77 protein-coding genes and 3 pseudogenes are annotated in these 92,314 nt (G+C 41.1%); 33 read left to right on the top strand and 47 right to left on the bottom strand.

Annotated elements, in window-relative coordinates:
- Window positions 1–467 (top strand): annotated as a pseudogene (locus tag ACFE93_RS04610) (hypothetical protein); the annotation flags it as partial.
- A gap of 573 nt (window positions 468–1,040) precedes the next feature.
- Window positions 1,041–1,571: a hypothetical protein gene (locus ACFE93_RS04615; protein WP_375472223.1), complete on the top strand. Its 531-nt coding sequence runs from the start codon at window positions 1,041–1,043 to the stop codon at window positions 1,569–1,571.
- Between the two features lie 207 nt (window positions 1,572–1,778).
- On the opposite strand, the gene ACFE93_RS04620 is transcribed toward ACFE93_RS04615, so the two are convergent.
- Window positions 1,779–1,961, bottom strand: coding sequence for a hypothetical protein (locus ACFE93_RS04620; RefSeq protein ID WP_375472224.1), 183 nt, complete (start codon window positions 1,959–1,961; stop codon window positions 1,779–1,781).
- 175 nt (window positions 1,962–2,136) lie between these two features.
- Here ACFE93_RS04620 and ACFE93_RS04625 point away from each other — a divergent pair, with 175 nt between their 5' ends.
- The gene (locus tag ACFE93_RS04625; protein WP_375472225.1) at window positions 2,137–3,903 is read left to right on the top strand and encodes a tetratricopeptide repeat protein; all 1,767 of its coding nucleotides are present in this window, start codon (window positions 2,137–2,139) and stop codon (window positions 3,901–3,903) included.
- A gap of 86 nt (window positions 3,904–3,989) precedes the next feature.
- Here ACFE93_RS04625 and ACFE93_RS04630 read toward each other — a convergent pair whose 3' ends face one another.
- The gene (locus ACFE93_RS04630) at window positions 3,990–4,487 is read right to left on the bottom strand and encodes a pentapeptide repeat-containing protein (protein WP_375472226.1); all 498 of its coding nucleotides are present in this window, start codon (window positions 4,485–4,487) and stop codon (window positions 3,990–3,992) included.
- Window positions 4,488–4,679: 192 nt separating this feature from the next.
- On the opposite strand from ACFE93_RS04630, the gene gcvT reads away from it, so the two are divergent.
- From gcvT to gcvP, 3 genes are all read left to right on the top strand, one after another.
- Complete coding sequence (gene gcvT / locus ACFE93_RS04635; RefSeq protein WP_375472227.1) at window positions 4,680–5,816, top strand: glycine cleavage system aminomethyltransferase GcvT; 1,137 nt, start codon at window positions 4,680–4,682, stop codon at window positions 5,814–5,816.
- A gap of 125 nt (window positions 5,817–5,941) precedes the next feature.
- Window positions 5,942–6,331 (top strand): glycine cleavage system protein GcvH, encoded by a 390-nt coding sequence (gene gcvH, locus ACFE93_RS04640; RefSeq protein ID WP_069072677.1) that lies wholly within the window; start codon window positions 5,942–5,944, stop codon window positions 6,329–6,331.
- Window positions 6,332–6,519: 188 nt separating this feature from the next.
- Window positions 6,520–9,477 carry an aminomethyl-transferring glycine dehydrogenase gene (gene gcvP / locus ACFE93_RS04645; RefSeq protein WP_375472228.1) on the top strand — a complete coding sequence of 986 codons (2,958 nt, stop codon included), beginning with the start codon at window positions 6,520–6,522 and terminating at the stop codon, window positions 9,475–9,477.
- Between the two features lie 120 nt (window positions 9,478–9,597).
- Here the strand turns inward: gcvP and ACFE93_RS04650 are convergent, their stop codons facing one another.
- The 4 genes from ACFE93_RS04650 to ACFE93_RS04665 form a co-directional block, all read right to left on the bottom strand.
- Window positions 9,598–11,184: an alkaline phosphatase D family protein gene (locus ACFE93_RS04650; RefSeq protein WP_375472229.1), complete on the bottom strand. Its 1,587-nt coding sequence runs from the start codon at window positions 11,182–11,184 to the stop codon at window positions 9,598–9,600.
- Between the two features lie 227 nt (window positions 11,185–11,411).
- The gene (locus tag ACFE93_RS04655; protein WP_375472230.1) at window positions 11,412–11,963 is read right to left on the bottom strand and encodes a PEP-CTERM sorting domain-containing protein; all 552 of its coding nucleotides are present in this window, start codon (window positions 11,961–11,963) and stop codon (window positions 11,412–11,414) included.
- Window positions 11,964–12,755: 792 nt separating this feature from the next.
- Window positions 12,756–13,628, bottom strand: coding sequence for an SDR family oxidoreductase (locus ACFE93_RS04660; RefSeq protein ID WP_375472231.1), 873 nt, complete (start codon window positions 13,626–13,628; stop codon window positions 12,756–12,758).
- Between the two features lie 946 nt (window positions 13,629–14,574).
- Entirely contained in the window at window positions 14,575–15,318 is a 744-nt protein-coding gene (locus ACFE93_RS04665; protein WP_375472232.1) for a tetratricopeptide repeat protein, read from the bottom strand.
- A 641-nt stretch (window positions 15,319–15,959) separates the two neighbouring features.
- Between ACFE93_RS04665 and ACFE93_RS04670 the strand changes: the two genes are divergently transcribed.
- Window positions 15,960–17,696 carry a trypsin-like serine protease gene (locus ACFE93_RS04670; protein ID WP_375472233.1) on the top strand — a complete coding sequence of 579 codons (1,737 nt, stop codon included), beginning with the start codon at window positions 15,960–15,962 and terminating at the stop codon, window positions 17,694–17,696.
- Window positions 17,697–17,927: 231 nt separating this feature from the next.
- On the opposite strand, the gene crtO is transcribed toward ACFE93_RS04670, so the two are convergent.
- From crtO to ACFE93_RS04690, 4 genes and pseudogenes are all read right to left on the bottom strand, one after another.
- Entirely contained in the window at window positions 17,928–19,622 is a 1,695-nt protein-coding gene (gene crtO, locus ACFE93_RS04675) for a beta-carotene ketolase CrtO (protein WP_375472234.1), read from the bottom strand.
- Between the two features lie 104 nt (window positions 19,623–19,726).
- Entirely contained in the window at window positions 19,727–20,485 is a 759-nt protein-coding gene (locus tag ACFE93_RS04680; RefSeq protein WP_375472235.1) for a DUF2993 domain-containing protein, read from the bottom strand.
- A gap of 98 nt (window positions 20,486–20,583) precedes the next feature.
- The gene (locus ACFE93_RS04685; protein WP_375472236.1) at window positions 20,584–21,960 is read right to left on the bottom strand and encodes a cytochrome P450; all 1,377 of its coding nucleotides are present in this window, start codon (window positions 21,958–21,960) and stop codon (window positions 20,584–20,586) included.
- 510 nt (window positions 21,961–22,470) lie between these two features.
- Window positions 22,471–22,626: pseudogene (locus tag ACFE93_RS04690) on the bottom strand (IS4 family transposase); the annotation flags it as partial.
- Window positions 22,627–22,733: 107 nt separating this feature from the next.
- Between ACFE93_RS04690 and ACFE93_RS04695 the strand changes: the two are divergent.
- The 8 genes from ACFE93_RS04695 to ACFE93_RS04730 all read left to right on the top strand — a co-directional run bounded on the left by ACFE93_RS04695 (window position 22,734) and on the right by ACFE93_RS04730 (window position 31,871).
- Entirely contained in the window at window positions 22,734–23,618 is an 885-nt protein-coding gene (locus ACFE93_RS04695; protein ID WP_375472237.1) for a hypothetical protein, read from the top strand.
- A 91-nt stretch (window positions 23,619–23,709) separates the two neighbouring features.
- Complete coding sequence (locus tag ACFE93_RS04700; protein ID WP_375472238.1) at window positions 23,710–24,870, top strand: NAD(P)/FAD-dependent oxidoreductase; 1,161 nt, start codon at window positions 23,710–23,712, stop codon at window positions 24,868–24,870.
- Between the two features lie 88 nt (window positions 24,871–24,958).
- On the top strand, window positions 24,959–27,190 hold the full coding sequence (locus ACFE93_RS04705) for a TOMM precursor leader peptide-binding protein (RefSeq protein ID WP_375472239.1): 2,232 nt from the start codon (window positions 24,959–24,961) through the stop codon (window positions 27,188–27,190).
- An 84-nt stretch (window positions 27,191–27,274) separates the two neighbouring features.
- Complete coding sequence (locus tag ACFE93_RS04710) at window positions 27,275–28,015, top strand: hypothetical protein (protein WP_375472240.1); 741 nt, start codon at window positions 27,275–27,277, stop codon at window positions 28,013–28,015.
- Entirely contained in the window at window positions 27,981–28,694 is a 714-nt protein-coding gene (locus ACFE93_RS04715) for a SagB family peptide dehydrogenase (protein WP_375472241.1), read from the top strand. The genes ACFE93_RS04710 and ACFE93_RS04715 overlap by 35 nt, the downstream gene beginning before the upstream one ends.
- 27 nt (window positions 28,695–28,721) lie before the next feature.
- Window positions 28,722–29,102 carry an FAD-dependent oxidoreductase gene (locus ACFE93_RS04720; RefSeq protein ID WP_375472242.1) on the top strand — a complete coding sequence of 127 codons (381 nt, stop codon included), beginning with the start codon at window positions 28,722–28,724 and terminating at the stop codon, window positions 29,100–29,102.
- Between the two features lie 60 nt (window positions 29,103–29,162).
- Window positions 29,163–30,194: an NAD(P)/FAD-dependent oxidoreductase gene (locus ACFE93_RS04725; protein WP_375472243.1), complete on the top strand. Its 1,032-nt coding sequence runs from the start codon at window positions 29,163–29,165 to the stop codon at window positions 30,192–30,194.
- A gap of 36 nt (window positions 30,195–30,230) precedes the next feature.
- Window positions 30,231–31,871: a cyclic peptide export ABC transporter gene (locus ACFE93_RS04730; RefSeq protein ID WP_375472244.1), complete on the top strand. Its 1,641-nt coding sequence runs from the start codon at window positions 30,231–30,233 to the stop codon at window positions 31,869–31,871.
- Window positions 31,872–32,035: 164 nt separating this feature from the next.
- Here the strand turns inward: ACFE93_RS04730 and ACFE93_RS04735 are convergent, their stop codons facing one another.
- Entirely contained in the window at window positions 32,036–32,440 is a 405-nt protein-coding gene (locus tag ACFE93_RS04735) for a cytochrome P450 (RefSeq protein ID WP_375472245.1), read from the bottom strand.
- A gap of 187 nt (window positions 32,441–32,627) precedes the next feature.
- Between ACFE93_RS04735 and ACFE93_RS04740 the strand changes: the two genes are divergently transcribed.
- The 3 genes from ACFE93_RS04740 to ACFE93_RS04750 all read left to right on the top strand — a co-directional run bounded on the left by ACFE93_RS04740 (window position 32,628) and on the right by ACFE93_RS04750 (window position 37,081).
- On the top strand, window positions 32,628–34,841 hold the full coding sequence (locus tag ACFE93_RS04740; RefSeq protein ID WP_375472246.1) for a phosphoketolase: 2,214 nt from the start codon (window positions 32,628–32,630) through the stop codon (window positions 34,839–34,841).
- A 625-nt stretch (window positions 34,842–35,466) separates the two neighbouring features.
- Window positions 35,467–36,372: a hypothetical protein gene (locus tag ACFE93_RS04745; RefSeq protein ID WP_375472247.1), complete on the top strand. Its 906-nt coding sequence runs from the start codon at window positions 35,467–35,469 to the stop codon at window positions 36,370–36,372.
- Window position 36,373: 1 nt separating this feature from the next.
- Complete coding sequence (locus ACFE93_RS04750) at window positions 36,374–37,081, top strand: alpha-ketoglutarate-dependent dioxygenase AlkB (protein WP_375472248.1); 708 nt, start codon at window positions 36,374–36,376, stop codon at window positions 37,079–37,081.
- 272 nt (window positions 37,082–37,353) lie between these two features.
- Here the strand turns inward: ACFE93_RS04750 and ACFE93_RS04755 are convergent, their stop codons facing one another.
- The 6 genes from ACFE93_RS04755 to ACFE93_RS04780 form a co-directional block, all read right to left on the bottom strand.
- Entirely contained in the window at window positions 37,354–37,578 is a 225-nt protein-coding gene (locus ACFE93_RS04755) for a DUF4926 domain-containing protein (RefSeq protein ID WP_375472249.1), read from the bottom strand.
- A gap of 374 nt (window positions 37,579–37,952) precedes the next feature.
- Window positions 37,953–38,153, bottom strand: a complete 201-nt coding sequence (locus ACFE93_RS04760; RefSeq protein WP_375472250.1) for a hypothetical protein — start codon at window positions 38,151–38,153, stop codon at window positions 37,953–37,955.
- 58 nt (window positions 38,154–38,211) lie between these two features.
- Window positions 38,212–41,598, bottom strand: a complete 3,387-nt coding sequence (gene treS, locus ACFE93_RS04765; RefSeq protein ID WP_375472251.1) for a maltose alpha-D-glucosyltransferase — start codon at window positions 41,596–41,598, stop codon at window positions 38,212–38,214.
- A gap of 244 nt (window positions 41,599–41,842) precedes the next feature.
- A complete protein-coding gene (locus ACFE93_RS04770; protein WP_375472252.1) occupies window positions 41,843–42,013 on the bottom strand; it encodes a hypothetical protein in 171 nt (56 codons plus the stop codon).
- Window positions 42,014–42,268: 255 nt separating this feature from the next.
- Complete coding sequence (locus ACFE93_RS04775; RefSeq protein ID WP_375472253.1) at window positions 42,269–43,294, bottom strand: WD40 repeat domain-containing protein; 1,026 nt, start codon at window positions 43,292–43,294, stop codon at window positions 42,269–42,271.
- Window positions 43,295–43,371: 77 nt separating this feature from the next.
- The gene (locus ACFE93_RS04780) at window positions 43,372–43,938 is read right to left on the bottom strand and encodes a ferric reductase-like transmembrane domain-containing protein (protein ID WP_375472254.1); all 567 of its coding nucleotides are present in this window, start codon (window positions 43,936–43,938) and stop codon (window positions 43,372–43,374) included.
- A gap of 563 nt (window positions 43,939–44,501) precedes the next feature.
- Here ACFE93_RS04780 and ACFE93_RS04785 point away from each other — a divergent pair.
- Window positions 44,502–45,050 (top strand): annotated as a pseudogene (locus ACFE93_RS04785) (ISAzo13 family transposase); the annotation flags it as partial.
- Between the two features lie 123 nt (window positions 45,051–45,173).
- Here ACFE93_RS04785 and aroH read toward each other — a convergent pair.
- The 3 genes from aroH to ACFE93_RS04800 form a co-directional block, all read right to left on the bottom strand.
- On the bottom strand, window positions 45,174–45,584 hold the full coding sequence (aroH, locus tag ACFE93_RS04790) for a chorismate mutase (protein ID WP_375472255.1): 411 nt from the start codon (window positions 45,582–45,584) through the stop codon (window positions 45,174–45,176).
- Between the two features lie 128 nt (window positions 45,585–45,712).
- Window positions 45,713–46,534, bottom strand: coding sequence for a signal peptide peptidase SppA (gene sppA, locus ACFE93_RS04795; protein WP_375472256.1), 822 nt, complete (start codon window positions 46,532–46,534; stop codon window positions 45,713–45,715).
- Window positions 46,535–47,078: 544 nt separating this feature from the next.
- A complete protein-coding gene (locus ACFE93_RS04800; protein ID WP_375472257.1) occupies window positions 47,079–47,375 on the bottom strand; it encodes a hypothetical protein in 297 nt (98 codons plus the stop codon).
- A 443-nt stretch (window positions 47,376–47,818) separates the two neighbouring features.
- Between ACFE93_RS04800 and ACFE93_RS04805 the strand changes: the two genes are divergently transcribed.
- From ACFE93_RS04805 to plsY, 4 genes are all read left to right on the top strand, one after another.
- Window positions 47,819–48,613, top strand: a complete 795-nt coding sequence (locus ACFE93_RS04805; protein ID WP_375472258.1) for an MlaE family lipid ABC transporter permease subunit — start codon at window positions 47,819–47,821, stop codon at window positions 48,611–48,613.
- A gap of 92 nt (window positions 48,614–48,705) precedes the next feature.
- Entirely contained in the window at window positions 48,706–49,092 is a 387-nt protein-coding gene (locus ACFE93_RS04810; protein ID WP_335044692.1) for a DUF3119 family protein, read from the top strand.
- A 127-nt stretch (window positions 49,093–49,219) separates the two neighbouring features.
- Window positions 49,220–50,494: a DUF3086 domain-containing protein gene (locus ACFE93_RS04815; protein ID WP_375472259.1), complete on the top strand. Its 1,275-nt coding sequence runs from the start codon at window positions 49,220–49,222 to the stop codon at window positions 50,492–50,494.
- Window positions 50,495–50,571: 77 nt separating this feature from the next.
- The gene (plsY, locus tag ACFE93_RS04820; protein ID WP_375472260.1) at window positions 50,572–51,252 is read left to right on the top strand and encodes a glycerol-3-phosphate 1-O-acyltransferase PlsY; all 681 of its coding nucleotides are present in this window, start codon (window positions 50,572–50,574) and stop codon (window positions 51,250–51,252) included.
- A gap of 86 nt (window positions 51,253–51,338) precedes the next feature.
- Here plsY and ACFE93_RS04825 read toward each other — a convergent pair whose 3' ends face one another.
- The 12 genes from ACFE93_RS04825 to ACFE93_RS04880 all read right to left on the bottom strand — a co-directional run bounded on the left by ACFE93_RS04825 (window position 51,339) and on the right by ACFE93_RS04880 (window position 63,896).
- On the bottom strand, window positions 51,339–51,596 hold the full coding sequence (locus ACFE93_RS04825) for a hypothetical protein (RefSeq protein WP_292870231.1): 258 nt from the start codon (window positions 51,594–51,596) through the stop codon (window positions 51,339–51,341).
- Window positions 51,597–51,659: 63 nt separating this feature from the next.
- Window positions 51,660–51,899: a hypothetical protein gene (locus ACFE93_RS04830; protein WP_375472261.1), complete on the bottom strand. Its 240-nt coding sequence runs from the start codon at window positions 51,897–51,899 to the stop codon at window positions 51,660–51,662.
- A gap of 355 nt (window positions 51,900–52,254) precedes the next feature.
- A complete protein-coding gene (locus ACFE93_RS04835; protein WP_375472262.1) occupies window positions 52,255–52,827 on the bottom strand; it encodes a hypothetical protein in 573 nt (190 codons plus the stop codon).
- Window positions 52,828–52,864: 37 nt separating this feature from the next.
- A complete protein-coding gene (locus ACFE93_RS04840; RefSeq protein ID WP_375472263.1) occupies window positions 52,865–54,463 on the bottom strand; it encodes a TrbI/VirB10 family protein in 1,599 nt (532 codons plus the stop codon).
- 8 nt (window positions 54,464–54,471) lie between these two features.
- A complete protein-coding gene (locus ACFE93_RS04845; protein WP_375472264.1) occupies window positions 54,472–55,164 on the bottom strand; it encodes a hypothetical protein in 693 nt (230 codons plus the stop codon).
- A 53-nt stretch (window positions 55,165–55,217) separates the two neighbouring features.
- Complete coding sequence (locus ACFE93_RS04850; RefSeq protein ID WP_375472265.1) at window positions 55,218–56,039, bottom strand: hypothetical protein; 822 nt, start codon at window positions 56,037–56,039, stop codon at window positions 55,218–55,220.
- Window positions 56,040–56,140: 101 nt separating this feature from the next.
- Complete coding sequence (locus ACFE93_RS04855) at window positions 56,141–57,190, bottom strand: hypothetical protein (protein ID WP_375472266.1); 1,050 nt, start codon at window positions 57,188–57,190, stop codon at window positions 56,141–56,143.
- A gap of 151 nt (window positions 57,191–57,341) precedes the next feature.
- Window positions 57,342–58,163 carry a hypothetical protein gene (locus ACFE93_RS04860; protein WP_375472267.1) on the bottom strand — a complete coding sequence of 274 codons (822 nt, stop codon included), beginning with the start codon at window positions 58,161–58,163 and terminating at the stop codon, window positions 57,342–57,344.
- 271 nt (window positions 58,164–58,434) lie between these two features.
- Complete coding sequence (locus ACFE93_RS04865) at window positions 58,435–61,182, bottom strand: hypothetical protein (protein WP_375472268.1); 2,748 nt, start codon at window positions 61,180–61,182, stop codon at window positions 58,435–58,437.
- Complete coding sequence (locus tag ACFE93_RS04870; RefSeq protein ID WP_375472269.1) at window positions 61,136–61,507, bottom strand: hypothetical protein; 372 nt, start codon at window positions 61,505–61,507, stop codon at window positions 61,136–61,138. The genes ACFE93_RS04865 and ACFE93_RS04870 overlap by 47 nt, the downstream gene beginning before the upstream one ends.
- Before the next feature lie 15 nt (window positions 61,508–61,522).
- A complete protein-coding gene (locus ACFE93_RS04875; RefSeq protein ID WP_375472270.1) occupies window positions 61,523–62,143 on the bottom strand; it encodes a hypothetical protein in 621 nt (206 codons plus the stop codon).
- A gap of 562 nt (window positions 62,144–62,705) precedes the next feature.
- Window positions 62,706–63,896, bottom strand: a complete 1,191-nt coding sequence (locus tag ACFE93_RS04880; RefSeq protein ID WP_375472271.1) for a choice-of-anchor tandem repeat GloVer-containing protein — start codon at window positions 63,894–63,896, stop codon at window positions 62,706–62,708.
- A 1,058-nt stretch (window positions 63,897–64,954) separates the two neighbouring features.
- On the opposite strand from ACFE93_RS04880, the gene ACFE93_RS04885 reads away from it, so the two are divergent.
- The 3 genes from ACFE93_RS04885 (at window position 64,955) to ACFE93_RS04895 (ending at window position 66,202) form a co-directional block, all read left to right on the top strand.
- On the top strand, window positions 64,955–65,107 hold the full coding sequence (locus tag ACFE93_RS04885; protein WP_375472272.1) for a hypothetical protein: 153 nt from the start codon (window positions 64,955–64,957) through the stop codon (window positions 65,105–65,107).
- Window positions 65,108–65,333: 226 nt separating this feature from the next.
- A complete protein-coding gene (locus ACFE93_RS04890; RefSeq protein WP_375472273.1) occupies window positions 65,334–65,762 on the top strand; it encodes a hypothetical protein in 429 nt (142 codons plus the stop codon).
- A gap of 206 nt (window positions 65,763–65,968) precedes the next feature.
- Window positions 65,969–66,202 carry a DUF3134 domain-containing protein gene (locus ACFE93_RS04895; protein ID WP_094350689.1) on the top strand — a complete coding sequence of 78 codons (234 nt, stop codon included), beginning with the start codon at window positions 65,969–65,971 and terminating at the stop codon, window positions 66,200–66,202.
- Window positions 66,203–66,354: 152 nt separating this feature from the next.
- Here ACFE93_RS04895 and ACFE93_RS04900 read toward each other — a convergent pair whose 3' ends face one another.
- Window positions 66,355–67,647 carry a murein transglycosylase A gene (locus ACFE93_RS04900; protein WP_375472274.1) on the bottom strand — a complete coding sequence of 431 codons (1,293 nt, stop codon included), beginning with the start codon at window positions 67,645–67,647 and terminating at the stop codon, window positions 66,355–66,357.
- A 125-nt stretch (window positions 67,648–67,772) separates the two neighbouring features.
- On the bottom strand, window positions 67,773–69,128 hold the full coding sequence (locus ACFE93_RS04905) for a proton extrusion protein PcxA (RefSeq protein WP_375472275.1): 1,356 nt from the start codon (window positions 69,126–69,128) through the stop codon (window positions 67,773–67,775).
- Between the two features lie 78 nt (window positions 69,129–69,206).
- On the opposite strand from ACFE93_RS04905, the gene ACFE93_RS04910 reads away from it, so the two are divergent.
- Window positions 69,207–71,402, top strand: a complete 2,196-nt coding sequence (locus tag ACFE93_RS04910; protein ID WP_375472276.1) for a recombinase family protein — start codon at window positions 69,207–69,209, stop codon at window positions 71,400–71,402.
- 282 nt (window positions 71,403–71,684) lie between these two features.
- On the opposite strand, the gene ACFE93_RS04915 is transcribed toward ACFE93_RS04910, so the two are convergent.
- The 7 genes from ACFE93_RS04915 to ACFE93_RS04945 all read right to left on the bottom strand — a co-directional run bounded on the left by ACFE93_RS04915 (window position 71,685) and on the right by ACFE93_RS04945 (window position 80,602).
- Window positions 71,685–73,661 carry a response regulator gene (locus ACFE93_RS04915; RefSeq protein ID WP_375472277.1) on the bottom strand — a complete coding sequence of 659 codons (1,977 nt, stop codon included), beginning with the start codon at window positions 73,659–73,661 and terminating at the stop codon, window positions 71,685–71,687.
- The gene (locus ACFE93_RS04920) at window positions 73,654–75,804 is read right to left on the bottom strand and encodes an ATP-binding protein (protein WP_375472278.1); all 2,151 of its coding nucleotides are present in this window, start codon (window positions 75,802–75,804) and stop codon (window positions 73,654–73,656) included. The genes ACFE93_RS04915 and ACFE93_RS04920 overlap by 8 nt, the downstream gene beginning before the upstream one ends.
- A gap of 88 nt (window positions 75,805–75,892) precedes the next feature.
- Window positions 75,893–76,900, bottom strand: coding sequence for an ATP-binding SpoIIE family protein phosphatase (locus ACFE93_RS04925; RefSeq protein ID WP_375472279.1), 1,008 nt, complete (start codon window positions 76,898–76,900; stop codon window positions 75,893–75,895).
- 1 nt (window position 76,901) lies between these two features.
- Window positions 76,902–77,300: an anti-sigma regulatory factor gene (locus ACFE93_RS04930; RefSeq protein ID WP_375472280.1), complete on the bottom strand. Its 399-nt coding sequence runs from the start codon at window positions 77,298–77,300 to the stop codon at window positions 76,902–76,904.
- Window positions 77,287–77,700: an STAS domain-containing protein gene (locus tag ACFE93_RS04935; RefSeq protein WP_375472281.1), complete on the bottom strand. Its 414-nt coding sequence runs from the start codon at window positions 77,698–77,700 to the stop codon at window positions 77,287–77,289. Before ACFE93_RS04935 ends, ACFE93_RS04930 begins: the two co-directional genes overlap by 14 nt.
- 11 nt (window positions 77,701–77,711) lie before the next feature.
- Window positions 77,712–78,590: an STAS domain-containing protein gene (locus ACFE93_RS04940; RefSeq protein WP_375472282.1), complete on the bottom strand. Its 879-nt coding sequence runs from the start codon at window positions 78,588–78,590 to the stop codon at window positions 77,712–77,714.
- A gap of 440 nt (window positions 78,591–79,030) precedes the next feature.
- Window positions 79,031–80,602: an ATP-binding protein gene (locus ACFE93_RS04945; protein WP_375472283.1), complete on the bottom strand. Its 1,572-nt coding sequence runs from the start codon at window positions 80,600–80,602 to the stop codon at window positions 79,031–79,033.
- A gap of 429 nt (window positions 80,603–81,031) precedes the next feature.
- Here ACFE93_RS04945 and msrA point away from each other — a divergent pair, with 429 nt between their 5' ends.
- Window positions 81,032–81,700 carry a peptide-methionine (S)-S-oxide reductase MsrA gene (msrA, locus tag ACFE93_RS04950; protein ID WP_375472284.1) on the top strand — a complete coding sequence of 223 codons (669 nt, stop codon included), beginning with the start codon at window positions 81,032–81,034 and terminating at the stop codon, window positions 81,698–81,700.
- A 133-nt stretch (window positions 81,701–81,833) separates the two neighbouring features.
- Here msrA and ACFE93_RS04955 read toward each other — a convergent pair whose 3' ends face one another.
- Window positions 81,834–83,027, bottom strand: coding sequence for a serine/threonine protein kinase (locus ACFE93_RS04955; protein WP_375472285.1), 1,194 nt, complete (start codon window positions 83,025–83,027; stop codon window positions 81,834–81,836).
- 396 nt (window positions 83,028–83,423) lie between these two features.
- On the opposite strand from ACFE93_RS04955, the gene ACFE93_RS04960 reads away from it, so the two are divergent.
- The gene (locus ACFE93_RS04960; RefSeq protein WP_375472286.1) at window positions 83,424–83,561 is read left to right on the top strand and encodes a hypothetical protein; all 138 of its coding nucleotides are present in this window, start codon (window positions 83,424–83,426) and stop codon (window positions 83,559–83,561) included.
- Window positions 83,554–83,880, top strand: coding sequence for a hypothetical protein (locus ACFE93_RS04965; protein ID WP_375472287.1), 327 nt, complete (start codon window positions 83,554–83,556; stop codon window positions 83,878–83,880). The genes ACFE93_RS04960 and ACFE93_RS04965 overlap by 8 nt, the downstream gene beginning before the upstream one ends.
- Window positions 83,881–84,061: 181 nt before the next feature.
- Here the strand turns inward: ACFE93_RS04965 and rfbB are convergent, their stop codons facing one another.
- From rfbB to ACFE93_RS04985, 4 genes are all read right to left on the bottom strand, one after another.
- The gene (gene rfbB / locus ACFE93_RS04970) at window positions 84,062–85,123 is read right to left on the bottom strand and encodes a dTDP-glucose 4,6-dehydratase (protein WP_375472288.1); all 1,062 of its coding nucleotides are present in this window, start codon (window positions 85,121–85,123) and stop codon (window positions 84,062–84,064) included.
- 52 nt (window positions 85,124–85,175) lie between these two features.
- Window positions 85,176–86,171: a glycosyltransferase gene (locus ACFE93_RS04975; protein ID WP_375472289.1), complete on the bottom strand. Its 996-nt coding sequence runs from the start codon at window positions 86,169–86,171 to the stop codon at window positions 85,176–85,178.
- Between the two features lie 84 nt (window positions 86,172–86,255).
- Window positions 86,256–86,957, bottom strand: a complete 702-nt coding sequence (locus ACFE93_RS04980; RefSeq protein WP_375472290.1) for a DUF6391 domain-containing protein — start codon at window positions 86,955–86,957, stop codon at window positions 86,256–86,258.
- A gap of 423 nt (window positions 86,958–87,380) precedes the next feature.
- Entirely contained in the window at window positions 87,381–87,644 is a 264-nt protein-coding gene (locus ACFE93_RS04985; RefSeq protein ID WP_375472291.1) for a LuxR C-terminal-related transcriptional regulator, read from the bottom strand.
- Window positions 87,645–88,007: 363 nt separating this feature from the next.
- Between ACFE93_RS04985 and ACFE93_RS04990 the strand changes: the two genes are divergently transcribed.
- Together ACFE93_RS04990 and ACFE93_RS04995 are read left to right on the top strand one after the other, a co-directional pair.
- On the top strand, window positions 88,008–88,985 hold the full coding sequence (locus ACFE93_RS04990; protein ID WP_375472292.1) for a carbohydrate kinase: 978 nt from the start codon (window positions 88,008–88,010) through the stop codon (window positions 88,983–88,985).
- Window positions 88,986–89,688: 703 nt separating this feature from the next.
- Entirely contained in the window at window positions 89,689–90,819 is a 1,131-nt protein-coding gene (locus tag ACFE93_RS04995; protein WP_375472293.1) for a class I SAM-dependent methyltransferase, read from the top strand.
- Window positions 90,820–90,850: 31 nt separating this feature from the next.
- Here ACFE93_RS04995 and ACFE93_RS05000 read toward each other — a convergent pair whose 3' ends face one another.
- Entirely contained in the window at window positions 90,851–91,531 is a 681-nt protein-coding gene (locus ACFE93_RS05000) for a polysaccharide deacetylase family protein (protein WP_375472294.1), read from the bottom strand.
- Between the two features lie 381 nt (window positions 91,532–91,912).
- Between ACFE93_RS05000 and ACFE93_RS05005 the strand changes: the two genes are divergently transcribed.
- A partial coding sequence (locus tag ACFE93_RS05005; protein WP_375472295.1) for a calcium-binding protein occupies window positions 91,913–92,314 on the top strand: 402 nt, incomplete at its 3' end.

The following is a 92,314-nucleotide window of genomic DNA, read 5'->3' on the forward strand; positions in this document are numbered from 1 at the left end:
TGGTTTACCCACTGCTGTTACTATATTTCACCCAACTGAGAACCGCTATAGTTACTGCGGTTTATCTTCTTAATTATGCAAAAAACAAAGAGCATCTACTACAGATGCTTTGTAATATCCGCAGGAATCTAGCGTCAAACGGGCGTTTTGTTGCCATGACGATTAATCCGAGTTTCTCTTGGAAGAAATCAAATACGACAAAGTATGGACTTACCGTACTCAAACAAGAACCTCTATCAGAAGGCTTTTATTCGGAAGCTGAACTTCACACAAATCCACCATTTATTCTTAAATACTTTGGATTGAGTCAATCTATTTATGAATGGGCTGTAACAGAAGCTGGGTTTAAGAAGTTTTCATGGCATACTATAGAAATTCCAAAGCAAGCAATAGAACAGTACACAGAAGATTACTGGCAAGATTTTTTAGATAATTGCTTAATCATAGGTCTAAGTTGTGAGAATTAACCTGATTTTTCATGGGAAGTTCTCATCTTAGTACTTTGTCACATCAACTTTAAATGAAAATCAAGATTTAGGAGTAGTCACGCCCCTTCTCTACAGGACGCTGCACGTAGCTTGCTTCCCCGCAGGGGTACGGGGAAGTCAAAAGTCAAAAGTCAAAAGCAACCCCACCAGTCGCTGTATCCTTTTGACAAATGTGCAATTACTTTAACCTCTCACGAATGCAATAGAGAGTGAGTATCAGCCTTCATGCGTAGGCTAGCAAGAACCGCAGGCATCGCACTCGATTACGATCAACATTCCTATATACAATTATTTACATTCCCAGTACATTCAAAATCGTGTTCAATGTGTCGCTCAACGATGTGCTAGCGAGAATCGAGTTGGGTAGTACCTATGGTGTAAGCCTATAGTTTAGCTACCTTGCTAACTAAATAATCTAGAATCATATTAGGGTGCTTATGGCACTAGTAACAGCAGTATTTCCGATCGTCGCGCTCTGTTATCAAATAGCGCAATTTTAATTTCTTTCTAGAAAGAGAAATATATCTTTATCAATGGTTTAGATTAGCGATTATGAACCTTAAAAACATATCCCCAAATTTTCCCCGTCGTCAAATCCTCAAAACTGCTCTCACTTTTGTGACTGGTTTAACCACGACATCACTGTTATCTTTTTTGATGACCAAATCTATAAAGCCAGCACAAGCAATTGTTGTACAACGACCAAATGAATTTGAACTTGAGGGTAAAGGTACTTCTATCAAGTATTCAATGGTCAATGGAGTTCCACAACTTGATTACAAAACTAAAAATAATTCTGAGCATTTCAGTGGCGATCAAATTCAGACATTAGCTACTGATATCGGTACACTACTGACGATAATTATTAGCAGACCACCAAACCCTGATTTGGGAGGAAAGATAGTTAAACTGAGCTTACTCATACCAAGTATCAACCTACCTATTGGGACTCGAGAAACTCCTGTTCAAACCGAAGCCATTTTAACTACTGAAAGAACATCAGGAGTTATTCGTACTCCCTTGTTTGGACAATTACAGTCATATCAAATTATAGTACTCACCGGAACCGCTAGATACCGCTAGATACGGTCTAATTTCTGAAATTAATTCTTTAGGAAAACAAATTATCAATTATCCCTTGACTAAGATTTCCTATTTGTGAAAAATCCAAGAACAGATCCCAAGTCTGTTATCTATCTAAGTAATGCTTCTTTTTAACACTGCTCTGGTGCAACTCCAGAGCATATTTATCTTGTACGCACCAAATTGATGCCACACAACAGTTGTAGTTCAAATTTTAGCAGCGATCGCTTTCTCTCTTCTTCTTCCTTCGTGCCCTTTGCGTCCTTCTCCCTTGGCGCTAGCCTCTCCCTTTGGGAGAAGGGGAGACGCTAACGCGAATGCGGTTCGATACTTATGTCCCGTCATATCTAAAGTGAAAAATAGAGCGTAGGCGTAGCCCATCGTAGACATCGCATATCCATTTTGAGTACAAAACTCAAAACTTGAACTTCAAAGGCTCAAATAGCGATACCTAACGGCAGGCACTGTTTTTTAATATTTATATACAAATGGTATTTTTACCTCAAACAGAGAAGATTTTTCCATGAGACAAAGCTAGAATAAAAATAAACTTCACAAGCTGTTTATGCAATGGGCTAATTTTATAGCCAAAGAAGCTGCTACGAATGGCTTACCTCTAGAGCAAACGGCAGCTTTTGTAAAATATTTTCAGACAGAAAACTTAGGTAAAAGTAAAGCTAAACTTGCCAGGGAATTAAACGTTGATATTGCTGCTTTCACAAAGTGGGTGGGTGAGGTATATGACAAGTTTGCCCAGAATAATCCTGAGTTAGCGACTTTCAACAATCGAGACAAACTAGAAAAGTTACAAGCTTATCTGAGCGCAAAATATAATAGCGAATTGGATGTCCTCAAACCATTAGCGGCGATGAAATTATTAAAATCGCTAGTGGTTCGGGAACGACTGCAACAAGAAGCTAGGGTTGCCAGAAGAATTTGTAAATTTTTGGGATATTTACCTTTAGCGTTAGAGTTAGTGGGACGATATCTAAATAAAATACCAGATTTGTCTCTGGAAACACTGCTGAAGCGGCTAGAGAAGAAACGAGTGGAACATGAACCAGTAGTCAATGCTAACTCATTGATGCTTGATGAATACGGTGTAGCTGAAGTTTTTGAATTGAGTTGGGAAGAGTTGGATGAAAATGCCCAAAGCTTTGGCTGTTTGCTAAGTTTGTGTGCTTTAGCTGACATTCCCCTATCTATTGAGACAATAGAAGATGACAAAAAACAAGAACTCAACGAGAAAGCCATAGCCGATTTACTAAAGTTGCATTTGCTACAACAGAAAAGTAAAGAAATTTATCGTCTAAATCCACAGATTCGGCAACTTTTGCGAATGAAGTTGGATAAGTCAAGTGAAGCGGATGAAGCAAAAACTAAATTTGCAGCCATGATGTTAGAGGTAGCAAAGCTAATTCCGCAACAGCTTAACCCTGAAGACATTCTCAACATCACTCCACATATCCCGCATATTACAGAAGTTGCAACCCACCTATCTGAATATCTGGGCGATGAAAATCTAATCACTCTATTTACCAAATTAGCCTGGTTTTATCAAGCTCAAGGACTTTATCAGCAAGCAGAATCTTGGTTGCAACGGTGTGTAGAACTAACTCAAAATCGTCTTGGTTTAGAACATAGCGATGTTGCCACTAGTCTGAACAATTTAGCATTACTCTACGAATCTACAGGACGCTACAGCGAAGCCGAACCCTTGCTTGAGCAAACTTTAGCACTGAGAAAGCGCCTGCTAGGAGAAGAACATACCGATGTCGCCACTAGCCTGAGCTATTTAGGATTAATCTACGAATCTACAGGACGCTATAGCGAAGCCGAACCTTTGTATCAGCAAGCTTTAGAACTGTGGAAACGCCTAGTGGGAGAAGAACATCCCCATGTTGCCACGAGTCTGAATAATTTAGGAGCATTGTACTGTTATACAAAACGCTACAATGAAGCTGAACCCTTACTCAAGCAAGCATTAAAACTGAGAAAATGCCTGCTGGGAGATAACCATCCCGATGTTGCCACCAGCCTGAACAATTTAGCACAACTTTACGAATCTACAGGAAGTTACAAGCAAGCCGAACCTTTGTATCAACAAGCTTTAGAACTCAGTAAACGCCTGCTGGGAAATAACCATCCCGATGTCGCCATTAGCCTGAACAATCTAGCAGCACTTTACCGTTATACAAAACGCTACAGGAAAGCCAAACCCTTATTTGAGAAAGCTTTGAAAATTTGTGAACGGAGTTTAGGTATAAGTCATCCGACAACTATGACGGTTCGGGCAAATTATGCCAGCTTTTTAAGAGAAGCATATCATTAGCGATCGCTGTGCGTAATTCGTAATTCGTAATTCGTAATTCGTTAAAAAAATATCCCCTTCTCCACTAGCGAAGAAGGGGTTATGATTTACTTACATCCTAAAGATTTGCGAGTCTCCACACCAGTTTTAGAATTCACACCACTTGCCTTAACACAAAGCTTTTTCACTTGTATTCCATCTAAAATTGCATTTGTAAAATCAGTACCTGTGATATCCACGCCATCAAAAGTAGAACGCAACATCATTGCATCAGTCAACACAGCATCACTTAAATCAGCATCCTTAAACCTTGTTAGATAGGCTATGCCTTCACTAAAATCAGCACCATGCAGATTTACTCCCTCCAATACGCTACTGTTAAATACGCCACCACGTAAGTCAGCATTGCTAAAATTAGCATTTTCTAATTTGAGATTGGTAAACTCAGTACCAATTAAGCTTTGACCAGAGTAATCCTTGCTCTTAAGTTCATCATTACCCACAGAACGGCTAATACTGGAAGAACTTGCAGCTTGCGCCGATAGGGGAAACAAAAAAAGAACCATCGCTAAGACAAAGCTAGTTAAGAGTTGCCAATATTTCATAATCTCTTCTTAATAAATCTCAACACTTTCACCATTAACTATTAAACCTTACAGAAGGGGACAAGGGAGTGAAGAAGGGAATAGAGTGCAGGTTACAGAGTAGAGATTATTCCCTATCACCTGTCCTTTGTCACCTCTTCCCTAATCTCTCGTAGGATGATAGATGTTGAGGTGCGATCGCAATAATTACCTGTGGCTAATCAAGAAGACAACGCCCAATCTCTGGCGCGAACCCATTTATATCAACTGGGTGTAGAACTCAAAGCACGCCTTACCAGCTTTGGCGGCTGGGAAATGCCCGTGCAATTTAGTGGAATTAGCCGCGAACACGAGGCTGTAAGAAATACAGCCGGAATGTTCGATATTTCCCACATGGGCAAATTTACTTTCCAAGGTAAAAACCTGATTTCCCAACTCCAGCCACTAGTGCCTTCCGACTTGAGTCGTTTGCAACCTGGCCAAGCACAATACACCGTATTGTTAAATCCCCAAGCCGGAATTATTGACGACATCATTGTTTATTATCAAGGTGAAGACACCACTGGTATACAAAAGGCATTTATCATAGTCAATGCAGCAACTTCTGGTAAAGATAAAGCATGGCTATTGCAACACCTTGACCTAGATAAATTACAATTCCAAGACCTTTCACCAGATAAAGTCTTAATTGCCGTGCAAGGGCCAAAAGCGATTAAATATCTCCAGCCATTAGTGCAAGAAGACTTACAACCAATTAAAGCCTTCGGACATTTAGAAGCAACCCTACTAGGTAAACCTGCCTTTTTGGCCCGCACAGGTTACACCGGAGAAGATGGTTTTGAGGTGATGGTAGACCCAAATGTGGGAGTAGAATTGTGGCAAACTCTCCATAAAAATGGTGTTATCCCCTGTGGACTCGGTGCGAGAGACACTCTGCGGCTAGAAGCAGCAATGGCACTTTACGGACAAGATATCGATGACATCACCACACCCTTAGAAGCAGGTTTGGGGTGGCTAGTTCATTTAGATACTAAAGGCGATTTTATTGGTCGGGAAGTTTTAGCACAACAAAAAGCCACTGGAGTGCAGCGCCGATTGGTAGGTTTGCAAACCCAAGGACGCAACATAGCCCGTCACGGCTATCAAGTGTTATCCGCAGGTAAAGTTGTGGGAGAAGTTACTAGTGGTACTTTGTCACCTACACTTGGTTATCCCATTGCCTTAGCTTACATTTCCACCCAGCTAGCAACTGTCGGTCAGCAGCTAGAAGTCGAAATTCGTGGTAAAGCTTATCCAGCAGTTGTAGTTAAACGTCCCTTTTATCGGTCAAAAAATCGTGTTATCAACTGATAAGCGCCGAGGTTTTTGAGGAATAATGTGTTGTGAGTTATTCAATTTACACTAAGGTTCATTACCAGATATGACTTGGATGACTGTTAGGGAAATAATTTTTTTGATAAGGGAGAGGAAGTGATATGTCTTTTGAATATCCTCAAGATTTCAGATACCTGGATTCTCATGAATACGTGCGAATCGATGGTGAAATTGCCACCATTGGCATTACTGAGTTTGCCGTACATGAATTGGGTGATATCGTCTTTTTGGAACTGCCAGAAATTGGCGATGCTCTTACCAGAGGAGAAAACTTTGGCACAATTGAATCAGTGAAAGCCGTTGAAGAACTGAATTCACCAGTAACAGGCACTGTTATAGAACGCAACGAAGCTTTAATTAATTCTCCCGAAGAAGTGTCAGAAGACCCCTATGGGGAAGGGTGGTTTTTGAAAGTGCGCGTCAATGACCCTGGCGAAGTTGAGGATGCCTTGACAGCAGATGAGTATCGCGCCCAAGTAGAAGGGGAGTAGGAGTGCTGAGTGCTGAGTACTGAGTGCTGAGTGGGGGCGTGGAAGAGTAAGGAAGTAGGTGAGTGGAGGAGGTAATTAACAATTACTCTTATTCACCTATCCAATATCTTCCGAATCCCCAGTCCCCAGCCCCCAGTTTAAGAGTATTTATTGCAAAATATGAAATAGTACCATCTGGAGAGTAATTTGTGGTATTAAACGCCCCTATTCTCAAGTCTAATGAGCAGCAAGTGCTGGACGAAAAAAGTCAAAAGTTAAGTAGTTTTGTGCCAAGACACATTGGCCCTAACTCCGATGACATCCAGCAAATGCTTAAGGTATTGGGGTTTCCCAGTCTGGATGCTCTAATCGACCAAACAGTTCCACAGGCAATTCGGCTGAAGCAACCGCTAAAGTTACCAGAAGCAGAAAGTGAGTATGCAGCACTGGCATCGTTAAAAAAAGTTGCTGCCAAAAATCAGGTTTTCCGTTCATACATTGGTATGGGCTATTACGACAGTATTACCCCACCTGTGATTGGGCGTAATATTCTAGAAAACCCCGGTTGGTATACTGCCTACACTCCTTATCAGCCAGAAATTGCCCAAGGGCGATTAGAAGCGCTGCTAAATTTTCAAACTCTGATTATTGACCTCACAGGTTTAGAAATTGCCAATGCTTCGTTACTTGATGAAGCCACAGCCGCCGCTGAAGCGATGAGTCTAAGCTATGGTGTTTGTAAAAATCACGCAGATGCCTACTTTGTCTCTAGTGACTGCCATCCTCAAACTATCGACGTGTTGCAAACACGCGCTCAACCATTAGGGATTAAGATTATTGTTGGCGATCATCAAACATTTGATTTTGATCAACCAATTTTTGGGGCTGTTCTGCAATACCCTGCAAGTGATGGCACTATTTACGACTACCGCGCTTTTATAGAAAAAGCCCATGCTAAGGGTGCATTGGTGACGGTAGCAGCAGATCCTTTAAGTCTAACTTTACTGACCCCTCCTGGGGAATTTGGCGCTGATATTGCTGTAGGAAGCACTCAGCGATTCGGTATTCCTTTGGGGTTTGGGGGGCCTCATGCGGCATACTTTGCGACGAAGGAAGAGTATAAACGGCTGGTTCCGGGGCGAATTGTGGGTGTATCAAAAGATGCTCAAGGTAAGCCTGCATTGCGTCTCGCCTTGCAAACCCGCGAACAACACATCCGCCGCGAAAAAGCTACTAGTAATATCTGTACTGCACAGGTATTGCTGGCGGTGATGGCGAGTATGTACGCCGTATATCATGGCCCTGCTGGACTGAAGCAAATTGCCGAAAATATCCATTCTTTGACGGTGTTATTGGCTGAAGGACTGAAGCGTTTGGGTTACAGCATCAGTTCCAAAGATTTCTTTGATACGCTGCGAGTAGAACTGGGAAGACGCAATTTAAAAGATATTCTGACAGTTAGCGAACAACTTCAAATTAACCTACGGGTTTTTGATGCCACTACTGTTGGTATTTCGTTGGATGAAACAACTACACCAGAAGACTTAATCGACCTCTGGCAGATTTTCGCTGGTACAGATGATTTACCCTTCACTTTAGAAGAATTAACTTCTGACTCATGCTCTCATCTTCCTCTCTCGCGTACAAGTACATATCTCACCCACCCAGTTTTTAACCGCTATCACTCAGAAACTGAGTTGTTGCGCTATCTGCACAGGCTAGAAAGCAAGGACTTGTCGCTAACAACATCGATGATTCCTTTGGGTTCTTGCACAATGAAGTTGAATGCAACAGCTGAGATGATTCCGGTAAGTTGGGAGGAATTTGGCAAGATTCATCCATTTGCCCCTGCATCCCAAACTCAAGGTTATCAAATCCTGTTTAAGCAACTTGAGACATGGTTAGCTGAAATTACTGGGTTTGCGGGAATTTCTCTGCAACCAAATGCTGGTTCTCAGGGCGAATATGCTGGACTTTTAGTAATTCGTCAATATCACGAAAATCGTGGCGAAGGACACCGAAATGTTTGTTTGATTCCCACCTCTGCACACGGGACAAACCCTGCGAGTGCAGTAATGTGCGGCATGAAGGTGGTGGCAGTCGCCTGTGACTCACAAGGTAATATTGACGTTGATGACCTGAAGGCTAAGGCAGAAAAACACAGCAATGAACTCGCCGCCTTGATGGTGACATATCCTTCAACTCACGGTGTCTTTGAGGAACCGATTCAGGAAATCTGCGCTGTTGTCCATAGTCACGGCGGACAAGTTTACATGGATGGGGCAAATATGAACGCCCAAGTGGGAATTTGCCGTCCTGGAGATATTGGCGCGGATGTCTGCCATTTAAATTTGCACAAAACCTTCTGTATTCCGCATGGTGGTGGTGGCCCTGGTATGGGGCCTATTGGCGTTGCATCTCATCTCGTGCCTTTTCTGCCCGGACATCCTGTTGTGACTATTGACAACTCAACTCAGCACTCAGCACGGGCTAAACGCCCCGCTACCGCTAACAGCACTCAGCACTCTAATATTGGTGCTGTGGCAGCTGCACCTTGGGGTAGTGCTAGTATCTTGGTGATTTCTTGGATGTACATTGCCATGATGGGTACAGCAGGTTTAACCCAAGCAACTAAGGTGGCAATTCTCAACGCTAACTACATCGCCAAGAAACTGGAATCGTACTATCCGGTTCTGTATCAGGGGAAAAATGGTCTAGTTGCCCATGAATGTATTTTAGATTTGCGATCGCTCAAAAAATCAGCTGCGATCGAAATTGATGATGTAGCCAAGCGTCTCATAGATTATGGTTTCCATGCGCCGACTGTCTCCTGGCCTGTAGGGGGTACAATCATGGTGGAACCTACAGAAAGTGAATCTAAACAAGAGTTGGATCGTTTCTGTGATGCGTTGATTTCTATTCGCCAAGAGATTGCCGAAATAGAAGTTGGCAAGGTGGATGCCCAAGATAATGTTTTGAAGAACGCACCCCACACCGCCGAAAGTCTCATCGCTGGAGAATGGCAACATCCTTATTCTCGCGAACAAGCTGCCTATCCTGCACCTTGGACTCGTGAGTATAAATTCTGGCCTGCTGTTGGTCGCATTGACTCAGCTTTTGGCGATCGGAATTTTGTTTGTTCTTGTCTGCCAATGGATGCTTATTAAACTGAAGTGAAGAGTTAGGAGTTAGAAATTAAAACTTCTAACTCCCGCCTTCGATAAACACTGATGATTTAACTATTTCTATCTGTGATTGTCTGGTTGTGATACCTGGGAATTAAACGATTAGGCTTGTTGTATTTCTGGACGACCATCTTCAACTACAAATGAAGCCCGCTTACTAAGCGTGCCATTCGGGGTTGTGACGTTTGATAAAACTAGATAATCTGTCTTGCAGGTTGTGGGAGTCAGCGCACAACGAACATACCCCCGTTGACCGTTAAAGAATTTAATGTGTGGATTATCGGGTAAGTAAGCTTCAACATTTGGGCTGGTATCTGCCCCATCTCCACCGGAAGTTATTGAGGTACAGACGAATTCACTCCCGACCGCAGCAGATTTTGGGTTATTAAAGTCAGCCTTTAAATTCATTGCCCAGTTGGAATGGATATCGCCTGACAAGACTACTGGATTAGATGGCTTGCGCTGTTCTAAAAAACGCATCAGGCGATCGCGGGAAGCCACATAACCATCCCACTTATCCATGCTGTAAGTTTCGCCTTCCCCTGGTTTTGTATCTATCTGAGCAACTACAACTTGCTGGGCTAAAACGTTCCACTTAGCCTGTGAGCTATCTAAACCATCATATAGCCAATTTTCCTGACGCTTACCAGTAATCGTTGCATTCGGATCTTCTCCACAAGGACGTTCGTTAGTGCCATCACCACAGGGCTGATCGGTGCGATATTGGCGGGTATCTAGGACATGGAAGGTGGCTAAGTTACCAAAGGAGAGCCGACGGAAAAGTTGCATATCGGGGCCAACGGGACGCGAGAAGGGGCGCAGTGGCATGTGTTCGTAGTAAGCCTGATAGGCAGCAGCCCTTCGTTGAAGGAAGATTGCCCGATTTTGATCTGGTTCAGTATCAACTTCCGAAATGTCGTTGGCGTAGTTGTTTTCTACTTCGTGGTCATCCCACGTGACAATCCAGGGAAAGGCTGCATGAGCTGCTTGCAGATTGGTATCGGTTTTATAGAGGGCGTGACGGTTGCGGTAATCTTCCAAGGTGAGAATTTCGGCACTGTTGTGCTTTCTGGGGCGATTGTTTGATATTCCTCCTTCATAGATGTAGTCTCCAACATGCACTACTAAGCTGAGATCATCTTGGGCAATATATTTGTAGGCAGTATAGTATCCCTGCTCATAGTGCTGACAGGAGACAAGGGCAAAGTTTAATTTATTTAAGTAGCCACCTGCTAAAGGAGCTGTACGAGTGCGACCAATGGGGCTAGCGTCTTGGCCGACAAGAAACCGATACCAGTACCAAGTATCAGATTGCAGTCCTTCTACCACAACTCGAACAGAGTGAGCTAGTTGTGGAGTTGCAAGTACCGTACCTCTGGAGACAATACGCCTCATATCAGGATCGGTTGCTACTTCCCAGCGAATTGGCACATTAGCAGGTGGCATTCCACCTCCGTTTAAGGGTTCAGGAGCGAGACGAGTCCAAATCACTACGCTGGTAGGATAGGGATCGCCCGACGCTACACCCAAAGTGAAAGGATAATTGGAAAATCTGCTTGTGGCGATCGCTCTTTGAGGAGAAAATTGGTTAGCGATCGCCAAACCAGACAATGCTCCTGCCCCCATAATTAAGTTGCGTCGTTTGATTCGACTGTGCAGGAACTGCTCAAAATTCCGGTAATTTACCATTCTCTACTCCTGGCTAACAGGTAAGTTAAAGTACAGCAACAGCTAACACAAAGAAGGCAGGGTAATCTTAGGAAAACTTCGTAACTAATTCCCTTAGCAAAATCAGATTTTAATTTCCAATTTTTGATTCTGCTATCAATGTGTTAGATATTGTTTTCCTACAGAAAATCCTACTAATAAGAGATTAATCCTGGGCAAAGAAAGCGTTAATATCAACTTAACCAAGGTTAGATTTTAACCTTTTTCATTGATGCTACCTTTCTCTTCATCATCCAGCCAAGGCTACAAGTAAAAAGAGCGCCAACTAAAGGTGTAGGTTCAGGTACTTGTCTATAAGAAACTGTACCTGATATAAGTTCAGCATCTGGAGAAGTTTTAGAGTAAATTGTAAAATCCTCACCAATAATTTCATAACTTCTAGAACTGGAAGGATTAGCTTTATCATTGAACTGATAATCTAACGCAAAATATTGTTTTCCTGTTAAAGATGTGCTTGAAAATATCAGAGGAAAATCTGGGTAGTTGGCATCATCTTTTTGCGTGTAAACGGTAGAGTCACCATCAAATTTAAAAGAAAGTGACTTAATGGCAGCTTCGGGATTATAGTCATTGCTGAAAGTTGAGTCATCAAAGCTAAAAAAGCCATTTCCCTTAGTTACTGGGCTATCAACTGTGAAAGCGTAATTCAGAATTGCAGCAGATGCAGATTTTGCATCTACGGTAGCAAAACCTAAAGTAAGAGTAGCAGCAGCAATCAATAGTTTTGGAACCAATTTCATCTCTGTTTTCCTCACCATAAACTTCTCTAAGCAATGCACTACAAGCTATAAAAATAACTTGTTCCTAACTTCCTTATTTTCCAAATGGATATTCATAACTGGTTAGAACAGTGATGAAATCAATGATTTGTTTCTTTTTCTTGACAAAGAGACAAATCTCCAATTATTTTGAGACACTCGATTTTAGAATTACAAGTTTAAGCGGACTTTAATCAAAGGTAAAAATAAAATTTAATTTAAGTTTGCCAATGAAAAAGTTAGCCGATAAGCGCAGGACAAACGCATCTAAATATTGCTCGGCCTGAATAAGAGTGGAATTCAGCAAGACTGCAATCAGATATGACTTTCAGGAAATTAAATGTTCACTTTTATCGCAATGACAATCATTATGAGAGGGAGGAGAAGTTAGAGTAAACCATCGTTTGGCTGTCAAAGAAGGGAGCAACGTGATTTTGTAAGATCAGGGTTAAATTATCAATTACATCACTAAATTATCAATAAACAGGTTTTGTTGTTGCGATCGCTACGTGTACCGGAGGTAATCGCATCCCAAAATAGCCTATTTGCATTTTTAGTTTTCACCAAAACAGTGCTGAGTAAAAAGTAAAATTAATTGCACTCAGCATATAGGGTCTGAGAGCAACTAAATTTATTTATGAAAAAAATAAAAATATTTTTTTTGAGACACTCATGCTGAGAAAAAATACGTCCTTGTTTCAATCCCCTAGTTTTAACTATGGGGTTATACTCAGCACTCTAAGCCGAGGTACTCAGCACTACTAAAACTTAGCCTTAACTGAATTGTATTGCCTCTAATTCTTCTCTTAGAGATAAAGGCTGATACCCCAATGCAAAAGCTTTGGAACTATCCAAAGAAACATCTGCTGGTCTAGGTGCTGCCATTTTTACATCTTGTTGTCGGCAGGATTTGAGTCCGGTGGCGGGAAATTGAAATACTTCTACTAATATCTGTCCAAAATCATAACGAGAAATCCGCTCTTGGCCACCTAAGTGAATGATGCCATTAACTTTTTCTAATGCTAATAAAAGTCCTTTGGCAGCGGTTGTTCCACTTACTGGTGTGCGAAATTCATCTATAAATAAACTTAATTCTTTTTCGGCTTGTAAAGTTTGAATAAATGGCTGAATAAAGCTTTTAGCTGTGGGTGTTGCTGCACCAAACATCAACGGCATTCGACACACTGCGGTCATGGGATATCTTTCTAGCATATCTGTTTCTGCGATCGCTTTTTGCTCACCGTAAAGATTGACAGGACACACGGCATCTGTTTCTCGATATGGAGCATTTAAGCCATCAAAAACCAAGTCAGTTGAGGTAAAAGCAAAAGGAATTGAATTATCAGCACAAAGTCCGGCAATATTGCAGGATGCTATAACATTAATTGCGTGCGATTCTTCGGGGTGGTTTTGACAAAAATTTGGTTGCGAATGTGCAGCAGTATGAATAACTGCTTCTGGTTTGACATCATTAAAAATGCGTTTCAATTCCTGAAAGTTTGTTAGGTTCGCTTTTAATATTTTCATACCAGGAATCTCTAAAAGATGGGATAAATAAGTGCCATAAATCTCCCATTCTTGTTTTGCAAGCTGGCAAAGATGCCATCCTAAAAAACCGCTGGCTCCGGTGATTAACAATTTTTTCATATTTAATCGTAAAGCGCTCAAGAAAAAATGCTTGCTATAACAATACCTTAGCCAATTTACGAGGCTTGGGAATAGGGTTTAGCTGAGTGAATACAACCTAAAGAGGTGAGTGAGTTTGTGGAAAATCTTGGTCAATAAAATAGGCTCAGGTTTTTGAGGAAGGATTTTGATCATTATCTGTAAGGTATGCCGAGGACTCCGATTTGATTTCTGAAAACATACTGAGACTGAAAAGCCCGTTTTATCAGCAGGGCGAACGCACGGTATTTCTGAAACCCTTGCTGAACAAGGATATTGACGAAAAAATAGGCTAAATTTAAAAACGCCGAAACCCTTGCTATTAAAGGATTCTTATACTTTAGATGCGTTTGCCCTGGTTTTATCAGGGTTTTATCTGAAATCTTGTTCAGAAATCAGATATGAGTCCTATAGAACAATTTTGCTACTGACAAAAGGACTTTTCAAACACTTCCATTACTGCTTACAGGCGTAATACTTACGATATTTATGACTCACTTACTCTACCAAAACTTCAAAAGTTTTAATTGGCTTTACCGAATCTTCTTCAAAACTTCATTTATCTTTAACAGATATGTCAAACTAATAACAGTTTATTAAGGAATAGGGTCAAAGTAATTAGTCGAATTTTATCTTACAAAACTCTACTACATCGGGCCTATCTATTCACACTCTTTTTTTGGCGAAGGTATTGTATAACAGTCCTAAATCATTTATAAAAATCAATTAACCGCAGAGGAATAGACTTCCGTGGGCGGGTTTACTACGCCAGATCAGTCCGCACAACGGGGGAAAAATACGCAAGCGGCTAGGCTCGACTTGAGGAAAGTGTCCATCGTGCAGAGAGAGGAACCGGAGATTTTGACGAATCATTTAGGATTGCTATACAGCAAGTTTATATTCTACACTGAGTGGTAGTTAAAAAATGCTATTGAAGTAATTCTTGAAACTGCTTTTGACTACGCACTTTGCCAAAGTCTGGGTCAGTTTTTGCTAATTTCTTGTATTTATCAGGAACAAGCTTGATTGCTTTATCTAAGTTCTCAATTGCTAATTCTACATTGCTCTGTAAAGCATAAGAGCAAGCTTTGTTGTAATATGCTTGGTGTAAATCTTGCTTGATGGCGATCGCTCTATCATAAGATGCAATCGCATCTTTGTAGCGGTGCAGCTTTGTCAGAGCAATGCCTCGGTTAATTAAGGCTTCATATTTGTCGGGTTTGATCGCGATCGCTCTATTATAAGATGCAAGAGCGTCTTGGTAGCGTTGCAACGATGTTAGGGCGATGCCACGATTGTACCAAGCTTCATATTTGTCGGGTTTGATCGCGATCGCTCTATTATATGATGCAAGAGCGTCTTGGTAGCGTTGCAACGATGTTAAGGCGATGCCACGGTTAATCCAAGCTTCAGGATTCTCAACTTTGATGGCGATCGCTTTATCATAAGCTTTTATGGCATCTTCATAATTTTGTCTATCTAATAAATTATTACCTTGATGAAAGAAATCTTCTGCTTTTTGCATAGCCTTCGCTTCTACGAAAAGTTGGGTTACATTGCTTTCTTGGACAACCTGTGTAGTATTTTCTGCCGATGAGTTTGCCCCACCACTACAGCCAAATGCCAAGAAAGCTATCAAGCCAGATGCAACGAAGCAGTGCCGAAAAACCATGCTGTACCTACAAAAATTATTAGATGATGTTAAAATTTGTCAGTTTTTTGAGTATTATCAAAATACACTAATTTTTACCCATTAATTTACTTATATTTCTTTTCAGAAAGAGTCTTGTTGAAGATGCATAAAACTTTATTAAAATAAAGCGTGTATGATACTATCATATTAAACACACATAAAGCAATCGCTTAGAACCTACTTTACTTAAAAAATAATTATTTGTGTTGCTATATATATTGCGTAGCTGTTACCCATCGTAAACATCGCACTTGTGTAGTAATTTACCCTGATGAAAAGCTTCTTCAATCCGCCAATGCCGACGGTATAAATCAGCCAGGATCACAGGAGTGAGGACAGAAGTAATCTCAGAATCGCTAGTTTTTCTAACTTTTATCTCTATTAATTAGTTTTAGTTTTTCTTAAAATAAAACTGAAAGTCAACTATACATTATTGATAAATCGTAGAAACAATTTATATTAAATATATAGAAATCTATAGGTTTAATATTACTTAAAAACTTAATACTAAAAAATATTTTCCATAAATATTGCTAGTGGATTGCTAATGCCATGAGATAAGTTTTGGCATTAAATTTGTATCTTTTATATTTATTATTTTCTATTAAGGATCTAAAACTATGTCTGTTTTCTCCCCTGATGGTCGGACAAAAGTTAGCAACACGACAACTTTTCCGTTTAGTGCTATAGGAAAGATGAGAATACATTGGAAAGGCCCAGATGGGGTTATTGATACTGCTGATGATATTATCGTCAACGGTTCTGGTGCCATGATTGACCCCTACCATTTTTTAACAGCAGGACACTGTGTGTATGACACGAGATATGGGGGTTGGGCAGATAAAATTGAGGTGATGCTTGGTTCTAAAGGAAATATTATTGCTGGTACAAAGCAGGCTGACTATGAATACTATAGTGAAGCCAAATCTGCTTATACACGTTCTTTTGAAGGATGGACTCAAGGAGATCAAACTAAAAGCGAAACTTTTCAATACGATATAGGATTGGTTACTCTTGACCGCAATATTGGAAACTTCACTGACTGGTTTAACTATGGATATGACGATAATCTCAGCAGTGGAACTTTAATGAATGTTACTGGATACCCTGCTGATAAGTTTGATTCCAACAGCGATGGAAAATGGGACAACTATGATATGTGGACTCAGAGTGGAAAAATCACAAGTACAACTGACTCAATCTTGCGTAGTAATGAACTAGATATTCTACCTGGAAATAGTGGAGGCCCTCTCTGGCTTGATAATTCCAATACAAATAAACCGACTATTTATGGAGTAGCTTCAAATGAGACAACCACCAACAACACTCCGCTTTACAACGAGTTCGCCCGAATTACAAGCACTCGATATAACGAGATTCAAAACTGGATCGACGAAGACACTACCGCTCACAAACCTATTGACAAAGCTGATTTAGTAGATTCTGACGTGTGGTTTAACACAACTCTTGGAAGTTTTAGTAATAACAATATCAAATATGGAGAAAATTTCAGCATCACAGTCTATCCTCGCAACAATGGTACAGCCGCAACAGGCACTTTTTCGGTTTCTTTTTACGCTTCTACTGATGCCAATGTCACTAATAATATTGGTTCTCATTACTTAATTGGGAATACAACTATTTCTTCGATTAATCCATTCAATTCGGGAACAGCGGCTTGGAGTGGTGCGTTTCCTAATATCCCAATTGGAAATTACTACGTTATTTCATTTCTAGATCCAACTAATTCAATCCAAGAGTTTGATGAGAGTCTAAGTAGCAACCAAAAGGTATTTAGAACTTTACTCACTGTTACTAATAGTACGCCCACTTCGGCACCTGTAAACAATTCATCAACTGTTAGCTCTGCTTTATCAGCCAATGAAGAAAATCTCACTTTAACAGGTACAGATAATATTAATGAGATTGGTAATACTAGTAATAACAATCTAAATGGTGGAAATAGCAATGATATCCTTATAGGAGGAAGTGGTAACGATACTTTTGTTGGAGGTTTAGGTAACGATACCCTAACAGGAGGAACTGGATCTGATATTTTTACTATTAATACCCCTTCTGAGGGTATTGATAACATTACAGATTTTTCGTCCTTAGATGACACAATTTATGTTTCTAAAATAGGGTTTGGAGGTGGACTTAGTGAGGGTATACTTCAAACCAGGCAATTTTTTATCGGTTCAGTAGCACAAAATAGCAGCGATCGCTTTATCTACAACAATAATACAGGAGGTTTATTCTTTGATGCTGATGGTACAGGCTCATCTGGTCAAATTCAAGTTGCTCAACTAGCAATAAATCTAGCCATGACTAATACAGATATTTTCGTGATTGCCTAAATAATCCAAAACTTATACCAGTTTTCTATAAAGTTGCACATTATTTTGACCTCTGGCAACCTCCCCGAACTCACGGGAAAGTTGCCAGAAGTTCTTTCCATGTATCTTTATGCAAAATTGGTATTACGCATTGAAAACCTGAAAATAGATTCTCTCTAACCCTTACAAACATAGCTTTTAAGGGGTTGGGATGATACTTATGCGTAAGTCCTAAATCTATCTTTGCAACGCTTAACTAATCCCAAACACTGACTCGACAGTTGACTTAATCGAATCCCGCGCATCTTTCAAAGTTTGGCTAATGGGATGTTTCGCCTGCAAGAATGCCCGCGCACAATTGCGTCCTGGCATTCCTGAAATTGAACCACCTGGATGAGTCCCTGCACCAGTCAAAAATAGATTATCAATTGGTGTTTTGTAATTGGCTATTTCTGGTAAGGGACGGAAAAATATCATCTGATCTAGGGTCATATCAACATGGTAATAATTACCTTTGTACGCACCTAATCTTTCTCCTAGTTCGGCTGGACTTTCTACGCGACGGGCGATAGTTGCATCTTTGACATTAGGTGCATAATTTGCCAATTTATCAATCACCCTATCTGCAACTTTGTTTTTCAATTCATCCGTCCAACCAGTACCTTTTAAACCAGTACCTTCTGCACCAGCAATTTGATAAGGGGCAAAAAACTCAATCCATGCAGTGTGCTTACCTGGTGGTGCTAATGTGGGATCTAAATAACTAGGCATCACCAAATACATTGATGGGTCAGCATCAGGAATTTCTCCCAAGGTACATTTACTATGAGCCTGTTCTACATGAGTTACGGAATCTGCAATTAAGATAGAACCAACAAGATATTCGTCTTTGTGGGCGTGGTGTGGAAAATGCAGTGGTTCGTCTAAAGCCAAATCTATTTTGAGGATGGTTTCGTTGTTGTTAACGATGCGGCGTTCTAATCTTTCCCATAAATTTGGGTCGGCTCCATCAACATCGCTTTTATCAGTCATTTGCAAAAATAACCGCTTGGCATCAATATTAGAAATAACCCCATGTTTAGCGCGATATTCTTTACCACCAGCAACCCGCACACCCACAGCTTTGCCATCATCAATTAAAACTTTTTCAACGTGCTGATCTGTGAGAATAACGCCACCTTTACTTGTGACTAAATTCACCAAAGCTTGCACAAGTGCGCCAGTTCCGCCGCGAGGTCTGGCCATTCCAGGATTGTGACGCATTGCCATCATGATTGCACCAATGGCAAGGGTTTTTTGCGATGGTGGCGCACCAAGTTCTGCTGATAGTCTGGCTAGTGGTGCTTTTAGAAATTCTTCATCAAACCACTCGTTAAGTAAATCTTCAGCGCTGGTTAACATCGTGCGAATGAAATCCAGCGTTTTGTTAGGGGAACCAATAACTGAAACTAAATCTTTTATTTTAGTGATGTCGTAGTTACCAAGGATGTCTATAACTGATTTTGGCGGTGCATTAAACATGGGAATCATTGCACCTAGCGCTCGCTGCCAAAAGTTTACAAATTCTGCGTATTTTTTGGCATCACGTTCGTTGTAACGGGCGATTTCTGCACAAGTCTTTTCCACTGACTTATGTCCTAAGAAATACTTCCCATCAGGATGAGGACAGAAAACAACCGGATCGCACTCCAGATAATGCAAGCCGTATTTTTCTAGTTCTAATTCTTCAACAACTGGCCCTAAGTGAATAAATTCATGGTCAATAGCACACAAGTTAAATTTAAATCCTGGAGCTTCTTGGGGTAGACATTCTTCAGTTGTTGCTGCACCACCTGGTACAGAACGCTTTTCTAGTAACAGAACGCTATAACCAGCTTTTAACAAATACGCTGCACAAACTAGCCCATTATGTCCAGCACCGATTAGGACAACATCATACTCTTGCATAGTTGGAATTTAGAAATAAATAGCTTTCAAAAGCCTATAAAAATTTTCAAAAATTTACATCACTCTTGAGTTACAAAAATCATCTTTAACTACTGTCAATACTACTAAAGAGATAGTTCGGTTATTGATGAGGGTATTTGCTTTACATTAGCTTCTACCATAAGTGTCAAACTACCGATTCCTACTTTTATATCTTTAATAGAAAACTCTATATCCTCCCATTTAAAAGATTGTATATTCATCAATTCTTTGGCTTTGTGCATTAATGCTGTAATTAATTCTATTGAAATACCCTCTCCCTCAGTGCAGTTAAAACTCTCCACCATCGCAGGTTGTGAATGAGTCCGTGGGCGAATGAGGGCAGTGTAAGCGAAAGGACGAGTATTTCCCATTTCCTTTAACAACACTCTTCCTTTACATTCTATTTTGCCTTCACCAGGTAAAAATACCTGAATTTTTTGCGGCTCAAAACTTGCAATTTCACCATCTACATTTAACTCCAAGTTTTGCATCTGTGTGCGAATCAAGTCTGAGGTCAAGGCGCGGTTAATATCTACTTCAGTAACTACAATGTGACCTATAGCATTTACTGACTCATTGAGTTCTATTTTACCAAAAATAGCAGTTAACGGATTGATGTCAATGCTATCTGTTTGTAGTTTAATTTCTTGCACGCGGATGTCCTTTTGTATAACTAATCCTTCACCTGCAAAGGAAACTCCATCCGCCTGTCCCTGAACTATTTTTAATAAATCAGTTTGTACATTTATGTCTATTTTTTCTACTTCATCTAACCCTTGGGATACCATCATTTCAGCGCCCTGAGATAGAACTTTTTCTTCCAGATTATGTTCGTCTTGCATGGATTAGTATCTCGTAAATATCCTCTTACTATTTACTGTAAAGGCTAGATACTAAAGAGCGAATCTACATTCCGGTATATAGTCGGCGAATTGAGTAATCAAGTAAAGGATATTGTTTCTCTTTTAATTTTTGCCTTTTTGGTAACAACCATTTTTACACCGCCGCTAGGGACAATGGTAATACCACGACGGACTGGATGCACAGGACGTTTATCAGTAAGGGTTAGTTGAAAATGCGATAAGATTATGGCTGTTACTAATTTTAGTTCATACATAGAAAATGCGGCACCAATACAACCGCGATAACCTCCACCGAAGGGTAAATACTCGTAAGGTGAAAATTTTTGGTTGAGGAATCTTTCTGGACGAAACTTTTCTGGTTCTGGGTAAGTGTCCGTTCGGCGATGTGCTAAATAAATACAGGGAACTAAAACTGTTTCTGATGTAAATTTATGCCCCATAATTTCTACTCTATCTTTTACCATTCGCGGTGTGCAAATTAAAGCAATAGGATGAATTCGCAGTGTTTCTTGACAGACGGCGGTGAGGTAAGGTAATTGTGTAATTTTTTCGGGATTTGTGAGATTGTCCAAGGTATTTAGTTCTTGCATTAGCCTATATTTAACCTCTGGGTGAGAGTGAATTAAATAAAATATCCAGGCTAATACCCCAGATGTAGTTTCGTAACCCAATAGCAATAATGAAACTAGTTGATCGCGTAATTCATCATCTGTCATCTGTTGCCCATTTATGTCATGCGCTGACATCAGCAGACTGAGAATATCTGTATGCGCAGCATCTTTTTGGCAACGTCTTTCAGAAATTTCTGCATAGATAAGTTTGTCAATTTGCTCTCGTCTTTTTAAGAAAATTCCCCAAGGACTCCATGCGCCTAAATCTTTTTGCAGCAAAGGAAAGAAAAACAAGCTGGAATACCAAGGTTTAGTTACGTCTTCTAATAAAGAACTCAATTGTTCTTTTAATTGTTGGTAACGCACACCATGAGTAATCCCAAATACCACTTGTAAGATAACTTCTAAAGTGATATTTGACATTAATTTGTGTATACAAATATCTGTACCTGATGTCCAAGTTTGTGTAAGTTCTTCAGTAATTTGGCAAATTGTTTGTCCATAAGACTTTAAATTATCGCCATGAAATGCTGGGAGTAATAGCTGCCGTTGTTGTTGGTGCGATCGCGCTTCTTTAAATACAATAGAATTTTCTCCAAACAAGGGTTTAAATACATGGGTTGCTTTCTTAAAATCTAACTTGTGTGCAGAGATGGCAAAACAATCGCTAATTGCTTGGGGATGGCTAAAAAATACTATCGGGGGCGACTTTAAACCCATTACCCGCATTGTGAAAATGTCATCATACTTGGCAGCATAATTTTCTAAAGTTTTTGTGGGTTTAGCAATTAATTGCAGAGTTTGCAGCAACGCTGGTGTGCTTAGACTCTTAAGTGTTTTCACTGTTTATTCTATACCTTTATAATTTAATAAGCTGCAAACAATCCAATACGCTTGAGGTCAACCTTGATTCTCCTTAACTTCCTTTTTAAAGAGGTAATTATCGCAAGCCTTTTTAATAGTTTGGCGGGATATTTGGGATTTAATTTACCACTAAATTAACCATTCTGGCAAATCATTACTATTAAGTTTACAAGGATAATAATATTTTTTCTAATTTGTAGAGGTATTTATAGAAAAAACTTACTGAAGTATATTGGAATACACTCCCTAAAATTATGTCTTTTGGTGATATTAAAATTTATTGTATTGGTGTGTATAATCCAATACGGTTCAGTTAAGGCTATACAGTGCTAAGAATTAGGAAAATAGGAGGGTGAGTTCGTGTGCTAGTACCTCGGTGCTTTACTCTTTTGGAGCGAAACTTAGATACAGGTTTTTTTACAACTCTGGGGTTGGTTCGATGAACTCCTTCTGGAAGCAATGTGTCTAGAATTTCCAGATTCAACCAGCTTAAAAAAAAGTGAGTTCTTGAGGTTGCAAGCGTTGGAACTTTGGCAACGCACGACGAATAACTCGTAATGTACCAGTGAAACTCAGGCTTAATGGTGCAACACAATTACTATTTGCAGCTTGGAAAATTAATGATCTGATATCATGTCCGGCTAATTAGTTATGATTCTTGCATCTGTGCAAAAATCTGAAAACTCTTTCTCACCCTGCCCCTTACCTTCTTAATGATAAGTCTTTAACTGGACATGATATGACAGCCCAATGTGCGAGTAACCAGCCATAAGTTTCCTGCACAACTTACCGTGGTTTTTGAGAACGAACAGGAGTTTTTCTGGCTAACAGTTTTCCTTTATCAAGGAGTAGAGCGAATTCATCTAGAATTCGATTTGGATGAAGAGCGATCGCAGGTACCCCTTCCGTGCATTTTCTTGCAATTTAATCGGGAAACTTTCATTGATGTTCAAAACTTAATTAAAATGACAACAAGGCTCCTAAACTCCAGGGCTTCCCCACTTCTTGAGTCAAATCTCCGGCGTTGTGCTGATTCTCTACCTACTGGCGCAACCATCAGCCATCTGGGAGCCATACTATCTCGCCAAGCCAACGCTGTCAGGGTGAATGTCAAGGGAGTTTCTCCAGAGCAATTATCAGATTACCTGATGCAAATTGGATGGACAGATTCGACAAATACATTCTCTGCCCTTGTCTTGACTCTATCTAAGTTTGTAGATTTCATTCTTTTGAGTTTCGATGTGGGCGATACTGTCCTACCCAGAATTGGTTTGGAATGTTTTTTAGATAACCAGCCCGATGAGGAACCCCGGTGGCAGCTATTTCTAGACTATTTGGTTGAAGCAGGACTGTGTACCCCAGTTAAGAAAAATGCCTTTTTAGCTTGGCCTGGATTGTCTGCAAAATCATCAGTTCCAGATTTATGGCCCAGTAATATTAGCTTTGGCGATCGCTTGTTGGGTTCTAGAGCCTTTAGCATCTTTTGGAGAAGGGTTAACCATATAAAACTCATCTATCAACCAGGTATTCCTTTGGAAGCAAAAGGGTATTTAGCATTTGGTCATGGTTGGTACGATCGCAACGAGCTAATTACAACCGAACAGCAAAAAACTGAGAACAGCAATCCAATTCGCTAACAATAGCAAGAAGACTGAAACAGCAATTGCTTAATTTATACCAATTTATTGGCAATCCCAACAAAGAATAGCAAATTTTTATAAAGAAACTATGAACTACAATTACGATTTGATTATTGTCGGTGGCGGACCTGCTGGCTCAACAATGGCTCTGTCTGCTCACAAACATGGATTAAAGGTTTTACTCTTAGACAAAGAACAATTCCCTCGCGACAAAATATGTGGGGATGCAATACTGGTTGACTGCATGACTATTTTGCAGGAATTTCAGCTAATAGATAAATTATTGCAAGAACCTCATGCTAGGACAGGTACATACCAGATATTTACCGAGCATGAGCATTTACAAGTATGTTCCCAGTCTCATGAACTATTAATATCAAAACGCAAAATTTTTGATAATATCTTGTTTCAGTCTGCAAAATCTTGCGTTGACACACGAGAGGGGGCGAAAGTAGAAAATCTGCTCATAAAAGACGGACAAGTATTCGGTGTACAGGGAACTTACCAAACCGGAAAATCTTTTGAATACACTGCAAAAATTGTTGCTGGGGCAGACGGTTGCGGTTCCGTCGTCGCCAAAAAATTAGGCTTGTATAAGTTTGAACCTCAAAATGGGGCAGTGGCAACCAGGGCTTACTATCGCAACTTGCCTGTTTCTGACAATGAATTAGAATTTTACTACTTTCAAGAATGTCTACCCGGTTACTTATGGATTTTTCCCGTTGACAGTGAAACAGTAAATGTTGGGGTTGGGATATGGGGTGGTACTTACAAAAACAAAAATACTTCTTTGCCAGCATTACATCGTCAACTAACGCAATCTCCTCTGCTAAAGAAGCGGTTTGAAAAAGCCGAACTGATTGGAGATATTCAAGCTTGGTATCTGCCACTTGCGAGTGTGCGGCGAACCATGCACGGAGACGGCTTTATTCTAGCTGGTGATGCAGCTGGATTAATTGACCCGTTTTGGGGAGATGGAATTGATACAGCAATGATTTCTGGGAAAATTGCTGGTGAGATATTAGCAGAGGTATGCCGTGGTAGCAATTATAGTGCTGAAGTTTTGCAGAAATACGCTGATGCCGTTTGGAGTCGCTTAGGTTCCCGGTTTAAGTTCAACTATTTGTTCCGCCAGCGTTTTGAGTCACCCCCCATTGTCTTTCCTTTTTTGACGCGCCTGGAGATGTTTAATAAATTCTATTTTCAAGGAGCTGGAAAATCCAAACGTCTGGCACAAAGCTTGAACTGAAACAATATTGAGTCCTATTAAAAATCGATGCCTCCTCAATAGTTCAAAAGATGGAATGGAATTTGACTATAAGTAAATTGCACCAATCATGTTCAACAAACCGCAGTTTAAGCCTCATTTCCACGTTGAAGCCGTAGAACCTAGTACCGTTTATCTGATGAGCGAACAGGGGCATATTGCTCTAAGCGGTCGCATCTACGTCTTGTTAGCTCCTTTGCTAAATGGTCAACACACCCTTGATGAAATTGTCAAGCAACTAAAAGAACATATATCACTTTTTGGTATTTACCATGCTTTAACTAATCTGGAAAACCAAGGCTACCTTACTGAAGGGGCAGATATCCCGAATGAGGTAGCTGCTTTCTGGAGTTTGCAGGGTGTAGATCCCACAGTAGCCGTAAGCCTTCTGCAAGACACTAGAGTTTCTGTAACTGCCTTGGGTGCATTGAAGACAGAACCATTTATCTCTGCGTTAGAATCGCTGAACATCCAGGTTGGTTACGAGGGAAACTTTACAGCTGTATTGACCGATGACTACCTACAACCTGGTTTAGATGAATTTAACTCTCAAGCCTTACGTATCCAAAAACCTTGGATGTTGGTTAAACCTATAGGCACGACAATCTGGGTCGGACCAATCTTTGTTCCGGGTCAAACAGGTTGTTGGCAGTGCCTTGCCCAACGTCTGCGGGGCAACCGTGAAGTCGAAACAGCTGTTGGGCAGCAAAAAGGAATAGTAGCTCCCTTTCCCACCTCTCGGTCAATTTTACCAACCCACTTACAGATCGGCTTAAATTTGGCAGCAGCGGAAATTGCCAAATGGATCGCTCAAGGGAAACACGAACAGCTAGAAGGCAAGGTGCTGACCTTGGATCTAGCCTCACTGTCCATGCAGCACCACGTTTTAGTTAAGCGCCCACAATGTCCGGCTTGTGGTGAAAAAGCGGCTAGTGAGTACCACAAACCTAAACCAATCTTGCTCGAAAGTCACAAGAAGCTATTCACAGCAGACGGCGGTCATCGCTGTCTCACTCCAGAGCAGACTCTCAAGAAATATTCTCATCATATCAGCCCGATTACAGGAGTAGTCAGCGCTCTACCCAAAAAGGAGATAGAAAGCAATCTAATTCATGTTTACAGTGCTGTTCACCCTTTTGGAGGAAAACTTGACAGTTTAACGGAGCTGCGCCGCAGTTTGCGTCACAAGAGTGCTGGCAAGGGTAAAACTGACCAGCAATCTAAAGTAAGCGGTCTGTGTGAAGCGATTGAACGGTATTCTGGCATTTTCACGGGCGATGAAATCTGCATCAAAGGCATCTATGCCCAACTAGAATCAGCTGCTATTCATCCCAATACTTGTATGCTCTTTAGCGTCAACCAGTACCAAAACCGCCAAGAATGGAACACAATACACGGTAGTTTTGCCTGGTTACCCGAACCTTTTAATGAGGAAAAAGAAATTGAATGGACACCTGTTTGGTCGCTGACCCATCAACTGTTCAAGTATCTGCCAACCGCTTACTGTTACTATAACTATCCGCTTCCCGACAACCATCGCTTCTGTCGGGGAGATTCCAACGGCAACGCAGCGGGCAATACCTTAGAAGAGGCAATTTTCCAAGGGTTTATGGAGGTGGTAGAACGAGACTGCGTGGCGTTGTGGTGGTATAACCGCATTAAACGACCCACCGTGGATTTAGACAGTTTTGATGAGCCGTATTTGCTAGCCCTGAGAGACTATTATCAAACTCAACACCGCGACTTTTGGGTGTTAGATATCACCAGTGACTTTAATATTCCCTGTTTTGTCGCCATTTCCCGACGTACTCAAGGAACAACTGAGGAGTTATTACTAGGTTTTGGTACCCATTTTGACCCTAAAGTAGCCATTCTCAGGGCAGTAACCGAGATGAATCAGTCATTGGGCATCGATTTGGATAATGGCAAGACCACGCCTGACGAGCCAGATTGGCAGTACTGGCTCAAGTCAGCCACTTTAGAGAATCAGCCTTACCTGGTTGGCGATCGCAACGCTCCTTTGAAAGTCTACTCTGATTATCAAGAGCGCTATCACGACGATCTGCGGCAAGATGTACTCAACTGCGTGGAGATTGCAGCCGCACACGGCATGGAAACCTTAGTTCTCGACCAAACCCGCCCTGATATCGGTCTCAACGTAGTCAAGGTGATTGTTCCTGGAATGCGCCACTTTTGGAATCGGTTTGCCCCAGGGCGGCTTTATGAGGTTCCGGTGAAAATGGGCTGGTTGCCAGCGCCACTGACAGAAGAGCAACTCAACCCGATACCAATGTTTTTCTAAACCTCATGGATTTTGAATTTGAAATTTTGGATTTGAGATTGCTTTTCTGGCTCCAAGTCAAAACTTGAAACTTTAGGGAAATTTATGTCGCAGCAATTCCTTCTATCTTTCAAAAAAGATATTTCCCTCATTGAACAAGAAGAAACAGAGCGACTCGTTCTCCAATCGTCAAACCGCTCTTTGACATTTAAGCAGGTGCAGTCGGGATTGAAAACAGCTCTCAAGACGCTGGCTGATGGCGGTGCTACTTTGGCAGAACTTAGCCAACTAGTACAACAGGACGACGGAAATTTTTTAGCGCTAAGGTTTTATGCCTACCGGCAAAAGTTCTCCAACTTCGGCTGGCTTTGTCATTCAGTCTTAGCAGAAGGACAACCGATCGCCATTGCCGTGCCCCTCACCTCAGATTATCAATTTCCTTACACAGAGGTAGCTGTCGAGTTTAAGTATATGCTCTCTGGCTTTGCTTATTGCCACCAAGTCGAAGGGCAACTGCTGCTAGAGTCACCGTTATCTCAAACACAAGTGCTATTAATGGATTGGAAAGGTGCAGCCTTATTCAGTCAGCTAGCTAAACCTCACAGTTGCAGTGAATTAGTCAATAAAGTTCCGGGAATTTCCTTACAGACGGTGAAGCAGTTTGTCAATCTACTTCTAAGTACTCAAATGCTTTCTGAGGTGTGTGAAGACGGCACCATCACTGAACAAGCCAATACAACCCTTGCTCAATGGGAATTTCACGACCTCCTATTTCATACCCGCAGCCGACTAGGAAGGCACGCCAATCCGTTTGGCGGAACGTTACCGTTTCTTAGGCAAAATTGAGCCACTGCCTGCTCTTAAACCTCGGATGTCAAAGGAGGTAATTGAGCTATATAAACCCGATTTGGAAACGCTCAAAACTATAGAGGCTTCCTTTACACAGGTTTTAGAAGCGAGAAAGTCGATTCGGCAATACGGAAAAACCCCCATTACTGCACAACAATTAGGAGAGTTTATCTATCGCTGCGCTAGGGTAAAACATCTGATCCAAACAGAGCGTACAGAAATCGCTCACCGTCCCTATCCCAGTGGAGGGGCACTTTACGAGTTGGAACTCTATCCCATAGTCAATAGTTGCGAGGGCATTCCTTTTGGCTTGTATCACTATCACCCCTTAGCCCATCAACTGTGTCGGATTGCTGACAGAACAGAAACTGTAGAAGCACTACTTAATAATGCTCAGCAATCGGCGGGACAGCAAGATATGCCTCAAGTTTTGATTGTCATTGCCGCCCGGTTTCAAAGGTTGGCTTGGAAGTATGAATCGATGGCTTACGCATTGATGCTCAAGCATGTTGGGATTCTTTATCAGACCATGTACCTGGTGGCAACATTGATGGAATTAGCTCCCTGTGGTCTTGGAGGTGGTAATTCCGATTTATTTAATAGGGCAGCAGGATGTGACTACTACGCCGAAACCTCTGTTGGTGAGTTTGCTTTGGGCAGTAAGCCCAAAGCTTAACTTAATGAATAATTTAAAGAAGAAACAATGTCTAAGTTTCAACAACGACAACAAGCAATCAGCAATGGCAGTCACGCCCTAGTTATTGGTAGTGGTATTGCCGGGTTACTAGCAGCTAGAGTTTTACTGAACCATTTTCAGCATGTTACCATAGTTGAGCGCGATTCTTTACCAGAACAACCACAACTGCGTCCGGGAGTGCCTCAAGCAGTCCAGTCTCATGGAATTCTAGTCCAGGGTCAAAGAATTCTGGAGCAGCTTTTTCCCGGTTTGGACGATGAATTGATTGCCGCAGGTGCAATTTCCGTTAATTGGGGCGCAGACGTTCTTTATCTCAGTTCGCTGGGCATAGCACAAAGTTGCCATTCGTACTTAATCACTTCGGCGTGCAGTCGAATTCTTTTGTAAGGGGCTATTCGCCGTCGTTTAAAGACGGCTAATCGCCTACAATTTTTGGAAGCTACTCAGGTGAAGAAACTACTGACAGACGAGAGCCAATCCAGAATCATAGGAGTACAAGTGCGCGATGCTCTAGCAGGGAGCCGCCTAAAGGACGAGTGGGACAATTCCCAGTTCGGAGAATTAACAGCCGATCTCATCGTCGATGCTAGCGGACGTAATTCCTCTTTACCCAAATGGTTGGAGGAATTAGGCTATCCAACTCCCTGTGAAACAGTAATCGATGCTTCCCTGGGTTACACAACCCGCTGGTACAACCGTCCCGCGCATTTGCACACAGACTGGAAGATACTGTATGTCTTGCCCAAACCTCCACACGAATCACGCTGCGGCGTACTTGAGCCGGTAGAAGGCAACCGTTGGTCGCTCAGTCTTTACGGTTTTGGTCGAGATTATCCGCCTACTGATGAAGTTGGCTTTCTAGAATTTGCTCGGACACTTCACAGTCCCATTATCTACGAAGTAGTGAAAGATGCCAAACCCATTTCCCCCGTCTATAGCTATCGGCGCACGGAAAATCGCCTGCGTCACTACGAGCAACTCTCGAAATTTCCAGAGGGGATAGTGGCATTAGGAGATGCTGTCTTCGCTTTCAATCCCTACTACGGTCAGGGAATGACTGCTGCTGCTCTTAGTGCCTTAGTCTTAGATCGATGTCTAAATCAACGATGCAGGCAATCTAAAAACGCTCTAATCGGTTTTGGGCAACACTTTCAGCATCAGTTGGCTCGCAGTTTAAAGACTCCTTGGCTAAGTGCAACAAGAAGCGATCGCGTTTGGTTGACAAGTGAAGATTCTATGACTACAAGGAAGCCAAATAAAATAGACCAGTTGCTACAGCAATACGCAGAAGAGGTGATGTTGCTGTCAATGGACTCTCCAGAAGTGCATCGGACAATGATAGAAATATACCATATGGTCAAGCCTCCCATAGCGTTCTTCCAACCAAACATTGCAGTAAAAGTCTTAAGACAGGCTTGGAAAAAAAACAAAACTACCCTTATTTCTTCAATATTACGAACCCAGCATCACCGAGCGTGAATGAAGTGGACTGACACTTCAAAAGGAGTAGAATCTGTGAATCTTGTTAAACTCTTGTTACGAGCCTCCTGGCCTACGATTGTTATTGCAGTGTTTATGAGCGGACTCAGTGGTGGCTGTGCTGTTGCTCTGATTGCCCTAATTGCTACAGCGTTGCGTCAATCTCAGCCACCTTCTCTATTGGTGCTGGGAGGATTTATTGGCTTATGCTGCATTCAATTGATAACTCGCTTCATCTCGGAGGTTTTGTTAACACGCCTCGGTCAGGAAATGACCTGTCACCTTCAGATGCTTCTAGGTCAACGCATTCTTGCCTCATCGCTACGTCAGATTGAAATCATTGGCGCGCCTGCACTGCTATCATCTCTGACTGAGGATATCGAGTACATATCAAACTTCGTCACCTTTATTCCTTTAGTTTGCATCAACGTTGCCGTTGTGAGTGGCTGTCTAGTCTATCTAAGCTGGCTCTCAGGGATGCTTTTTCTTGTTCTGCTGGTGTTTTTGGGGCTGGGCATCGTCAGCCTTCAGTTTCTTCAAACAAAAGCGATCGCTGAACTTAAATTAGCCCGTCAGCAGCAGGATCGGCTATTCCAACACCTGGGCGCTATGATCCAGGGCATCAAGGAACTCAAGCTGCATAGCGCTCGCCGTCAGGCATTTCTCAGTGAAGATTTACAACTCACTAGTGTTGCCGCTAAAAACCATAAGATTGCCGGAATGACGATTTATACTGGGGCTGCTAGTTGGGGAGAAGCGTTACACTTCTTAATTGTGGGCATCCTGCTGTTTTTCCTGCCTAGCCTCCAACCAATTTCTCGCTCGGTTTTATCAGCTTATGTACTCGCATTTATTTACATGGGAACTTACATAGGTCAAATTCTGAACGTGCTTCCTAACTTCGGGAAAGCAAAGGTTGCTTTACATAAAATCTCCGACCTTGGACTACTCTTAGAAAGTAGTGCCGAATCAAGAACTTTTACGTTGCCTGAATCTGGTTCATCCTGGCAACGACTAGAACTGCTGGGAGTGACCCATGTCTATCGTAAAGAGCAAGATGACAGCAGTTTCACTCTCGGCCCGCTTAATCTTACCATAACTGCGGGCAAACTAGTTTTTATCACCGGAGGAAATGGTAGCGGTAAATCAACGCTAGTCAAGTTGCTGACTGGGTTATATATTCCCGAAGCAGGAGAAATTCGGCTTGATGGTCGTTTAATTGATGATGCAAATAGGGAATGGTATCGCCAGCATTTTTCTGCGGTCTTTTCAGATTTTTATTTATTTGAAAGATTTCTAGGACTCTACCAAATTGACGAGCGAGTGCAAGAATATTTAGTCAAACTTCAACTCAATTATAAAGTCAAGGTTGAAGAGGGGAGACTTTCAACCACAAACCTATCACAGGGGCAGCGTAAACGGCTGGCACTCCTAACAGCTTATTTAGAAGATCGCCCTATATACTTGTTTGATGAATGGGCTTCTGACCAAGACCCTATCTTTAAAAAGACCTTCTACAAGGAACTTTTACCAGAATTAAAAGCTAAAGGCAAAACTATTTTAGTTATTAGCCATGATGAACAATATTTTGGCGTAGCTGACCAGATTGTGAGGTTAGATTATGGTCAGATTATAGAAAATAATTCTGAAGAGATTTCATTTTTAAGCCTGAGTTAGTTATGTATCAATTTGATTATTCTTAATTTCAGTAAACCGAAAAGTTTTGCCAACATCAAAAATTAGTAGCCTGTGATACCGTTTTTGGAGAAAAGTGCAAAAGCTGATTGCTTTGGATAAATCATAAGTTTAGATTATTAATAAACCCTAAAAACCAACCAAAATCAGGCAGACGGTAAATAAACTTCGCAAGCTACCCCATAGTTTCGGTCTATTGCTTGGCATAAAAATTCAAGTATCTGTTTGAGGGTAAAAGGAGGCATTAACAACTGGCGTTGGCGCTGGTGTTCTGTGCCGCTGATGGTAATCACAGAATGCTTACCCAGTAAAGGTTCAAACAGCTGATTCACATCGCCAGGAGCTTCCAATTCCTTGGTATCAGTTGTCAAAATTTGCTGTTGCGCTTGGGGGTTGCTGACAATTACTATAGGAGGCAGATTTTTGTCTAATCTGAGAGTAAAAATCTCGCCATAGGTTTTGGCACAAGCCTCCATAAATGACATCGGATTAGCAATCCAGCGTAGCATCTGTGAAACTGCTGGAGTTTGTGGCCCATTTGGGAATCTCATAAATTTTTTTTCCTACTTAATATTTTTTGCTACTTCAATTAACTGAAATTTTAGTTGCGTAACCATTTAAAGTACTTATTCTAACGTTGTAAAAAAGCAATAAACTGTTACAACCTCAAAGATGTAAAATTTTTGTTAAATTCAACGAGCATCTACAGTTTCACCTCATCGTCAAAAGGTACTCAGCATGACTGCAATCTCCCCAAAGGCATCTTCAACGCTTCCCAATTTTTCCGCAGGAATTCAATATTTTGGTGAAGCTTTACCAGATTTTGAAACTTATGGTGCAACTCCTGCTATTGAGTCGGGCAAAATCGCGATCGCATCACCCACAGAACCGAATGCTGTATATCAAACTTTACTGGCTGCCGATGCCCTCCGTTACCTGATTTTGCAAGTTACTGCTACTAAAGCTTCTGGGCATCCCGGCGGATTCGCCAGCCAAGCAGAAGCTTACGCCTCGCTTGTCATGCTGGGATACAAGAACATTATTACCGAAGTCGGACACCACGCCCCTGGATTTTATTGTGCTATGTTCTTGGATCGTTCCCTAGAGGACATGGGAATTTTTACAGTCCAACAATTGCGCGATCGCTTCCGAGAAAAGCACGGATTATTAGGACATCTTTCTGGTTTCATTCCTGGTATTCTCGCACCTGCGGGGCCTTTGGGACAAGGGCAACACTTTGCAATGGCGGCTGCACTATTGCACAAAGATAAGTTATTTCCCTTTACAGTTGGAGATGGGGGATTGGGTGAGCCTTATATTGTCAGTGCGATCGCCCACTTTCATACTGCTTATCCTGCTGTCACCAACTTCTTGCCGGTGCTGGTGTGGAACGGTTACAGCCAAGAACACCACAGCATGGTTTCCCTGAAAACCAATGAACAAATGCAAGCATATTGGCGAGGTAACGGTTTTGATGAAGTCGTATTAGTGGATGCCAAAGATTTCGACGATCAAAACCAGCCAGGGGATTACATTGATAGTACTGCCTTTTCTTTTGAGAAGCGCCTAGAATTTACTCAAGCAGTACTTTCCGGCGTAGATAAAGCAGCGCGATCGGCCCTTGGTGGTAAACTTACTGTCTTCATCATTAAACAACTCAAAGGTGCAGGAGTCCACGCGCGGGGTGCAAAATCTCACAACCTCTATCCTAAAGATACGTTGGATGCGCCGCATATTATTAGTGCATTGCAAACCCGTGCTTTGTCTGCGGAAGCTTGGCAATTAGTCAGAACAAATGCAGAACGCGCCGGTGGTGGGCCAGCAGCAAAAACTGTGGTGACAGAATTTGAATTCCCATTACCAGAATTAGGTGAATTACCTTTAGAAGAATATGCAGTCGGTGGCGAACCCAAAGTTTCCACAACTGCGATGGGACGATTGGTAGGAATAGTTGGAAATAAAGATCAAAATTTCCTTGTCACCAACGCCGATGGTAATGAAGCATCTGGAATTGCTAACATCAACCAAGCATTAAAGATTATCCACCCCACAACCGACGACTTATATAATCAAGCGCCAAATGGACAAGTTTATGAACCATTGAGTGAAGATGCTTGTGCCGGTTTAGCTGCGGGTTTGGCGTTAATGGGTGCGAGAACTTTGTGGTGTTCCTACGAATCTTTTGCCATCAACGGAGTACCAATTTGGCAAACTGTTACTCAAGCAATGGCAGAATTGCGGCGTCCCACACCCTCGACTGTTACTTTATTCACAGCAGGTGCATTAGAGCAAGGACGCAACGGTTGGACTCACCAACGTCCTGAAATTGAAGCTTACTTTGCTTCGCTGATGCGAAATGGAAATGTTTTTCCATTATTTCCCCCCGATGCTAACAGTATCCAAGTATGTTATGACTGGGCATTGAAAAGTAAGAATAAGGGAATTGTAATTACTGCAAGTAAATCGCCGTTGCAAATTCGCACAACTTTAGAACAAACTCGTCAAGGGTTACGCGATGGTGCAGTACTATTACATGAAGTTGCTGGCGATAAACAAGTTGTATTTGCTGTAATTGGCGATATGACATTAATGCCAGTATTTGAAGCTGCTGCTTTTTTGGAAACTGAAGGTATTGGTGCGAAGATAGTTTCTGTGATCAATCCTCGGCAATTGTACCGTAGCCATGATACGGCGTGGGATACATGTTCTGAACCTGAAGGCGGTTTCTTGGATGATGCGAAATTTGCGGAATTATTTGATGGCGATGCGTTAATTGCGGTTACAGGTGGCGCGGCGGCGGTACTCGAACCAATTTTGTTACGGAGTACAGTGAAGCGCGACACTTTTGCGTGGAAGCGTGGCGAAACTACAGCCAGTGCTGGCGAGTTGATGGCGTTTAATGGATTGACTGCTGAGGCGTTGACAAAACGTGCGATCGCGTTAGTGCATTAAAGTTAGAATAGTTTCTCGTTTTCTCGCAAATATACGTATATAAACGCTGAAAAGTTGCGTTCAATGCGTATATTTGCGTTTTTTATTTAAAAGAATTTAGCAGACAGGAGAAATAGGGGTAAATTTGCTGAAATTCGTTGACAATAACAGGTTTACGAGTTCAAAAGTTAGTTTACGAGTTCAAAAGTTAGTTTACGAGTCACAAAAGCTGCTTTACAAGTCACAAAAGCTGCTTTACGAGTCGCAAAAGCTAGTTTACGAGTCGCAAAAGCTGGTTTACGAGTCGCAAAAGCTGGTTTACGAGTCGCAAAAGCTGGTTTACGAGTTCAAAAGCTGATTTCCAAGCCAGGACAAAGCACGATACATTTTATGGAAAACATGGCGTTTAATGGATTAACTGTGGAGGCTTGATGAAAGGTGCGATCGCGTTAGTGCATTAAAGCTGGAGGCAATCTAATGTGATGCTCCTACCTAAGTGTTTTACTGGATAAAAGCTAGTTAAAAATACAGACTCTCCATATTCAATTAAAGCAATATTATTTAAGGAATATTACCCTTAACCTTTCTGTTCTTCATAACACATAATTTTTAGTTGTAGTGCTGAATAAAACTGCGACTGTTGATTATGGAAAATTTAATCCAAGCGATAAAATACCCAGTACCTAGCGACATGAAGGAATGTTTTGAAAAATTAGTAAAACGTCCTTACAATAATCATATTAAGACAGATGCTTGGCAGACAGAAATACTAAATACAACTGCCGAATATCATAGAAAATCTATTTTAGAACAAGGAACAGCAGATTTTAGTGTATCTTTTAATGAACTAAATCCTGTTGCCAAAGTCTTACTATACTGCTATCAATATATGCAGATGCACGTAATGAGTAGCTATCATATTTTTTGCAAGCACTGGGATTTATTTAATGGTTATGTTTCCTCCGATAGCGATCCATACTTCTATAACCCATCTCCACTATTTATTGATTTTGGTTGTGGCCCACTAAGTTCGGGTTTAGCATTCGCCCATGCATATATGCAGTTTATTGGTTGTAAAAATAGAATAGCTTTTCATTACATTGGAATTGATCGAGCTAAACCTATGCTTAAGAAAGCAAAAGAATTTAGTTTAGGTAGACACTTCAGTAAAGATAGCACCTTTGATTTTTTAGAAAGCTATAATGATCTTGTAGGTATGATAAGTAAGTATATATCGCAACAGCCTGATATATTAATTATTTTAAATTTCTCCTATTTTTTTGCAAGTACATCACTTAACGTACAAGATTTAGTAGCTATAGTAAGAACTATATTGATGCATTACAAATCCAATCAAGTATATGTTGTATTTCAAAACCCACAAGTAGAAACTAAAAATATTAAATGGCATCAATTTAGAAGTTCATTACCACAGTTTGAGAGCGTAATAAATGGCTCGTTAAAAGAAGAAATATTTTATGAATATACTATGAATGACTATAATGATTATAAGCCTGTACAATTGTACTACGATTTATTAAGAATAAAATAGTATGAAAACGAAGAATAATAAAGCTAGTAACAGTACTAATAATCACCAAATAAATACAGTTAAATCAAGCCCAGACATACAGCAACTAGAGCTAAATTTAGTCTTTGAGGTTTCCAAACAAGATAGTTCTTATAAGATTGTCGAAATTAATGAGATAAATGGACTGAAATATATCCCCGAATTTATAACTCAATCAAAGCATGATTACCTTCTACAAAAGCTAGACGATAAGTGTTGGCTGTCAGACTTCAAAAGAAGGGTGCAGCACTATGGCTACAAGTATAATTATAAGGCTCGAATAATTGATACTTCCATGCAAATAGGCGCCTTACCAGATTGGGCATTAGAGTTAGCATACAAGCTATATGAAAATAATTTGATTGATACACTACCCGACCAAGTTATTGTGAATGAATATTTACCGGGTCAAGGTATCACTAGTCATATTGATTGTGTTCCTTGTTTCACTGACACAATTATTTCTCTAAGTCTAGGCTCTTTTTGTATTATGAATTTTACAAACGTTTTAACAGGTGAAAAAATACCTATACTGCTTGAACCTAAAAGTATAGTAATCCTCAAAGAGGATGCTAGATACAAATGGACTCACAGCATTGCTCCTAGAAAAGTTGATAAGTTTCAAGGACAAGTGATAAGACGAGAACGCCGAGTTTCATTAACTTTTAGAAAAGTTATTTTAGCAGGGTAAGCGCATCATAGTCTGCAAGAAGAATTATTTACGATTTTTAATTTAGAACTTCACCATACTGCTCGAATTCTTGAATTAATGGAAAAATATGCTGATCTTCCAATGGATTTGGCTGATGCTTCCCTAGTAATTTTAGCAGAACATTTAGGGCATGGACGCATTTTTTCAGTAGATTAGCGTGACTTTAATACCTATCGCTGGAAGCAAAGTTATCCTTTTGAAAATTTCCTATTTTGAAGTAATTATAAATTTATCAGCCGCGATCGCACAATTTATTTTCTACCAATGGGACGTATTTGTATGCTGTGGAGTGAAACAACTGCCACAGTTTCCCCATCTAATGTGACAAATTCAACCTCATATCCTTTCCCACGCTGATGCACTAAAACAACTGTACCTATATCACCCTCTTCTAAACTATGTTCTGGGAGATCGCTAGTCAAAATAACCCGATCAAGTTCTTGAATCACAGCTATCAATCTTGCAGCCTCAGCCAACTATAATATACGTTTGAAAAGTATTTTTGGTAACATCTAAGTCTCAGAAACCTAACCCCCCTAGCCGCCCTTTCCTTGTAGTAAAGGGGGGTTTCAAAGCCTCTCCCCGAAGCGGAGAGAGGTTTAAAGAGGGGTTTCTAGTATACTTTGCGACTTTTCAAACAACCTCTTAGAGTAAATGTAAGGATTCAGGTCGAAAATTAAAGTATCAAAAATGGAACGTAAAAATCAGGGTTAACTATCCAGGTCTTTGTTCATGATTGCGATACCTTAACCTTTGTGTCCCCTTTGTCAATACCCCACCACCTGAATCCTTACCCAAAAACTGTTGAGAATATTACAGAACCGTACAACTATAACCATTTAAGGTGAAACTATTTATTTTCCACAATGATAGTTATGTCATCTATTTCGGGAGTATAAATAATTCTCTTCACTAACCATGTTTTGTTTTTTAATTGTACTTCTTCACCTACTCTCGGAATAAACTGTAAGTTATAATACTTACCTAGAAATTCTTTTGCATTGCCTTTCCAAAAAATTGTTCTTGTCAGTTCACCAGTTTTGTTACTCATTTTTCTTCCTCCTAATATTATTTATTTCTTGCAATTTGTTCATCCTAGAAAAAACTGTTTAAGCAGTTTCACTCAGTAATCGCAGAATAAATTGGAGTGGAATTTCTACCCGATCGGAGCGATTATTTAGTTCATTGCCTACTGCATCAATCGCTTGCTCTAGAAGATAGGCAAAAAGCAGCACATCTAGTTCTTGTGTTGTCTTTGGCAGGAAAGATTCTTGACTAGCAGTTTCTAAATAAGAATTGAGAAAGCTAGTACTCACCCAGGTATACCAAAACTGTCCCCATTGTTCTAGAAGGGGTAAATTTTCAGGTAGGATCATCCCAGATTCTTTTTGATAGCCTAAAGCTTCGTTAACTGCATAGTTGAAAGATAGTAACATTCCTGCTACATCTCGTAGAGGCGATCGCTTTATGCGTCGTTCGCTTAAACTGCGATCTACTTCGCCTTCAAAATCAGCAATAATAAAGTCTTTTCCTGTGTAAAATACTTGCGATAAATGGTAGTTTCCATGATGACGAGTCCGCAATGCAGTAATTTTTTGCCCGACAACTAACTGAAAGCGTTCTAAGATTTTCTGTTGGTTATTAAGAACTTCTAATGCTAATGGTTGAGTATCGGTTGGCAAGTATTTTACTCGTTCTTTTAACAACCGAAATACTTGTCCAGTTAAGTTACGTGCATTTTGATATATCGAACGTTGATAAAGTGATGAAAAAGATTCTGGAGCAAAGTCTGAGCTATCTATATTTGTAGCCAGCGCTATATGGAATTCAGCTGTGGATTTACCCAATAGTTCAACACTTTGCAGGTAAGAAGTGATAGTTGCAATTGCTAATTCTGGAATCTCAATTCTCTGTAAATCCAACAAGAAACCTGATGGCAGAGGCACTTCGGTAATAGTGGCGTGTTCTGTGGTCACTAAATCAAAGTAGTTTTGCAAACTATCAAGAGTATAGTCCCAGCCACTACGGCTATCTAGAATATACTCTTGTAATATGCCTATAGTCGTGGGTAGGGCAGTTTTATTGCCTGTTTTATTTGCACGGCGGTACTCTAAAGCACCAGCTAGGAAAACTGAGTGTTGCAAGCGTTTTTTCTGGTATAGAAAACGCCGGATTTCTAAATCTGGCTGCAAACCCTCTTCGACTTTGCGAAAGAGTTTTAACAACAAGCGATCGCCATAAACTATATAAGTATTGGTTTGTTCTTCTTTATTCAGAACAATCGGCTCATGATTGGTTAACTGTCGGCGCAATTCGGAGAATGAATCAGTAGTAGTGCCAAATAATTCTCCGGTTATTCCTTGATAAGAGTGATGATTAGCGATCGCATTATCTAGCAGTGAGGTGAGAAAGTTCTTGTCTGCTAAAGCATCAAATAAAATTCCACCTTCTTGAGTATTGGGTGGAGGAGTGTCTGTTTTGCCTTGCACCCCAAGCCGTGCAATTACAGCTTGCGGCATTTCTGCTAAAAGATGTGTTGCTTGCTCACCCTCTGCATAGGCGAGAAATAACAGATAAGTTTCGTGGTTTCCCTGGCTATAATCTACCTGCAACCAAACAATTTGAGCTATCTGCTGGTTATAGGGTAAAGAAATCGCTTCAATGATTTGTACTGATTGTACAGTCTGAGTTTTACCGCCAAACCAGCTGCAGGTATAGAGGTAATCCCGCAGTGTTGATTCTAGAATGCTTTTTGACTCTCGTTGCAAAATCACATTCTGCCATGAACCATTTACCAGCAAATAGCTCAAGTCTGCTTGAGGTTTAAGAGGTTGAGTTGAGCTAGGTTTGCGTTGTAAGGTGAACCAGTAAAACCCGTAAGGACTTAAGCTGAGGAAATAAGGCGATTCTGTAATCGGTGGGAACTCAGTAGAACCAAAAATTTCTACTGGTAATAACCCATTGAAGCTTGATAAATCTAACGCTACCGTTTGCACATAATGAGATAAATTTGCTACTACCAAGATATATTCTTCAGAGGCGATCCGGCTGAAGGCGAAAACTTTGCGATTATTAGACTGTAGCAATTCAAAACGCCCTTCACCCAATGCCGGAAACCGTTTGCGAGTCGCAATTAAACGTTTCATCCAATACCAGAGAGAATTGGTATTAGTCCGTTGTGCCTCGACGTTGAGTGCTTCGTAGTGATATTCTGAGTCAACGATCACGGGTAGATACAAGCGTTGCGGGTTGGTGCGACTAAAACCGGCATTGCGGTCAGAACTCCACTGCATAGGTGTGCGAACACCATTGCGATCGCCTAGATAAACGTTATCTCCCATGCCAATTTCATCACCGTAGTAAAGTACGGGGGTTCCTGGCAGAGATAACAGTAAACTATTGAGTAACTCAATTTGGCGGCGGTCATTGCCTAAAAGCGGCGCTAATCTGCGGCGGATGCCTAAATTTACCCGCATCACTGGGTCTTGTGCATAAACCCCATACATAAAATCGCGGTCTTCATCTGTCACCATTTCTAGAGTCAGTTCGTCATGGTTGCGGAGGAACAATGCCCACTGACAGTTATCAGGAATGGATGGAGTTTGTTGGAGAATATCTACGATCGGAAAATTATCTTCCATCCGCAATGCCATAAACAAGCGCGGCATTAGGGGAAAATGAAAGTTCATGTGACACTCATCCCCGTTACCGTAATATTGCGCTGCATCTTCAGGCCATTGGTTCGCCTCAGCTAGTAACATCCGGTTAGGAAATTTCGCGTCGATGTGCGATCGCAACTCCTTCAAATACACATGGGTTTCGGGTAAGTTTTCGCAGTTCGTTCCTTCCCGTTCGTATAGATAAGGTACAGCATCCATACGTAATCCATCTACACCCATCTCCAACCAAAAATCTAGAACATCAAATACTGCCTGGCGCACCGCAGGATTGTCATAATTCAAATCAGGCTGATGGGAATAGAAACGATGCCAGCAATAAGCTTTGGCAACTGAATCCCAAGCCCAGTTAGATGTCTCAAAATCTTGAAAGATAATTCGTGCTTCTTGGTATTTTTCAGGAGTATCACTCCAAACATAAAAATCTCGCTCCTGACTCCCTTTTGGGGAGCGACGTGCTCTTTGAAACCAAGGATGTTGGTCAGAGGTATGGTTAATAATTAACTCAATAATTACACGAATACCGCGCTGATGAGCAGCGCTCAAAAACGCTTTAAAGTCTTCCAACGTGCCATAGATAGGATTGATACTAGTGTAATCGGCAATATCGTAACCATCATCCTTGAGTGGTGAAGGAAAAAAAGGTAACAACCAAATAGCAGTAACACCTAAATCTTGTAAATAGTCTAGTTTTTCTGTCAGCCCTGGAAAATCACCAATACCATCACCATTACTGTCAGCAAATGTGCGAACACCTAGTTCGTAGATAATTGCATTTTTGAACCATAATGAGTCATCTTTCAAGCTGGAGTTTGGCATTATTTTAAAAAGATATGCGCTCGCATATCTAATAGAACTATATTTTTACTTGATACAATCGCTGAGATTATCAGCTTATTTATCTTACACGAGTAATGTTTACACTTTCTTACTTAAGTAAGGAAACTATCAAACGAGCTATATTTAGTCATAAATAATCATACTAACTGCGTATATACATATAGCAGTTTTCATTTGCATGAAGTACAAAGTTACGGGTTTTGAGGCAGAAGGCAGAAGCTTTTTATAGCAGATGGCCGATCGCGATCGCCTGCTTAACGCTTATTTCTACCAATTTTTCCTTTGGCTGCTGGTTTAGTTGTTCTGGCTCTATAGCAGTCCTAAATGAGTTATGAACAAAAAGATTCCCGACTTCTTGAAGAAGTCGGGGATCTGAGGCTCTCGATGTTTGCAAATCAAATAGGATTGCTATAGTTCTGGTGGCAGGTCTTTGTTGATGATTGCGATACTCTAACCTTTATGTCCCCTTTGTCAATACCCACCATCTGAATCTTTACGAGTAAATATAGCAGTCCTAAACCTGACATTTACTTTTAGTGCAAAGCTTTTCATGAATATTTAACTGTCAAATTAATGTCGGCTAGGATGTATCCCTGTCTATCATCAGATTTCATCCTTATAGATTTGTTTACTTTCTGAAAGCTTCTTGTCACTCTTTAGGAAGAGACCAAAGTTTGATGGTTTTGTCGGCACTGCTGCTGGCTATCATATTTCCATGCGGTGTGAAAACTACTGACCGCACGCCTCGCTCATGCCCGATCAAATTCTCCAAGAGTTTGCCTTCAGGCAACCCCCATAACTTGATAGTGCTATCATTGCTACCACTAGCTAATCTCTTGCCATCGGGACTGAAAGCCACTGACCACACAACTCCTGAATGTCCATTTAGGGAGTGCAACAATTTACCAGTGGGCATTTGCCAGAGTTTGACTGTCCTATCAGCACTGCCACTCGCTAAAGTCCGTCCATCAGGGCTAAAAGTCACTGAGCGCACGGCTTGTGAATGAGCATTCAGGGTTTTTAGAACAGCACCATCCATGAGCCGCCAAATTTTGAGTGTCCCACTCTCATTGCCACTAGCTAAGGTCTGCCCATCCGGACTAAAAGCAACAGTTCTTACCCACTTTCCATCCGATAACTGATGAACTTGTACGCCAGTCTGCACGTTCCAGATGCGGATGGTTGTGTCAGCACTACCACTGGCTAACCACTTTCCGTTGGGGCTGATGGCAACGGCTTCTACATCATCTGTATGGCCATCTAGAGTACGAAGCAGTTGCCCCGTCTCTAAATTCCAGAGTTTAATACGGTTATCCCAACTACCACTAGCGAGCAGCTTGCTATCTGGACTGATGGCAAGGCTTACCACTGCATCGCCGTGTCCTTCTAAAGTATAGAGTAAGGTGTTACTAGGCAGATCCCAAATTTTGATTTTTTTATCGTAACTGCCACTGGCGAGGAAGCGTCCATTAGGGCTGATTGCCAATGCGTAAACCCAAGTTGAATCTCCTTGGACAGAACGTAAAGGTTGAGTGGTTGCAACAGAGATAGTAGCAACACTAGCGTTTCGGAAGGAAGACAATAGGTTAGCACAACTGCTACTACCAACCAAGATCGTTAGGGTGCTGATTGCCAATGCTGCTGAAGATTTCCAGGTAATTTGTTTCGATCTCATAACAGGACATTCCTTGTGCGAGTGGGAGAATAATCTGATTTGCACCCACTGCGTAACGGTGTCGGAGACTAGCGGTACTATAGAGTAATTTTTTCTGGAATTTGAGATGAGAACGCTTTTCCTTTCGCTTTTTGTTGTTTATTTTGATGTTCAATCCAGCGTCGCATCAGAAATAAAAGGGTTGTCGTGACAATCCCTACTAGCCCAATCGGGGTTAAATAGCTCCAATGCTCTAACATTTTGTCCCAAACGTGCCAAGTGAGCAGGAACATAGCTAAGTAAGTCAGGGTATGTAATCGCTTCCAATTTTTTTTCAGTCTTTTGACACTCCAGTCATTAGAAGTAATTGCCAATAGGGTAAAAATTATGAAGGTAGATATACCTTGGATATAAATCCAATAGGTATTGGGATCTAAAAAATCAAGGTCTCTCTTTTTCACTAAGAGGAAACCGTGAAGCAAAGCCAAGCAGAAAGCCAGAATACCGATAAGTCGTCGATATTTCAACAGCCATTTGGGAAAGTTCGCTTGTTTAGTTTGAGGAAAAATGATTCTAAGATTCGTGGGCATTAAGGTGAGAATATAAGCTCCTAAAGCTATAAATCCCAGGCTGTTTTCTAACGGTGCTGTATCGATTGCTGCCATGACCAATCCTCCTTAATTTTTCAATAAAAGCCACTTTTTTATAAGCTAAATATTTCCTACACCCACATCAGCGAGTCAGGTCAAAGCTTACCAGCGTAAAATTGGTATATTTATTTGAACCGCGTCCATTTTGAAACCTGGAGTTTTAAGGAGAGTATATTAATCAGCCTTGGCTTGAGTTTTGTGCTTTACCCTGATGACAAAAAACTACAGTTTTCAAGGTAGACGAGGTTTAATTCCAGTGCTAACTGAGTTAAAGGGGGAGATTTACTGACTCATTTCTGACTTGTGACTACTTTTGTTATGATTTTTATCGTGTAAGAATTGAACAGTCGTCATGAGAGGATGTTTGTAAAACTTGGGTACTTCTGTAGAACTATCTACGCCTAATTAGATATTTATGCAGTTTTGCAAAAACTGGGGTCAAATTTGTAGGGCAGCAGAAGCGGATTTGCCAGAATCAGAGTAAACGCTTCAGTAATCCTAGCGCGATCTTCTGAGAGAGAATCTCGCGCTTCAATTTCTGCTGAGTTGCACTCAAAGTCTTTTGAGAACTCCACAGAATGATTGATCTAGGTTATGGGGGGCAATTGTTGGCTCAAAAAGAATTGGGATGGGATAGAAATATTATCCGTAAAGGAATCAAAGAATAAACAACTGGGATTACTTGTATAGATAATTATTCTTTATAAAGGGCGCTGGAAGGCAGAAGAACACTTACCAAACCTTTTGGAAGATATTAAGAAACTGGTTGATTCTCACTCGCCAAACTGATCCAAGTTTTAAAAGTCAGAGATTGTATACACGCTTCACAGCCTCTGAAGTACGAAAGCTATTAATTTGACAAGTTTGGTTACAGTATTGACCAGTTACCAACTGAAGAAACAATTCGTGTGAAATTAAACTATTTAGGTTATCGACTCAAACGAGTAGCAAAAGTTTTACTTCAAAAAAAATACCAGAAACTGACGCAATTTTTGAACAACTAGCACTCTTTTAATGAATCGGCTTTAAATGATAAGAGTATTTTACGTCTTAGTCTTGATGCCAAAGCCCGTGTGGATATTGGTTCATTTGATCGAGGAGGCAGAAACCGAGCTTTAACTAAGACTGAACGGTACTAGTGTTGCAGTTGCAGACAATTACACTTTAGTAACAAACAATACTCGTCACTACAGCTGTATTTCTAATTTACAGTTGGAAAACGGGATTTTATCTTAAAAATATTAAGTATTTTACACTTTTGACTTAACTGCTTGCTGTGATGCTTGTATCTGAGGCATACTCCAGTCGGGACGCAAGCTAGCGGCGTTGCGTAAATAAATATGATGAATTGAGGCGGAGGTTGGCAGATAAGCGTGAATTAAGAAGCGAATACAGCGCTGTAAGCTGCCTTCGACGTGCATTTGCTGCACATCCAACATAGCTACATTATCCCAACCAGGACGCGCTCTTGCGATCGCAGCTGGAAAAACTGCATCCAAATCGCGTGTTACTGTAAAAGTCACACTAATGATGTCCCTAATCTGGAATTGATTCCAGTTTTCTAGTTCATCTAGTAGTTCTGTCACCACTTCTCGGATTGTCTCAACAGTATTTTCTGAAGCGGTTGTTGCTCCGCGAATAGCCCGCATTTGCCAGTCCACGCCAAAATCCTCCTTAAAACACAAAGGTGAAGAGTTAGGAGTTGAGAATGAGAAGTTAAGATTTTTAACTCATAACTTTTCATTCATAACCAAAGGCGGAGCGTCTCCAGCTCCGCTCCTAACTCATATTAGGGTCGATATAACCACAGAGGTAAACCACTAGTAGACATTTCAAATTCGAGCCAATCAATACCAGCCCCAATTCCTGATGAAAATTGACGACTCCCTGGTACGAAGCGGCTCAAAAAAGGTTTACGCTCTTCTAGGGTATAGCAGAGAGTTTTTTCTGGATCGAGACCAACCAGTTCTGCTGTCCAGCGACGGGCATCTTCTTCTGTGCCCAGGCGGTCTACAACACCCAAGGCTAGAGCTTGCTGTCCAGTAAAAATCCGCCCATCAGCGAAACTTTTCACAGCTTCTACTGTTAAAGAACGACCCTCAGCTACTGTTTGGACAAACTGCTGATAACTTGTGTCAATCAACTCTTGCAGGATATTTTCTTCTGGTTGAGTCAGTTCCCGGTCAAAAGCCAAAATGTCTTTGTAAGGGCCAGACTTAATTACCTGGAAGGAAACACCGATTTTTTCTAGCAAGCGTTCCAAGTTATTCCCACGCAGAATCACACCAATACTACCCGTAATCGTACCTGGGTTGGCGACGATGTGTTCGGCTCCCATGCCGATGTAGACTCCTCCAGAAGCCGAAATATTGCCAAAGCTAGCGACAATTTTGATTTTTTCGCGCAAACGCTTCAGGGCACTGTAGATTTCTTGAGAATCTCCGACTGTACCGCCAGGGCTATCGATACGTAGCAATAATGCCGGAAACTTTTTTTCTTCTACAGTTTTCAGCGCTTCTAGGACGCGTTTGCGAGTAGCACCGGCGATCGCACCAGTAATTTCAATCCGCGCAATTTGTTTTCTAAACTTGGGCTTAAACGGCCAAACCATGAGCTGTCAACATACCTCGTAATAAATTCAATATTAAGATGCCTAACGGTCAGACGACCTGCTTTCCTCTGTTAAGAAACATGAGCAGGCATTGTACTCATCAGGATTTTAAGGAAATTTTTATATTTTTCAGTGAGTTTTATTTGATATTCTCGATTAATGCTAATCAAATCCTTAAAGATTGCAGCTAGCACGAAATGCCAAACTCTAGTTTAGCGTTAACGTGATGATTTAGAAAGGCTCTTTTAGCTATTTTGCCAAATTAAAAGTTCTCAATGCCTTGTTATTCTGGCTTTTTGAATGTTTGAGGACTGGTTTACTATGGTCGCGCACGTTTACTAGTTGTCAGTAATTAATAACTAATAACTAATGAATATATAAATATTTAATCAATCACTTCGACAGTTAATTTAATTAATAAAAATCCATTCAGCAACACTAATCTCTAGTTAAGTTAAGATCAGTAGTACTTTCACTCTTGGAAATATCATTTATTCCTGTCTTCTATAGCCTAATAATCTCCTGATGAAGCTATTTTTACTACTTAAGAATCTATCCGTAAAATTTGATATCGGTAGTAGACAAACATATCAAACAGTGCCCCAACGAAACTACAGGTCAAGCTAATTACAAATAATCCGCGTAGGGGAGTTCCACTGCCGAAGGTGGCGAGAAAATGCATAATCTCAGTTGCGATCGCCTCAGTTAACTCTTGTAAGCCAGGGAAGTAACCAATGAGGGATAGAAGGAGGAATCCGCCGCCAATGAAAAAGAGGGGAACGACAAAACTAAAAATGATTGTGAGTACTAGGGAGCGGAGAAAGTTAGTGAAAATAGTCATTTAAGACAAACTCCGTGGTAGAGATGACAAAAGCAAGATAGCGGTTTGTCATTTTCTACAATACGAGCGATCGCTCCAAAGCAGCGAATCTGTCAAGAATCTTAAGTTTTCATTAAAATAAACGGCTAGCAGTTACAGCCCATGCTGGGGATACAAAAAGTGACTGAAATCTACAAAAACCTTGGAAAATGGAGGTTATAGCCAAGCGTACTACTTAGGGATTGCTTTGCAGCACATTTAATAAGAGCTTCATTTTCTGAGACCATTTTTAATCTAAGTTAATATTCAGCCTTCTTAGGGTAGTGGGGAGATGAGGGCAGGGGAGCAGAGGAGAATAATTAATGCCCAATGCCCAATGCCCAATGCCCAATGCCCAATGCCCCATTCCCCATTCCCCATGACTTCCGCTATTCTTAAGGCAGTTACGAGTTAGCTACAGAACATTGAACCAGACTACATCCAAATCCAGTTTAGAGGAATGGAGTCAGCGGCTGCTGGCAGCGATTTTTCTGGGTGGACAAGTACTAGTTCACCTATTGAGAGGCAAAATCCATCGGCGCAACACTTTAGAACAAATGGCAGCAGTTGGGCCAGATTCCCTATTTATTGCTCTATTTACCGCTATTTTCGTTGGCGCGGTGTTTACCATTCAGGTGGCGCGGGAATTTATCAACTTTGGCGCCGGAAACGTTATCGGCGGAGTGCTTTCTGTAGCTTTGACACGAGAACTCTCTCCCGTGTTGACAGCAGTGGTTTTGGCAGGGCGAGTCGGTTCTGCCTTTGCAGCAGAAATCGGTACCATGCGAGTCTCAGAACAAATCGATGCCATGTTGATGTTGAGAACAGATCCAATCGATTATCTAGTTATACCCCGCGTCCTTGCTTGCTGTTTAATGCTACCAATTTTAACTCTTCTGTCTTTGGTGACAGGGATGTTCGGAGGATTCATCATTGCGACAAATATCTATAACCTGTCTGATACGGTATTTCTAGACTCAGCCCGTAACTTTCTTGGTCTCTGGGATATTTTTAGCGCCATGATTAAAGCCTGTTGTTTTGGCATTTTAATCGCTGTAATTGGTTGCAGTTGGGGGTTGACGACAACAGGAGGTGCTAAAGGTGTAGGACAGTCAACTACAACTGCTGTTGTGACTGCCTTGCTGATTATATTTGTTAGCAACTTCTTTCTTTCTTGGTTAATGTTTCAGGGGACTGGCAGTGCATTCATAGGTCTATAAAACTGATGAGTTAGGAGTGAGGAATTTTAACTCCTAACTCCTGACTCCTAAAATAGGAAAGATGCCTACTAAATAAAGCAGGATTTAAGACTGTGACCAGTTCATTTGTTTCTAACTCCACATCAACTGTGGAACTCAAGCCTAGTTACAATATACCCATAGTGTTGGTGATTGCCGCGATTCCACTACTGTTGGTACAACCTTGGGTAGGCTCCGTTTTCATGCTGTTTGGTTTGTTTCTGATGTTTCAGGCGTTAACGCTGCGTTTGCAATTTACCGCTACCGACTTAGATATTTACAGAGGCGAAAAATTGATTCGGCGCTTTCCCTACCAGGAATGGCAAAACTGGCGGATATTTTGGAATAGAGTTCCTATCTTGTTTTACTTTAAAGAAATTAAAAGTATTCACTTTTTGCCGATTTTATTTGACCCCAACACCTTGAAAACTTGCTTAGAACAACGTTGTCCGCGTATTTAGTGCTGAGTTCTGAGTCATTTTGATATAGACTCAGAACTCAGCACTCATGCTCAGGACTTTTATAGCAGGTCAATTGTAATATTTCTGAAAGCTATTTATTCGCGTCATAAGAATTACACTATTGTTTATGAACCCAGAGGCATCTCAAACCCCAGAACCAATTGATGAGCGGTTGACAGAAAAACCAGAAGAGAACAATGTAGTTGAACATCCAGTCGATCCATCAGTTGAGTCAGTGGTAGACACAAAAGCCATTAGCTCATCAGAGGACTACACAACTTTTGAGCCACTCATTTCCAATGCAGAAGTGGTAGATTCTACAGTAGAGCTAACAGAAAATTCAAATGGCGAGTTTGTCGCGCAGTTAGAAGCGGAAAATGTCGCCTTGGGGTCTGAAATAGGATCGGGAAATCATTCATTATATGCAGAAGCAGAGCAGCGAGTAACAGAGTTGCAAAGTGCTGAAGCAGCTCTCAAGTCAGAAATAGCCAAGCTGCAAGCTTCTTACGAAAAGCTTCAGGCACAGGTGAGTGAAACTCAAACCTCACTGGGGCGACTGGTGCAAGAGTCGCTAGTGCAGTTAGAACAACGCAAACAAACCCTGCAAATTTCTGTAGAACAATTAGAACGCCGTCAAGAACGTATCCGCAACGAAATGCGAACTACTTTTGCTGGTACATCCCAAGACTTGGCAATCCGGGTGCAGGGTTTTAAAGACTATCTCACGGGTAGTTTACAGGATTTGGCTTCTGCCGCCGAGCAGTTGCAACTAACGCCAAGTGTGGTGGAACGAGAAAAACCATCTGTAAAAGAGACTAAACCAGCTGAACCCCAACCTGGAATACCCCAATTTGCCCAACAGCAGTTTCAAGATACTACCAAGCAAATTCGCCGCCTAATTGACCAATACCGCAATAAACCAGATTACTACGGCCCACCGTGGCAACTACGCCGTACCTTTGAACCAATCCACGCTGAACGAATCTCCAACTGGTTTTTTACCCAAGGAGGAAGGGGTGGTTTGCGGACAATGGGTAGCCGCTTACAAAATATTCTGATTGCCTCAGCTGCAATTTCGATATTACACAAGCTCTATGGCGATCGCGTCCGTACTTTAGTTTTAGCTAATACGCCGGAGCGATTAGGTGAATGGCGGCGCGGTTTGCAAGATTGTCTAGGAATCGGTCGCCCAGATTTCGGCCCAGACCGTGGTGTGGTATTATTTGAGGCATCTGATGCTCTCGCTCAAAAAGCAGACCGATTGACGAAAGCCAATCAACTGCCTTTAATTATCATTGACGATTCCGAAGAACAAATCAGTTTGTCACTGCTGCAATTTCCCCTGTGGTTAGCCTTTGCTCCTGACCCCAAAATAGTGAGAAACTATGATGACGACTTTTAAATGAGTCATTAGTCATTGGTCATTGGTCAAGAGTAATAGCTCTTGACTTTTTTAAATTTTGAATTTTGAATTATATTATGGCTATTTGGTTAACTCTGTGCGGGGCAATTGTAGTTATAGCTTATCTGCTGGGTTCTTTTCCCACTGGCTACATTGCTGTAAAGCAGTTAAAAGGTATTGATATTCGGGCGGTTGGTTCCGGTTCCACTGGCGCAACTAATGTACTAAGAACCTTGGGCAAAGGGCCAGGAGTATTGGTTTTAGTACTTGATTCCTTAAAGGGAGTATTAGCGATCGCTCTAGTTTATTGGTTGTTCAACTTTAAACCAATTCAAAATTATATCCCTCCAACGGTAGATGTACAACTGTGGCAGCCGTGCCTAGTAACAATATCTGGATTAGCTGCCATTCTGGGACATAGTAAATCAATTTTTTTGGGCTTTACCGGTGGTAAATCTGTTGCTATCAGCTTGGGGATTTTGTTGGCAATGAGTTGGCAGGTAGGTTTAGCAACAGCGAGTGTGTTTGCCGTCGTTGTGGCGATATCGCGGATTGTCTCTTTGAGTTCAATTGCAGGTGCGATCGCAGTTTCCATTTTCATGGTACTTTTGCATCAACCTTTACCCTATATTCTGTTTGGGATTGCCGGTGGGTTGTATGTAATTTTGCGCCATCGCACTAATATCGAACGACTGTTTGCGGGAACGGAGCCAAAAATTGGGCAGCCTGTAGCGACAGAACCCGAACAAACTGCATGATAGGTAAGCGAGAACAAACTCAAAACTCTTCTCTCACAAGGGGGAGAGCTGCTTCCAGAATTAGTATCTATATTGATGTTTTAGGATTATGAACGAACGTTGCCTTTAATTAAACGGTGGAAAAGGCGGCAAGGCCAGAAAAAAGCTCCACAAATACTGACTGAGGCAATGGCGGCCACAACTCGCCAACTTGAACTAGACTCAGTTTCAGACTCTGACGGATGAGCTTGTGTATTTTTAGCTAATTCTGGCATTGAATGAGATAGCTGACTGGCTGTACTCACCCCTTCAATCGCTGCTCCAATTAGATAAGCTACTAGGGCAATTACTAGCCAGTTATTCATAATATTCCACTGTTTGAACTCTGAGCGTATGATTGGCAACGAGCAATCATTTGATTTTTCGGACTAATGATTGCCGCCTTGCCCTAAAGATAATCGACCTTCAGCTGTATCACGTATTAAGGGCAGTTTAGATTTTATGTAAGTATTGAGAGTGCTATCTGTCTGGGCATCGAGACCCTGCTTTGCTTGTAACTGCTGGAGAAGCAATTGTACTAAAGCGGCATCATCAAATTGGAGCAGGGTGCTGACTTGGGTAGACTCGATTACAGCCCAAAGCTGTTGCATCATTTTGGCAGTGACCATGAGTCTGTAACCTCTTAAGCTTTTCTTTATATTTACACGATTTTGGAATTTGTGGTTAGTTTTTGTCTGAAGATTTATAAAGATGTAGGCTAAAAATGCCTGAGTCAGTTAAATCTGTTAAGTTATAGCGTTTTTCAATTGATTGAACTACTACACAACTGCCCACACTTATCTTAACCGTGCTATGTAAACAAATAAAACTGCCCAAAGGCTTAAATCCTCCCTAACCGTTTTTTAGAAGCAGGGAATTATCGCAAGGCTCTCAATCGACCACAATGCAGACATACGTAGGCATCAACACTTTTTATCAACGGTAAATTTCTGTGGCTATCGGGTAATTTTGCTAGAACTTTATTTATTGTAAAACTTTCGCACAAGCTCCTTCCTGACCAGAAGGATCGGGAAAAACTGCTAAAGTGTGATATTCAGGATTATCTGTTTTATATATAACTCGAAAAGTATACAGCTTGTTTTTACCTTGCGCTTCGGTAACAACTGTTAAAAGTGTATTGCTAGTGGGAGGAAGTCCAGGAATGTCCAGTTTTTGAATTCGTCTGAGTTGAATTACGTTTGCTGCGGAGTTTTTACAATCTCCTGAACTACTATTAGCTTCTTGACCAAACTGCATACATACTGGCCCATCAAAATCCATAGTTACCTGTGATGGGTCATTTAACCAAACTTTTTTAATTACTTCTCCAGCCGGAATAAAACTTAAGTTTGTTCCTTGTTGATACCAAACATCGATAGTAGGTATTAGTCCCCCTAAACCTTGTGCTTGGCAGGAAAATACGGAACGCAGAACGGCGTTATTAGCTACAGCGCGACCTACCAACAAGAACATAGCAACCGAGAAAATTAAGGAAGCTATAGGTAGGAAATAAGAACGTTCTGAATTATTTCCTGACAAGTTAATATTCTTTTTCATGGTTGCAAATATCTAAAATTGGTATAAATCCTACCCCTTAAAACTGAGTTGGTTGATTAACGTAAATTTCAATATTTGTGCCTATTGGCAAAAACCAAACATTACCTTGCTGTGCCATTTGGGCGATCACCTGTTGATTACGATTACCAATTTGTTGTGATATAGTGTTGAAACCACCTTCTGCAACCCCAGCTAAAAGGTTGCGTCTGTTGTTATTAATAGGATATGGATAAGCCCCAACAATTGGGGTGTTATTACTGTCCTTTGGGATTTCATATTCAGTATCAGGGCGATTTACTATCTCTCCTGCTTTGCCAAGACCTGCCAAAAAGAATGATGCTACATCCATTGAGGCTGTAGACGAACTTTGACCGGGATTATATTTACTTGCGATTAAAGGTTTACCTTGAGTACCGCGAAGAATAATTGCATTGTTGGGTAAGCTTCGTTCTATAGGGTTGCCATTATTTTGCGAGATAACTTTGACTACGTTCATCTGCAAAAGACCTTGTTCCGAAAGCGAACCAATTTCAGCTAGGAATTCGGTGTTTGCGGGTAGAGCGACTGTACCATCGGTAGATTTTAGCGGTTCTTTCAATCGGATCACAACAGATACGTTTTTCGCTTCATCTGTATCACCACCACCGCCTGACTTATTAGTAGTTTCTCCAACTATTGGTGTCGCCAACACAGCTTTGGCACTACTTCCAATTGCTACAGATTTCTGTCCCTGCGGTTGGGCTTGACTGACCACAGGAGGAGTTTCCTGTTGTGAGGCTTGTGGGGTTTGCTCAGGATCGGGGTTTGGTGTTTCTTGCTGCTGCGGCTGCGTAGTGTTTGCAGGTTCCAAAGTAGCTATATTACTAGTAGGTTGATTGCTAGGATTGACTTGACCATAGCTACCTAACTTCGCTAACCTTGCCCACTCTTCAAATGGGCTTGGTGGAGATGGTGGAGTTGTATTAACTACTGGTTGAGTGGGGTTTACAACTGGTGGTTGGGGCGATAGCGAAGGTTGAGAAGCAGGTACTCTAATGATGCGCTCAACTGTGACTGTCCGAGGCACGTAAGCTGTTGGTGGGGGTGTTGGGATCACTTTCTGTCTAACTGACGGTTGTTGTAAGGCTACTGTCGGCGTTGATTTGGCAATTCTCAGCTGTTGTTGGGCAGCTTTCACCATCTGTGCTTGTTCACTCAGAGCTAATTTCGTTTTGAGAGTATCTATTTGGCCTTCCATCTGTTGAGATATGGATTCATCAGTGGGCTGCTGTTGCACTGGTGGAGAAACAATAGTTTTTGGCTTTTGATTGCTGCCACTCATCAACTGAGACAAAAACACACCACCCACCAAAACGAGCGCTAAGGTAGCAGCCCCTACCAAGCCTAATTTGGCAAAGGGATTAGATGAGAGTGCTTGCTTAGTCTGAACTTCTTGTGGAAGAGATAGCGACTCTGGCGGCGTTGCAGAGTCTTCCGATCCTTGAGTATCACTAGAAGAAGATTCTTCTTCAAAGCCAACCAACCTTGACATCCGCGATTCCCAATCTATAGATTCTACTTCTGGTTGGCGATCGTCGGTAGTTAGAGTAAATCCATTTTCGGGAGGCGTTTGGGCAGGAATTGAGTATCGGGTCATGGTAGAGCCTAGTTTGGATTTCCAGAACAATTATTATCTTTAATTTCACATATATTATAAATTTCTAATCTGGCTTCTCCAAGGCGGTAAGCTGCAAACTGCGACGGTAGTGCTGCATTTGGTAGTGAAGTTGTAGGTCGATCTATTGCTCTAACTAAAATTTGTTTATTAAAGGAAACTGATTTCCCTAACTTATCATAACTGTTAAAAATTAATTGATTGGCAAGTATCTCTACTTTCCACTTTCCATTACTTATTTCTTGAGGTTGAGAAACTTTTTGGATTACTAAGACATTTTCCGCTCCTCGATTAACATTTTCAAATTGGCTATCTGGATTTAAATTAGTAATTTCTGACTTAAGTTTTTCTTTAAAATCATCAGCTACCAATTGGGAGGTAATTTCCCAGATTTGTGTTGGTGGCTGCTGTTGTGACCAGGTAAGCATTAAACTCATAGTTTCACCTACAAAGCGCCGAATAGTCTCTGGTTGCCGCTCTAAATTGGGTTGGGGGTCTACCGTTATAGCATGACCATCAACAAGTTGCACTAAACTTTGAGGTGTGAGTTGTCGACCTAACTGTTGTAACATAGACCAGTGAAATATTAGTAACAGCAAGGTAAATAGATGTAAACCAAACGTTCCTACTGCCAACAACGGTAAGGGACTATTTTTCTTATTTTCTGGTTTGAGTAATTGCATTAATAATCGTTCGTATAATTATAATATTGAAATATTTTCACGTCAGAAATCGATTATCTGATAAAACTATCAGATGTTTGTCCAGTTCCGCATTGTTTTGATTTATTGTTGTTTGGGTTGTAGTCATCTAGCAAACATAAATTCCGAATTTCATAAATTTCTAGTCTATCAGCGCGGACACTATAAATTGCTTTTTGCAAGTCGGTACTATTGTCTGCTTGGGGATTAGCAAAATAATCTGCTGCACGTACAAGTAAATCTTTATTAAAAGGAGTTATAAGTCTTGCGCCACCAACTCGGTTTTTTTGAACTAAGTCGGCTACCATACCCACTTGCCACTTACCTGGTGCAATTTGTTTTGGCGGATAAACTCTTTTAATCACTAGTTGGGAAATCATCGCTTGGTTGGGATTTTCAGAGAAAACTTCTGGCGGTGTTATTTCTGCAACTGTGCTTAAAAAACCTTTACGAAAGTCTTCTGATAAAGCAAAACTAGCTACCCAACTGCTGGTAGTAATTTTTTGGCTACTACCTTGAGGTGTGTTAATCAGTATTCCTAAATCGGATTTGGGATTTGCGACTTCTTCAATGGTTTGTGGTGGTAAGGTTCCAGACCAACTAAACATTGATATCATCGTTTTGCTGATAAATTGGCGAATTGCTTCTGGTTTTCTTGCTAAATCATCAATATTAGCTACTGGTTTACCATCGATTAATTGCACAAAGTTGGGAGGTTTTCTCAGACTGAGTTGGCGAATATTTAGCCCTTGTAATAAGAATAAAAATAAAACTAATATATGTAAACTAAAGGTTGCGATCGCAAACAATGTCAAAACACTTGCCGTTCTTTGTCTTTTTTCCAGTAAACGCACCATTTTATCACCTCCAACTGCAAAAACTTCAGCTATTATATATGATGTTTTGCATATACTTACTAATTACGATACTTACAACAATTTTATTCATTTTTAATTTTCTATATCCTCTCCTTTACTAAAGAAGCCGTACTGCTGATTGCGCTGAAGACCGCAAAACCACCAGCAGCAGCCACAAGTAAAGATAAAATTGGTGCTAAAATCCCTAGAAAAATTATGAACCACATTAAATCTGGATCTACATTAGCATTTTGACCTGGGCCATTGACAATCACTGCGGCAGTCAGCACAGCAATAATATTGAAGGAAATTTTGGCGATTCCAATAGATAGAAATCCAGTCAGCCATGCAAAAATTGGTTTGCCAGCTACAGGTAGCAAAGAGCCACCTACAGCTATTGGCCCTAAAACTGCTATTAACAACATAGTAGCTTCTATCAAATTCTGAAAGGCATATTGTAAGGAAACTAAAAAGTTTTTGATGCTCGTTTGGACTGTAGAACCTAACAGAGAATTAAAAGAAGTTTCTGATACAATCCCAGTCCCATATCTGATATTATCTACTTTAGTTTGTAGTCTATTTATCCAGTTTTTATTTCCATAAATATTTCTATATTTCTGCCAGAGAACCTTAATTTTTTCAGCAGCATTAACAAAACATTGATTTTGTTGTTCGCCAGTAAGAGATTGACAAGGACGCAGTAAAGAACCAGCTACTTCTTCGGCAACACTCATATTCAGTGCTTGCTGATATATTTTATCTGCATCTGCTGATACCACTACTTGCTGATTCACAGTGTTTAAAAAATTCCGCACTCCCAGCGTCAGATTAGATAGTATACTTCCATTGCCTGAATTACTTAAGAGTACTACCACAATAAAAGGCCAAATTAAAGCTGATATGGGACGGGTGTATTCGTAGGATATTAAGTCTTTGAGGAATTGTATCATAAAAAACAACAGAGTTCCTACAGCAAAAAAAATACCTAGATTTGTCAGCGCTCCATACAAGTTATTACTGGTGTTATTTTGTAATAAATCCAGCCATTGTTTATCCCAACCTTCGGCAATACTTTGAGAAGTTGCGGCACCATTATCGATAATCTGATCGATGCCTACTTGGGCAAAAATTAGTTTAATAGCAAGTTGCATTTTGAATTGATGGGCTATTTTTTTAGATTTTGCCAGGTGCGTTAGGAAAATAACCCACCATCATAAACTTTTTTAGATTTCCTGTTGGTTTTTCAGAAGTTAAAGGATTTTAAAATTGTCTAGAAGATTAGAGTTATTTTATCTTAAAATCCTACTGATTAACTTTTCTGCCAAACAAATCTAGTTGAGAAGTCGCTCGTAAAAGTCGCGCTGCTTCTGTAGATGTTTCTACTCTCCGAGCGCGATTCGCCTCTTCCGTCTGCTGAGAAATGTTTGCCAAATTTAAGTTGGAATATTGCAAAGCCTGATTATTTTGTAATGTCTGACCAAATGTTTCAGCTACTATTTTTGCTTGTTCCTCTTGAATTTTAAGGGCTTGTGATTGATTAGCATTTAGCAATTGTGCTAAAACCGCAGTAGCTGGATCAAGCTTAGTGGGATCAAAACTGGGAATGGGAATTTTACTTAGCAAATCTTCGCTCTTTTGCTCGGCTGCTTCGGCAAATCCTGTAATATCTTCCAAACTTTTCTCAGTATTTTCTAACTTTACTTTTGTCCTAGTTTGTCCATTTTTACCGAGAACACCTACCGCTACTCCACGGGTAATTATACGATTAAGTTCATTACTAACTAAATTTCCCCGTACTGCTGCATTATTCTCAAAGCGACTTGATTTAGCGTCTGAATTATAAGAGTAGTTAATTGAATCATCACGAATTTTTTGTCCCGCAGCAACGGGGTTAGGTATCTTCAAATCTCCATTATCATAATTAATAGCAATTTGACTCTGGCCTTCTTCTAAAGGGTTTAAAGTATACTTCAAATTATCATGTTTAAAGTAATCTTGCATATCTTTGGAATATGCTTGAAAGTCAGTCCAAACCTGACCTAATTCGCCCGTGTGAATTTGTGCCATTGCTGGTAGTATGGCCAGGCATAGCAAGGTAAAAGTAAAAAGGGTAGTTTTTCGCATACATCTGTGCCTGAAAAAGGTAGACTACATTATATAGTGAGGTAAAAATTTAGCTTTTGAACCGTGCCAATTTTAGATTTTTGATTTTGGATAATAGAATTAGTTTTTCGGTTCAACCATTGACGCTATTCTAAAATCTAAAATCCATAAGCTGCAACACAGTAATGGGTGCAGTAAATCTAAAAGACGTTGGGAACTAGCTAACATTACGCTATCGGAAATCTAAAATCCAAACTTGTTTGATTCACTATTAACAACTTACATAACTCGCTTAACTACTACGCAGAGTCGCCACTAACTGACGTGCGAACGCAGAAATTGCTTCATATTTATCACTGTGAAGTTGCATCATTTGGCTACGTGCAGTTTGCTCATAAGGGTTATTAGCAACTGCTGCCAATTGTTCGTAACCTGGATAGTAACGACAGAATGTATAAATACCGTTATCATCTAATAGCCATTGGCTATAAACGCCTTCTTTGCGGGGAAAAAAGCTTTCTGAGGCATTACGAGAAATAACTTGGCGGGGATATTTCAAGATGTCTGCAAAACTATCCACTGCAACTGGCTGAATGCGTCCAATCAACCGTGTCGTAAGGTTTTGCAAAATTTTAGATGCAGCTTTAGATTTAGCAATGGTGTCAGGATCTTGTCCTGATAAGATGACTCTGATACCGGCTTTAGCACCGTTAGCACAAATTCTACCAACTAAGTCGGAAATTTGCTCAAACTCAAATAAAATTGGTGCTTCGTCGATAAAGAATATGGAAGCTGGACTACTTAATGCGCGTCGGAGTGCGGCTGAATAAGCACTCAAGGATAGTACGGCTGCATCTTCACTATCTGATAAGTTTCTGAGAGCAAAAACTAAAAGTTGTGCATCGGTAGGAAAGCTGGATGGTGCAGAAATGGCTTGTCCCACGCGGCTAGAAAGCCAAAAGCGTAAGCGCAACTGAATTTGGCTGAGAGCGTCTTCTACTCTGCCAGTTAAAGAACTTAGCTGCAAGTGTTCTGGTGAGCAGAAAAAGAGAAAATCTTTTAAAGTGGGGGTTTTCTGCCAAGCAAAAGTGCCAAATCCGCCCTCCATAGCTTGTCTATATCGCTCTTTGATACCCTCATCTCTAAAGAAGGCTTCTAAAGCCAAGTTGAGCAGCGATCGCACGGTTTGCGATAAAATTTGACTTTCAGTGGACGATCCTAAAACCATTGTCATTAAGGCTGATTCCAGGAACGCAGTATAATCGTTAAAGCGATCGCGCTGTTGTTCTGCTTCTAGCGATCGTAAATCTGGCTGTTCAAATAAGTTATTCGATTGTTTGGAAATATCAAAATAGGCTCCATTCCCCTCCATAAACTCTGTGTAGTCAGTAAAAGTAGATGTCCCATCAGGTTTAGGGAAATCTAACGCCACAACCGGAATCCCATGCGCCAATGCCTGAGTTAAAATCCCTGATACCAATACCGATTTCCCAGCACGAGTTGTCGCAAACAAAGCTAAATTTTTGTGTTGATTAAATAAATCTAAATGTATGGGTGTTCCACCTTCTTCAGCAATTAACTCAAAGCCTTGTCTATCACCTTTTTTACTTAAAACTAGAGGCATTAATCCCGGAACTTCACTGGTTAAATATAGCTGGCGACGGTTGAAGGGTGTTGCTAATAAACCTTCCCAAACTATTGGTAGAGTTTGCAGCCAAATTTTCCAAGCATATTCAGTTTCCCTAATTACTCTGGCTGGACGTTGAAAACAGTTTTCAATATATCTTGTCGCCTCATCTAATTTTTCTAAAGTTGGACGATGTACTAAAATAGCAACACTCGTATAAATCGGGACTGCACCTTCAAATAACTGTTCTTGTGCTGCTACCGACTTCTTCAACTTTAATTGAGCATTGACATCAATAGTTTTACTTTTTTCTTGAGCCAGAATCGTTGTCATATTTGACTGCTTCAACACTCGTTGCAGAGTAGTTTTTACCAATGCTGGATTTGCAGCAGTCAACTCACAAAAAATTTCTGTATCTACTACTGTTTCTCTGGCCAACAATTCCCATAAATAGCGCAGTTGAGTCGATTTATTAGTCCAACCGCCGGGTTTCTCTAGAAATGACAGTGCGCCAATATAACGATTGTTAACATTAACCCAGCGGCGATCGGCGCAAGGTACACTAGATTCCATCAGCAAAGTTGTGCCGTGGATATTCTCTATAAGCAATTTAGTACTAGCTAAATCGGAATTAACTTGTTCGTGTAATCCTTGTTCATCTAAAGTCATTAACTGGGGAATATCTATTGGCTGCGTATCATTAAACCTTTTCCATATATCCCCCCAAAGTTCATCAGCAGTTAAAGGTTTGACATCCAATCCCATTTTGTTAGATAAAATTTGTTCCCAGCGGAGAAAACCCTGGTTATAAGCATTTGTAATCAGGGTTTCAATGCGTTGATTTTCTACTTCTAAAAGATCGCCTTTAAATTTCAACCACCAGGATTCAGCTTTGACTAAAAGCTTTTCTATCCAATCATCTGCGTGTTGCGAGTTAGATTCAATCGTGTAAGTGACATAAATCCGCAAAAATTTAGGTTTACGAATCCCAGAAATAGTCAGTTCTTTGATTCTGGCTCTCTCCGCCATCAACAAATATTTAATGTCTCGCGATGATGCATTTCTGATTAATGTTGCTAACTCTTTTTGGCGCTCTTTATCTGAACTAAAAGAACCCAAGTGTAACGTCATCCTTTCACCGCTAGGAATGTCTTTTAATCCGGCTTCAATGTTATTAAAAAGTGTATCAATTTGTTCAGGTCTTAAGGTGGTATGAATTCCCTTACAATCAAAACCAAAAACAAAGCAGAACCGATCTTTTTGAGTACCTTTTGTCAACAGATAAGCGCCAATATCACGTCCATTCATTGCAACACGCAGCATTGTCGCCAAGTGCAAGGCATCTTCAAATGGCGTTAATCTACTTTCACTTCCGGCGATGCCGACGCTTTGTTTTCCGATTTTTTGCTTCATGGTTAACTTCCAATAAGCTTTGATAACGAGCAAAGCCTCTTGTCCAAGCGGGAACGCCAATAAATTTACTTAAAAAACTCCAACTCCTACCACCAGTTAAAATCCACCAAGTTCCGATTCCCCAACCAGTCATTAGTACTGTCCACAACCACTTTTGAAACTCTTCTTGGAAAATCCCACCAAAAATTCCATTGATAATAAAGTAGGAGGCTAAGGCAATTACTGTCCAAGGAAGAATTTGATCGGCAGGGATTGGCCCTAATGAGGGTTGGCTTCCTAGAACCTGATTGACTGGACGAAAATCTTGTTCCCGCTCTTGAGACATTTGTAAATATCTGAATTATTTATTAGGACTAGCGCCAATTACAAAGCCTGTAAGTACATCAGCAACGGTAACAGCAACAACCACTAATAGGGGAGTTCTGGCGATACTTTGCCAATCTTCATCTTTACGAACTGCGTTAATCACACCAACTAGGGAGATTGCAATATAGAGTAAGTAAATTGCCCGTAACACATTAAATATCAAACTTATTGCTGTGTTGCTATCACCACCAGTGGTTTCTGAACCACGGAAGCTGTTTTTGAAAAAGGTTTCAGCTTTCCCAAAAAACTGTGCTTGTGCAGGGGCTGCAAACCAGTCTAACCAATATAAACTCAGAATGATCGCTGCTGCTAAAATTTGTAATAATATTAGCGATCGCCTTGGTAAATTCACTTGCTGCCCAATTTGCTGGATAATGACTGCAATTAAACTACCAGCAAGTAAACAAAACAGCAGGATAGGACTTTTGAGGCTGATAACGCTAACCAATACAGCACAAGCAATCAAAAAAGGTACAGATTCAAGCAGAATGCTCAGACAGGATTTAAATGCCCGTCTTAACTTGCGAGATTCTTTCGCCGCACTACCAGTTAAAGCTTTGAAAAAGTTTCTCTCGTGAGAACTTTGTCTAAACATTTGCTAATTTTCCTATAGTGTACTATAATTATCACGTGTATCGGTTTTTACAACTATTACAATTCAACGTGCTTTAACATCATTCATTATTAATCAAATTATAAACCTGTAGTAAAGTTATATATTCTACATCAGTATTCTAAAGTTAAGTTAACATGATATTAAGATTTTTCTAAAACCAAATTTCTCTGATTTGAGAAGCTGGATTGCAAATATCGAGATTGAACTGGTAGATTCCTTTCGACTTTAATAATTTTCTCAATCTTCTCATACATATAGCTTCGATAAACCAACTTCAAAGCCTTGACTTTCCCTAGCTCATAGGTATCTGAGCGAACTGCTATAAATATTTCAGACTTGTATATACACCGTAGGCTTGGTTTTAGGGAAGACCAAGCGTAGCTTTGGCTCTTTAGGGTTCTTCGGAGCGAACATGAGATGAAACAGTATTGAGTCACCGAAATTCAAATACCTGTCTTGAAAAGTTTAGATCGATTGTAGAAAAATGGTAGACGTTCAAATGTACGTTTTACCATTTTCTACACGCCGATTAGATTTGGAACTAGATTACAAACTTAAACACAGTTCCTAGATTGGAACTACCGCCAAAAGAGGCAGTACCGTAAAAGGCACCATCAGAGAGCTGAATTAGTGTGGACTCTGGCGTTGCTCCATTAGTACCATTAAAACTAATTAAGCCGGTAATGGTAGCCCCAGTCAGCTGATAAATAACTCCTTTGTTATTTGCCCCACCAGCAGAAGCTGTGCCATAGAAGTTACCATTGCTTGATTTTATGAGTGCAGCCGTTGGGTTGGCCCCATTGGTGCCACTAAAACTAGCAACTAAAACGGGTGTACCGCCACCGACTGGAACCTTGAATATAGCTCCTTTATTGCTGGCTCCACCCAGTTTAGCGGTGCCGTAAAGGAATCCGCTAGATTCAATTAATCCAGACTGCGGATTTGCCCCATTGGCGCCACTAAAGCTATACGAAGTAAGTATTCCTGCGGGAGTTAACTTGAACACAACTCCTTTAGCACTTGCTCCACCGGCAGAAGCACTGCCGTAGTAGTTTCCATCGGCAGCCAGTTGCAATCTTGCTAATGGAGTTGCTCCATCAGTACCGCTGAAGCTTCTAATGGTGGTAAGTGCCCCGGTGGTGGGCGAAACCTTGAATATAGTTCCTTTATTATTGGCCCCACCTGTAGAGCTTGTCCCCCACAAATTGCCATCAGTACCTGTAATCAGTCGACCTGCTGGGTTAGCCCCATTAGTGCCTGTGAAATTTGTAAGAGTTGTCAAGGTTGTAAAAGCTGTTTTCGCCAACTTAAACACACTGCCGAGGTCACTTGTACCACCTGTAAAGGTTGCCCCATATAAATTGCCATCGGCTGCTTGGAATAATCTAGCAACTGGATTAGTCCCTTTGTTGATTCCAGATGTTCCGGTGAAATTTATCAGTGTAGTCAGAGTATTGAAAGCAGTAGGAGTTAACTTGAATGCAGTTCCTTTGCCAGAAGTGCCACCAGCAGAAGTAGTTCCATAAAGATTGTCATCAGTACCGTTGCCTTTAAGTACACCAGCTCTTGGCGTAGCTCCGTTGGTGCCGTTGAAATTTACAACAGTAGTCAATGTTGCAGCGAAGGCTTGTTGGAAGGGTAGTACTAGTGAAGAAGCCAAAACAGTCAGAGAAGTTAAAATCAATACCTTATTTTTGCTTTGGCGTTGTTTGTACAGATTAATCTTGTTCATTGAATACCTCAAAAAAAGTTAGTGGAGACGGAATTGTAGCTAGTTCTAAGGGATTTTGTGATGGCTGCTACTCATGACTAAATACCAATTTGAAAAACGATCGCTAAAATGTAGGTTAGGAAGCCACTTCTGTAGAAGGGTTTTCCAGCTTTTCTGCATTTAAAAGCTACACCTAGCCTCTCCCTTTTACCTAAAGAGAGAAGCAAGTGGCGTTTGCAGGAGGAAACCCAAGACTCCAACATCTTGTATGTGTTGGGGTTTACTCCGTTATCCACAAGATATTGCTACGACTCAATTTACGTGTTGAGCGCAGTTTTATCTAAAACTGGTATAATTTGTCAGTTTAGGCAAGAGTAATAAAATGCCTGAAATGTTGGTATAGCCCAATTTAAAAAGGACTCAGAAAGCCTGTTTTACCAACACCACAAAAACCGTACTAGCACTGAGTCAATAACGTGAATGGCACGATTAATGATTTCGTTCGGTAGCATAAAACATTATTTATATTTTTGATGTCGTGAAAAACACAAAAACAGTGAAAAATCTACGATTTTGACAGAATATAGTCACAAAACTCGATTCTAAGCAACCCAGATAGTGTGTTTTTTGTCAAGCAATTAGTAAACTCTATTAAATACTGATTAAAGCCTCTAAAAAATCTTAATAAGAAAAACTACATACTTAAATGAAAGGTTTGTATTTTCTCTGAATAAAGAATAAGATTGTTATAAAAACTACTTTTAAAACAGTGGATATGCTCCTCTTCTCGCTGCCATTAAAACTCTATCTCGAAATGTTGTGAATACTTACGTCAAACCATAACTGGGTGAATACTGTTTTTAGTTTTATCCTCCCTTCTATCCTTTAGGTTTTTAAATATCTTGACAAAGATATGAAAGTTATACCTCAGGATTATATTTATAATCTTGGGGATTTATTAAGGCGATAATTTTATATCAATAACTCCTAAAAATGTCCTTATTTAGCAACTTTAAGGCATTATTAGCAGTAATAGTCAAGCTTTTAGAAGTTTATCTTATTCAACTAGAGATAGTAAATTGAGTACTCTTAAAGCTTATAAGTTGATGGGTATAAATAAATATTCAAATAGTTTGCGATCGCTTTTAGGCGCAGGTGAAGCGATCGCAGGATTTGGCGTCAACTATGTTATAATTTTATCTGTTGAGAAATATTTTCGGTTATATAACTGACTATCATAAACCCCTCCCCGAATCTAAATCTCTACACCCTTTGATTCTGAAGGTGTTTGATGTCATAAGTATTCCAAAAATTGAAATTTTAGTTAGCCGAAATGTAATGTATTGTAATACCTCGCGTGACACTAATACACCTAACTGTCAAAGAAAATGTGCTAATAAAAACGGACAAGTCTAGTGTGTCACACACGCAGACACCCTACGGATACTACTGGAACTTATGCCCACGGATATAATTACTCGTCCTGAGTCCCTCACAGAAGATTGCTTTTTTACTTACGCCCTTGGGACTGATTTGCACGATCCTAATTTGACAGCCAAATATTTACGCCGAATCAGAAAAGAAGATAAACCATATATCGATATAGCTGTTTCTCCCAGACCTGGCTATCGGTTTGAGGTTTGCCTTATCCCTGTTGAAGGGTTCCTTCAAGAAACAATATTGACAAAAGACGGGTTAGCCAAAGCTTTAGCGATTATTTGTGCCGTATCTAGTAAAGCTAGGAAACGATTCCCTTCAGGAAATGGACAAGAAATAGTCCGGTGTCAATTTAGTAACTTAGCTGATGCAGTCGCTGTAGCGAATAGACTATCTGCATTACCCTCTGATATGTATGAAACTCTCGTCAAGCTACCAAATGCTTTGTAATAATATATTGCATTGGCTGGAATATTTATTATTAAAACTGACGCGGGGACATTTTAATGGTAAATAGCTAGATGGACTTGAGACGAAAACCTCAATGGGTCATATTTCATCTGTTGATAAAAAGCTTGTCATACAAGCCTTTTAACCTTAATGTACAATTTTGACGTTTTTGTACGCTAACCTATAATTCAAAGTGAGTTTTTTTTATGCCTATAAGTCCTTTGCGTGAAGAACCTCGTAACCAGCGAGCGCCTGTAATTCGTACAAGTAATGAGTTTATTCTCTTGGAATGGCTGAAGTCAACTGGTCGGTTAATCGAGCGCGAACATCAAGAATCTGAGTATCTAACAGAAGTAGAAGAAATTTCCGAAATGATAGACCTTGACGATATCCCTTACGATCATGACGATGATGATGCTGAAATGGATTTAGAAGCCTAGTAGCGTAATTCGTAATTCGTAATTTGTAATTCGTAATTACTATATCGCAAGCGTTCCATTGATTTTCAATGGGTGTTTCATTTACGCCGAAAGGCTAAAATTCCTGACTTATCTAAAAAGTCAGGAATTTTAGTATTAAAATGCGAGTGTGTTTAATTCTTGGCCTTGAGTAAGAGATAAAATAATTGTCCATTGCTGACTGTAACACCAGCGCGATCGCCTGCTATTTTCCCAGTACCTAAAAAATAATCTACTCTACCTGCACCTTTAATTGCACCTCCGGTATCTTGGTCAAGAACATAGCGACTAACGATGCGCTCCTCCATTTTTCCGGTAGGATTAACAAAGGGAATGGAAGCGCGAATCAATGCTAAAGCACCAGGAGGCATGAGAGATTTATCTGTAGCAATAGAACGCTCTGCTGTTAATGGTACGTTGATAAAACCTTGCGCTGGCTCACCGTGATTTTCTTGAAAAAAAACAAAGCTGCGATCGCGCGGAATATAAATATTTAATTCTTGGGGATGCTTTTGGAAATAGTCGAGAATAATTGGCATAGTTATACCTTCTAGAGGTAATTTGCCATCATTCACTAATTCTCGCCCAATACTTTTGTAGTTATAAGCGGTATTACCCGCATAGCCAATTGCTGTTTGAGTACCATCAGGAAGCTGAAGTCTCGCCGAACCTTCAATTTGAGCTAGATATGGTTCGAGGCGATCGCGAAACCAAAACAACTCTAATCCTCGTAATTTCCCTTTTGCACTTTGTAAACCATCTACTCCTTCTAACTCCTCGCGTGTCGGATGAGGTTTAGTCCAAGAGTTGAAATCAGGAGGTAAGCGATAAACAGGATAGCGGTATTCGGTTGTGGGGACGCGACTGGCTGCGTACAGTGGCTCATAATAGGCGGTAAATAAAACGGAACCTTTGTTATCTTTACCGACTGACTGATAAAGAACAAATTCTCGCAGGGTAGCTTGATGTAATTCTGTTGCAGAATTGGTTTTTAATAGAAGTTCGCGGAATCTTTTCAAGCTTTTGATGACGCGATCGCGCGTAATCCCAGCCACCGGATAGTTTTGATAAGCAGCCGCAGCATTAGCTGTTTGCAGATATTGAAGACTGCGAGCGATCGCACCGATCAGTGCCTTTTTGTCTGGTATTTTTCCATAAATTACTTCATCAAAACAAGAGGGATCACTTTGACAACAAGTAATTGGTAGTCTTGGGATTAATGGTAATTTTTGCTTTTGTGGAAATGCATCTTGATTTTCAGCAGTCAAGGACACTGGTAGATCCCACTTTTTCACCTGACATTCTGGCGAAATGAGTTCCTGATGCGTCAAAGATTGCATTCGCACCAGTAAAATCGACAAAATCACAGATAAACTGATGGCGATAATTTTGTTAAACTTTCCTAACCCAGTAAGTGTCTTTTTCATTAAAATTCAAAACTTTTAAGATTCTCCCACCTCGCTCAAATCCTAAAATCAAAAACCAAAAATTATTTAATTGTTTCACAACACCAAAAATTTTACCCAATGCCCAATGCCCAATGCCCTATTCCCTATTCATTCATATTACGGTAAGTTGCAACAGCAGAAGGCGATATCCGGTTCAAATATCGGAAAATCCAATACTTAAAGATAGTATCTAAAATCACCGGAAATGTAGCGATAAATAAGAAGATAAAATTTCTATCTGCCGGTAATCCCCAATGACGTGATACTCCTTCTAGAAGTACTTCCCAGCCATGCGGAGAGTGGAATCCTACAAAGATATCAGTAAACAAAATAATGATAAATGCCTTGGCACTATCACTAAGTCCATAGACAATATTATCAAAGAAATCTTTGAGCACAGCAATAGAAGACTTACTGGCTAACAAAAGCCAGATAAAAGCAACCACCGAAAACATATCTGCAAAAATATTTTTGATTGCACCAGAGCTTTCGTGACGAGATTCTTCAGCTAGCTCTTTTGCTTTCTTTTTCATTTCAGTCTCTATCTGCTCAGGTAACAGTGGAGGAGCTTTGACAATGAGATTTTCAAACTTGAGCTTTTCTTCAAATGTTTGTAATTTTTCAAAGGCTTCCTCTTCCATTTCAGAATTGAGAAATATCTGCATTTCCTCAGTGTTTCTAAATTTCTCAATAATTGGGCCGACTACGAAAGTTTTTGCTATCTGATGCGTTAAAAGTGGTACGATAATTAATAGTAAAAGAAACCTGAGAGATATTATTGTTCTTTTTTGAGTTTGACGAAAATTCTGAATTACTTCTTGTTCCGAATTAGGGTCTAATTCAACTTGCAGACGAGTAATAGTACTTAAAATAGAGCGAGGTAAAACACCCGTTGTATCGGTTTTACTCTTAGCTTTTGGTTTATGATTTAAGTCTTGATTTGATATTTTGGGTGGTAATATTGGAGTATTAACGAGCAGCGATTTGTCGTCAGATATTACAGAGTTAATCGGTAGACTTGGAGGTTTGACTACTAAAGCGTTAGAAGTTATTTGATCGGAATTTGTTGTGTATTTAGATATAACTCGATCGATAAAGTTTAGCTTTTCCAAAACTAAAGAAGGACTGAGATACTCTATACCTGCTTTTTGAGCAGCTTTTTGATTCTCTTCATTTAGAAACCAACGGCTTCCTCTAAACTCCGTCAGCCGCATCCTGGCAATTTTTAATAGCTTGTTGAGGTCAGACTCAAAATAATCCATCACACTGTTACTGTACATGGTCGAGTCAATGTCTATTTTATTACCATTAAAATGCTTATCTTCTATTTCCTGAATCTTTAATGCTGCATCGTAAGCTTGATATAAAGAACGTTCAGGAGTCTGTAAGTACCATCGATAAGCAGCAAGTAAGAAAGAATAGATTTTTTGACTAAAAACAGAGTTTTTCATTGCAGACAATCATTCAGCATTATTTGATGACTATTAACCTTAAGTTAACGCACGAGGTATACTAACAAATCTACAAGGAGAAAGTTTGTGGTTTCTCATTCGGTTTGGATTGTTGGCACTAGCCGTAGTGGTAAGACGGCTCGCTTGGTAGAGCAATTTTGTAATTGGGTAAAATCAGAAACACAATATACTGAATCATTTTATACGAAAAAATCAGGACGTAAAAAAACTGGTCATGTATCTGAATTTTTATATTTTAAACAAACACAGCCGGGAGTTTTAGTTTTAGCTGCCAATGATGATAATCGTCGAGAGCTAGGAGATGTAATTGTTACATCTACATTGGGTAAATATCCGGTTCGTGCCAAAACGCCACTAGGTTTTTTTCAGGATGAAGTTATTTTATTTTGGCCGTTGCTCATTAACTCGTTGAACTTGAAGGCCCAGTTTCCGGTAAGATTGCGACCAGAAACAGAGCAAGAGTTAGCAACCAAACTTTGGCGTCCCCAATTAGACGAAGAAATTTTACGTATTGCGGGAGTGAATGAATCTCGCCTAGTGCGTCGCATCTTGGACTTATTACAATTAGCAGCTTACAGTGGTATACCTTGCGAAGATATTACCCAGATTTTGGCCAAGGGTTTTGGGGAAAATCCCACAACTTTAGAGCCGGAATTTTTGGCATCTTTGCTACTAGATTGGCGTAATTGGTGTTTAGAGAGGGGGTTACTGACTTATGGGATTATTACCGAACTTTATAGTCAGCATTTGTTAAGCGATCGCAATTACCAGCAGCACCTAACTAAACGCTATCAGGCGGTACTGGCGGATGATGTCGATGACTATCCTAGCGTAGCGCGTCTTTTGTTTGAGTTGCTATTAGATTGCGGTGCAGTTGGCGCGTTTAGCTACAATCCTGACGGTGCGGTGCGATTGGGATTGGGAGCAGATCCCAACTACCTAGAAGGGTTAGCAGAGCGTTGTCGGGTAGAAATTTTGAATGGGCCGCCTCCAGAGTCTCTGAGCGAACAACTGACTAAACAGATGGTGGAATTAGTCACAGAACCGATGGTACTGTTGAGTTTACCAAAAACAGTGCATTCAATTCAAACCACCTCCCGCGCCCAATTATTGCGGCAAACAGCAGAGGTAATTGCTAATGCCATCCAATCCCAGCAAGTGCAACCAGAAGAAGTGGCGATTATTGCACCAGGTTTAGATGCGATCGCTCGTTATACTCTAGTAGAAATCCTCGTCAAGCAAAACATCCAAGTAGAATCGCTGAATGACCAACGTCCCTTGATTAGTTCACCCGTCATTCGCGCCTTACTCACCATGCTGGCACTAGTTTATCCCGGCTTGGGACGACTCGTAGATCGGGATGCCGTCGCCGAAATGCTGGTTGTGTTGAGTAGGAAACAACCCCCTGAAAACTCTACAGACGCGATGAATCGCGTCTCTACTGATATTGACCCGGTACGTGCTGGTTTGATTGCAGATTACTGCTTTGTACCCCATCCCGATCGCCCCAACTTGCTACCAGTATCAGCCTTCGAGCGCTGGGATCGAATCGGCTATGCAGCGACTACAGCCTATAGTGAGATATTACAGTGGTTAGAACAGCAGCGATCGCAACAAGAATTGCGGTTAATTCCCAGTCCCATTTCTCTGTTAGACAGAGCAATTCAACGTTTTTTGTGGAATGGGAGTAATCTTCCCTACGAACAACTAGCAGCATTGCGGGAATTATTAGAAACCGCCCAACATTACTGGGAAATTGACACTAGGTTACGACAAATTGCCCCAGTGGAGACAACGCCTCACACAACTATTATTGAATTTATTCAACTACTGCGACGTGGTACGATTACCGCCAACGCTTACCCTGTGCGTCCCATTGGTGGAGCGAGAAAAGCTGTCACCCTAGCAACCATATTTCAATATCGATCTAGTAGGCGATCGCACCAGTGGCATTTTTGGCTGGATGCTGGTTCACCCCTATGGGCGAAAGGTGGTGCGGCTACTTTGTTTGGTGCGCCGTTTTTCCTGCGAGACAGGTTAGGCGAACCTTGGACAGCAGAAGATGAGAAATTAGCAGAAGAACAACGATTGCAAAGGATTTTGACAGATTTATTGTCTCGTGTATCCGAGAGAGTTTATTTGTGTCACAGCGATTTAGCCGTAAATGGACAAGAGCAATTAGGGCCGCTATTACCCTTAGTAAATGCTTGTGTAACGGTTATTTCGGAATCTACTGAGAAGCTCATAAACCCGGCTTTTTAAAGAAATCAGGGTTCTCTTTATTCACGAATGATTAAGTAGGGCTATAGCCGATTTCTCTGCCCAAAAATCTGATGAATTATTAATCATTTTTAATTATCAGTTAAACAAACAAAAATATTTGTTTATATTAGCGAAACTTCCTAGAATATTCGGGGGTGAAATCAACCAAACAGCAATCAAGTTGAGTTTCGCTTTCTAGTCTAAAGTAAAAAAGTTTGTGGCGAGGATATTTATAAATCAATACAGTTTCAGTTAGCGCCAAAAACCTTAAAATTCAGGTTGCTAGACCTTTACTATAGCCAAAATAGCCTGTATTAATACTTCTAGCTCAATTGGTTTAGAAATATGCTGTTGAAATCCGGCGGCTAGTGCTTGTTGTCGATCGATTTCTCCTGCATAAGCAGTCACCGCGATCGCGGGAATTTCTCCGCCCCGATCGGGTGACTGTTTTCTAATTTGACGAATTAGTGTGTAGCCATCCATATCAGGCATACCAATATCACTAATTAACAAATCAAATTTTGCTTGCCCCAAATTGCTCAGAGCATCATGTGCTGAGTCGGCTTCAGTCACTTGTGCCCCGTACTGTTCTAGCACGAAGGCAATGAACTCCCGCGAATCTTTGTCATCGTCTACAAGCAGCGCTTGTAATCCATTGAGATTGAAGTCTGAGCGATCGCGATCGGCACTATTATCTTGATTAAATTTTGAAGCAGCGATCGGTGGCAGTTTGACTGTAAACACTGCTCCTTGCCCTTCTCCAGGACTGGCTGCTTGAACAGTTCCGCCGTGCAATTCAACCAAATGATGCACGATCGCTAACCCTAAGCCCAACCCGCCAAATTTTCGCGTCGTTGTCCCATCGGCTTGGCGGAAGTAGTCAAAGACGTAGGGCAGAAAGTCATTAGAGATACCCCTACCAGTGTCGCTGACAGTGATTTGAGTGTATTCCGTAGGATGAGTATCTACTTGATCATTTATACTTTCTAACCGCACCTCTACTCGACCACCCTGTGAGGTAAATTTAATTGCGTTAGAAAGTAGATTCCAAATAACTTGTTGCAGGCGACCAGAATCACCCAACACTTGCCTAACGTTCGGTTCAAATATTGTTTCAATGTGAATGGATTTAGCTTCAGCAGCAAGCCGCACAGTTTCAAGAGCAGCTTTGATGGTAAAAGTTAGACCGACTGGAACTGTGTTTAAACTCAACTTACCTTGGAGAATACGCGACACATCGAGCAAATCTTCGATTAGTTGTGCTTGCAGTTTCGCGTTGCGCTCGATCGTTTCCAGGGCGTACTGAGTTTTAGCTGCATCTTGGTGACTCTTTTGCAGAATTCTTGCCCAACCTAGAATCGGATTCAGGGGCGATCGCAATTCATGAGATAGCACTGCTAGAAACTCATCTTTGATGCGGTTGGCTTGCTGCGCTTGTTCAGTCTGTTGCTGCAAAGAAATCATCAGTTGATTGAGGCGATCGTTTTGCTCTTGCAGCAAAGCTTCTGCTCGTTTACGTTCGGTGATATCAGACAGGATCAAAACAACGCCTGTGAGAGTCCCATGCTCATCAAGTACCGGGTCGATGGTTTTGGCAAACCACCGTTCTTGAGACTGAAATTCAAGAATTTGCCGTTGGTGAGTTTCTTTTGCACGGCGAAAACAAGTGCCATCGCCGATTCCTAATTCTGCTTCCATCAACAATTTATGGTGGGCACAACCTAAGATTTCCTGGGAGGGCTTGCCAAAAATCTGCATCATCGCTCGATTACAGCGCAGAATTATACCTTCACGGTCTACCAGACACACGCCGTCGTTGATGGAGTCAAAGGTAGTTTGCCACTCCCGCGCTGAGGACAAAGCAGCTTCCTCTGCTCGGCGAATTCGTAGGAGCGATCGCACAGTGGCAAGCAGTTCAATTGGTTCAACGGGTTGCGCCAGATAAGCATCGGCACCGCTATCTAAGCCTTCTGCTTTATCCTGGCTTTGGACAAAACTTGCAGAAAGGTGTAGCACAGGGATAAAAGCCGTTTCCGGGTTTGCCTTAATTTGGCGACAAACTTCAAATCCGCTCATGTCTGGTAATTGGACATCTAAAATTACTAAGTCCGGCTGAAAGCTAGCAACAACTTCTAATCCTGCCGCTCCAGTTGCCGCTTCCTGAACACTAAAACCTGCATTTTGCAAAATCCGGTTAACAACGTAACGATTGGCTTCGTTATCGTCAACATGCAGGATCGTAACCCGTGGTTCAGACATGACTTTCCCCTGAAACCTTTAGAACAAGTCCGGCTTTGACGAGCGCATCTTGAAGTTGGGCGATCGCCGTGGTTTGAGAGCCTGTTTCTTTGGAAACAATGGCAATGCTTTGTTTCGCTAATTGGCTATGCGCTTCTGCATCCAGTTGGGCAGATGAGTGGATGATCACAGGAATCGGCTGAGTGATGGAATTGTTCTTAAGCTGCTTGAGTACATCAAACCCACCGATCTCTGGCATCTCCAAGTCCAGTACGATCGCGTTTGGTTGCTCGCGTTGTGCCAAATTTAATCCTTCCTGTCCGTTCGCGGCTTCTAAAATACTCAATGGTGTATTTATTAACAACTGTTTCACCAGATACCGATAGGCGGGGTCATCGTCAATTAACAAGATTTTTTGCGGCTTGTTCTCAGTAATTAGCGTATTAAGTTTGTTCAACAGGGGCAATCTGTCTACCGGCTTAATTAGAAAACCGTCTGCTCCTAGCGCCAGTGCTTGCTTCTCGTTATCAATGATGGTAATAACGAGTACAGGGATAGTACGGGTTGTTTCATCCCCTTTGATTTCTCGCAAGAACGTCCAACCGTTTTGCCCCTCCAGCAGAATATCTAGCATAATCGCCGTCGGTCGAAATTGTTCTAAGGCAAGTCTTGCCTGAGCTAGGGTGCGGGTAGCAATCAATTGATAGATTGATTCTTGAAGGTGTTTTTCGTAAATAAATAGGGTATCTGGATGATCTTCAACCACCAGAATGGGCAGGCGAGTTGGCTCAACTGATACGATTGGTTGCAGTACGGTGGTCAATTCGCTGGCATTTGGGTAGACGATCGGAATCAATGCTGTAAAGGTAGAGCCTTCACCCAGCCGACTTTTCATCGAAATGCTGCCGCCAATTAGCTCCGCTAGCTTGCGCGATAACGGCAATCCTAAACCGGTTCCCTTCACCTGCTTTTGCAGAGGGGACTCAATTTGCATAAAATCCTCAAAAATCCGCTCTCGATCGGCGGGAGCAATGCCGATGCCCGTATCAGATACAGAGAAGGTCACGGCATGACCTGTTTGCACAGCGGTGACACGCACCTCTCCCTGCTCGGTAAATTTGAGCGCATTCGAGACAAAGTTTCTCAGAATTTGAGCGACTTTCCCCTCATCGTTATAGAGGGGCGGAATACCTTCAGGTTCCTCGACAATCAGGGCCACAGAGGAGCCTTGAACCAATAATGGGCGCAGCATTCCCCGCAGCGTGCCAAACAAGTCACTCACTTCAAAAGAACTAGGATGCACTTCAATTTTTCCAGCTTCCACCTTTGCCAAATCCAGCAAGTCGTTGACCAGTTCTGATAATCCGCTTGCTGCCTTTTGGATGAATGTCACCTGCTTTTCTTGCTCGATAGTCAAATCGCCATCCATCCGTGCTAGCAGCATCCGAGAGAGGGAGAGAATCGAGTTGAGCGGCGTGCGAAACTCGTGGCTCATGTTCGAGAGAAAGCGGGTTTTTAACTCGTTTACCTGTTGCAGGGAGCTGGCCTTCTCATCCAGTTCTGCATAAAGGGCAACCACACCGCGATTAGTATCTTCCAGTTCCTGATTGAGTTGGTTCAGTTCTTCCTCGCGCTTCCGTAGCTCTGCCATAGCCCGGAGTAATTCTTGGTTTTGCTGCTGGATTTCTTGATAGGGATTTTCGGGCGATTGTCCAATTACGGTTTCTCGAATCTGCTGCAATTGGGAATCGGTGAAAGTGGGTGTGCGCTTTGATAACCTTTTGCCGATTGTTACCGTTGTTCCCTGCTTTGGTAGCGATTCAATCTCAAAGAAATCCATCAACTTGCGGGTGCCTACGATGCCTAGCCCCATTCCTGTATTGGAGGTGTAGCGTCCTGCCAAAACCTCTGCTAAATGAGGAATGCCCCCACCCCGATCCTGAATCCGAATCAGAAACGCCTGCGGCTCTCCTTCCACGCAAAATTCAACCGTTCCGCCTTTGGCATACTGAAAGGCGTTGCGGGCAATTTCGGAAACTGCCGTTGCCAATCGCGCCCGATCTTGAGCATCAAAGCCCAACTGCTCGGCGATCTCACGAGTTCGTTGCCGAGCTTGCACAACATCTTGTTCGTACTGGATGGCGATCGCCAAAAGGATTGTCAAGTCGCTTCGCTCCAATTCAAAATTGCACTTTCTTCAGGGTTTATAACTTTAATTACGAATTCCGAATTACGGATTACGAATTATTTAGTCATTTGCCCATTCCTTTGGCGACTAACACCGTCACATCGTCCCGCTCTCGGTTAAAGTCTCGGTATAGCACACCTGCAATCAGGCTGGGATGTTTTTGCATCAAGCCTGGATAGCGATCGAGCTGCCACTTAACGCTTAATCCGTCAGAATGCATAATTAAAAGTCCGTTGGCATACCAAGAATAGCTAAACTCTTGAATTTTGCGGATTTCATGTCCGACTGTGCCATTGTGAGATGACAGATTGTGATGCTCAGTAAAGGAGAAAATACTGGCAGCAATATTGCCAATTCCAGCAAAGCGGACAGACTGTTGTTCAAAGTCGATTTCGGCAATGGCGAGTGCTGCTCCGCGTGTACTTCGCAAGGCGGCGTGGGCAGCTTCGACGATCGCACCAGGAGAATGGTGATAATGTTCTTGAAACATTCTCACGGCTGCTTCAGAAGCACTGGCAGCCGCAGGCCCATGCCCTAAGCCATCGGCTAATAGCAACAGACTGCGACAATTGTCGATTTCACAAGCCCAGGCATCTCCAGAAACCTCTTCTCCTCGTTTGGGCAAACAGATCGCTCCAATTTCTAAAATCTTCTCAGGCAGATGAGGTGCTGGGCCTAGCCAAAGGTGAACCAGGAGCGCTGTTCCTTGGTTGGGAATGGAGTAAATTTCAAATAAACCAGAAAGGCGACGAATTGCACCCATTCCATTGCCTAAAGTTCCGGCTGTGGAAAAGCCATCTTGCAAACACTCATCCACATCGACCATTCCCCGTCCTTTATCTAGCGATAAGATTTCAATGCCAATTCTGGAATGTTGCTTGAGCGATCGCAGCAGCACTACTCCGCCGCGGGCGTGCTGCACCAGATTGTTAGCAATTTCTGTCACCACAATACCAACCTTAGCTCGTTCCGTTTCCTGAAAGCCAAGCTGAGTTGCCAAAGCGATCGCTGCTCTACGAGCTTCTCCGGTCTGGCTGGATTCAATAATTGTGATGGCGACAGAATCTCTCATTTTATTTCCATCGTACAATTGTTACCTGTGTCCCTTCTCCCACTACAGACTGAATTTCAAACTCGTTGGCCAGTCGTTTGGCACCACTCAGCCCCATACCCAACCCGCCCCCCGTCGTGAACCCATCCTTAAGCGCCAACTCAATATCGGGAATTCCCGGCCCTCGATCTTCAAAGGTCAACCTGAGTCCTCGTCGTCTTCCTTGCTCAAGAGTTTCTAGTTTTACTGTGCCGCCTCCACCATAGTCTATGGTATTGCGAGCTAACTCACTAGCGGCAGTCACAATTTTAGTTTGGTCTACTAAGCCAAAGCCAATCTCTACGGCAAGCTGGCGCACGGCCTGCCGAACTAAAACTACATCTGTAGAAGATTGAATGTTGATCGTTTCAGTCTTCTCCATCGTCATCTACACGCCGTTTCGTGGCAGTGATTTGATTTGTGGTTTCACCGAGTGACGATCGCAACAGTGCCATACCCTTTTCGACGTTTAGGGCAGTGCGAATGCCCGTCAGCGACATCCCCAATTCCACTAAGGTGATTGCCACGGCAGGCTGCATCCCGACAACAACTGTCTCAGCATCCAGCACCCGTGATATTCTGGCAATGTTGCCTAAAATCCTACCAATGAAGGAATCAACAATCTCTAATCCAGAAATATCAATCAGCACACCGTGAGCTTGAGTTTGAGTAATGCTGTTGGTCAGATCGTCCTGTAGTGTCATGGCGAGGCGATCGTGCATATCTACCTGGATCGTCACAAGTAGAAAATTGCCCATTTTGAGTATAGGAATACGTTCCATTTCCTATCTACCTATTTGGATTGAGAGTGGGTAATGGTTGCTCCCAAGCGTTTTAGCGCCGTGAGAAAGGCATCGGCTAACGTTGCTTTCGTGACTACATTAGCCAAATCAATGCCGAGATAAACGATCGTTTGGGCAATTTGGGGACGAATGCCACTGATCATACAATCGGCTCCCATGAGACGGGCAGCGGTAACGGTCTTAAGCAGATGTTGAGCAGTTAGGGTATCAACAGTGGGAACGCCAGTAATGTCAATGATGGCAACTTCGGAACCGGTTTCGACAATTTTTTGCAATAACGACTCCATCATCATTTGAGTGCGGGCACTATCGAGGGTGCCGATAATCGGCAATGCCAAAATTCCCTCCCAAAGTTTAACCACTGGGGTAGACAGCTCCATCAACTCTTCCTGCTGCCGCAAAATCACCTCTTCCCGCGTCTTTTGATACACTTCAATTGTCAGCAATCCTAGCCGATCCAGTAAGTTTGTGGCTAGCCAGATATTTTCACCCAACTCAGTAGAGTCTTTCAATTGTTCGCGCATTCGCTTGAAGAGGGGTTGCTTGAACGAAAAGACGAATGTAGCCGTTTCTGAGGGTGTGAAGCCATTTTGCGATCGCGATCGAGAAATACTGTTAAGCATCTCCCGCATCTCCTGCCACTGCACTGCCTGAATATTGGTAAAATTGCCCCGCCCAATGGCAATCCGAAACAAACTTAGGAATTCCCGGCACTCCTCTTTGAGCTGGCCTTCTTTAATCAAGCCTCTGCGAATATTGACACTGGCTAGTTCCTGAGTCCACTCCGACAGCAAGTCTGCCTCGAAGGTTTCCAATATTTCTGATATCTTACTTTCACTCATCGTTTCTGTAAGGGCAACCGCTTTCATTAGTTCAAAATCAGTGTATGCTGATTCAGCCCAAGCTGAAAGCGATGATTACAAAAAGCCTAAAAGCTTGCTAGGCATGAAGTGCGATCAATTGGGCAGACATAGAGCGATGCTTGCGGTAAATGCTCGCCTACGCTAAGATTGATAATCGGCAAAGAAGTCATAAAAAAATGCGATCGTCTAAAAAGCGTGTTTAACTTTTTGATGAATCTGATGGCTGGTTTGCCTGCTAATAACTATTTACCTAAAAAACCCTTAGCACAGCAAGGCGTAGCTCATTCTAACTCCTGAGTTCTGAATTCTGCTGTATTTAACAGGACTTACACAACTGACACAGTGCTCACGCTTGCTGCTAGTGCGCCTGCCATGCTTCTTGACTACTCTTGTGAAAATATTTCTGACTTGTTTAAAAGCTCTATTCAAAAGGTAGAGACATAAAATCAAGCGTGAAAAATTTTACTTTGCTGAATTAGGGGAATGCGAATAATAAACTCAGTACCAACTCCTGGTTGAGAAATGCATTCTAGAGAACCATTATGTCTTTGTGTGATAATTTGGTAACTAATAGCCAGTCCCATCCCCGTACCTTGTCCAACGGGCTTAGTTGTAAAAAAGGGATTAAATATTTCCTTTTGAATATCTTCCGGTATTCCCAGTCCATTATCGGCAATGCGAATTGTGACTTGATTTGGCGTTAGTAATTGGGTACGAATATAAATTCGGGGATTATCCAAAATATTGTGTTTTGTTGCCCAGCGACCTCTAAGTACTGAATCTTCTAAAGCATCGATCGCATTCACTAAAATATTCAGAAATACTTGGTTTAACTGCCCAGCATAACATTCAACCAAGGGGAGGTTGTCGTATTCTTTGATCACATCAATTTGCGGGCATTCATCGGTAGGCTTAAGGCGGCTTTGGATAATCATCATTGTACTATCAATTCCCTCATGGATATCAACCGCTTTCATCTCAGCTTCGTCTAAGCGTGAGAAAGTCCGCAATGATAGCACAATCTCTCGAATCCGCTCTGCTCCCATCATCATCGACTTGAATAATTTAGGGAAGTCTGATCTTAAGAAATCTAGTTCAATTTTATTTGCAAACTCTTCAATTGCCTTGACTGATTGAGGATAATGTTTTTGGTAGAGGTCTAAGAGTGAAAATAAATTTTGGGTATATTCATCAGCCGGTTTGAGGTTGCCGTAAATAAAGCTAACTGGGTTGTTAATTTCATGAGCAATTCCAGCTACGAGTTGCCCTAAACTAACCATTTTCTCATTTTGAATTAACTGAGCTTGAGCCTGCTGTAAGTCTTTGAGAGTTGCAGCGAGTTCTTGCTTTTGAGTAAAAGTTTGTTTGAGTAATTCTGCCTGCTGCAATGCTATACCTAACTGAGAAGCAATTTGGGTCAGTATATATACTTCATCTGTTTGCCATTTTCGAGGCAAATCGTTCTGGTAAACTGCTAGCAGTCCCCAAAGTTGTTGACCTTGATAAATAGCGGTAATCACATAAGCTCTTGCCTGACATTGCTCTAGAATGGAGAGGTAGCACTTACTAAAGCCAGCACTGTAAATATCCTCACAAACGCGATAGGTTTCATTTTGAGAAAAGCGTCCTCCCTGTGTAGATTGTAAGTAAGTATCTACAATTGGAGGAATAGATAAATTTTTCAAGCTACATTCACTGACATTTTCTACTAATTCTGGTTGATGCACCTGCTGCTGAATCAAAGGTAACCACCCTTGTGCTAAGGATTCAGACACAATTGTTCCACTCCAATCTGGATTGAAACGATATAAAATCACGCGGTCAGAGTTAAACAATTGTCTGATTTCTTGAGTGGTTGTCTGGAAAATATATTCTAAATCAAGAGACTGACGAATTTTCTCAACGGTAATAGCGATAATTTTTTGGGATGACGCTGCTTTGAGGAGTGCTTTTCTTCGTAAGAGTTTTACAGATTGGGAACTAGCTTTCTCTGAGGATTTTCGAGGTTGTAACAACATTTTTTATAAAAAGTGAAAATAATTAACAACTAATTTAGTCTAAAATTTAAAAATAACTCTTAAATCCTGTTTAAATTTCTGATGAAGAATTCAAAATTTTAGCTTATATGATTAAGTCTCTTAGGAACGACTATCTTTAAATTTTTGAGCAATCAATTTCAATTTTGCCAAGTTATAGCCTGGATTTAATTTTTGTGAAAACAGCTTGATTGCACCAATCTCAAGTTCCTGCGTGTAAATTTTCAAGAGAACAGTGTCGTGAGGAACAAAATTATTTGAATCAGGACTTACGCAACTGGCCCAATCGGCCTCGGTGCGCCTTCGCCGCATCTTCGATATCAACTAAGATATTTATACTTACAGCCCAAGCAATCGCGAGAATCTTTAGAATAGTAAATAAGGTAAAGATATATATCAGAGTCAAAATCAATGGCACTATTCGGATTTGGCAAAAAGGCAGTTATGCCCACACCTGAAGAAGCTTTGTCAGGAAGGGCGCAATCTATGTCAGTACCCGCTACTCATTATGTCAATAAGAATCCCTTAAAACCTCCTTTTCCCGATGGATTAGAGAAGGCAATCTTTGGCTTGGGCTGTTTTTGGGGTGCAGAACGCAAATTCTGGCAACTTAAAGGAGTTTACACCACCGCAGTCGGTTACGCTGCTGGTTTAACACCTAATCCTACTTATGAAGAGGTATGTAGTGGGCGAACCGGACACAATGAAGTGGTGTTGGTTGTGTTTGATCCCAAAGTGATTAGTTATGCCGAACTACTCAAAGTCTTTTGGGAAAGCCACAATCCCACCCAAGGGATGCGTCAAGGTAATGATGCTGGCACTCAGTACCGTTCAGGAATTTATGTATATTCCGAAACTCAAAAGCAGCAAGCAGAAGCATCGCGGGAAGCTTATCAGCAAGCACTCAACAGCGCAGGTTATGGCAAGATTACTACAGAAATCTTGGATGCGCCGGAATTTTACTACGCTGAAGCTTACCATCAGCAATACTTGGCGAAAAATCCCAACGGGTATTGTGGTTTAGGAGGGACAAATGTATCTTGTCCCGTGGGTGTAGTTGAATCGCAAGTTAGTAGTTAGAAGAAAGCAGGGGAGCAGGGGAGCAGAGGACAAGGGGGACAAAGGGGAATTATTGAACAAATCTCTCCCTTGTTTTCCCCCTCTTCCTTGTCTACCTTGTCTCTTCTTCATGCCCAATGCCCAATGCCCTTACTTAAAATGCCGATTTGAGCAAAGCGATCGCTCTAACCCACAACATAATACTAATGGGCGCTCCAAGTAGAATACCAGCGATCGCCCAGCCTCTTTGATGGGCTTTGAATTGTTCAATACTGCGCCACCGTCTACTTTTCCAAGCCCATTCATTGCCTTTTGCACCAAGAGCGATCGCCATTACCCACCAAGCATTAGGTACAAAACAGAATAAACCATACCACACTTGATTCGGCCACATCCACAACCAAGGCATCAAAAAAGCGCCCCAATTCCAACCGAGAATTTCCTCTGGGACTGTTTCGTTGTGATTATTGATCCCGCATCCAGAATTGTTGATGATTTCTTTTAGCGGCAAAAGCTGATTCTTGTTTGCAGATTTGACAGTTAGTCCCGATTTGAGGGCATTCAGCGCTTGATTAGCACTAGTAAATCTTTGTTCGGGAGCGGGTTCTATCAACTTTTGTAGCCAACTGACAAAACTGGGACTCAAGTTAACTCGATCTGTAAATTGTAGTCGCAAATCCTGCTGGGGTAAATCAGAAGGGGAAGTTCCAGTAAGCAAATGAATCAAAGTCGCTCCCAGTGCATATAAGTCTGAAGCCGCAACCGCTCGACCACCAAATTGTTCCATTGGGGCATAACCATAAGTACCGACAACGGTAAAAGTAACGCCTTCTCTTGCCGCTTTATCTTGAACTGCGCCAAAATCAACTAAATAAATTCGATTATCGTCGCCCCAGATTAAATTACTCGGTTTAATATCTCTATGCAAGACCCCAGGATTCAATTCATGTAGATAGGTGAGAATATTTAAAACTTCAACAGCAATTTTTCGCGCTCGCTTTTCACTAAACCTTTTGCCAACAGCAAGTTTTTCCTTAAGCGACTCACCAGGTATATATTCTTGTATTAAGCCAAACCAGAGTGTGCGATCGTCGATACAAAAATAATCTATATATCGAGGAATGCGGGGATGATTTAGCTGTTTAAGAATTTGTGCTTCCCTCTCAAAAAGTTTCAGGTCATCCCACTGCACAGTACCGCCAAAGGCCAAAAGTTTGACCACAACGGTCGAATTTTCGCCATCAGAGGCTTGTAAATCCAATGCTTGCCAAGTTTGGCGAATTCCATTGTCGCCGAGTTGGCGCTGGATTTGATAACGATCTTGTAATATTTGTTCTGGTTGCAGCATCTTACACCTGCTGGCAATTTACGTTGATGTAATTCCCTTATATTCAAGGATAGTCATTATCTACAAAAACTGGGGAGCCAGATAATTTATTGAAAGCAGTTGAAGATTCCAACTTTGAGGTTCTCTAGAGAGTTAATGCGAATTATTGTTTAGACCGAAAACTTTGGCGTTAGCGTACCCCTACGGGGAAGCAAGCTACGTGAAGCGTCTCGTACAGAAGCTCACCGAAGGTATTGAGCACAAATCGATACCTGTACAGGACTTACGCACAGGTAACGGAAAATCAAACCACAGAGAACACAGAGGAATAAGAGTTAGAGAGGTTTTTTGCGTAAGTCCTACTGTAAATCTGATTGCCTCCTAAAAAACTGTATATTTTGGTACTTTTATAAAAAATTGTTGAGAACGATAGGCAAAGTGCGATCGCAACTAATCATCTGCAAAGCCAATACCAAAGGCAAACTAGTAACCCGCACCATACCAGCTAATAGAAGACGTAAAATTGTAGGAGTTGAACATAAAGAAAATGACTGACACACCCGAATACTTTCCTAATAGGCTAGATCGTGCTGAACAAATAATTTTAGGATTGGCTGAAAGACAAGCTAATGCTCAAGTAGAATTGGATGAACTAAGGCAGGAAATGAGAGAGCTAACCACTAATGTTGACCGTGTTTTAGCTCGTAGCGCAATTTTAGATGATGTACTTCTAGAGTTACGTGATAGTCATGAGCAACACCAACGTAATTTTGAACAACACCAGCGTAATTTTGAAGAACATCAGCGCACCACAAACGCTGCATTGCAAAGTCTTGAGTCAATATTATTGCAGTTAATTAGAAATAATTCTTGATGAGACAAGCTAAAGAAGCTAGTAAACGTTACCAATTGTTGATATAAAAGTTAAAAAGACAAAGTACTTAGCAGACTTAGCATTAGATAAGTCTTTATTCATAAATTTACAGAAATTACTTATGTCAGCACTTGTTTTTAACTTGTCACTAATGGAGTTAATCGAATTTTAGGTGATTATTTTACAGATAATTTTTGCGATAGTAAGCTTGATATTCCGCAGACAGCAGAGGTTCCCACCAATCACGACGATTGAGATACCATTCAACAGTTAAACGTAAACCCTCAGCAATTGTTACTGAAGGTGTCCAAGCAAGCTGAGTTTTAATTTTGTTCGCATTAATTGCATATCTTTGATCGTGTCCCTGTCTATCCTTAACAAAAGTAATCAACTGCTTTGCTGGATGTACTGGTAAATCAGGTGCTAATTCATCCATCATTTGACATAAAAGTTGGACAAGGTTAATATTTTCCACCTCATTATTACCACCAATATTGTACGTTTCTCCTGGTTGACCATGATTAATTACTACATTTAAAGCACGGCAATGATCGCCCACATAAAGCCAATCCCGTACATTTTTACCATCGCCATAAACAGGTAATGGTTTCCCTATCAAAGTGTTGATACACATTAGGGGAATTAGCTTTTCGGGAAACTGATAAGGCCCGTAATTATTAGAGCAATTTGTGATAATAGTTGGAAGTTGATAAGTATGATAATAAGCACGGACTAAATGATCGCTACCAGCTTTTGAAGCTGAATAGGGACTATTGGGAGCGTAAGATGTAGTTTCACAAAAAGCTGCGTCATCTGCGCCCAGGCTACCGTAGACTTCATCAGTAGAAACGTGCAGGAAACGATAATCAGATGGCTGGGCTTTTGTCTCCCAATGTTTCCGAAAAGCTTCTAGTAGGGTGAAAGTTCCGACCACATTAGTTTGCACAAAAGCAGCTGGGCCAAGAATCGAACGATCCACATGAGATTCAGCGGCAAAATGGGCGATGGTATTAATATTTTCCGTTGATAATAGGTTATCTATGATGGTGCGATCGCAAATATCCCCCTGCACAAACCGAAAATTCTCTCCATCCTCAACCAGCGCTAAATTCAGACGATTCCCCGCATAAGTAAGAGCATCCAACACCACCACGCGATCGTCTGGATAAACCTGACACCAGTGATGGACAAAATTCGCCCCAATAAACCCCGCACCTCCAGTAACTAATAACCGCCGACTCATTCAATTTCCTCTCTTCTCTCTGTGATCTGTGCGCCTCTGCGGTTCTTTTTTATTACCTAAAATATTTCTTCCTCAGCTTCCCATATATCCTCTGAGCGAGTAATTTTGCCATCCGTATTTTCGTCAAATCCTTAATATTAGATGGCTGATGAATTTTGTGGTCAAAAAACTCATTTAACTCCTCCAAAATAACTTGGAAACGCTTAATAATCTTTTCAGTCCGATGCTCAATCAAAAAATCTTCAGATAAGCTAAAATCTACTGAATATTCAATCACTTTCAAAATCCGTTGGACATCATATTCTTGAGAATATCCAGCAATCTTATAGCAATTAAATCCAGGGTCTAAGTAATCAGCTAGTCCACCGTTGACACTAGAAAATACTTGACAACCACAAGCAAGAGCTTCCATTGGTTGTAAACCAAATCCTTCACTAACACGCTGTTGTGTCCAGTACTCAGCCGAATCATAGAGGTAAACCTTAGCTCGGTTGAATAGTCCAGGTAAATCCTCTATGTATGAGTCAACAACCAATACTTTACAACGTTTTTGCAACGCTGGAATCAATTCTTTTATTAAATACTCAGAAGACTTCCGAGCTTGAACTAAAACATCAATATCCCGTTCTAAACCTAAATTTTTAAACTCATCATAAATTTGATTGGGCAAATAATAAATCAGAGAGTTGGGTGATTTTTCTCCCCAATATCCCATTGTATAGCGGCTAACAGTCATGATTGGAATACTTGCAGGTAGCCTAAATGGATAACCTGCACTATGTGCATGATAAACGACATTATGTTGCTTAAGTTTAGCCACCAGTTGAGCTATATCAAATCCCCAACTGATCACAAAAATTACATCGTTTAAATTTTTCTCTTTTAACAAATCATCAATAAAAAGCTTATCTTTTTCTCGTTGACGGTAAGTTACAACATCAGCACTACAGAAATTCTGAGCCAGATTAAGCGCTTTTAATTCAGCCCAAAGACCACCACAGGCAAATTTGCTATCTGTACCGGGAAGTAAGAAGTAAAGTTTTCTCATAATTTTATTAGGGCATTGGGCATTAGGGGAGTAATTTTGAATTTTGAATTTTGAATTTTGAATTGGTTCCCCCTCTTGCTCTCTTCATTCTTGCCAGCCTACTTTAACAAAATGTGCCTCACGCCCCCAAACGTCGCGTGTACGGGTAATATTTTCAATTGCTAGGTTAAAAGGAATGGCAGTTGTTAGGTAACGCTGTACCACAGAACCTAAATCAGGTGCGAGTTCCGCGGCTGTCGTTGCTGCTAACCCCAAACCTATAAGTTGCTCGATTGGTCGAAATGGTAGTAACAGATGCACACCGACAGCTAGTCCAGCCGTTAAGAGCATTGCTACTGATAAATTTGTGCCACAACGGGGATGTACAGCCAAATCCCATTCTCCACTGGTAATGCGATATCGAGCAAGTGTGACTGCACGCCGCAAATCACTAATATTTACCTCACCATAGAGGTAGAATCCCTGCTCAGTAGACAAACCGCCTAATAATTCATTATCTAGTTGAACGTTAGTGGATTCTGCTAGAGCAGAATAGGCGCTTTTTGATTCGCTAAGAACCCAAACAGTAGCATGTTCTAAAGCATGAACCTGTCGCAGCATCAAAATTTCTTTCAACCCTGGAATAAACGATAGCTGTCTGAGTAAGTCAGCATCTTGTGTGGGTTGCGGAAAGTCGGAAGATTGGTCTTCCAGACTCAGAACCTTCTCAGATACAGGTATCGTAAAATCAAAGTTAAAAAATTCAAAGGGAGACAAGCTACCCGGAAAAGAAGCGGAAGTATTCATTGGAACACTACTCCCAAAGCCGATGGGGCAACATAGATTTCTTTCAAATGTAACGCTTGCACCACTGAATTGTTGCTAATTTTTGTAGATGATTGTTTTATTGGGGCATGGGGCATTGAGCATTGGGCATTGTAGATACTTCTCCCTAGTCCCCATTACCCCTTATCCCCAGAGGGGGCCCCACCTTCCCCAGTCCTATATCTGTTCTGCTGAATTTGGAAAAAAATTCCGATCTTTGATAGTTTCCGAGTCCGAGGGTCAGCTGGCTCCAATAACATAAACTCCGGCTGAGTGAAGGACTCGGAACTTTTGGTAGAGTGTTCACACTGACACAAAGGCGTAAGGAGGGGAACAATCAGTAAAACTCAAAATTGGCTTGTAATTTACTAGACCAAAGCAATTACGCTTCTACTAGTAAATTGTTTATTCAATCTGGTCAGGTAGAGTACAACAATTGACATCATTCAAGCAGACTTTGCCCCACTGTAAAGCCCAGCGGACAAGGGCTACTCGATTCTCTGTCTCGGTCTTGGTGAGAATGTTACTGATATGGTTATCTACTGTACGCTTGCTAATCTCCAGTTTTCCTGCAATCTCTTGGTTAGTTAAGCCAGCGGCTACTAAGTCGATAATTTGCAGTTCTCTGTCTGACAGACTAACGGGGGTCTCAGACTTGCCACCAGCCATGACTATTTCTATCCTCCCTTGGTATATGTACTTAATCGCTCTTTCTAATTCTAGAAGATTCTTTTCTTGGTAGGGGTTTCAAGTGTTAGCAGTAATATGATTGTCAATATTTTCTTTGGATTTCAAGTTGGCAAAAATATAAACTACACTACATTTTTAGTAATAAATATAGCTCATTTTGATAAATATGTCCTCTACGCACTTATCTAAAATAAGCGAGGATTAGAAGCATATACAGGCTATAGAAGTAGTAAAAATTGCTATTTAATTCTATGAAGGACTGGCGACAGATTAGCAAAAACTATTGTAGATTTTATACTGTAAATTTCTAATCCTAAATCGAAATCTAAAATTGAAAATGAGATGAGCAATCCCCGTGTTTTGTGCCTTGGTGAAATTTTGTTTGATTGTTTAGCCGATCAATTAGGGCTAAAGCTGGAACAAGTGAAATCTTGGACTCCTTATCCAGGAGGGGCACCAGCTAATGTAGCCTGTGCTTTAGTCAAACTGGGAATGTCAGCGGGATTTATCGGAGCCGTTGGCGAAGATGAGCCAGGTAATGCACTGGTCAAGCTATTACAAGATGTAGGTGTAGAGATTACGGGAGTACAACGCCATTCCACAGCACCAACGCGGCAAGTTTATGTTACACGGGATCTGGCTGGCGATCGCACCTTTGCCGGATTTGGTCAGTACGATACTGCCGAATTTGCCGATACTCGCTTGCAAGCTAAACAATTGTCAGATTCGTTGTTTCAACAGGCAGATTTTCTGGTTTTGGGTACTTTAGAATTAGCCTATCCTGAAACTGAAGAGGCAATTCATCGCGCTTTAGAGTTAGCAGAACATTACGACTTAAAAATTGTACTGGATGTCAATTGGCGTCCTGTATTTTGGAAAGAGCCAAACATCGCCCATCAAAAAATTCCAGAATTATTTAAGCGAGTTGATTTCCTCAAGCTCTCCAAAGAAGAAGCTGAATGGCTATTTGAAACCGCAGATCCCGGAGCCATCACTTATCGTCTAGCTTCAATTGAGGGAGTACTGGTGACAGATGGAGAAAACGGCTGCACTTATTGTCTGGGTGAGAACGAAGGCAGATTACCCTCTTTTTCCATCCCTGTAGTTGATACAACTGGTGCAGGAGATAGCTTTTTGGCAGGTTTCATCCACCAACTGAGTCAGTATGGTATCCACAGCTTGCGAGATGCCGAAACCGCAAAACGCATTGTCACCTATGCTAGTGCTGTTGGGGCACTGACTACTATTAAACCAGGTGCGATCGCTTCTCAACCTACTGCTGCTGAAGTCGAAGCTTTTCTCGCCGCAAATAAACTCTAGGAACTAGCATAAGTCACTGGGATATCAGCCACTGAAGGCTGATACTCCTGACTAGAAAATGGACGAAAAGCCTCATGCCATTCTGTGGTCATATTGCACAATAAATGTAAATGCAATTTATCAAATAGTTTTTGAACCTGAAGATAAACACTTTTGGATTAGATGCAAATGCTTCTGTCCTAAGTAATAAATGTAATCTTTTTGCATACGCCTTTGGGAAATTAGCTTAGAGTCTTTATTAAGCTTTATAATCTAAGAAAATGTTAATTTTTAATACAATAGATTGGTTTTATAAATCTCATTTTTATTTGGTTTTATCATAAGTCTAAATAGAGGTTATTGGCAACCTTTGGTGATGATGATTAAAAATTACTCGCTTTAGGGCAGGAGGCACAAGGCAGAAAAGTTTTAAACATTTTGCCTGCAGTCGTGGAACTTGTGACAAAGACTTAGATACTACTTTAAGACGAGATTGTGATGCAGAGATTCTGCAACCCTTACACCACAATAAAAGATGAAGTTTTATTTCTTAAAACTTCTGCTCTGTGACTTGAAAGAGCAGAGTGAGAGAAAGACATTTTCATGCTTGGCAGTGAAACTTATTTCATTACGACTGCCTTAAGCAGCCCGTCATTGATCGCCAAAATCTGACAATAACCCGAATACAACTAAAAATTTAAATAGAAATATCGGGAGTGTATACATGACTTTCAGCATTCCAAAAGATATCCAAAAACATACTGCTTTAGTAGGAAATGTGAATAGTAAAAGTCGAATTGCTTACCAAGCGAGCCGCACAGCGATCGCTGGATTTAATGCAATCTTAATGGCGGGAGCAGAGGCTTATATCAATGGGCTAAAAATCCCCGATTCTCTGCTTAAAGCCCTTTTAAATCTCTCCATACAAATCAGCTACAAGTATTTTCCTGCTCTTTTAGTTCCCTATGAATGGTTGTTGCAAGAAAGCGATCGCCTTGCGGAAGGGTCACACGAACTAATGAATGTTCAATATAACCTACCCGAAAAAATGTTCAGTCTGATCTTGAAAGAAACAGAAGTTTTATATCCTAAATACACGATGGCTTTATGGGAAAAAGGAGCATCCAACCTTGAGCAAGCTCAAATTGACATGCTCGACGATTTGATTGCAAAAGCAGGTATCGAAGACGGAGACGAAATCTTAGATTTGGGATGCGGTTGGGGTTCTGCATCAAATTACATTCTTTCCCGGTTTCCACATGTGAAAGTAACGGCTGTTAATTTGAGCCATCAACAATGCGAATATATGCGGAAAAAAATGCAAGATTCTACCAGTTACCTCAGTTCAGATAGATTTACTCTATATGAAGAGGATTTTAATGATATTGATTTAGAGACTAAGTTTGATAAAATTATGGCGATTGGGCTATTTGAACATGTAGGTAATTTAACAAAATCATTCCCAAAACTGGCTGCTTTCCTCAAAGATGATGGTAAGGTTTTAATTCACATAATTACAACCAAATTACCTGACAACATAACCCATCCTTTTATCAATAAATATATTTTCCCCAATATGCGGGTGTGGAATTATGATGTCATACCAAAGATTGATACAGACTTGAAAACTATTAATCGATGGTATTTAAATGGTGCTAACTACTCAAAAACCCTCAGAAATTGGTTGATCAATTTTGACCAAAATCAAGCAAAAATCAAAGATTTGAATTATGGCATGAACTATGACAAGTTCTGCCGGATGTGGAGACTTTATTTGCTCTTGTGTATACAGTATTTTGACGGTTGTAATGGTGAAATTCTTGGTAACGGTCAATACCTGTTAGGTAAGTCCTAATAATTTAGCGATCGCCCAACCTATCGAGTTATCAATGGGTTGTCTGAGCTTGCTGCCATAGAGTATCAACAGTTACAAACTCATAACCTTGTTGTAGCAGTTGTGGAATGAGAATTTGAATTGTGGCAGCAACATCTTGTCCACCGCAAGCACCATCATGCAAAACAATTATTGAACCATTTTTGACCTGCTGCATAATTCGCTCTACCACGGTGATGACGCCTGGACATACCCAGTCTTCTGGTACAACGCTCCACATAACTGGGCGGTAATTCCACTGAGAAAAAAAATTTAAAGTCGCAGGTGTAAATAAACCATTGGGGGGGCGAACATCTCGCACTTGTTGAGGTTGCAGGTTGCAGGCATTGTAAATTGCAGCTTGGGTTTTTTCTAAACTGTCCTTCAGGTCATTTGGGGAAAGCATGGGAAAAGAGCGATGATCGTAGCCATGCAATCCGATCCAGTGTCCGCGATCGCTAACAGCTTTAGCAATGGTTGGTGAACGGTTGACGCAAACACCCAACCAAAAAAAACTCGCTGTAATCTTGTAACTATCTAACACTGCTAAGACTTCGGGTGTGTATTGAGGATGGGGGCCATCATCGAATGTGAGTGCGATCGCTTTAGTATGGGGATTTCCACTCCAAAGGCAGTTGGGAAAACTTGGCTGGAGAATGCGGTATAAAATTGGAAACAGGGGAGCTAGCTGCATAAAGTTTTTTGTTTTTCCGTAATCTTGCGTAACTACACTGATTACTTAATATAGGGCTGTTAAGTGTGATTTGCACACTTAACAGTCTTAATATCTAGAACTTACACGCTGTACAAATGGACAGTTATATGGGTTAGCATTCCTTGTAATGTTAGTAAATTTTACCTTGTTCCTGTTTCCAAGTTGGAAATGTAGTTTCCACTCACGATCTATTCCTGCCTAGCTGACTCAACTTATTTTTTTAGTTGTCAGATCAACAGGAAATATCGCAGTCACAGAAGTAGGTGGAAAATAAAATTACATACTATATCATATAATTGTCTTTTTGTCAAATTGTAAGTCCTAATATTAACAATTAACCTTTATTAAGGATAAACTTTCGTGGCAATTAATTATTACGGAACTAATGGCAATGATGTTGTCTTCGGCAGTAGTGACAACGATACCCTTAGAGGCTTTGATGGTGATGACAAACTGTTTGGTGGAGCAGGTAATGACTTCATAGATGGTGGCTTTGGCTTTGACACCATTGATGGCGGTACTGGAACTGATACCACATCTTATGCTTTCTTTTCCGGCCCAATTGATGCCAATCTCTCTACTGGTGTAGTTAAGTTTCCGGGAAATTCTACTCTCACGGATAAATTAGTCAGCATTGAGAATTTAATTGGTACAGCTGGCAACGATACGATTGTTGGTAATGATGCCAATAATGTTCTCAGTGGTGAAGCAGGTAATGACTTCATAGATGGTGGCTTTGGCTTTGACACCATTGATGGCGGT

This window comes from uncultured Nostoc sp. (genome assembly GCF_964247315.1).
Taxonomy (GTDB): Bacteria; Cyanobacteriota; Cyanobacteriia; order Cyanobacteriales; family Nostocaceae; genus Nostoc.

What these genes read in the sequence shown, in the direction of transcription:
- ACFE93_RS04615 (WP_375472223.1), top strand. Translation starts at nt 1,041, where the DNA reads ATGAACCTTAAAAACATATCCCCAAATTTTCCCCGTCGTCAAATCCTC.
- ACFE93_RS04620 (WP_375472224.1), bottom strand. Translation starts at nt 1,961, where the DNA reads ATGTCTACGATGGGCTACGCCTACGCTCTATTTTTCACTTTAGATATG.
- ACFE93_RS04625 (WP_375472225.1), top strand. Translation starts at nt 2,137, where the DNA reads ATGCAATGGGCTAATTTTATAGCCAAAGAAGCTGCTACGAATGGCTTA.
- ACFE93_RS04630 (WP_375472226.1), bottom strand. Translation starts at nt 4,487, where the DNA reads ATGAAATATTGGCAACTCTTAACTAGCTTTGTCTTAGCGATGGTTCTT.
- gcvH (WP_069072677.1), top strand. Translation starts at nt 5,942, where the DNA reads ATGTCTTTTGAATATCCTCAAGATTTCAGATACCTGGATTCTCATGAA.
- ACFE93_RS04650 (WP_375472229.1), bottom strand. Translation starts at nt 11,184, where the DNA reads ATGGTAAATTACCGGAATTTTGAGCAGTTCCTGCACAGTCGAATCAAA.
- ACFE93_RS04655 (WP_375472230.1), bottom strand. Translation starts at nt 11,963, where the DNA reads ATGAAATTGGTTCCAAAACTATTGATTGCTGCTGCTACTCTTACTTTA.
- ACFE93_RS04660 (WP_375472231.1), bottom strand. Translation starts at nt 13,628, where the DNA reads ATGAAAAAATTGTTAATCACCGGAGCCAGCGGTTTTTTAGGATGGCAT.
- ACFE93_RS04665 (WP_375472232.1), bottom strand. Translation starts at nt 15,318, where the DNA reads ATGGTTTTTCGGCACTGCTTCGTTGCATCTGGCTTGATAGCTTTCTTG.
- ACFE93_RS04670 (WP_375472233.1), top strand. Translation starts at nt 15,960, where the DNA reads ATGTCTGTTTTCTCCCCTGATGGTCGGACAAAAGTTAGCAACACGACA.
- crtO (WP_375472234.1), bottom strand. Translation starts at nt 19,622, where the DNA reads ATGCAAGAGTATGATGTTGTCCTAATCGGTGCTGGACATAATGGGCTA.
- ACFE93_RS04680 (WP_375472235.1), bottom strand. Translation starts at nt 20,485, where the DNA reads ATGCAAGACGAACATAATCTGGAAGAAAAAGTTCTATCTCAGGGCGCT.
- ACFE93_RS04700 (WP_375472238.1), top strand. Translation starts at nt 23,710, where the DNA reads ATGAACTACAATTACGATTTGATTATTGTCGGTGGCGGACCTGCTGGC.
- ACFE93_RS04705 (WP_375472239.1), top strand. Translation starts at nt 24,959, where the DNA reads ATGTTCAACAAACCGCAGTTTAAGCCTCATTTCCACGTTGAAGCCGTA.
- ACFE93_RS04710 (WP_375472240.1), top strand. Translation starts at nt 27,275, where the DNA reads ATGTCGCAGCAATTCCTTCTATCTTTCAAAAAAGATATTTCCCTCATT.
- ACFE93_RS04720 (WP_375472242.1), top strand. Translation starts at nt 28,722, where the DNA reads ATGTCTAAGTTTCAACAACGACAACAAGCAATCAGCAATGGCAGTCAC.
- ACFE93_RS04735 (WP_375472245.1), bottom strand. Translation starts at nt 32,440, where the DNA reads ATGAGATTCCCAAATGGGCCACAAACTCCAGCAGTTTCACAGATGCTA.
- ACFE93_RS04740 (WP_375472246.1), top strand. Translation starts at nt 32,628, where the DNA reads ATGACTGCAATCTCCCCAAAGGCATCTTCAACGCTTCCCAATTTTTCC.
- ACFE93_RS04745 (WP_375472247.1), top strand. Translation starts at nt 35,467, where the DNA reads ATGGAAAATTTAATCCAAGCGATAAAATACCCAGTACCTAGCGACATG.
- ACFE93_RS04750 (WP_375472248.1), top strand. Translation starts at nt 36,374, where the DNA reads ATGAAAACGAAGAATAATAAAGCTAGTAACAGTACTAATAATCACCAA.
- ACFE93_RS04760 (WP_375472250.1), bottom strand. Translation starts at nt 38,153, where the DNA reads ATGAGTAACAAAACTGGTGAACTGACAAGAACAATTTTTTGGAAAGGC.
- treS (WP_375472251.1), bottom strand. Translation starts at nt 41,598, where the DNA reads ATGCCAAACTCCAGCTTGAAAGATGACTCATTATGGTTCAAAAATGCA.
- ACFE93_RS04775 (WP_375472253.1), bottom strand. Translation starts at nt 43,294, where the DNA reads ATGAGATCGAAACAAATTACCTGGAAATCTTCAGCAGCATTGGCAATC.
- ACFE93_RS04780 (WP_375472254.1), bottom strand. Translation starts at nt 43,938, where the DNA reads ATGGCAGCAATCGATACAGCACCGTTAGAAAACAGCCTGGGATTTATA.
- sppA (WP_375472256.1), bottom strand. Translation starts at nt 46,534, where the DNA reads ATGGTTTGGCCGTTTAAGCCCAAGTTTAGAAAACAAATTGCGCGGATT.
- ACFE93_RS04800 (WP_375472257.1), bottom strand. Translation starts at nt 47,375, where the DNA reads ATGACTATTTTCACTAACTTTCTCCGCTCCCTAGTACTCACAATCATT.
- ACFE93_RS04815 (WP_375472259.1), top strand. Translation starts at nt 49,220, where the DNA reads ATGAACCCAGAGGCATCTCAAACCCCAGAACCAATTGATGAGCGGTTG.
- plsY (WP_375472260.1), top strand. Translation starts at nt 50,572, where the DNA reads ATGGCTATTTGGTTAACTCTGTGCGGGGCAATTGTAGTTATAGCTTAT.
- ACFE93_RS04825 (WP_292870231.1), bottom strand. Translation starts at nt 51,596, where the DNA reads ATGAATAACTGGCTAGTAATTGCCCTAGTAGCTTATCTAATTGGAGCA.
- ACFE93_RS04830 (WP_375472261.1), bottom strand. Translation starts at nt 51,899, where the DNA reads ATGGTCACTGCCAAAATGATGCAACAGCTTTGGGCTGTAATCGAGTCT.
- ACFE93_RS04835 (WP_375472262.1), bottom strand. Translation starts at nt 52,827, where the DNA reads ATGAAAAAGAATATTAACTTGTCAGGAAATAATTCAGAACGTTCTTAT.
- ACFE93_RS04840 (WP_375472263.1), bottom strand. Translation starts at nt 54,463, where the DNA reads ATGACCCGATACTCAATTCCTGCCCAAACGCCTCCCGAAAATGGATTT.
- ACFE93_RS04845 (WP_375472264.1), bottom strand. Translation starts at nt 55,164, where the DNA reads ATGCAATTACTCAAACCAGAAAATAAGAAAAATAGTCCCTTACCGTTG.
- ACFE93_RS04850 (WP_375472265.1), bottom strand. Translation starts at nt 56,039, where the DNA reads ATGGTGCGTTTACTGGAAAAAAGACAAAGAACGGCAAGTGTTTTGACA.
- ACFE93_RS04855 (WP_375472266.1), bottom strand. Translation starts at nt 57,190, where the DNA reads ATGCAACTTGCTATTAAACTAATTTTTGCCCAAGTAGGCATCGATCAG.
- ACFE93_RS04860 (WP_375472267.1), bottom strand. Translation starts at nt 58,163, where the DNA reads ATGCGAAAAACTACCCTTTTTACTTTTACCTTGCTATGCCTGGCCATA.
- ACFE93_RS04865 (WP_375472268.1), bottom strand. Translation starts at nt 61,182, where the DNA reads ATGAAGCAAAAAATCGGAAAACAAAGCGTCGGCATCGCCGGAAGTGAA.
- ACFE93_RS04870 (WP_375472269.1), bottom strand. Translation starts at nt 61,507, where the DNA reads ATGTCTCAAGAGCGGGAACAAGATTTTCGTCCAGTCAATCAGGTTCTA.
- ACFE93_RS04875 (WP_375472270.1), bottom strand. Translation starts at nt 62,143, where the DNA reads ATGTTTAGACAAAGTTCTCACGAGAGAAACTTTTTCAAAGCTTTAACT.
- ACFE93_RS04880 (WP_375472271.1), bottom strand. Translation starts at nt 63,896, where the DNA reads ATGAACAAGATTAATCTGTACAAACAACGCCAAAGCAAAAATAAGGTA.
- ACFE93_RS04890 (WP_375472273.1), top strand. Translation starts at nt 65,334, where the DNA reads ATGCCCACGGATATAATTACTCGTCCTGAGTCCCTCACAGAAGATTGC.
- ACFE93_RS04895 (WP_094350689.1), top strand. Translation starts at nt 65,969, where the DNA reads ATGCCTATAAGTCCTTTGCGTGAAGAACCTCGTAACCAGCGAGCGCCT.
- ACFE93_RS04900 (WP_375472274.1), bottom strand. Translation starts at nt 67,647, where the DNA reads ATGAAAAAGACACTTACTGGGTTAGGAAAGTTTAACAAAATTATCGCC.
- ACFE93_RS04915 (WP_375472277.1), bottom strand. Translation starts at nt 73,661, where the DNA reads ATGTCTGAACCACGGGTTACGATCCTGCATGTTGACGATAACGAAGCC.
- ACFE93_RS04925 (WP_375472279.1), bottom strand. Translation starts at nt 76,900, where the DNA reads ATGAGAGATTCTGTCGCCATCACAATTATTGAATCCAGCCAGACCGGA.
- ACFE93_RS04930 (WP_375472280.1), bottom strand. Translation starts at nt 77,300, where the DNA reads ATGGAGAAGACTGAAACGATCAACATTCAATCTTCTACAGATGTAGTT.
- ACFE93_RS04935 (WP_375472281.1), bottom strand. Translation starts at nt 77,700, where the DNA reads ATGGAACGTATTCCTATACTCAAAATGGGCAATTTTCTACTTGTGACG.
- ACFE93_RS04940 (WP_375472282.1), bottom strand. Translation starts at nt 78,590, where the DNA reads ATGAAAGCGGTTGCCCTTACAGAAACGATGAGTGAAAGTAAGATATCA.
- ACFE93_RS04945 (WP_375472283.1), bottom strand. Translation starts at nt 80,602, where the DNA reads ATGTTGTTACAACCTCGAAAATCCTCAGAGAAAGCTAGTTCCCAATCT.
- msrA (WP_375472284.1), top strand. Translation starts at nt 81,032, where the DNA reads ATGGCACTATTCGGATTTGGCAAAAAGGCAGTTATGCCCACACCTGAA.
- ACFE93_RS04955 (WP_375472285.1), bottom strand. Translation starts at nt 83,027, where the DNA reads ATGCTGCAACCAGAACAAATATTACAAGATCGTTATCAAATCCAGCGC.
- ACFE93_RS04965 (WP_375472287.1), top strand. Translation starts at nt 83,554, where the DNA reads ATGACTGACACACCCGAATACTTTCCTAATAGGCTAGATCGTGCTGAA.
- rfbB (WP_375472288.1), bottom strand. Translation starts at nt 85,123, where the DNA reads ATGAGTCGGCGGTTATTAGTTACTGGAGGTGCGGGGTTTATTGGGGCG.
- ACFE93_RS04975 (WP_375472289.1), bottom strand. Translation starts at nt 86,171, where the DNA reads ATGAGAAAACTTTACTTCTTACTTCCCGGTACAGATAGCAAATTTGCC.
- ACFE93_RS04980 (WP_375472290.1), bottom strand. Translation starts at nt 86,957, where the DNA reads ATGAATACTTCCGCTTCTTTTCCGGGTAGCTTGTCTCCCTTTGAATTT.
- ACFE93_RS04985 (WP_375472291.1), bottom strand. Translation starts at nt 87,644, where the DNA reads ATGGCTGGTGGCAAGTCTGAGACCCCCGTTAGTCTGTCAGACAGAGAA.
- ACFE93_RS04990 (WP_375472292.1), top strand. Translation starts at nt 88,008, where the DNA reads ATGAGCAATCCCCGTGTTTTGTGCCTTGGTGAAATTTTGTTTGATTGT.
- ACFE93_RS04995 (WP_375472293.1), top strand. Translation starts at nt 89,689, where the DNA reads ATGACTTTCAGCATTCCAAAAGATATCCAAAAACATACTGCTTTAGTA.
- ACFE93_RS05000 (WP_375472294.1), bottom strand. Translation starts at nt 91,531, where the DNA reads ATGCAGCTAGCTCCCCTGTTTCCAATTTTATACCGCATTCTCCAGCCA.